This window comes from Chitinophaga deserti, assembly GCF_003149455.1.
In the GTDB taxonomy this organism is placed as follows: Bacteria; Bacteroidota; Bacteroidia; order Chitinophagales; family Chitinophagaceae; genus Chitinophaga; species Chitinophaga deserti.
The window spans coordinates 310,807-426,149 of record NZ_QFFK01000006.1 but is presented as its reverse complement, the minus strand read 5'-3'; the positions used below and the strand labels follow the sequence as shown (position 1 = coordinate 426,149).

General features: G+C 50.1%; 104 protein-coding genes, 4 tRNA genes and 1 pseudogene (2 of these 109 only partly in view). 38 read left to right on the top strand and 71 right to left on the bottom strand.

The window, feature by feature from the left end; all coding sequences use genetic code 11:
- The 3 genes in view from DEV76_RS16365 to DEV76_RS16355 are tightly spaced (at most 20 nt apart) and all read left to right on the top strand, a layout consistent with a single transcriptional unit that may run on beyond the window.
- Nucleotides 1-181: the end of a DoxX family membrane protein gene (locus DEV76_RS16365; protein ID WP_109698980.1), read on the top strand. Its footprint begins 206 nt before the window's first position; only the last 181 of its 387 coding nucleotides appear in the window; its start codon lies beyond the left edge, outside the window; the stop codon is at nt 179-181.
- 20 nt (nt 182-201) lie between these two features.
- Nucleotides 202-519, top strand: coding sequence for an ArsR/SmtB family transcription factor (locus DEV76_RS16360; RefSeq protein WP_109698979.1), 318 nt, complete (start codon nt 202-204; stop codon nt 517-519).
- The gene (locus DEV76_RS16355; protein WP_109698978.1) at nt 519-1,028 is read left to right on the top strand and encodes an SRPBCC family protein; all 510 of its coding nucleotides are present in this window, start codon (nt 519-521) and stop codon (nt 1,026-1,028) included. Before DEV76_RS16360 ends, DEV76_RS16355 begins: the two co-directional genes overlap by 1 nt.
- Before the next feature lie 79 nt (nt 1,029-1,107).
- Here DEV76_RS16355 and DEV76_RS16350 read toward each other — a convergent pair whose 3' ends face one another.
- The 3 genes from DEV76_RS16350 to DEV76_RS16340 form a co-directional block, all read right to left on the bottom strand.
- Entirely contained in the window at nt 1,108-1,971 is an 864-nt protein-coding gene (locus DEV76_RS16350; RefSeq protein ID WP_198652092.1) for a DUF4886 domain-containing protein, read from the bottom strand.
- Between the two features lie 447 nt (nt 1,972-2,418).
- On the bottom strand, nt 2,419-3,195 hold the full coding sequence (locus DEV76_RS16345; protein WP_109698976.1) for a hypothetical protein: 777 nt from the start codon (nt 3,193-3,195) through the stop codon (nt 2,419-2,421).
- A 206-nt stretch (nt 3,196-3,401) separates the two neighbouring features.
- A complete protein-coding gene (locus tag DEV76_RS16340; RefSeq protein WP_157962931.1) occupies nt 3,402-4,829 on the bottom strand; it encodes an MFS transporter in 1,428 nt (475 codons plus the stop codon).
- A gap of 249 nt (nt 4,830-5,078) precedes the next feature.
- On the opposite strand from DEV76_RS16340, the gene DEV76_RS16335 reads away from it, so the two are divergent.
- Together DEV76_RS16335 and DEV76_RS16330 are read left to right on the top strand one after the other, a co-directional pair.
- Entirely contained in the window at nt 5,079-5,489 is a 411-nt protein-coding gene (locus DEV76_RS16335) for a RagB/SusD family nutrient uptake outer membrane protein (RefSeq protein ID WP_109698974.1), read from the top strand.
- A 29-nt stretch (nt 5,490-5,518) separates the two neighbouring features.
- Nucleotides 5,519-7,324 carry an alpha-L-fucosidase gene (locus tag DEV76_RS16330; RefSeq protein WP_109698973.1) on the top strand — a complete coding sequence of 602 codons (1,806 nt, stop codon included), beginning with the start codon at nt 5,519-5,521 and terminating at the stop codon, nt 7,322-7,324.
- A 71-nt stretch (nt 7,325-7,395) separates the two neighbouring features.
- Here the strand turns inward: DEV76_RS16330 and DEV76_RS16325 are convergent, their stop codons facing one another.
- Both DEV76_RS16325 and DEV76_RS16320 read right to left on the bottom strand, forming a co-directional pair.
- On the bottom strand, nt 7,396-7,962 hold the full coding sequence (locus tag DEV76_RS16325; RefSeq protein WP_109698972.1) for a dihydrofolate reductase family protein: 567 nt from the start codon (nt 7,960-7,962) through the stop codon (nt 7,396-7,398).
- Nucleotides 7,963-8,089: 127 nt separating this feature from the next.
- Nucleotides 8,090-8,620: a hypothetical protein gene (locus tag DEV76_RS16320; RefSeq protein ID WP_109698971.1), complete on the bottom strand. Its 531-nt coding sequence runs from the start codon at nt 8,618-8,620 to the stop codon at nt 8,090-8,092.
- A gap of 301 nt (nt 8,621-8,921) precedes the next feature.
- Between DEV76_RS16320 and DEV76_RS16315 the strand changes: the two genes are divergently transcribed.
- The 4 genes from DEV76_RS16315 to DEV76_RS16300 all read left to right on the top strand — a co-directional run bounded on the left by DEV76_RS16315 (nt 8,922) and on the right by DEV76_RS16300 (nt 14,625).
- The gene (locus DEV76_RS16315; RefSeq protein WP_109698970.1) at nt 8,922-9,707 is read left to right on the top strand and encodes a hypothetical protein; all 786 of its coding nucleotides are present in this window, start codon (nt 8,922-8,924) and stop codon (nt 9,705-9,707) included.
- 2 nt (nt 9,708-9,709) lie between these two features.
- Entirely contained in the window at nt 9,710-11,008 is a 1,299-nt protein-coding gene (locus DEV76_RS16310; protein WP_157962930.1) for an OmpA family protein, read from the top strand.
- A gap of 268 nt (nt 11,009-11,276) precedes the next feature.
- Complete coding sequence (gene fdhD, locus DEV76_RS16305; RefSeq protein WP_109698968.1) at nt 11,277-12,149, top strand: formate dehydrogenase accessory sulfurtransferase FdhD; 873 nt, start codon at nt 11,277-11,279, stop codon at nt 12,147-12,149.
- 58 nt (nt 12,150-12,207) lie between these two features.
- Nucleotides 12,208-14,625 (top strand): FdhF/YdeP family oxidoreductase, encoded by a 2,418-nt coding sequence (locus DEV76_RS16300; protein WP_109698967.1) that lies wholly within the window; start codon nt 12,208-12,210, stop codon nt 14,623-14,625.
- A gap of 8 nt (nt 14,626-14,633) precedes the next feature.
- On the opposite strand, the pseudogene DEV76_RS26350 reads toward DEV76_RS16300, so the two are convergent.
- A pseudogene (locus DEV76_RS26350) lies at nt 14,634-14,950 on the bottom strand (Dyp-type peroxidase).
- A 199-nt stretch (nt 14,951-15,149) separates the two neighbouring features.
- Here DEV76_RS26350 and DEV76_RS16290 point away from each other — a divergent pair.
- The 3 genes from DEV76_RS16290 to DEV76_RS16280 are packed head-to-tail and all read left to right on the top strand — an operon-like array spanning nt 15,150 to nt 17,021.
- Nucleotides 15,150-15,338: a type II toxin-antitoxin system HicA family toxin gene (locus DEV76_RS16290; protein ID WP_109698966.1), complete on the top strand. Its 189-nt coding sequence runs from the start codon at nt 15,150-15,152 to the stop codon at nt 15,336-15,338.
- A 44-nt stretch (nt 15,339-15,382) separates the two neighbouring features.
- Nucleotides 15,383-15,763, top strand: a complete 381-nt coding sequence (locus tag DEV76_RS16285) for a hypothetical protein (RefSeq protein WP_109698965.1) — start codon at nt 15,383-15,385, stop codon at nt 15,761-15,763.
- 37 nt (nt 15,764-15,800) lie between these two features.
- Nucleotides 15,801-17,021 (top strand): SEC-C domain-containing protein, encoded by a 1,221-nt coding sequence (locus DEV76_RS16280; protein WP_109698964.1) that lies wholly within the window; start codon nt 15,801-15,803, stop codon nt 17,019-17,021.
- A 75-nt stretch (nt 17,022-17,096) separates the two neighbouring features.
- On the opposite strand, the gene DEV76_RS16275 is transcribed toward DEV76_RS16280, so the two are convergent.
- From DEV76_RS16275 to DEV76_RS16260, 4 genes are all read right to left on the bottom strand, one after another.
- A tRNA-Lys gene (locus tag DEV76_RS16275) sits at nt 17,097-17,169 on the bottom strand.
- Nucleotides 17,170-17,269: 100 nt separating this feature from the next.
- Nucleotides 17,270-19,684 (bottom strand): penicillin acylase family protein, encoded by a 2,415-nt coding sequence (locus DEV76_RS16270; RefSeq protein WP_109698963.1) that lies wholly within the window; start codon nt 19,682-19,684, stop codon nt 17,270-17,272.
- Nucleotides 19,685-19,688: 4 nt separating this feature from the next.
- Nucleotides 19,689-20,174 (bottom strand): hypothetical protein, encoded by a 486-nt coding sequence (locus DEV76_RS16265; protein WP_109698962.1) that lies wholly within the window; start codon nt 20,172-20,174, stop codon nt 19,689-19,691.
- 47 nt (nt 20,175-20,221) lie between these two features.
- Nucleotides 20,222-21,325, bottom strand: coding sequence for an aminotransferase class I/II-fold pyridoxal phosphate-dependent enzyme (locus DEV76_RS16260; protein ID WP_109698961.1), 1,104 nt, complete (start codon nt 21,323-21,325; stop codon nt 20,222-20,224).
- A 53-nt stretch (nt 21,326-21,378) separates the two neighbouring features.
- Between DEV76_RS16260 and miaE the strand changes: the two genes are divergently transcribed.
- The gene (miaE, locus tag DEV76_RS16255; protein WP_109698960.1) at nt 21,379-21,978 is read left to right on the top strand and encodes a tRNA-(ms[2]io[6]A)-hydroxylase; all 600 of its coding nucleotides are present in this window, start codon (nt 21,379-21,381) and stop codon (nt 21,976-21,978) included.
- Between the two features lie 76 nt (nt 21,979-22,054).
- Here the strand turns inward: miaE and DEV76_RS16250 are convergent, their stop codons facing one another.
- The 4 genes from DEV76_RS16250 to DEV76_RS16235 all read right to left on the bottom strand — a co-directional run bounded on the left by DEV76_RS16250 (nt 22,055) and on the right by DEV76_RS16235 (nt 30,102).
- Nucleotides 22,055-23,398 (bottom strand): RagB/SusD family nutrient uptake outer membrane protein, encoded by a 1,344-nt coding sequence (locus DEV76_RS16250; protein ID WP_157962929.1) that lies wholly within the window; start codon nt 23,396-23,398, stop codon nt 22,055-22,057.
- 18 nt (nt 23,399-23,416) lie between these two features.
- Nucleotides 23,417-26,485 (bottom strand): SusC/RagA family TonB-linked outer membrane protein, encoded by a 3,069-nt coding sequence (locus DEV76_RS16245; protein WP_109698958.1) that lies wholly within the window; start codon nt 26,483-26,485, stop codon nt 23,417-23,419.
- 193 nt (nt 26,486-26,678) lie between these two features.
- Nucleotides 26,679-27,425: a DeoR/GlpR family DNA-binding transcription regulator gene (locus DEV76_RS16240; protein ID WP_109698957.1), complete on the bottom strand. Its 747-nt coding sequence runs from the start codon at nt 27,423-27,425 to the stop codon at nt 26,679-26,681.
- Nucleotides 27,426-27,876: 451 nt separating this feature from the next.
- Nucleotides 27,877-30,102 (bottom strand): patatin-like phospholipase family protein, encoded by a 2,226-nt coding sequence (locus tag DEV76_RS16235; protein WP_109698956.1) that lies wholly within the window; start codon nt 30,100-30,102, stop codon nt 27,877-27,879.
- A gap of 113 nt (nt 30,103-30,215) precedes the next feature.
- Between DEV76_RS16235 and DEV76_RS16230 the strand changes: the two genes are divergently transcribed.
- Complete coding sequence (locus DEV76_RS16230) at nt 30,216-31,709, top strand: MFS transporter (RefSeq protein WP_109698955.1); 1,494 nt, start codon at nt 30,216-30,218, stop codon at nt 31,707-31,709.
- A 79-nt stretch (nt 31,710-31,788) separates the two neighbouring features.
- On the opposite strand, the gene DEV76_RS16225 is transcribed toward DEV76_RS16230, so the two are convergent.
- The 10 genes from DEV76_RS16225 to DEV76_RS16180 all read right to left on the bottom strand — a co-directional run bounded on the left by DEV76_RS16225 (nt 31,789) and on the right by DEV76_RS16180 (nt 40,014).
- Nucleotides 31,789-32,763 carry a GSCFA domain-containing protein gene (locus tag DEV76_RS16225; protein ID WP_109698954.1) on the bottom strand — a complete coding sequence of 325 codons (975 nt, stop codon included), beginning with the start codon at nt 32,761-32,763 and terminating at the stop codon, nt 31,789-31,791.
- Between the two features lie 25 nt (nt 32,764-32,788).
- Complete coding sequence (locus DEV76_RS16220) at nt 32,789-33,634, bottom strand: hydroxymethylglutaryl-CoA lyase (protein WP_109698953.1); 846 nt, start codon at nt 33,632-33,634, stop codon at nt 32,789-32,791.
- 32 nt (nt 33,635-33,666) lie between these two features.
- Entirely contained in the window at nt 33,667-34,443 is a 777-nt protein-coding gene (rlmB, locus tag DEV76_RS16215; RefSeq protein WP_109698952.1) for a 23S rRNA (guanosine(2251)-2'-O)-methyltransferase RlmB, read from the bottom strand.
- 18 nt (nt 34,444-34,461) lie between these two features.
- Nucleotides 34,462-35,019, bottom strand: a complete 558-nt coding sequence (locus DEV76_RS16210; RefSeq protein WP_109698951.1) for an NUDIX domain-containing protein — start codon at nt 35,017-35,019, stop codon at nt 34,462-34,464.
- A 100-nt stretch (nt 35,020-35,119) separates the two neighbouring features.
- Nucleotides 35,120-35,560 (bottom strand): GNAT family N-acetyltransferase, encoded by a 441-nt coding sequence (locus tag DEV76_RS16205; protein ID WP_109698950.1) that lies wholly within the window; start codon nt 35,558-35,560, stop codon nt 35,120-35,122.
- Nucleotides 35,547-36,482 (bottom strand): GNAT family N-acetyltransferase, encoded by a 936-nt coding sequence (locus DEV76_RS25960; protein ID WP_157962928.1) that lies wholly within the window; start codon nt 36,480-36,482, stop codon nt 35,547-35,549. Before DEV76_RS25960 ends, DEV76_RS16205 begins: the two co-directional genes overlap by 14 nt.
- The gene (locus tag DEV76_RS16195; RefSeq protein ID WP_109698949.1) at nt 36,469-37,380 is read right to left on the bottom strand and encodes an EamA family transporter; all 912 of its coding nucleotides are present in this window, start codon (nt 37,378-37,380) and stop codon (nt 36,469-36,471) included. Before DEV76_RS16195 ends, DEV76_RS25960 begins: the two co-directional genes overlap by 14 nt.
- Nucleotides 37,381-37,461: 81 nt before the next feature.
- Complete coding sequence (locus DEV76_RS16190) at nt 37,462-38,889, bottom strand: pyridoxal phosphate-dependent decarboxylase family protein (protein ID WP_109698948.1); 1,428 nt, start codon at nt 38,887-38,889, stop codon at nt 37,462-37,464.
- Between the two features lie 187 nt (nt 38,890-39,076).
- A complete protein-coding gene (locus DEV76_RS16185; protein WP_109698947.1) occupies nt 39,077-39,547 on the bottom strand; it encodes a methylated-DNA--[protein]-cysteine S-methyltransferase in 471 nt (156 codons plus the stop codon).
- Nucleotides 39,544-40,014 carry a DinB family protein gene (locus tag DEV76_RS16180; protein WP_109698946.1) on the bottom strand — a complete coding sequence of 157 codons (471 nt, stop codon included), beginning with the start codon at nt 40,012-40,014 and terminating at the stop codon, nt 39,544-39,546. Before DEV76_RS16180 ends, DEV76_RS16185 begins: the two co-directional genes overlap by 4 nt.
- 93 nt (nt 40,015-40,107) lie before the next feature.
- On the opposite strand from DEV76_RS16180, the gene DEV76_RS16175 reads away from it, so the two are divergent.
- Nucleotides 40,108-41,520, top strand: coding sequence for an aminotransferase-like domain-containing protein (locus DEV76_RS16175; RefSeq protein ID WP_232826966.1), 1,413 nt, complete (start codon nt 40,108-40,110; stop codon nt 41,518-41,520).
- A 65-nt stretch (nt 41,521-41,585) separates the two neighbouring features.
- On the opposite strand, the gene DEV76_RS16170 is transcribed toward DEV76_RS16175, so the two are convergent.
- The 18 genes from DEV76_RS16170 to DEV76_RS16085 form a co-directional block, all read right to left on the bottom strand.
- Nucleotides 41,586-42,701: an ABC transporter permease gene (locus DEV76_RS16170; RefSeq protein WP_109698944.1), complete on the bottom strand. Its 1,116-nt coding sequence runs from the start codon at nt 42,699-42,701 to the stop codon at nt 41,586-41,588.
- Nucleotides 42,701-43,807, bottom strand: coding sequence for an ABC transporter permease (locus DEV76_RS16165; protein WP_109698943.1), 1,107 nt, complete (start codon nt 43,805-43,807; stop codon nt 42,701-42,703). The genes DEV76_RS16170 and DEV76_RS16165 overlap by 1 nt, the downstream gene beginning before the upstream one ends.
- 3 nt (nt 43,808-43,810) lie before the next feature.
- Entirely contained in the window at nt 43,811-44,542 is a 732-nt protein-coding gene (locus tag DEV76_RS16160) for an ABC transporter ATP-binding protein (protein WP_109698942.1), read from the bottom strand.
- Nucleotides 44,539-45,453 carry an ABC transporter ATP-binding protein gene (locus DEV76_RS16155; RefSeq protein WP_109698941.1) on the bottom strand — a complete coding sequence of 305 codons (915 nt, stop codon included), beginning with the start codon at nt 45,451-45,453 and terminating at the stop codon, nt 44,539-44,541. Before DEV76_RS16155 ends, DEV76_RS16160 begins: the two co-directional genes overlap by 4 nt.
- A 6-nt stretch (nt 45,454-45,459) precedes the next feature.
- Nucleotides 45,460-46,356: an HlyD family secretion protein gene (locus tag DEV76_RS16150; protein ID WP_109698940.1), complete on the bottom strand. Its 897-nt coding sequence runs from the start codon at nt 46,354-46,356 to the stop codon at nt 45,460-45,462.
- A 2-nt stretch (nt 46,357-46,358) separates the two neighbouring features.
- On the bottom strand, nt 46,359-47,615 hold the full coding sequence (locus tag DEV76_RS16145) for a TolC family protein (RefSeq protein WP_109698939.1): 1,257 nt from the start codon (nt 47,613-47,615) through the stop codon (nt 46,359-46,361).
- A gap of 49 nt (nt 47,616-47,664) precedes the next feature.
- On the bottom strand, nt 47,665-48,273 hold the full coding sequence (locus DEV76_RS16140) for a TetR family transcriptional regulator (protein ID WP_109698938.1): 609 nt from the start codon (nt 48,271-48,273) through the stop codon (nt 47,665-47,667).
- 772 nt (nt 48,274-49,045) lie between these two features.
- Entirely contained in the window at nt 49,046-49,531 is a 486-nt protein-coding gene (locus DEV76_RS16135; protein ID WP_109698937.1) for an acyl-CoA thioesterase, read from the bottom strand.
- A gap of 131 nt (nt 49,532-49,662) precedes the next feature.
- Complete coding sequence (locus DEV76_RS16130; protein ID WP_109698936.1) at nt 49,663-50,421, bottom strand: glucose 1-dehydrogenase; 759 nt, start codon at nt 50,419-50,421, stop codon at nt 49,663-49,665.
- A gap of 58 nt (nt 50,422-50,479) precedes the next feature.
- Nucleotides 50,480-50,749 carry an ArsR/SmtB family transcription factor gene (locus DEV76_RS16125; RefSeq protein WP_109698935.1) on the bottom strand — a complete coding sequence of 90 codons (270 nt, stop codon included), beginning with the start codon at nt 50,747-50,749 and terminating at the stop codon, nt 50,480-50,482.
- A gap of 60 nt (nt 50,750-50,809) precedes the next feature.
- Nucleotides 50,810-52,282, bottom strand: coding sequence for a cardiolipin synthase (gene cls, locus DEV76_RS16120; RefSeq protein ID WP_109698934.1), 1,473 nt, complete (start codon nt 52,280-52,282; stop codon nt 50,810-50,812).
- Nucleotides 52,283-52,405: 123 nt separating this feature from the next.
- Nucleotides 52,406-52,801 carry a hypothetical protein gene (locus DEV76_RS16115; RefSeq protein ID WP_109698933.1) on the bottom strand — a complete coding sequence of 132 codons (396 nt, stop codon included), beginning with the start codon at nt 52,799-52,801 and terminating at the stop codon, nt 52,406-52,408.
- Between the two features lie 26 nt (nt 52,802-52,827).
- The gene (locus tag DEV76_RS16110) at nt 52,828-53,352 is read right to left on the bottom strand and encodes a periplasmic heavy metal sensor (protein WP_109698932.1); all 525 of its coding nucleotides are present in this window, start codon (nt 53,350-53,352) and stop codon (nt 52,828-52,830) included.
- Nucleotides 53,349-53,693 carry a hypothetical protein gene (locus tag DEV76_RS16105; protein WP_109698931.1) on the bottom strand — a complete coding sequence of 115 codons (345 nt, stop codon included), beginning with the start codon at nt 53,691-53,693 and terminating at the stop codon, nt 53,349-53,351. The genes DEV76_RS16110 and DEV76_RS16105 overlap by 4 nt, the downstream gene beginning before the upstream one ends.
- A 45-nt stretch (nt 53,694-53,738) precedes the next feature.
- The gene (locus DEV76_RS16100; RefSeq protein WP_109698930.1) at nt 53,739-54,305 is read right to left on the bottom strand and encodes an RNA polymerase sigma factor; all 567 of its coding nucleotides are present in this window, start codon (nt 54,303-54,305) and stop codon (nt 53,739-53,741) included.
- Between the two features lie 51 nt (nt 54,306-54,356).
- Nucleotides 54,357-57,281, bottom strand: coding sequence for an outer membrane beta-barrel protein (locus tag DEV76_RS16095; protein WP_109698929.1), 2,925 nt, complete (start codon nt 57,279-57,281; stop codon nt 54,357-54,359).
- 120 nt (nt 57,282-57,401) lie between these two features.
- Nucleotides 57,402-59,804: a S9 family peptidase gene (locus DEV76_RS16090; RefSeq protein ID WP_109698928.1), complete on the bottom strand. Its 2,403-nt coding sequence runs from the start codon at nt 59,802-59,804 to the stop codon at nt 57,402-57,404.
- A gap of 58 nt (nt 59,805-59,862) precedes the next feature.
- Nucleotides 59,863-60,237, bottom strand: coding sequence for a winged helix-turn-helix transcriptional regulator (locus DEV76_RS16085; RefSeq protein WP_109698927.1), 375 nt, complete (start codon nt 60,235-60,237; stop codon nt 59,863-59,865).
- A 101-nt stretch (nt 60,238-60,338) separates the two neighbouring features.
- On the opposite strand from DEV76_RS16085, the gene DEV76_RS16080 reads away from it, so the two are divergent.
- On the top strand, nt 60,339-61,298 hold the full coding sequence (locus DEV76_RS16080; RefSeq protein WP_109698926.1) for a quinone oxidoreductase family protein: 960 nt from the start codon (nt 60,339-60,341) through the stop codon (nt 61,296-61,298).
- Here DEV76_RS16080 and DEV76_RS16075 read toward each other — a convergent pair whose 3' ends face one another.
- From DEV76_RS16075 to DEV76_RS16060, 4 genes are read right to left on the bottom strand one after another with little or no spacing between them, the layout of a single operon-like run.
- Nucleotides 61,299-61,967, bottom strand: a complete 669-nt coding sequence (locus tag DEV76_RS16075) for a response regulator transcription factor (RefSeq protein ID WP_109698925.1) — start codon at nt 61,965-61,967, stop codon at nt 61,299-61,301.
- 54 nt (nt 61,968-62,021) lie between these two features.
- A complete protein-coding gene (locus DEV76_RS16070; protein WP_109698924.1) occupies nt 62,022-62,762 on the bottom strand; it encodes a sensor histidine kinase in 741 nt (246 codons plus the stop codon).
- Nucleotides 62,763-62,773: 11 nt separating this feature from the next.
- The gene (locus tag DEV76_RS16065; RefSeq protein ID WP_109698923.1) at nt 62,774-63,439 is read right to left on the bottom strand and encodes a hypothetical protein; all 666 of its coding nucleotides are present in this window, start codon (nt 63,437-63,439) and stop codon (nt 62,774-62,776) included.
- Between the two features lie 20 nt (nt 63,440-63,459).
- A complete protein-coding gene (locus DEV76_RS16060) occupies nt 63,460-63,981 on the bottom strand; it encodes a hypothetical protein (protein ID WP_109698922.1) in 522 nt (173 codons plus the stop codon).
- Between the two features lie 169 nt (nt 63,982-64,150).
- Between DEV76_RS16060 and DEV76_RS16055 the strand changes: the two genes are divergently transcribed.
- Complete coding sequence (locus DEV76_RS16055; RefSeq protein WP_109698921.1) at nt 64,151-64,753, top strand: YdeI/OmpD-associated family protein; 603 nt, start codon at nt 64,151-64,153, stop codon at nt 64,751-64,753.
- A 70-nt stretch (nt 64,754-64,823) separates the two neighbouring features.
- Here the strand turns inward: DEV76_RS16055 and DEV76_RS16050 are convergent, their stop codons facing one another.
- On the bottom strand, nt 64,824-67,283 hold the full coding sequence (locus DEV76_RS16050; RefSeq protein WP_109698920.1) for a phosphocholine-specific phospholipase C: 2,460 nt from the start codon (nt 67,281-67,283) through the stop codon (nt 64,824-64,826).
- 189 nt (nt 67,284-67,472) lie between these two features.
- Here DEV76_RS16050 and DEV76_RS16045 point away from each other — a divergent pair, with 189 nt between their 5' ends.
- Nucleotides 67,473-68,282, top strand: coding sequence for a DUF6232 family protein (locus DEV76_RS16045; RefSeq protein WP_109698919.1), 810 nt, complete (start codon nt 67,473-67,475; stop codon nt 68,280-68,282).
- A gap of 79 nt (nt 68,283-68,361) precedes the next feature.
- Nucleotides 68,362-68,769, top strand: coding sequence for an FKBP-type peptidyl-prolyl cis-trans isomerase (locus DEV76_RS16040; RefSeq protein WP_232826965.1), 408 nt, complete (start codon nt 68,362-68,364; stop codon nt 68,767-68,769).
- Nucleotides 68,770-68,837: 68 nt separating this feature from the next.
- On the opposite strand, the gene DEV76_RS26130 is transcribed toward DEV76_RS16040, so the two are convergent.
- Together DEV76_RS26130 and DEV76_RS16030 are read right to left on the bottom strand one after the other, a co-directional pair.
- Nucleotides 68,838-70,229 (bottom strand): hypothetical protein, encoded by a 1,392-nt coding sequence (locus tag DEV76_RS26130; protein WP_198652091.1) that lies wholly within the window; start codon nt 70,227-70,229, stop codon nt 68,838-68,840.
- A 127-nt stretch (nt 70,230-70,356) separates the two neighbouring features.
- On the bottom strand, nt 70,357-70,827 hold the full coding sequence (locus DEV76_RS16030) for a GNAT family N-acetyltransferase (RefSeq protein WP_109698917.1): 471 nt from the start codon (nt 70,825-70,827) through the stop codon (nt 70,357-70,359).
- A gap of 59 nt (nt 70,828-70,886) precedes the next feature.
- Between DEV76_RS16030 and DEV76_RS16025 the strand changes: the two genes are divergently transcribed.
- The 4 genes from DEV76_RS16025 to DEV76_RS16010 all read left to right on the top strand — a co-directional run bounded on the left by DEV76_RS16025 (nt 70,887) and on the right by DEV76_RS16010 (nt 74,292).
- A complete protein-coding gene (locus DEV76_RS16025; RefSeq protein WP_109698916.1) occupies nt 70,887-71,597 on the top strand; it encodes a DNA alkylation repair protein in 711 nt (236 codons plus the stop codon).
- A 100-nt stretch (nt 71,598-71,697) separates the two neighbouring features.
- Complete coding sequence (locus DEV76_RS16020) at nt 71,698-72,453, top strand: C1 family peptidase (protein WP_109698915.1); 756 nt, start codon at nt 71,698-71,700, stop codon at nt 72,451-72,453.
- 35 nt (nt 72,454-72,488) lie between these two features.
- On the top strand, nt 72,489-73,262 hold the full coding sequence (locus tag DEV76_RS16015; protein WP_109698914.1) for a hypothetical protein: 774 nt from the start codon (nt 72,489-72,491) through the stop codon (nt 73,260-73,262).
- Between the two features lie 16 nt (nt 73,263-73,278).
- The gene (locus tag DEV76_RS16010) at nt 73,279-74,292 is read left to right on the top strand and encodes a hypothetical protein (RefSeq protein WP_109698913.1); all 1,014 of its coding nucleotides are present in this window, start codon (nt 73,279-73,281) and stop codon (nt 74,290-74,292) included.
- A gap of 6 nt (nt 74,293-74,298) precedes the next feature.
- Here DEV76_RS16010 and DEV76_RS16005 read toward each other — a convergent pair whose 3' ends face one another.
- The gene (locus DEV76_RS16005) at nt 74,299-74,769 is read right to left on the bottom strand and encodes a GNAT family N-acetyltransferase (protein WP_157962927.1); all 471 of its coding nucleotides are present in this window, start codon (nt 74,767-74,769) and stop codon (nt 74,299-74,301) included.
- A gap of 163 nt (nt 74,770-74,932) precedes the next feature.
- Between DEV76_RS16005 and DEV76_RS16000 the strand changes: the two genes are divergently transcribed.
- Together DEV76_RS16000 and DEV76_RS15995 are read left to right on the top strand one after the other, a co-directional pair.
- Nucleotides 74,933-75,262, top strand: coding sequence for a DMT family transporter (locus DEV76_RS16000; protein WP_109698911.1), 330 nt, complete (start codon nt 74,933-74,935; stop codon nt 75,260-75,262).
- Nucleotides 75,263-75,451: 189 nt separating this feature from the next.
- Nucleotides 75,452-76,234: a hypothetical protein gene (locus tag DEV76_RS15995; RefSeq protein ID WP_109698910.1), complete on the top strand. Its 783-nt coding sequence runs from the start codon at nt 75,452-75,454 to the stop codon at nt 76,232-76,234.
- An 81-nt stretch (nt 76,235-76,315) separates the two neighbouring features.
- On the opposite strand, the gene DEV76_RS15990 is transcribed toward DEV76_RS15995, so the two are convergent.
- Nucleotides 76,316-77,305, bottom strand: a complete 990-nt coding sequence (locus DEV76_RS15990) for a GlxA family transcriptional regulator (RefSeq protein ID WP_109698909.1) — start codon at nt 77,303-77,305, stop codon at nt 76,316-76,318.
- A 172-nt stretch (nt 77,306-77,477) separates the two neighbouring features.
- Here DEV76_RS15990 and DEV76_RS15985 point away from each other — a divergent pair, with 172 nt between their 5' ends.
- Genes DEV76_RS15985 through DEV76_RS15975 form a run of 3 tightly spaced genes read left to right on the top strand, consistent with a single transcriptional unit; the run spans nt 77,478 to nt 79,050 of the window.
- The gene (locus DEV76_RS15985) at nt 77,478-77,981 is read left to right on the top strand and encodes a DinB family protein (RefSeq protein ID WP_109698908.1); all 504 of its coding nucleotides are present in this window, start codon (nt 77,478-77,480) and stop codon (nt 77,979-77,981) included.
- Between the two features lie 5 nt (nt 77,982-77,986).
- Nucleotides 77,987-78,430 carry an SRPBCC family protein gene (locus tag DEV76_RS15980; protein WP_109698907.1) on the top strand — a complete coding sequence of 148 codons (444 nt, stop codon included), beginning with the start codon at nt 77,987-77,989 and terminating at the stop codon, nt 78,428-78,430.
- Nucleotides 78,427-79,050, top strand: a complete 624-nt coding sequence (locus DEV76_RS15975; protein WP_232826964.1) for an SRPBCC family protein — start codon at nt 78,427-78,429, stop codon at nt 79,048-79,050. Before DEV76_RS15980 ends, DEV76_RS15975 begins: the two co-directional genes overlap by 4 nt.
- Before the next feature lie 106 nt (nt 79,051-79,156).
- On the opposite strand, the gene DEV76_RS15970 is transcribed toward DEV76_RS15975, so the two are convergent.
- The 5 genes from DEV76_RS15970 to DEV76_RS15950 form a co-directional block, all read right to left on the bottom strand.
- A complete protein-coding gene (locus tag DEV76_RS15970; protein ID WP_109698906.1) occupies nt 79,157-79,588 on the bottom strand; it encodes a DUF6326 family protein in 432 nt (143 codons plus the stop codon).
- A gap of 10 nt (nt 79,589-79,598) precedes the next feature.
- Nucleotides 79,599-80,225, bottom strand: a complete 627-nt coding sequence (locus DEV76_RS15965) for a hypothetical protein (protein ID WP_109699038.1) — start codon at nt 80,223-80,225, stop codon at nt 79,599-79,601.
- 159 nt (nt 80,226-80,384) lie between these two features.
- Nucleotides 80,385-81,011, bottom strand: coding sequence for a hypothetical protein (locus tag DEV76_RS15960; RefSeq protein ID WP_109698905.1), 627 nt, complete (start codon nt 81,009-81,011; stop codon nt 80,385-80,387).
- An 85-nt stretch (nt 81,012-81,096) separates the two neighbouring features.
- Nucleotides 81,097-81,678, bottom strand: a complete 582-nt coding sequence (locus tag DEV76_RS15955; RefSeq protein ID WP_109698904.1) for a Crp/Fnr family transcriptional regulator — start codon at nt 81,676-81,678, stop codon at nt 81,097-81,099.
- A gap of 308 nt (nt 81,679-81,986) precedes the next feature.
- Nucleotides 81,987-82,071: transfer RNA gene (locus DEV76_RS15950), tRNA-Ser, on the bottom strand.
- A gap of 115 nt (nt 82,072-82,186) precedes the next feature.
- On the opposite strand from DEV76_RS15950, the gene DEV76_RS15945 reads away from it, so the two are divergent.
- The 4 genes from DEV76_RS15945 to DEV76_RS15930 all read left to right on the top strand — a co-directional run bounded on the left by DEV76_RS15945 (nt 82,187) and on the right by DEV76_RS15930 (nt 85,273).
- Nucleotides 82,187-83,302 carry a sensor histidine kinase gene (locus DEV76_RS15945; protein WP_198652090.1) on the top strand — a complete coding sequence of 372 codons (1,116 nt, stop codon included), beginning with the start codon at nt 82,187-82,189 and terminating at the stop codon, nt 83,300-83,302.
- A 4-nt stretch (nt 83,303-83,306) separates the two neighbouring features.
- Nucleotides 83,307-84,050: a LytR/AlgR family response regulator transcription factor gene (locus DEV76_RS15940; protein ID WP_109698903.1), complete on the top strand. Its 744-nt coding sequence runs from the start codon at nt 83,307-83,309 to the stop codon at nt 84,048-84,050.
- A gap of 154 nt (nt 84,051-84,204) precedes the next feature.
- A complete protein-coding gene (locus tag DEV76_RS15935; protein WP_109698902.1) occupies nt 84,205-84,672 on the top strand; it encodes a cupin domain-containing protein in 468 nt (155 codons plus the stop codon).
- 10 nt (nt 84,673-84,682) lie between these two features.
- The gene (locus DEV76_RS15930; protein ID WP_109698901.1) at nt 84,683-85,273 is read left to right on the top strand and encodes a YceI family protein; all 591 of its coding nucleotides are present in this window, start codon (nt 84,683-84,685) and stop codon (nt 85,271-85,273) included.
- 110 nt (nt 85,274-85,383) lie between these two features.
- Here the strand turns inward: DEV76_RS15930 and DEV76_RS15925 are convergent, their stop codons facing one another.
- From DEV76_RS15925 to DEV76_RS15910, 4 genes are all read right to left on the bottom strand, one after another.
- Nucleotides 85,384-85,923, bottom strand: coding sequence for a cupin domain-containing protein (locus DEV76_RS15925; protein WP_109698900.1), 540 nt, complete (start codon nt 85,921-85,923; stop codon nt 85,384-85,386).
- A gap of 12 nt (nt 85,924-85,935) precedes the next feature.
- Entirely contained in the window at nt 85,936-87,207 is a 1,272-nt protein-coding gene (locus DEV76_RS15920; protein ID WP_109698899.1) for a hypothetical protein, read from the bottom strand.
- Between the two features lie 212 nt (nt 87,208-87,419).
- Nucleotides 87,420-88,877, bottom strand: coding sequence for an alpha/beta hydrolase (locus tag DEV76_RS15915; protein WP_157962926.1), 1,458 nt, complete (start codon nt 88,875-88,877; stop codon nt 87,420-87,422).
- A gap of 115 nt (nt 88,878-88,992) precedes the next feature.
- On the bottom strand, nt 88,993-89,457 hold the full coding sequence (locus DEV76_RS15910) for a GNAT family N-acetyltransferase (protein ID WP_109698897.1): 465 nt from the start codon (nt 89,455-89,457) through the stop codon (nt 88,993-88,995).
- Nucleotides 89,458-89,656: 199 nt separating this feature from the next.
- Between DEV76_RS15910 and DEV76_RS15905 the strand changes: the two genes are divergently transcribed.
- The 6 genes from DEV76_RS15905 (at nt 89,657) to DEV76_RS15880 (ending at nt 98,581) form a co-directional block, all read left to right on the top strand.
- On the top strand, nt 89,657-90,202 hold the full coding sequence (locus DEV76_RS15905) for an RNA polymerase sigma factor (RefSeq protein ID WP_157962925.1): 546 nt from the start codon (nt 89,657-89,659) through the stop codon (nt 90,200-90,202).
- An 86-nt stretch (nt 90,203-90,288) separates the two neighbouring features.
- Nucleotides 90,289-91,284 carry a FecR family protein gene (locus DEV76_RS15900; protein ID WP_109698896.1) on the top strand — a complete coding sequence of 332 codons (996 nt, stop codon included), beginning with the start codon at nt 90,289-90,291 and terminating at the stop codon, nt 91,282-91,284.
- 22 nt (nt 91,285-91,306) lie between these two features.
- Nucleotides 91,307-94,825 (top strand): SusC/RagA family TonB-linked outer membrane protein, encoded by a 3,519-nt coding sequence (locus DEV76_RS15895; RefSeq protein ID WP_109698895.1) that lies wholly within the window; start codon nt 91,307-91,309, stop codon nt 94,823-94,825.
- An 11-nt stretch (nt 94,826-94,836) separates the two neighbouring features.
- Nucleotides 94,837-96,222, top strand: coding sequence for a RagB/SusD family nutrient uptake outer membrane protein (locus DEV76_RS15890; RefSeq protein WP_198652089.1), 1,386 nt, complete (start codon nt 94,837-94,839; stop codon nt 96,220-96,222).
- Nucleotides 96,223-96,275: 53 nt separating this feature from the next.
- Complete coding sequence (locus DEV76_RS15885) at nt 96,276-97,337, top strand: TlpA family protein disulfide reductase (RefSeq protein WP_109698893.1); 1,062 nt, start codon at nt 96,276-96,278, stop codon at nt 97,335-97,337.
- Nucleotides 97,334-98,581, top strand: coding sequence for an amidohydrolase family protein (locus DEV76_RS15880; RefSeq protein ID WP_109698892.1), 1,248 nt, complete (start codon nt 97,334-97,336; stop codon nt 98,579-98,581). Before DEV76_RS15885 ends, DEV76_RS15880 begins: the two co-directional genes overlap by 4 nt.
- A gap of 389 nt (nt 98,582-98,970) precedes the next feature.
- Here DEV76_RS15880 and DEV76_RS15875 read toward each other — a convergent pair whose 3' ends face one another.
- From DEV76_RS15875 to DEV76_RS15825, 11 genes are all read right to left on the bottom strand, one after another.
- Entirely contained in the window at nt 98,971-100,965 is a 1,995-nt protein-coding gene (locus tag DEV76_RS15875) for an FAD-dependent oxidoreductase (protein ID WP_109698891.1), read from the bottom strand.
- A gap of 14 nt (nt 100,966-100,979) precedes the next feature.
- Nucleotides 100,980-102,431 carry a RagB/SusD family nutrient uptake outer membrane protein gene (locus DEV76_RS15870; RefSeq protein ID WP_198652088.1) on the bottom strand — a complete coding sequence of 484 codons (1,452 nt, stop codon included), beginning with the start codon at nt 102,429-102,431 and terminating at the stop codon, nt 100,980-100,982.
- 24 nt (nt 102,432-102,455) lie between these two features.
- A complete protein-coding gene (locus tag DEV76_RS15865; RefSeq protein WP_109698890.1) occupies nt 102,456-105,719 on the bottom strand; it encodes a TonB-dependent receptor in 3,264 nt (1,087 codons plus the stop codon).
- 292 nt (nt 105,720-106,011) lie between these two features.
- Nucleotides 106,012-107,178 carry a FecR family protein gene (locus tag DEV76_RS15860; RefSeq protein ID WP_109698889.1) on the bottom strand — a complete coding sequence of 389 codons (1,167 nt, stop codon included), beginning with the start codon at nt 107,176-107,178 and terminating at the stop codon, nt 106,012-106,014.
- 76 nt (nt 107,179-107,254) lie between these two features.
- Nucleotides 107,255-107,863 carry an RNA polymerase sigma factor gene (locus DEV76_RS15855; protein ID WP_109698888.1) on the bottom strand — a complete coding sequence of 203 codons (609 nt, stop codon included), beginning with the start codon at nt 107,861-107,863 and terminating at the stop codon, nt 107,255-107,257.
- A 118-nt stretch (nt 107,864-107,981) separates the two neighbouring features.
- The gene (locus DEV76_RS15850; protein WP_109698887.1) at nt 107,982-110,123 is read right to left on the bottom strand and encodes a glycosyl hydrolase family 95 catalytic domain-containing protein; all 2,142 of its coding nucleotides are present in this window, start codon (nt 110,121-110,123) and stop codon (nt 107,982-107,984) included.
- 145 nt (nt 110,124-110,268) lie between these two features.
- Nucleotides 110,269-110,356 (bottom strand) — tRNA-Ser (locus tag DEV76_RS15845).
- 538 nt (nt 110,357-110,894) lie between these two features.
- Nucleotides 110,895-110,979: transfer RNA gene (locus tag DEV76_RS15840), tRNA-Ser, on the bottom strand.
- A gap of 170 nt (nt 110,980-111,149) precedes the next feature.
- Entirely contained in the window at nt 111,150-113,585 is a 2,436-nt protein-coding gene (locus tag DEV76_RS15835) for a carboxylesterase family protein (RefSeq protein WP_109698886.1), read from the bottom strand.
- A gap of 106 nt (nt 113,586-113,691) precedes the next feature.
- Entirely contained in the window at nt 113,692-114,285 is a 594-nt protein-coding gene (locus DEV76_RS15830) for a sensor histidine kinase (RefSeq protein WP_157962923.1), read from the bottom strand.
- A 327-nt stretch (nt 114,286-114,612) separates the two neighbouring features.
- A protein-coding gene (locus DEV76_RS15825) for an efflux transporter outer membrane subunit (RefSeq protein WP_109698884.1) crosses the window boundary here: on the bottom strand, nt 114,613-115,343 show its 3' portion. 676 nt of this gene lie beyond the right edge of the window; 731 of the gene's 1,407 nt are visible here — the last part of the coding sequence; its start codon lies off the right edge, out of view; its stop codon occupies nt 114,613-114,615.

Below are 115,343 nucleotides of genomic sequence, written 5' to 3'. Positions count from 1 at the left end.
TATTTTCCCAAGGACCCGCGCATTGGGTGCGCTCGTGCTCATCCCGGTACTGGCGGGCATCCTGCTGACCAATATCATGATGGCCCCATCCGGCCTTCCCATTGTGGCAGTAATCCTTGCCGTGATTGGCTGGGCCATGTATGAGAACCGCGCAAAATATCTTCCCCTGATCGGGAAATGAGTTGACATAAAGGCACCCTTATGAGAAGAGATATATTCCAGGCGATAGCCGACCCTACCCGCCGGGCCATCATAGCACTGATAGCCGTACAGGCCATGACGCCCAATGCCATCGCCGAACATTTTGAGACTACCCGGCAGGCCATATCCAAACATTTACGGGTACTGACGGAGTGCGACCTTGTAAAACAGGAGCCCCGCGGCCGGGAAATCTATTATCTGCTTGAGATCGATAAGATGAAGGAGATAGACAAATGGCTGGAACAATTTCGTAAAGTATGGGAAACGCGATACGGACAACTCGATCAACTTTTAATTACCCTCAAAAAGAAAAAATAATGAAAAACAATCTGCAGTTCGACTTCATTGCCGACAAAGCCAATAACACGCTCACCGTACGCCGTGAGTTTATGGGCGACCGCCCGCTGGTATGGGATTGCCATACCAAAAGAGAGTTACTCGACCAGTGGTTTGCCCCTGCTCCGCTTACCACCAAAACCAAATCCATGGATTTCCGCGAAGGCGGCCACTGGCACTATGCCATGGTAGAGCCCAACGGCACGGAATACTGGGGTTACGCAGCATACCACAAGATCCAGCCGATCGATTACTACACCACAACCGATTCCTTCAGCAACGAAGCCGGGGACATCAATACCGACCTGCCCACTGCAGAATGGATCGTAACATTTACCGACAAGGGTGAAAACACCGTGGTGGAAACCGTGGTAACCTACAAATCGCTTTCCGATCTGGAGAAAGTGATCAATATGGGCATGGAAGAAGGTATGCTGGCCACACACGCCAAACTCGACGAGCTGCTGGAGAAACTCACCGGCAGGAAATAAACATCAAGTAATACAGCCGCACAGGCTTTAATGCAGAACGGGCCCCTTACAGGCCCGTTTTGCTTTTAATGATGTTGCACTACAATCCCGCCACAACCTGCCTGAATTTCTTCGCCATAGGTGCCGGAACTACGTCTGGCCTGAAGTGTACTTTCTTCACATTTCCTCCCAGCAATGTCTGGTACCACACCAGCGATCCGAGGTAGCAGCCCGCTTTATTGGCATGGTTGGGATCAAAGGCCAGCTTACCATTGGTCCAGGTATAACCGATATGCAGGGAGTTGGTTTGTTTGGGTAACTGACCCGCCTGCGCATTTGCAGTATCAAAAGCGGGATCTTTCTGATAACGCCACTTTTTGCTGGTTTCCATAGCCCTGAATGCATCGCCCGATGGGATGATGGTAAGCCCCAGATCAGCGGCGGCCTTGTGATAGGCGGCCCTTACATGCTCATGCATTTCTTCGGCGTTCTTTGCACGTACTTCCCCGTTTATTCTGCCAAAGCTTCTTGCATCGCTGCGGTATGCCCAGATCTGGTGGATGAATATCTTAGCCTCCGGCTGCAGCGATCTGATCATTTTAACCAGGTTGGTGGCATAAGGCTCATAAGTACCCGGATCTCCTGAAAGCAGGGAGTACTGCTGAATGGTTACGATATCCCATTTGCCATCGGCCAGCATCTCGCGGAGCGACTTCCCTTTATAAGCCTTTTCATTGGCTTCCGCCAGCTTCCAGTGCTTTTCCAGCGAGCAGCCGCCCAGCTCGGCGCGGCCCAGTTCCAGATCCATTCCTCCCTCCTTTGCCAGTTGGGGCAAAAATGCCGACGCATTCTGTGAAAAACTGTTGCCGATAATAAAAAGACGTACTTTCTTACCATCCTGTGCCTGTACTGAGATGCAGATACTCAACAGGAGGATGATGCCTAATTTGAACTTCAATAACATGGTGATTCTCGTTTAAGGAAGCGATGAATGTATTACATACAAGTTGATTATCCAAACAGCAGCATTGAATCAGGACAAACTTCCCCTGTGAAACAGGATCAGTAATTCCGCCTGCGATTATGCAGGAATAATGGTCATATGTATAGATAACGGGAGCATTTATCATGTGAATTCAAGCTTATTTGAAGCAGGTATCTACGGGACAACCCGGGGACAACTATGGGTGAAACTGCAATCTCATGTGCCTGAAAGGTGGACTTGATGCGGAGGTGATGCGGAAGTGTGCTGGAAGTAAGGTTAAGCGGAATGCAGGCAGTGTAAGAGAGGATTGGGCGCCTGCTGCCCATGGGAATGGCTTGCGGAGAGTGTGCCTGCCGGGTAGATTGGGGTTCCGTATGTTTTGATAATGAATTATTTACAACAAAATATCCCTGTTATGGCGATATGCTATTCCCGTTGGATCAGGAGCTCCCCGTTTTGGGTGGGAGCAGCATGGCGGCTTGGTACCGCTGGCGCAGTGGTTAATTGTTTACGGGGTGTGTTTTTGGTGAGGGGGGTTACCTGCGGCTGCTCTTCTATTACTGCCACAATATCTGCGGCAAAGTACTTCCGGTCGCGGATATCAAATTTATCGGCCGCAAACAGCCGTACTTGTACCACCACCAGCAAAGTACCTTTCCCGGGAACATCTACCGACATTTCAGCGCCTTCGAAGGATTGGGAGGATTCGTCCAGCGCTATGTTCAGTACGGCTGTGTCAGTACCTGTTACAGTACGGGTGCCGAAATCGATCCGGGTGCCGATGAGCTTTACTTCCATGCGGACTGCATCTCCATAAGCCTCGAGCTTATATCCGGGAAGGCGCAGCCTGCCGTCTTTCGCAAATACAGGCTGTTGGCCAAAGAACTTTTCCACGCCGGTATAGCCATTGAAGCGGAAGTTCTTCAGGCCGGCATGGTTATTCCTGCCTGCATTAAGGATGTAGCTGTTGAGGCGGTTTACGAGAACCTTGTCCGGAAAGATGTTTAATTCAGGAGCAAAGGCATGCCGGATAAGGGCGCTTTTCCGGCTGGCCGCGCCAAACACTTTGGCAGCGCGGCGCGTGTTTTCAGTTTGCCGCACCGTTTCAGGCACCGTGCGCAGGCAGTGCCTGCCGTTGCGCTCGTACGAGATGATATTACCCAGCCGGCCTTTAAATGGAATGAGTGAATCTAAGATTGCCATAACATTGATATTTTGTGATGCTGAATGTACGAAATGCCCACCATGGCTATTGCAGGGGCGATTGGTGGATATCTAATGCCTCCATATCAGGGTTTGCAGTATCACGAAAAGCCGATGCAATCTGGCTGAATATTTTCGAAGGGGAATAAAGTCGGGGTTAGATGATTTCGAAAAGTTCAATCTCACCACCCCGCTCCTGAAAACCTTTACTCCAGCGCAACTGCATGCCTGTGTTTTGCATCACGGCTTCCTCCGGGAAGCATCAACAGCATGGCGGCAACAAACACCATACATACAATCCCGGCTATAAGGCCATTGTCCAGCGCTGATTTGTATGACGCAGCAGTATCCCGGAATACAGAACTATAAAAAACGCCTCCTATGATGCTGATGCCAAGCGCAGAGGCGATTTGCTGAAAAGTGGAGAAGATCCCTGCCGATGTGCCTGCATAGCGGGTGGGAACATTATCCAGAACAATGTTCAGCAAAAAAGGAAGCACCATTCCGTTGCCCAGTCCATACAAACCGATGAGCAGCATATGCAGGATGGGCTGGTTGCCCGTATTGAACATTTTAATCTGTAATACGAAGCTTACAAAGATGATGAGCAACCCGGCAAGTAATACGTTCTTCCCGTGCTTCACCAGCAATCTCGAAGCCAGCATGGCGCTGCCCATAAACAGGATGGCATGGGGCACGAAATAGAGTCCGCATGCCAGTGCGGAAATACCCGGACCGTTCTGCAGATACACCACTACCATCAGCAGGTACGCGGTATGGAACATGAAATGAAAAAGCACCGCCAGCAATCCCAGCAGGAAATTCCTGTTTTTGAACAACTGCGTATCCATCAGCGGGTGTAAGTTTGCAGCAGTTTTCTTTTGCTGGTCGTAGTAGAACCAGATACTTACAATGCTTCCTGTGGCGAGCAATAATATGCTCCATGCAGGCCAACCTCCTTCCCTGCCTTCCGTAATTGCATAAATGAAGCTCCCCAGACCCGCCAGCAGCAGCATGGCTCCTGAGTAGTCGAAACGCACGCCCGTTACTTTTTGTGTTTCCGGCAGGTACTTCCGGATAGCCCATAATGCCAGGATGCCCACTGGTACATTGATGAAGAAGATCAGCCGCCACCCTTCAATGGCAGTTTTAGTTTCTGCGAGATAGCCTCCGAGCACCTGGCCAATGATGGCGGCAATACTCAGCGTCATACCATACCAGCCGATGGCTTTGGCACGCTGCTTTTGCTCCGGGAATAATTCCTGTATCAGCGCTATAGACTGTGTAACCATGAACGCAGAACTGACACCCTGCAGGAACCGCGCGATGTTTAGTTGCAGCATGGATTGGGCCAGTCCGCATATGCACGACGTAACCGTAAAGAAGAACATTCCCCAAAAGAACACCTTCTTCCTGCCCAGATAATCCCCTGCCCTGCCTCCGATGATGAGGAAACAGGCGCTTCCCAGCAGGTAGCCTGCTATGACCAGCTGCATCTCTCCCTGTGAAGCATGGAGATGCTGCTGAATAGTGGGGATGGCAATATTGATGATGAAAATATCGATCACATACAACAGCGGCGCTGTCAGGATCACAAGCAGCACGAGCCACCTGGAATGTTGTTTACCAGCCATGATTGCTTCCAAAAATTTAAGTGGATGATTAAATGATGGAGCAAAATTACCGGCATCATTTTCTGCCGGCAACCGGAAACTGAACAAGTATTTTTTTATGGGAGAACCGCCTTGTACATACAGAGGGATAACAACAACAGTAACAACCGGGCGCAACGCCTTGCCCACAACCGCCAGTGTTCTCCTCCCGTGAGAAACATATGTGAACCGTAAAATGGAACCATTAAAACCGGGAAGCCCGGAAACTTCATGATCATCCGCTATGCAGAAGTGCTGCTTAGTTATGTAGAATCGCTGGTGGAGATGAATGACTGGCAGAACCCGGATGTGGTTCTGTATCTCAACCAGATCAGGAACCGTGCAGGCATGCCGGATGCAGATGTTTCAAAGTATAATTCACAGGCGGCCATGCGCAAGCTGACCCGTCACGAACGTCAGGTAGAGCTGGCGTTTGAAGGCCAAAGGCCTTTTGACATCCGCCGCTGGAAAACCGGGGAGGTACTGCTGAACGAGCCTGCCAAAGGAGCGATAGATCCGGCAAGCGGTAAGGCAGTTATCATCGAACATCGTATATTCAACCCTGCAAGGGATTACGGGTGGCCCATTCCCCTTGCGGAAATCAATGCAAATCCCAATATGAAACAAAATCCTAACTGGTAAAAACACATCAACATATACAGGTGACTAAGATGAAGAAAGACTTAATGAAGATATGCCTGCTTGGCGGCATGCTGCTTTCCGGATACACGGCTACAGCGCAGGCAGACGGAGGACTGAAATCCAACGCCACAGAACCGGAAGCGCTCCGCAATGCGCGTATGCGCTGGTTCCGCGATGCCCACTTCGGCATGTTCGTGCACTGGGGACTATACAGTGCCGCTGCCGGCGAGTGGAACGGTAAAGATTACGAAGGCTGCGTGGAATGGATACAGAACATGGCTAATGTGCCTGCTGCTGAGTATGAAAAGCAGCTGACACCACTGTTCCGGCCTAAAAAGGACTTTGCCCGCGAGTGGGCGAAAACCGCCAAAGAAGCAGGATGCCGCTATGTCATCTTCACTACTCGTCACCACGAAGGATTTGCATTGCACGACAGTAAAACCACCACCTACGACGGAATGGACGTAACCGGCCGCGACCTCATGCGGGAGATCGTTAACGCCCTGCATGAACAGGGGCTGCGCGTGGGAGTGTATTTTTCTCTGCTGGACTGGCACCACCCAGACGCATATGTGGAACATGGTATGCCAACGCCCGGCGGTGTAAAGAACGATACGCGCAACAACGCCAACTACGTGTCTTATATGCATCAGCAGGCAGAGGAGATATTTTCCAACTACGGCCCTATCGACGTGGTTTGGTGGGATTATAGCTCCAAAGAGATACAGGGCGAAAAATGGGGCGCTAATGCGCTGGTTGACATGGTTAAGAAGCACCATCCCAACATCATCATGAACAACCGCCTCTATCACTTCGACCACAACAGCGAGTACACCCGCGCCAACGGCGACCTCGTTACGCCGGAGCAGTTTATCCCTGAAGCGGGATACAAGGATATGGACTGGGAATCGTGCATGACCATGAACGGCACCTGGGGATACTCAAAAAACAACCAGCGCTGGCATACCGAAAAGGAACTGGTGCAGAATATGATCGATATCGTATCCAAAGGAGGCAATTACCTGCTGAACGTAGGCCCTATGGGCGATGGAACCATCCCTTCCAAAAGCATTGAACTGATGCAGGGAATCGGCGGCTGGATGAAAGTGAACGGAGAATCCATCTACGGCTCCAGGGCTAACAGCATCGGGAAAGTGAACTGGGGACGGATCACCACTAAAAACGGTAAATACTACCTCCACATTTTCCACTGGCCTGAAAACAACCGTTTGCTGGTACCCATTGCACCGGATGCCGGAAGCACCCCCAAAGCAGTGTACCTCGCGGATGGCGCACGTACACCACTGCCAACCTCCGTATCGGAGCCCGGTATCTCCATCGACATCAGTAATACCGCATTCCGCAACAACCTGGCCACGGTAATAGAGCTGGATGTTGCCGGTACCACCCTCGTTCCCTCGGGTATTTTCCCGGATGCAGACGGCGGTTATCATTTGCCTCCCGGCGATGCCATCCTCCACGAGGGTGTGGCATTATCCATGAGCGATAAACCGGTGCTATACAGCTGGACTGCCCTAACCGGCACAGCCACCTGGAACCTCCAGGTAAAGCAACCCGGGAAATACAGGGTGATACTCCGCGCCGCATGTACGGATGAATCCGCCGGATCTAAAATTACCCTGACGGCAGGCAGTACAACGCTTTCCGGCGTGGTAAAAAGCACTAACAACAATTGGAGCGCTTACCAGGATTGGGAGCTGGGCACCGTGAATATTCCTAAAAAAGGTGTGAACACATTGGTGATTAAACCGCTTACCAAACCGGGAGTTGGCGTGATGAACCTCCAGCAGGTGCAGCTCGTGCGTGTGAAATAACCCGCTAAACCAAAAGAAAAAAGGGTAGCCGATCTGATCAGCTACCCTTTTTTTATGCTAAAGGCCTGGCTTTAGCGGTTCGTATAGTGTAATGTGATTACGCCGGAACGGAGGGCTTTCGAGTCCACCAGTTTCAAATTGCTCAAAGGCGTTGAGCTGTCGAACAGACTGTTGCCTTCTCCCAGTATTACGGGATGCAGGGTTAGTTTATACTCGTCTATCAGCCCCAGTTTCATCAGGCTTTTAGTGAGGCCCGGGCTGCCGAAGATCACGAGGTCTTTACCCGGTTGCTGTTTCAGCTTGTTCACTTCCTCCACAATGTTGTCTTTGATCAAAGTGGTATTATTCCAGTCGGCGCTATTCAAAGTTGTAGAGAATACAATTTTCGGGATATCCTGTACCCATTTGGCATGCTCAAGGGTATGCCCGCCGGCTTTCGGGTCGTTCAATACGGTAGGCCAGTATCCTTCCATCAGGTGGTAAGTGTTTTTACCGTAAACGGGGGCACCTACAGTTTTGACCAGTTCATCTGCCCATTGCTGCAGCTCTTCATCATAGGTCAGGAAGTCGAGGCCACCATTCTTGTCACCGGCAAACCCATCGAGGGAGATATGTGCAAATAAAACCAGCTTTCTCATTGGGAGTGTAATTTGTATGTTCTGAATGATTATTTCGAATATACAAAACTATCGCCCGGGAAGAGGATTATTGATGGGGATTGGTGACAATTAAGGGGGGCTTTAATGCCACACGGGTATGCCTTTATTATTGTTTCGCAATAACTTCTTCTTTGATAAAATTGCGAACTACTTCGTAGTTATCAATTGGTTCCCCTTCAAATGTATCATCCTTAAAGTCATGATCAACCGTCCTGTCCCAATATACCCTCCATTCAATTAATGGAAAGTATTTAGGGGTTTCAGTAACCCAAAAATTCCCATAACCACCCGCATATGCCCCAACAGGTTTGAAATAAGCATTGAATAACCGACTGTCAACCGGCTGAAAATAGAAGCTGCGAAGTTTAAAAGTGTCCCAGGCAAATGGGTTAACCAGATGTAGCCCCAACAATCCAAATACAATGAGTGAACAAAGTATGTTTGATGTTCTCAGCACCATTGTTAACCAAAGCTTGTCTATACTCATTCTAAAATTGAGTCCTAATGTAAAGACTGATAGCAGGATTGAAAATATTACGTCTGTCCAGAAACCAGTCAGCGAAGTATTAGTAAGCAGAACTGTAGCCAGATAGACTGGGAAGAAAATACTGAATAATATCTGTGTCCATGGTTTCATATAATAGAAAGATAGAAATCTTTCAGCATTCCAAGTAAAATTACAACCCGGCATATACCGGATGCACATCCGTATCAGCTAAGGGAATTAGATCTCACCCTTACCTATGTGAAAAACGCAGAATTGGGTTTCAGGCTCCAGTTTCAACCCCGTAATAGTACCTATACAGGAAACATCCTTGTTATTTTGTTTCAACTGCAGGATATGACGTTCCGGCATACCAGATCGACCTTCCATTCAGCTTAACACCAGACTTGGGCGCTCTCCGGTTATTTTTGCCTTTATTAATACCCCGTGAGTCATGAAATACTTGTTTGTACTCCTCTCCGGCATCGTTTTGTTCACCACTGCCCTGGCAACCAGGCCCTGGGATATTTTCACCACTTTGAAGATCGACCCCGAAGATGTTCCAGGTTATATCGAAAAAAATTTCGAGGATGGTGAGATCCGCTTCCCCAATTTCCGCGAACTGAAAAAGCTGGAGCCTGCCAAACGCGCGGCTGCCGTTAAAGAAATCGGAGACTATATCAAAAAGTACCTGCAATCCCCGGGCTATGCCCAAAAGTTCAGCAAAGACAGGGAAAATGCCAAACCCCAGAGTGCGGAAGGCAAAATAAAGGCGGAAATCGCAGAACTGGAAAAATCTATTCCGGAAGCCGAAAAAGATCTGAAGGAAGCTACCGATGCTACCAAAGGACTGGCAGAATCCCTCGTTAAAATGCTGAAGGAAAAATACAACGCCCTCAGGAACCCTTCAGATCCCAAACATGACTTTTACGTCATGACCGTGGCCGGCATGCGTTATGCCAACCCCGTGGAATATGAAGCCGCAGTGAAGAAGTGGGATGCGGAATATCCGGCTACTCCGAAAGATCTTATCCGTAAACGCTTACAGCAGTTTCTCGAAAATACCGCTGATATCAACTTTGAAGCGGAGCTGAAAGAAGATAGCCATGGCGTAAAATACTTCGTGGACGAGGAACTGGAACAGAAAAACGAATACTGGAAACTATGTTTCCGCAGTGGAAAGGAAACCGCAACAGCCGCCAGGGCGTATGCGGAACAGTGGTTAAAAGAATTAAAATAAATATGAAAAAGATTCAAGTAATGCTATGCCTCCTCCTCGTTACCGGGAGCAGTGCATATGCCCAGCGATTCCTGAAGAACATGGCCAGCAGGGCCGAAAATGCAGCCACCAATAAGGCCGGAAATGCGGTGGAAAAAACGGTAAACCAGGGGGCAGACGAAATACTGAACGGCCCCAAAAAGAAAGAAGAGCCCGCAGCCCAAAAAAGTACGGGCACATCCGAAGACAAATCAACCCCGGCAACAAAATCAGCCTACACACCCGTACAAGCCTATTCCAAATTCGACTTTGTGGCCGGAGAACAGGTCCTGATCGCAGACGATTTTTCACAGGATGCCATCGGAGAGTTTGCCATGCACTGGAATACCAACAACAAAGGTGAAGTTGTAGCGATGAAAGACAATACGAAATGGCTGAAACTGGCGCAGGCAGGTACCTATACCTCCCCCAATTCCAAAATGCTTCCTGAAAACTTCACCATGGAGTTCGATATGATTCTGGACATGCAAACCAAAGGCTACCTCTTCCCTGAAATGACATTTACGCTGTTCAATAGCGGCGCAGAGTCGCCTACCGGCAATACAGTTTTCAAAAAGCTCCACGATAATAAAGCCGTGCAGCTGAACTTCTTCCTCGGACAAGGGAATAACACCCGAAGCACCCTGGCTACTTATGCCAAGCATTATGAGACATTCAAGTCGGCTGTGCAAACCGTAAAAGTGCTGGAAGATAATTACGGCAAACCGGTGCATTTTGCCATCAGCGTGCAAAAAACGCGCTTCAGGATGTGGATCAATGAACAGAAGGTATACGATATGCCCAAGATCATCGATGATCAGTTCAACCAGCTGGCCATTGCCATCAGCAGCTCCAACTATAAAGAAGATGAGCTGGGCTTTTACATCTCCAACTTCAAACTGGCTACCGGTTATCCGGACGTACGTAACAAACTGCTCACTGAAGGCAAGTTCAGCACTACGGGTATCACCTTTGATGTGAATTCTGACGTGATTAAACCTTCATCCCTCGGCGTGATCAAGGAGATCGGTACCGCCCTGCAGTCGGACCCCTCCGTGAAGATCAGGATTACCGGACATACCGATAGCGATGGTGCAAAAGCAACCAACGAGGTTCTATCCAAAAAGCGGGCTGAGGCTGTTAAAAAGGCGTTGGCAGATATTCATGGCATTGCGCAGGACAGGATTACCACTGAAGGCAAAGGCGCTGCCGTACCTGTGGCGGAAAATACCACCTCCGAAGGAAAAGCGAAGAACCGCCGCGTGGAGTTTGAGAAACTGTAGGAATAGCAGACGGGTTAATTCAATCAGATGTTCCGTCGATTAGGTTCAGACAAATGAAACATAACAGATGAATAATAAAAAAGCCTCACAGAGCTGTGAGGCTTTTTTATTATACAATGTTGCTACCGGCAAAACCATCGAAGTACTATTAACTGGGGCGGTTTTCTAACGATATACCCGTATCCTGCCTGTTGCATGAAGGTATAGCTCATTATAACTTCGGATATTTTTTATTATATTTAGTACCTAAGCGCATCAATGATTTCATATGGAAATGAGCAGCCCGGGATCGGTTTCCATCAAAGAGTTCTCCGTCAAAAGGATTGATGGCCCGTCCATCTCCGAATTCTCCGATACACTCTCAGTGGAAGAGCCGCTGGAGATTAAAATAACCTATGATGCAGGAATGGACAGCATACAGAAGAACATTTCTGTCACCATGCGCACACCCGGCAACGACCTGGATCTGGCTGCCGGTTTTTTATTTACGGAAGGCATCATCTCCCACAAAGATCATATAAAAGAAATTTCCCACGCAGATGCGGCATGTTCATCAGAAAAAGCCAATAGTGTAACGGTAGCACTCGCCAAAGGATTCTCCCCGATCCTGATGCAGTCCGACAGAAATTTTTATACTACTTCCAGTTGCGGCGTTTGTGGAAAAAGCTCGATACAATCCATACGCACAGTAAGCCCATTTAATCATCTGGAGAAACTTCAGCTCAGCTTATCTGCCGAAGTTCTTTTTGGGTTGCCCGATAAACTAAAGGCTGCGCAAAAAGGCTTTGCCGCATCGGGTGGACTGCATGCATCCGGACTTTTTTCCCCTGACGGTGAATTGTTGCTGGTCAGGGAAGATGTAGGCCGGCATAATGCGCTGGATAAATTAATCGGCTGTGCTTTATACGAAGGCCTGCTGCCCCTGAACAGGCATATTTTATTACTGAGTGGCAGAGCCAGTTTTGAGTTGATTCAAAAAGCAGCTATGGCAGGCATTGCTATTGTTGCCGCTATCGGCGCCCCATCCAGTCTGGCCGTTGAGCTTGCTAAGGAATTTGACATAACCCTCCTGGGATTTGTGAAGGGGAACAGGGCGAATGTATATCATACGGGTGAGCATGTTTTATGCCCGAACGGATAACGAAGAATGCGGCAATTGCCTTCACCCGTCATTGAAAAACTACTAAACTCCGAAGACTATGCAAGAAGGTCAACATAAGGAAGAACCTGTAAAAGGCAAAGAAGCACCTGAAATAACCCGGTTGCAGGCTTTGCCCCATGCGGAAAATCCATATAAATTATCGGGCCTGCAATTGACGCCTCTGAAGAAATGGGCGGCCGGCATCCCCGCTGTAAAAGCCGCATTGGCCGATCTCTTCGAGCAGGGAGTTCCCTTCCGGGGCACACTCGCTTTATTCAAAATGAACCAGTTTGACGGATTCGATTGCTCCAGTTGCGCGTGGCCTGATCCTGACGACGAACGTTCTCCCCTCGGCGAATACTGCGAAAATGGGGCGAAAGCCCTGGCCGAGGAAGCCACCACCAAAAAGATAACTGCCGCTTTCTTCACGGATAATTCCGTTTACGATCTCGCGCAATTAAGTGATTATGAAATCGGCCGTTTAGGAAGACTGACGGAGCCGGTGTATCTCCCACAGGGTGGCACCCACTATCAGCCCATAAGCTGGGATGATGCATTCAATAAAATTGCAGGTCATCTGAACGCGTTAGCTTCTCCCGACGAGGCCGCATTTTACACCTCAGGGAGAACCAGCAACGAAGCGTCTTTTGTTTACCAGCTTTTCGTCAGGGAATTCGGCACTAACAATATGCCCGATTGCTCCAATATGTGCCATGAAACATCTGGCACCGCCCTTCTTCCCACTATCGGGATCGGCAAGGGAACCGTTAAACTGGAAGACTTTTACGACACCGATGTCATCGTCATCATCGGGCAAAACCCCGGTACGAATGCCCCCAGGATGATGAGTGCACTGGAAAAGGGTAAGAAGAACGGTGCCAAAATCATTGCCATCAACCCCCTGCCCGAGGCCGGGTTAATGGGCTTCCGCAATCCCCAGGAAATAGGCGGCATTTTCGGTAACGGCGGCAAGCTTGCCGATCTTTACCTGCCGGTAAAAATAAATGGCGATATGGCGCTGCTCAAAGCCATAGAATTATTATTGCTCGGTTTCGAAAAGAACTCCCCCGGCGAAGTGTTCGACCATGCATTCATTCAGGAAAAAACAACCGGCTATGATGCGTTTATCCGGCAGTTTGAAAATTATTCATTAGAAGAGTTAGCTGCAGCATCCGGGGTAAGCCAGGCCGATCTTTACGAAGCCGCGCAAATGCTGGCGTTTAAAAAACGGATCATTATCTGCTGGGGAATGGGCATTACCCAGCAACCCAACGGGGTAGACATGATCCGGGAAATACTCAATATCCTGCTGTTAAAAGGAAGCATCGGGAAACCCGGAGCCGGAGTTTGCCCTGTAAGAGGCCACAGTAATGTTCAGGGTAACAGAACGATGCTGATCAATGAAAAACCTACAGACAAGCAGCTGGACCGCCTGGAAGAGGTTTTCGGCTTCACCGTGCCCCGCAAACATGGATACAGTGTGGTACACGCCATAAAAGCCATGCATGAAGGAAAACTGAAAGTTCTTTTCTGCATGGGTGGAAATTTCCTCTCTGCCACGCCAGACACTACTTATACCGCCGCTGCAATCAGAAAGCTAAATCTAACGGCATGCGTGTCTACAAAGCTCAACAGGGGGCATTTGGTACATGGCAGGGAATCCATTATCCTGCCCACGCTTTCCCGCAGCGATCGTGATGTTATTAACGGAGAGCTGCAGATCATCAGCACCGAGAATTCGATGGGCGTGGTTCAATCGTCTAAAGGAATGCTGACGCCGGTATCCGGTAACCTCATCAATGAAACCCGGATTGCCTACCGGCTGGCGATGGCTACACTTGCGGGTAAAACCGTTGTAGACTGGCAGCGTTATATGGACAGTTACGATGCAGTAAGGGATGATATCGAAAAATGTATTCCCGGGTTTGAAAATTACAATACGAGGGTAAGAAAAAAAGGAGGGTTCTATCTGCCAAATGCAGCCCGTGACGGTAATTTTATTACTGCGAAATTTGGCAACCGCGCTCCTTTCACCCTCACTGAAATCCCTGAAAACAAGCTTTCCCATGATGAATATATGATGGCCACAACACGCACCCACGACCAGTTTAACACCACCATATACGGGCTGGACGATCGTTACCGCGGTATTAAAAACGAACGCCGGGTAATATTCATGAATGAAAAAGACGTAGAAAAGGCCGGACTCAAAGATGGGGACACCGTGGATCTTTTCAACTACGACGATGGCATAGAGCGGATTGCACCCTTATTCATTGTTGTTCCCTACCCGATTCCTGAAAAAAATACGGTTACGTATTTCCCGGAAACGAACGTGTTGGTTTCTGTCAATAATGTAGTGAAGGAAAGCAATATGCCCGCATCAAAATATGTGAAAATTAAAATCAGGAAGCATTCGCCTGACATTTATGAACGGGTAAAGCAGCTCGAAGCAGAACAGACATTTTCCCGGTAGTACCGCAATCAGGCGTCCGTATCAGCAGAGTACCGGCTGAGAATATTCATCGGAGGAACAAAGAACAGGGTTCCTGTTTGCGCTGTACTGAAATCCAGCAACCGGTCATAATTGCCCGGAGGATTGCCGATGAACATATTTTCCAGCATTTTTTCCGGGTGGTGCTGAATGTATTGGCATAAGCAATAAAATAAGTACCGGTTTCGCCCCTTGACGGATTACCAAATGGCATATTATCCCGTACGATTTTCAGATCATTACCTGCTTCATCCGTAATGCCCGCCAGCGCACTGTGAGAGTTTGCAGGCTTTACTGAATCGTCCATTTCTATATCACTCATCTTATAGCGCCAAAAACCTTTTCCTGTTCTACCTATCCATTAAGGGAATTAAAAAACCTAAAGTTTGCTCAAAAGTAACTTTTTTGTTACTTTTGAAATGTTCTTAATTAAATTTCAGCCGTATTGAACGGAATAAAGAATTGTTAATGTGGTAACAATCATTTCTCATGTTCAATTCTTTTCAATGAATTTTAAGAAGGTTCTAATGTTCTTAAGAAAAGCAGGCTGGGTTATTAAGGATCAAAAAGGAGCTCATGTTCACATGACTCATCCTACAAAGCCTGGAAAAATTACTATTCCCAAACATGGGAAGCGAGATTTAGCTCCAGGCACGTTAAAAGCTATTTGGAAACATGCAGGGTTAAAAATTTAACCCTGCTTTCCAAATAGTAATCGTCTGCCCTTTAACATCCTATCATGAAAGAATTAACATTGATTCTGGAAAAATCCGGAAATGACTTTTTGGGACGGGTATTATACAAAGAAAACCTGATTCTTGGCCAGGCAGAAACATTGGGGCAATTGGAAGTCGAGATCAGGACAGCATTATTCAATTATCATGAATTACAACCAGAAAGAGTAAAGTTCCGATACAAGTATGACTTATCTGCCTTATTTGAAAAATTCGGCTATCTAAAAATATCGGCCATAGCAAATACTGCTGGTATTAATGCTAGTCTTTTACGACAATACGTAAATGGACAAAAGCAGGCTTCTGAAAAACAGGCTAATAAAATACAAGCTGCCATTCATAAAATAGCCAAAGAACTATCAACTGTAGAGATATATGGGAAATAACTGTATTTCACATGATTTTCACTTTATAAATGAGAAAATGAAATCGTATCCTGCAAATAAACCATGTCCTTGCGATAGCGGCAAAACTTATGGAAAGTGCTGCAAAACCATTAAAGAAATACAGTACAAAATTGATGATAGCGGAAGTGTTTTCAAGGAAATTAAACTTCATCCAGAAGCGATGAAAATCATCAAAAAAAATGAGCAAGAGTTCAAGACCCTATTTGGAAGAGCTCCAGAATCTGATGAACCAGTTTTCATAAATCAGCTTTTAATCTCTGAAGAAGATTATATGGAAGGAGTTTCGGAAATATTTAAAGAGCTTGGTCTGCCAGAAGAACACCTGTACGCTCACCAGAAAACTGGATTAATTGTCACAGAGATGAATAGACATTTAATTTCAAAAGTAGATATCCTAAAATATGAAGAAGCAATCAAAGAATATAGAGATATAAAAGCAGGCAAAAAGAAGATTAAACGTCCTGGTATAATAAAAAGTTTGGACGTACTCACAGAAAAACTCCATTTTAACCAGATCCTTTTAGGTTTAATCATAAGAAAACAAAACGACAAGGTTCAAATAAATCGGTTTGATGACCAAATCTCAAAAAAAGAGTATCTATTGTTTTGCCTGACTAAAAATCTAAAAACATTAAGAGCAGCATTGACGTTAATGCATTCTAACTTCGGTGAAGATGCGTTAAATCTTATCAGATCTATATTTGAAAACTATTTACATATCGCAATGTCAATACGGAATGATGATTTCATCAATGATATAAAAATAAAAATAGGCCTGTTAACAGGGACACATGCATTCAAAAAGAAGGGCTCTGATAAAATTGTGGAGATAGCCACAAATCGGGAACTAAAACTAAAATTTACTAAAAATTATCAATTAGCATCACTACATCCTGAATATGGCGAGTACGACCTTGAGATTTACAGATACCTTTATGACTTCCTTTCAAATTTCACACACCCCAATTTAGCAACAATATCCTGCTATGTCAACGAAGAGGGTTTTAATTATTTGAAGCGGAATTTCTCACATGAATCCATCTTATACATTTCCTACCTTAATGTAATGATACTTAATGAACTTAAACACTTTAAGGGTATTGATCGCGTATCTGTAAAGGACATTGAAAAATTCACCAATGTAGTAGTTCCACACCTCATAAAAATTTTCAAACAAGTCGAAAAAGATTATCCAGAATATCCTTCTTACCTAAGACGAAGAATTGAAAAACTGTAAGGTTCATTTGAGATTCTATTTGGAACTTGATAAAAAATTAAAGCCCACACAGTGTGTGGGCTTTAATTTTTCCAGTGATCCCGCTGGGACTCGAACCCAGGGCCCATACATTAAAAGTGTATTGCTCTACCAACTGAGCTACAGGATCATCACCGTTTCGTTTGGGATTGCAAAGATAGGAATTAAATTATTCTTGCCAAATAATTCATGGATTTAATTCCCCCTACCCTCTCAAAGCAGCCACCACCTTACTTCTTCGGCGAGAAAAATATTTTCCGCACACCGGTATCCGATGATTTGCGCTCGTCATATACATGCAGTGAATAATATTTTCCGGCAGCCCAATCGTCTACCATATTATCGTAAAATGCACTGCCGGGATTACCGCTTTGTCCACCGGGATAGATCCCCCACGCCTTCGTTTCCTTACCCAGTTCAACAACCATCCGCCACGAGGGGCCGTGTGTCTGCTTCGTTGCATTTACGATATGCGCTCCGCCGCCTGTATGCAATCCCATCCTGCTGAAGGCAGGGATGCTCCTGCTCAGGTGACGGATATCCGTGCCGCGGTTGCCGCCTATTGACAGATCGCCCCTGCCGGCAATGGCTGCCGCTGTATCCGCAGCTTCCTGAAGTGCGGCAGTTACCTGATCAGCGAGGCTTTCGCGGGATGGGGTTTTGATATCGTCCACAAAGCGCATGGCGCTGTCGCGCATGAGCCAGTATAATGTTGCTTCTGCTGTGGGCATCTGCCAGACCAGGCTGTCTTTCTCCGGCATCTCATCGCGCCAGATACGCTTGTTCAGATTGGTCCACCAGAGGTTGAATACAGTGGCAGCTTTACTGTCCGGCGAGGATACGCCATCCCATGTAAACATCATCTCCCAATACGGTCTTTGTGCCGCACTCAGTTTGTTTGGCATAACATAATCCGCCAGGAACGGCACTGCGCTCACAGCAAGGCGGTTGGTATTGTCGTTTTGCAGGCGCATCATATCCTCAGGCGTAACGCCCTGCATGGTACTCAGCTGCTCCTGTATACGAAGACCGCGGTAAACCGAGTAATAGCCAAACATATTGTAAGGGAAAGTGCTGTCTGTAGAATGCTGGTTGGCAGACTGTACAAAGCCCTGTTCGGGGTTCCGGACATGCGGGTTCTCGCTCATGGGAATAAATCCCTGCCAGGCATAGGTACTGTCGCTGCCGGGCATCACGTATTTACCCTGATCTTTCCAGCGCAGGGGGTGCTTACCGTTCTGCCATATGGCAATACCATCTTCCTTGCCTGCAAACACGAAATTCTGGGCTGGAGAGCCCCATACTGCCAATGCTCCTGTATAATCGGTGTAATTCTTCGCGCGGTTGAGGCGGTAGAGGCTCAGCAGTTCGTTGGAAGGGTCGTGGGCGGTCCACCGCATGGCGAGGTAACCGTTGCCAAAGCCTTCGCCGCCAAAGCCGGGATCGTACAGCACAGGGCCCCATACGGTATAGGCTACAGTATCGAGGTATGGCGCTTCTCCTTTGATGCGGATTTCTTCCACCCGGGCATCAGCCTTCTTCCATTCTCCGTTAAAGCGGTATTCGCTTTTGCCGTTGCGGAACTCCATGGTGTAATAATCCAGTACGTCCATATACCCGTTGGTGAGCCCCCAGCCGATGTGGTCGTTGAAGCCGATAATAATACCGGGAGCGCCGGGGATGGCCACGCCATATACATTCACATCGGGCGTGTGGATCTGCATTTCATAGAAGATTGATGGCAGGGAGAGCGACAAGTGCGGATCGTTGGCCAGAATAGGCGCGCCGCTTTTCGTTTTACTGCCGGAAACCGCCCAGTTGTTGGACCCGTTATCCGGATCGGGGCGGGAACCGGGTCTGAAGGCACCTATGCCTGCCGTTATTACGCTATCCGGCGGGGGAACGGCTTTCAGGGTGGCGGCCGGGAAGGGCGTGCCTACGGGGATGATAGGGGCTATTACGTCCGGCCAGTCGGGGTACAGCTGGTTGAAGACCTCTTTCCCGAAGCGCTGCCGGGCATTGGAATAAGCAATATCATCGCCGGTGGAGGCCAGATCGTACGCCATGTATTTGATGAGAAGGGCGGATTTGAGTTTGGTCCATGGTTCGGGGGCATAGCCCAGGAGTTTGTATTCCAGCGGATAATCACGTTCGCGGAGCGATGCGATATAGGCATTTACGCCATCGGTATAGGCATCGGTGATGAGTTTGGACACAGGGTCGGCATCCATGGCCTTTACGGCCTGTTCTGCACCGTATCCCATCCCTTCGCGGCGCTTCAGGCGGTCGTATTGCAGAAGACCCGGCCCGAGGATCTCGCAGAGCCTGCCGGCGGCGGCATGGGTTTGCAGTTCCATTTGCCAGAGGCGGTTTTGAGCGTGGAGGTAGCCCTGGAGGAAGTAAGCGTCATGATCGTTCCGTGCAAACAGGTGTGCTACCCTGCGCTCGTCCAGCCACACACTGGCAGAGTCTTGCAGGCCGGTCAGGGATAACTGCTGCGGAGAAGCATCTTCCCCTGTTTTTTCAGCATGTACCCAGAAACCGTGCTGTGGACTGAACAGCATGCCAAATGCGGGTTTATTGGCAAAACGATGGTTGAGCGCCCAGACGAGGGCGATGGTGATTAGCAGGGGTAGAATTCTCATATTGTTACATAGTTGCCGGTTCGGCCAGGAAGATGTCGATTACTTTGTTACCAATGTCTTCATACATACTGAAAATCATTTTCAGTGCTGCATATAATTCTTTATAGTTGGTGAAAGCGGGTGTCGGGAAAGACGGGCCGGTATATCCCAATTGCTCCGGAATGAGGGCAAACTTCCCTCCTACACGTGTGTCGTGATCAAGATCAAACGCCACATCAACTTCTATCTTTCCATCTTTTAATGCAATGCTCAGGCCAGAGCCAAGGCCTTTGACAGACCGGGTATCGTCCACACCTTCTACCTGATAGAGGGAGTTTGCGGGATCATAGACAGTTTTACGAAAACCGAATTCCATGATCATATCCTGGGCTTCCGTGATGCTGAGGTCGGTAAAGGGCGACGTAGTCTGAAACTGCTCAGTGAAAGCCTGGTACCAGGAAACAAACTCAACCTCTTCTAATACTTTTTTCCAGACGGGATGTAAATCCATAAAATAGTTTTAGAAGGTTAGGAAATCTATCGTTAATATACGCCTTTTCAGGAATATGACAAGACAGTGGCCGCCAGGTTTTCCACTTCTTCCTCCGTATTAAAACTATGTAACACAACCCGCAGGCGCTCCTGCCCTTTAGGGACGGTGGGATGTAAAATTGCCCTCACATCCATACCATTATCCTGCAAATGCTGCGCCAGTCCGCGGGCATGTTCATTACCCGGCGCCATCACTACCTGTATGGGCGTTTCACTGGTACCTCCGAGACGTTTGCGGAACTGCTGTATGAGCCGCTGCAAATGCTTCCGCTCTTCATGCATATCCGGGAAAATATCATAAGCAGCCAGTATAACGGCTACCGCCTGCGGCGGTAATGCGGTTGTATAGATGAATGCGCGGCAGAAATTAATGAGATAATCCCGCAGGGTAGCCGTACCCAGAACAGCAGCGCCATGGCAGCCGGCCGCTTTACCAAATGTATGCACCCGTGCAAAGCAGTGCGCCTGTAACCCCAGCGCCTGTACCAGCCCTTCGCCTTTGTCTCCCACAATCCCCGTGGCATGTGCTTCGTCCACTATCAGCAGGGCGCTATGGCGGTTACAGAGGTCCGTTATTTCACGAAGGGGCGCCATATCGCCATCCATACTATATACGGATTCCACGGCTACAAAGATCCGCCCGTCTGCATTTACGAGCTTCTTCTCCAGGTCATCCATATCATTATGAATAAAAGAAAACGCCTGCAAGGGCGATAGCCGTATGCCGTCGCGGATGGAGGCATGGATGAGCTGGTCGTAAATGATCACATCCCCTTTTTGTGGAACGGATGCAAAAAGACCGAGGTTGGCATCGTATCCGGAGTTGAAGATGAGTCCGGCGGGTGCTTCATGAAAAGTTGCGATCAGTTTTTCGGCCTGCTCCACCAGTTCGTAGTTGCCTGCGAGGAGCCTGCTGCCGCCGCTGCCATGGATCTGCGGCAGCTGCCGGCAGATCTGAAGGGCCTCTTCCTGCACACGTTCGCTGCGGGCAAGGCCGAGGTAATCGTTCGAACAGAAATCGATACGCTGGCCACCGGTGCGCAGCTGGCGGAAGGCGTGCTGCTCACGGCGCTTTTCGAGGGCGTTGCGGAGAAAGTCTTCTTTTTGCATGATTCAAAACTAAGTATCTTATCTGTAACTTCGCTTTCCAATAACAACAGCGTATGAGCAGTAAAGTTTCAATCCTCGGCCTGAAATTACCTACCGACCCCCGATGGGTAAACCTCGCCGCTATTTCCCTCGAAGAAATCCTCACCGACCACGCCTTTTGCGAACAAAAAGCTGCTACTTCCGCTATATCACTCATACAACGGTACCCGGACAGGGCCCGGCTGGTAGAAGAGCTGGCACCTCTCGTTACTGAAGAATGGGGGCACTTCCGGCAGGTACTCGCAGAAATGAAGAAACGTGGTTTCCCCCTCGGTAAACAACGGAAAGATCTGTACGTAAACGAACTGATGAATTTCCAGGAGAAAGGCGGCGCGCCGGATGTGGTACTGCTCGACCGGCTGCTGATGTTCGCCCTGATTGAGGCACGCAGCGCAGAACGCTTCCGGCTGCTGAGCGAAGGGCTTGAAGACGATTACCTCCGCGAATTCTACCGCAAATTCATGGTCTCCGAAGCCGGGCACTACCGCATGTTCATCGACCTGGCAAATGAATACATCCCTGAAGAGAAAGTCAGAAAACGCTGGCTGGAATGGCTGGCTTTTGAAGCAGACATGATTGCGAAGCTGCCCGTAAGGGGCGACAGGATGCATTAACTGATTGATACGTTTATGCTATAAAGAAAGGCCGGATGCACTGCTGCATCCGGCCTTCTTATTATAAGCATAATTCTTATATCAGCGGGTCTGCCGGCGTATTCGGATTGTTATCTCTTTCACTCAGCGGATAAGGATAGAAATTGCGGTTCCTTTCCTCACCGGGCTGGTTCGGGCCGGGACGGCCAAAGCGGCGGCTGTCTTCCAGCTCCTGTCCGGAAACGAACATTTCCAGTCTGCGCTGCTTGTAAATTTCGGTGAGGATGGCGGCCTGCGTAACCGCCCCGGCATAAGGCGGCTGATCGGCACCAATACCATAAATGTCATCCGCAGCCTTCTTTGTACGTACGGCATTCAGTGCCACGATGGCATTAGGGAACTGCGACTGGCGGGCATAGTTTTCCGCAATGATCAGGTGCATTTCTCCCGGGAGGTACACCGGGTAAGAAGCCGTCGTGTTCAGCGCAAAGGCCTTTAGCGGATAAGTAGTTGCATCCTTCTGGCTGATGTAATAACCAACGCGCGGATCAGAAGCCGCAGGCACCGGCGCCAGGCCATTCCTGAGGCCCAGCGTGGAATCAATGGCGCCAAACACGTTTACGGTAGCAGCCAACTCTCCTATCGGGTTAGTTGTAGCGGTAGAAAAACGGAACTCCGATTTTACTGTTTTGCTGGCAGCCTGAGCGAAAGCGATCGCTTTGGCACCGTCTGCAGCATTATAAGTGCCTGTGATCATACTCTGTATGTTGTAGAAACGGGCAAGGAGTGCTTTGATAGTATTTTTCGCGTCTATACCGGCAGGCACTTTGGTGAGAAACTTAGCACTGATGGCATTCGTATTCAATTCTGCATCGGCACTTTCAAGTACTTCGATGACCTTTTTCAGCGCTGCGGCACGCGGACTAAAGGTAGCATTAGGACCGTTTACCAGGGGGATCTCCACATAATACTGCACAAGCGCCCCCATGCTCAGGGCATAAAAGATGCTGGCATATGCCTGAAGACCGGCACGGTCGCCGGGAACTGTGGCTACATTCAGATTAGCCAGCACCGTTTCCGCTTCAGTACGCGTAAGGAGGCTTTGCCCCCACATTTGTGTAATGAAGGAGTTGTTGAGCGTAATGGCGCCCTTCCCTGATTCCACTTCTTTCTCGCTGGTATTCCCGATGTTGATCGTATACAGTGAGTATACACTGTAACCACCGCCAACGGCATAACAGTACAGCGGGCTTTGCCGGCCAATGGTATATCTGCGTTGCAGGCCGGCACAAAGCGTCATCAACGCGTCCGGACTGGAAATTACAACGGGTACCGATGCTTCGCTCGGGTTGAGGTACTCTTTATTACAGGAAGTTGCGGGAAGCAGCGTTATCCCGAAGAGAAAAGCTGCAGCAATTCGTTTTATATGATGCGTTTTCATGTTACAATTCATTTGAGATTAGAAACTGGCGCGGAGCGATAATTGATATGTTCTCGGGATAGGCACGTTACCGAAGTCGATGCCACGGAGCACGGCGCTGTTACCGCCGGCATTAGTTTCGGGATCATAGCCTTCGTAGCTGTCGAAACTTACCAGGTTACGGCCGGTCAGTGAAACTGACATGGAACGGATCCATTTAGCGAGTGAAGGCAGTTCATAGCTGAGAGATACCTCACGCAATTTGATATAGGAACCGCTTTCCACACGATACTCCTCTGTATTATATACCGCAAATATGTACCCTCTTGGCAGTTCGCCCCTGATCTCTTTCTCAGACACATCTCCGATACCTACACCCTGGCGGGTACGGCGGTCAGCATTGAATATTTCCTGGCCAAGCGCCCCGTCGAAGAGGAAGTTGAAGCTTAACTTCTTGTACGCAAGTGCGCTACCGAAGCTCACAATCCAATCGGGATGCGGGCTGCCGATCACCTTACGCAGCAATACTTTCTGAGTGGGGTTATTGATTGCAGCAATAGGCCTGCCTTGCGCGTCTACCGCCCATGCACCATTCGCATCGCGCTCAAAATAGTTGCCATAGAATACGCCGATCGGCTGTCCCGCCAGGATCACCGATGGCGAACCGGCAGCATTCACCAGCGTAATAGGTGTTACCTGGCTGGAAGAGGTTACGAGGTTCTTGTTTCGGTTTACGGATGCATTTAGGTTCCAGGTCAGATTTTTGTTCGATACCGCAGTGGCAGTAATACCGAGTTCCCATCCTTTGTTGGTAAGGTCGCCCACGTTCTCCACACGGCTGGAGCCGCCGCTGGATGGCGCCAGGGTACGCTCTACGAGCAGCGAATTACCTACGATCTTTTTGTTATACACGGTAAATACAACGCCCAGCCGGTTCTTCAGGAAAGAAAGGTCCACACCGCCTTCCAGCTCGCTCGCGCGTTCCGGTTCTACCAGCGGGTTACCCAGTCCGGGGTTAATATTGTAAGTGGCGATGCCGTTAATGGTGGCAGACCTGTATGAACTGAAGCGGTCGTAAGAACCAATGCCAGACAGGTTACCAGCAAGCCCCCATGAACCTCTCAAACGGGCGGAAGAGAACCAGCTGCCCATATTCTGCCAGAAGTCCATCTCACTCAGGTTCCACGCAAGACTGGCTTTGGGATACCAGTAGTTGCGCGTATCTTCCGGGAAGCTGGTGGAACCATCAATACGGGCGGCCAGAGTCAGGAATGCGATGTTCCTGTAACCGAAGGTTTCCTGCAGAAAGGCACCGTACATCTGGCGCTGGTCCATCGTATAACGGGGATCCAGTTTGGTGGCGGCACCACTGATATTGGTAATACCCGGCAGCATATCGCGCCCCTCGTTGTATTGCCCGGTTATTTTCTGATACTGGTGGTTAAAGCCCAGGTTCGTCTGCGAACTGAAGTCCCCGAATTTGGCGTTGTAGGAAATGTTCACGTCATTATTAATCAGGAATGTATTCACATTAGCCACCGAAGCGTATCCAAGCCCTTCCTGCGCGGAGATGTAAGGATAGCGCTCGATGAAGTTATTACCTTCCTGCCCAAAATTATCGACACCCAGAATGTAATCAATACCAAACCCCTCAGCCGGTTTGATCTTCACCTGGAAGTCGCCGATCACACGGTTAACAGACTGTGTAAGCTGCATATCCTCGATTACACTGAGCGGATTCACACGGGTGGGCTCCACACCTTTAAGATTGCCTGCAGCATCTCTTTCTTCCGCATTGAAAATATTGTTGGTGATATTAATGGAGTTGATCGGGCTCCAGAACACGTTACCATTGGGCTTCTCGTTCGAGAAACTGTTGGTATAGGCCAAACCGCCGGTAATGGAAATATACTTGTTAATGATCTGGTCAATGCGCGATTTAAAGTTAAAGCGGCGGAAGTCAGTATTGCGGATTATACCTTCGTTCTTATAGAAACCTCCGGAGAAGTAGTACTTCGTTTTCTCCGTACCGCCACTCATGGATACGTAGTTGTCGGTACCCAGCCCCCGCTGGAAAATCAGATCCTGGTAATCGTAACGCGTTACGTCTACCAGGTCGGTGCCAAGCCGGCGCGTCTGGCCATCGGGCCGGGTGTACGCCACATGCGGCGAGGTCGCAGGAACATCACTGATATTGCCGAGGCGCAGTGCGGCGGTACCGAATTGTTTACCATACTTAGAGATATATACCTTCTTTCGCAGTTCGTTCATAATTACGCTTGTACCTACTTCTACACGGAGCTGGCCGGTTTTGCCTGATTTGGTTGTAATTAATACAACACCGTTGCTGGCGCGGGCTCCATAAATCGCGGAAGCGGAAGCGCCGGGTATCACGTCGATCTTCTCGATATCGTTGGGGTTAATATCCGCAAGTCGGTTGGTGCCGAATTCGGCCCGGGGGTTACCTGCCACATTGAGGTTGGTCACGTTATTGGTAGCATTGCTGATCACCACACCATCCACTACATACAGTGGTTCGGAAGAACCCATGATGGTGCTGGTACCGCGCATACGGATGGAGATACCACCGGCGGGGTCGCCGGAGGTCTGGGAGATCTGTGCGCCGGGTACCTTACCCTGCAGCGAAGCGCTGAGGTTACCGGAGCCTGTATTCTGCAGTTGTTTCGCATCTACCGAATTCACCGTATTACCCAGTTGCTTACGCGACTGGCGGAGGGAAGAACCGATTACTACTACCTCATCCATTTTCAACACATCTTCTTCCATCACCGCATCGGCCGTAGCGGCACCACCACTTACGGTTACGGTTTTTGAAATGGTTTTAAAACCGATGCCGGAGAACTCGAGGATGTAGCTCGTCCGCTGAACGTTGGTTGTAAAATTGTACTGTCCGTTTTGATCAGTATTGGCGCCTGAGGAAGTAGCACGCAATACTACTGTAATACCCGGGATGGCCGAACCGTCCGGGGCGGTTACTTTACCGCTGAAACGTACCTGCGCCATTAGCACACAGGCCGTTAGCTGGAAGAAGAGGAGCAACGAGAATGCTTTCCACCTTCTTTGCTGATAACTAATTGGATTTGTCATGACGAATCTGGTTTAGACTAAAAAATGAAAGGGAGAATCGATTTTGGTTGATGTATGTTGTTCACATGATGTCATTGAGCCATACCTGCCGTTTTTAGCGGCAGATTGCTGTCGGGGGTAAAGCCTTTCTTCGTCATTTAATTTTTGCCGGGGCCTGGCTTCCTGTTCTTCTGTTGAATTTGTCCTGTCTGATTTAGATTATTTCCAGTCCTGCGGAACGGTATGGCTTCATCAGCGCATCATCCGGGCCGAGTTCCGTTATTATGGTATCGATACTATTGATATTGCAAACTTTCAGCCGCTGAGCGGTATTGATTTTTTCCGAAATGGCCAGCGATACTACCCTGGAAGATGAGTCGATCATTGCTTTTTTGATCTGCACCACATCCCGGTCGTTGTCGGTTAATCCGGCATGGAGGTCGATGGCATTGGTGCCCAGAAAGCATATATCTGCCTTTACCTGCCTGATTTGTTCGATGGCAGCACCACCCACTGTTATTTTGGAGTTCTTCAGCAGGCGGTCTCCGATCAGGATCACGTCTATATGCGGATGCTGGGAGTATTCATAAGCCACGGGTAAGCTTCCGGTAAAGAAAGTGGCGTGCAGCTGCTGGGGCAATGCCCGAGCCATCTCCAGGATGGTGGTGCCACCGGTGGTAAGCACGAACATGCCGTTTTCTATGATCTGTGCGGCTTTATGCGCGATTATCTTCTTTTCCGAACGGGCATAAACATCTGTCGGACTAAATGAATTGTGGAAAGATTTGGAAAGCGCCCCGCCGTGTACTTTAATAATCCTGCCCATTTCTGCCAGTTCGTTGAGATCGCGCCGGATGGTGTCTTCAGACACGCCTAAGCGGTCCACGAGGTAGGTCGTGAGCACTTTATTGTGGAGGTTTACCTCATGCAGGATTACGTTATGACGTTCTTCCTTCAGCATAAGCAGGGCAGATTTGGTTGAACAGCGCTCAAGTTAGGGAAAAGCCCGCATTCCCGCAAATAAATGCAAATCTTTAATTAAAAACGCAACTTAGCGCATCAATATTGCCGATTTAAGCGGCTACAGTGAATAAAAGGGTGAAGAAATCACCAGAACCATGAGCGATGTATTTTGCAAAACCTGCTGACATCCTACTGCCATCCTTCATCCATCCTTCATCCATGTTCAGCCACAGCAAGGGTTTGATGAAGGATGGATGAAGGATGAAGGATGAAGGATGAAGGATGGATGAAGGATGGATGAAGGATTAATGTAGAAATAACGTTTTAGGTTAATTGCAGGCGTATTTTAGGGGGTTCAAATGCTGGATTAGAAGCTGATCTGTGCGCATAAGGGGGCATTAAACACCCAAACAGGCGAATTCATGCATAAGCTAAGAGGTAATCCCGCCTTAAAAATGGAAACCCAGGTTTACATAGGCTTTTAATACCTGTGCCTGATCGCTGTACATAAGGGTGGCTTCGAATGGGCCCAGCTTGGAACTATAAGCCAGCGTAAGGCCGTATCCGGTTACATAATAATACTTGGTGGAAGAAATGCCGTTGAGATCATAGAGGGCCGTAGAAATGCGCGGAATGGCGTATACGTTGCGCAATGCTTCATACTGCCACCCCAGTTGCAGGGATACAACGCTGGGGGTATTGATTTCCCCGTCGTATAAACCAACGAACGGAACCTGGTTCCTGCTGAAATCCGTAACACCCCCTATCCGGAAATCGTTGATAATAGCCTGGTTGTAATTGAAATTGTAACCTGCGTATGCATTCAGGTTCAGGGTCGACTTCCGGCTCATAGGGAAATAGTAGTTCATTTTGAGATTAACCCGCTGGTAATGATCAAAAGTGAAACCCAGACTGTCTAACGACAACTCCTGCCCATCCATCCTTACCTTGATATCGGGGTTCTGGCTATGTACCATACCTGCTTCCATCTCAATGCGGGCACCACGGGTAGGATACAGCTTGCGGTCGAGCGTATTGAGCCCGTAATAAACAAATGAATTAAACTGATTGGTATTACCATCCATTTCCACAAAAGGGGAAATCTTGGGTTTCAGACGCATATATTCCCAGCGGGAACCTACGCCGATTGCCATCACGCGGTTCAGCATCAGTTGAAAATGACCGCTCACATTGGCATATTTGCTGCGGTACTCCTGTATTTTCCGGTAATCGCTATAAAAACTGAAAGGATTATTCTCGTAATAAGCCCCCAGCCCAAAGCCTAAATTGCGTTTACGGCCGAGGTACTTAAAAAATTCTGCACGGAGCCGCGGATTTTCACTGATGGCCGCCGATACAAGCGCGCGGCTGTTCGGCACAATAAAGTTACGCTGCGTAATATTTATGATAGCGCTTACACTGGTAAAGGTATTATAGTGCAGGGCGAACTTTACGTACGTCAATGGGTTCTCCTCCACCTGGATTTCGAGATCGCTGCGGCCATAGCCATGCGGACGAAGATTATAAGTGATCTGTTTATAGAAACGGGTACCGTAAACGTTCAGGATGGCTTCGCGGATCTTATCCGGTGAGTAGCAGCCGCCAGGCTCAAGCCCCAGCCTGCCGCGGAAGAACTTTTCATCCGAGTGCACCAGGCCCGTGATCGTGATATTGGCGACTTCGATATCCGGTACGCGGGGTAGACGGTTCTTTTCAGGAGGCGCTTCGGGATAAAGGGCGTTCAGGGAATCGGCCATTCTTTTAAATACAGGATACAGCTCCCTGCCCTTCCGCTTTCCGATCTCAATGATGGAATCCACGCTGTTGAAGCTGGCGGCGGAATACCCTTTCAGCTCCGGCTCTATATAAACATCAGTAATCTTCCTTGCTTCCACGAAATCTGCCGCGTCTTTATAAAATCCCAGCTGGTAGAGGATATCTATGGGAGTAATGAGCTCTTCGGCAGTCCGCAGGCCGCCGCTAACGTTGGAGCCTATAATAATCTCTGCCCCCATTCCTTTGGCGGTAATGGTGGGAAAATTGCGGACTACCCCACCATCTACCAGCTTTCGCCCGTTGATTCGGACGGCCGTAAATACTGAGGGAATGGCCATACTGGCGCGGATGGATTGCACAATTTCGCCCTTATCAAGTGTCACGATATCGCCGGTGGCAACATCAGTGGCAATACATTTAAAGGGAATATTAAACTTAGAGAAATCCTTTACATCCCTCACGGGCCAGCACATTTTAGCCAATTCAAGCCAGAGCTGCTCCCCGGAAATAACGCCTGAAGTGAGTTTAGGACGACCGTATTCAAAGGGGATTTCGACCATGTAACGGTTGTACTCCCCTCTTTCTTCGTAGCTGATATCGGACATTACGGGCTGATTGGAGAAAAGGCTGTTCCAGTCGAGCCGCCGGGCCATTATCTCTATGGAGTCTCCCGAATACCCGATGGCGTAGAGGGAACCTACGATACTTCCCATACTCGTTCCCGTGATAAGGTCTACCCGGAGCCCTGCACTGTCGATAGCCTGCAGGATACCTATATGCGCCAGGCCTTTAGCCCCGCCCCCGCTGAGGGTGAGCCCTACTTTAGGCCGCTGGGCCAGCAACTGTTGAGGATAAAGCCCCGATGTTATGATCAGTAAAAGGAAGAAAGTCCGCAGCATTAGGTATTTCCGTAGGTAATAGATTAAAGTTAACAGTTAAAACAATGCAAAACTGCTGAAGGTTGGAAACATTCCGGTTATTTTTTATCTTTTCCGGATAACAATTTCACTTTATGAATGTATCCAACCCGAAGCAGAATATCTGGCAGGTCATATTCGCTTCTTCTGCGGGAACCCTTATTGAATGGTACGATTTCTACATTTTCGGTAGTCTTTCCATGATCCTGGCAGAGAAATTCTTCCCTGACAGCAATCCAACACTGGCTTACATAGCTACTTTGGCCACCTTCGCCATCGGCTTCGTGGTCCGTCCGTTTGGTGCGATCGTTTTCGGCCGGCTGGGCGATATGGTAGGCCGGAAATACACTTTTCTCCTGACGCTCCTCATCATGGGCGGCAGCACCTTCGCTATCGGGCTCATACCCAGTTTCGCCACTATCGGCTATCTGGCACCCGTGCTTGTGCTTATCCTCCGGCTGGCCCAGGGGCTGGCATTGGGTGGAGAATACGGCGGAGCAGCTACTTATGTGGCAGAGCATTCCCCGGCCAACCGGCGCGGGTATTTTACCAGTTTCATCCAAACCACGGCTACATTAGGCCTCTTTGTGTCGCTGGGCGTTATCCTCGCCACCCGCCTTTCCATGACCCCGGAAGCGTTTAGCGACTGGGGATGGCGCATTCCCTTCTGGCTCAGCGTATTCCTCGTGCTGATGAGCTATTACATCCGGATCAAACTGCACGAGTCTCCACTGTTCTCCAAACTGAAAGCAGAAGGCAAAACTTCCAAAAACCCGCTGAAAGAAAGCTTCGGGAACAAAGAGAACCTTAAACTGGTGCTGCTGGCACTGTTTGGTGCCACCATGGGTCAGGGTGTAGTTTGGTATACAGGACAGTTTTATGCCCTCTCCTTCCTGCAAAACACCATGAAGGTGGAGTTCATACAGTCCAATATCATCATCGCCACTGCGCTTTTCTTTGGCACACCACTGTTTATTCTCTTCGGACATTTATCGGATAAGATCGGGCGTAAGAAGATCATGATGGCGGGTATGCTCGTTGCCGCTATCAGTTATTTCCCGATATATCATGCCATGGATGCTACTGTAGACCTGTCCCGCAAACAGGAAATGACAGAGCGCTACCGTATTGAAAGCACTACAACGTTGTTGAACAATGCCCCCGTTGAGCACACGCGTAAAATCCGGGAATACTCGGATGGCACCACTGTCACTGAAATTACTACAGCCAACAAACCCGTTACGAAGGAAGTTAAGCTAGGCCAGAACCAAACCATCTGGCTGATATTCCTCGTATTCGTACAGGTAGTGTTCGTAACCATGGTGTATGGCCCTATAGCAGCATTCCTCGTGGAGCTGTTCCCTACCCGCATACGGTATACATCGATGTCGCTGCCATATCATATCGGCAATGGCGTATTCGGCGGTATGCTGCCTGCAATTGCAACACTGCTTGTACAACGTTACAATAACCACCTCGCCGGGCTGATTTACCCTGTAGCCGTTGCAGTGATCTGTATGGTGATTGGGATTGTGTTTATCCGCGAAAGAAAATCGAAAGACGGGTTTGAAGAAGAACCTGAAGTATAAACTTTCTCTGAACAATGGATTTTAAACAGTCTGCCGGTAACCTTCCGGCAGACTGTTTTTTTTATTTACAGCTCCTGCTTCATGAACGAAAAAAAAGTAATTCGTCTCCGAAATTCAGAGATGGATTTTTTTCCTGCAGTAGCTTTACTTTCTTTTCCATGGCCAGCATAAACTGTTTATGCCCCGGGCTTTCAGGATTAAACGGCCGGTGCCCCCTCGCACGAATGATTTCCGCGATCTGATGGGCTACATCCTGCGATGCGGGCTGTACACAGGCTTTTAAGAAGTGCTCCCACACATACTGCAATGCCTGCTCGTTGGGATGCACCATATCTTCCTTATAAAAACGATAATCCCGTAAATCATCCAGCACCAACTCGTATGCAGGGAAATAAAACAACCGGTCGAATTTATTCACCAGATGGTGCACTGCCTGCAATAACACCGCTTTACTCAGATTATTCTCCACCACACCGTCGCGCGCATAACGCACAGGGCTCACCGTAAAAAGGATATTTACTTTCCGGTTCACGAAAAACAACCGGTGCATCATATTATCCAACGCAGAAATCACCTCATCGACCGGAATCAGTTTCTTCGTAAATGCTGCTTCCGGTACTTTATGGCAATTGCCCACCAGCCTGTTATTCTCCTTCAGATAGTAGGCATGTGCCGAGCCCAATGTGATCACCAGCCAGTCGGCCTCCTTCAGCCGCGTTGATGCTGCCGTCTGCGATGCGTTGATCTGCGACAGCACGACATCCCTGTCCGTTCCGGAGTAACGGGAATGATGATCCCAGCTGTGCCAGATGTCTTCATGCAGAAAAAGATCTTCTGCCGAATAATGTTTGTTATCCAGGTACTGCTGCATGCTCTGGGCAATGCTCAGCGGGTTAAAAAGTATGCCGTTGGGATTGAGCAGAACATCAAACTTGTGCTGCTCCAGCCGGTGGCCGATTTCTTCCGCGAAGCAGGACCCTGAAAGCAACAGCTTGTCGGAATACTGTATGGAAGGCCCCAGCGGAGCCACCGGGAAAGTGAGGCGAAAATTCATGCTGTAAAAATATCAAAAAATCGGGCTAATGATGGAATACGCTATCCGCCAATACCATTGCTTCCGAGAATGATGCAGTATTAAGTCCGTTTGCAATACCCCTTTCTGCGCAGAACCGCAGCAGGTTCTCGGTGGCAATATTCCCAACGAGATCATCCTGCGCCATAGGGCAACCGCCTATGCCGCGGATGGCACTGTCGAACCGGCGGCAGCCACTCTCCCAAGCAGCAGCAATCTTTTCCTCCCATGCCTGTGGCGTGGAATGAAAATGCGCTCCGAATTCTACCTGCGGATAAGCCGGCACCAGTGTTGAAAAAAGGGAGCTGATACCTTCCGGCTTCGCCACGCCAACCGTATCGGCCAGTGAGATGATGGGTACATGGAGGTCCGCAAAGCGGCCCGCCCATTCCAAAGCTACATCCGGACTGTACGGATCACCATAGGGATTTCCAAACCCCATGGAAATATAGATGACCAGTTGTTTACTGTTCTTGACACACAGCTCCTGAATGGTTTGGACCTGCTCCAGTGCTTCGGGGATAGTTTTGTTGGTATTCCTTAGCTGAAATGTTTCTGAGATGGAAAAGGGGAAACCCAGGTACTGAATCCGTTCATGAACCACCGCATCTTCCGCCCCGCGTACATTTGCCACGATGGCCAGCAACTTTGTGGCAGAAGGATCGAGGCCGGCCAGTACTTCGGCCGTATCTGCCATCTGAGGGATGGCTTTGGCGGATACGAAGCTTCCAAAGTCGAGCGTATCGAACCCCACGGGCAGCAAGGCATTGAGGTATGCAATCTTTTCCTTTGCGGGTATTATGCGCGGCCATCCCTGCATGGCATCGCGCGGGCATTCGATGAATTTCAGCATATGCTAAAATAACAAATTATGTGCTCCGATCATCAGGGCTCCATCCGCTGCTTCATAGCTTCGTACAGGATAATACCTGCCGCTACTGACACGTTAAATGATTCGAAATTGCTTTGCATGGGGATGTGGAACTGCTCGTCGGCAGCTTTCAGCAATGCCGGATACACGCCTTTATCTTCCGAACCCATGATCACCGCCATTGGCTCCTGCCAGGGCAGATCCTGCAGGCGGTTGGGCGCTTCCATTTCGCTGGCTACTATTTTGATACCGTTGAGGTGCAGTTCATCGATGGCTTTGAGCAGGCTGCCTACCCGGCAGATAGCAATACGCTCCAGGGCACCGGCCGAGGATTTCATGGCTTCTTCGTTCAGGGCAGCAATGCCACGGTCGGGGATAATGATGGCCTGTGCGCCGCAACACACCGCACTCCGGGCGATGGCGCCTATATTACGGACATCGGTGATACCATCGAGGATGAGGAAAAGCGGGGTCTCCCCTTTTTCCACCACATGGGAAATAACATCCTGCAGGTCGAGGTAGGCAACAGCGGCCGCGAGGGCTACCACACCCTGGTGGTTGGCCTGGGTAAGACTGTTCAGCTTCTCCACCGGCACATAGTTGATGGGGATGCGCAATTCGGTGGCCTGGTTGCGGATCTGCGGTATGATATCGCCCGAGGCGGTTTTGAGCATAAATATGCGCTCAATGGCTTTTCCTCCCTTCATGGCTTCCAGCAATGGCTGGCGCCCGATGATGAGGGAAGACTGTTTTGGCTTGGGTGCCTGTGGTTTCTTGAAACGGTGGTTCATCGGCGCAAAGATAACGCATCAAAGCTCCCCTTCCAGCATCATAAGCCGGATCTTTTGAATAGCAGCCACAGAAAGGGAGTCCGTTATGGCACCCTCCCTTACCATATGGTAGGCTTCCATGAATGGAACGCGCCTTACCGCCAGCTGTTCCGTTTCCTCCGGATCAGCCGTTCCCTGCTCCAGCCCCTGCGCCAGGTATACGATCCCTACTTCGTCGCTCACGGAGTTGGACATGTGCACCTGTACGATCTGGCGCCATTCTCGGGCTTTCAGCCCAGTTTCTTCCGCCAGTTCGCGCCTGGCCGACACCAGGGGATCTGTGCCATGAGGCCCTCCGCCTTCGGGTATCTCCCAGCTCCAGGCCTCCAGCGGCACCCGGTACTGCCCCACCAGCCAGATATGCTGGTCCGCATCCAGGGCTACCACACCAATAGCAAGATTCTTGAAATGAACGATTCCGTAAATACCGGGATTCCCGGCGGGATTGATGCCTCTGTGTTCCGTTACCCGGATCCAGGGGTTCTCGTAAGGAATACTGGCGGTCTCAAAGCGCCAGGGGTTTTGTTGCAGTTCCATCCCGCAAATAAAAACATTTCGCGGCTAATTATGTACCAAAACAGGAACAGGCGGGCCGACGCCCGCCTGTGTACATTTTTCTGTTAATTGTAACTGTATTCTATAAGGAGAGGTAGTAATAAGCAAAATCCTCATCGAGCTTCCAGCCTGTGCTTTCGTACAGTGCGCGGGCCTTTTCGTTGCTCCAGTGCGTCTGGAGCATGAGGTAACGGCTGGCCGATTCCACACCCATATTTCTGGCTGCGGCAATCAGTTCACGGGCAGCTCCTTTCCGGCGGGCTTCCGGAACCACGAACAGATCGTTGAGAATCCAGGCCTTTTTCATGCCTATGGAGGAAAAAACAGGGTACAACTGGGTAAAACCCACCACTTCGTCCCCGTCTATTGCGAGGTAAATAACACTGTCCTGCTGCCGGAGGCGCTCCGACAGAAACGCTTTGGCGCCTGCAATATCCGATGCCTGTTCGTAATGCCCGCGGTAGTCGTTAAACAAGGCTGCGAGGGCCTCCAGCCTGTCTTCTGTAGCTTTAATAATTTGCATGTACGGGGAATATTTGGGTAAGGTGATGTTGCAGATGGCGCAGATAGTCTTCTGCCACATAACGCAATGTGGCGGGGGCATTAGGCCCTATTACGAGGATGTTGTCCAGCGCTTCGGCCGGTATCATTGGCAACAGCCGGGCTATGTGCAGGTTAACGGATTTCCAGATCTGCACCAGCTCCCGCCAGTCTTCCCGCATATATTGCCGCGCTTCCACCCAGAAGTCCTGATTATAGCCGGGTACTTCCGTAAAAACGTTCTGCTGCGCCCTGATAAACCGGGGGTAATTGTTCAGGGCGGAATCCGTTAAGTGGCCTAACACCTCCTTACGGCTCCATTTTTCAGGGGAAGGACGGATCCCTGCTTCTTCGTCCGTAAACTGGAGCAGGCGCACTTCCGTACGCAGCACCACATCTCTCAGTTCCCGTGCCAGTGCTGCCAGCGGCGGTTCCTGCAGGGATATTTCCATTTTGATATCGCAACGTTCGTAATCTCCCTTTTCCAGTTCCACTTCTTCAAAACCCAGTTTATGGTACATGGTGATGGCGGGCGTTAGTTTGCGGCTGGAGTACAAAACCATCTTCGAAAAGCCCATTTCTGCTGCTCTGTCGATAATAGCTTTACCCAATGCCCAGCCGAGCTTACGGCCCTGATAGGCTTCGTCTACCGCCATTTTCGTCATTTCCACTGTATCGGCAGCCACCGGCCGGTAAGCAACCGTACCGGCAATCTGATTACCTACAGCAACAAAAAGTACCTCCCCGCCGGGGGCAATGATATGATCCTCCGGATGCTCCAGCACGGCGATATCTATAGGCTCCAGCCGGAAAAACTTACTGATCCAGGCCTTGTTCAGCCTTTCGAAATGAGGCTGGTAAGATGGATGCCAGCTCAGGATGCGGATGTCATTAGCTGCGTTCATAACTTTTCTGCTTGTTGAATGCTTTGTTAACTATGTACACGCCCAGCAGTGTAACCATGCAGGACAGGCCCATTACCCAGTTCAGTTTCTCCTGCAGGATCAGCCAGCCAAGTATCACCGCCACAATGGGGTTGATATAGGCATAAATGGATACCAGCGAAGGCGGCAGGTTATTGAGGGCGAAAACATATGCGGAATAGCTAAGTAAAGATCCGATAAATATGAGGTACAGTAAACTGCCCCATAGTTCGCCGTTGAAGGCGGCAAGACTGAGGTGCTGCCCCATAAAACCGGCAATCACCAGCATCACGATCCCGCTGAACAGCATCTGATAGCCTGCACCGTACAGATAATTGATGCCCAGTGCCCACTTGGCAGTTAATACCGAACCAAGTGCCCAGAAAACACATGCCAGTGTAATAAGGATAATGCCGAAACGGTACTCCTGGTTCATCAGACTGGCCAGGTTATCATAAAATATCCCTCCGATGCCCGCAAGCCCTATCAGCATGCCGGCAATCAGCTGCCAGGTTATTTTGGTTTTCTGTACGAGGAAGAAGCTGAAAATGGTGATCCATATGGGAACGGTGGCTGCTATGATAGCCCCCAGCCCGCTGGGGATGTATTGCATAGCCCAGGTCATTAACCCATTGCTGCCGCACAGCATAATGGTACCTATTACGAAAAGCCTCGACAGTACCGGCACCTGGGGCACCTTATAACCGCGCATGAGGAAAAAGGCTACGAGAATGAATCCTGCGCTTGTTTGCCGGAGGCCTGCCAGCATCATGCCATGCATATGCTGTACGCCGATCCGGGCGGCAAGGTAAGTGGTTCCCCAAAAGATACTTACGATGACCAAAGCCATGTAAGCGTTTGTATGGTTTTGCTTTTGCATATCAGGAGGTTAAAAACAGAGGCGGTATAGCAAGCGATGGGTAGATACCCATCGCCAATAATACTAATATCAACCTCTAAATCAATTATTTGTAAGAATGGCCGACATCCCGGCTACCGACGCTGCCGCCGATTCCAGCTCGCGAATGGCCATCTCCGTGTCTTTATCTGTTGTGCGCCAGTTCACCAGCGCCGCACGCATGCCCGGTACGCCGCCATAAACGGTAGGCGTTACATAAACCACGCCCCGCTTGACGAGCGTCTGTAAAAAGACCTGTAAATGCCCCGGGAGTTTGCTTTCTTCCGTATTAAGAGTAAAGCAGACCACGCACATCTTCACGGGTGCCAGCAGGCGGAAATAGCCGCTCCGTTCCAGTGCCTCGCCTAAACGCTGTGCCTGCATCACGTTCTGCTCCACAACATCGCGGTAGCCTTCGGCTCCGTATGCCCTCAGCGTGAACCAGGCTGGTAATGCCCGCAGGCGCCGGGAGTTTTCAGGAGCGTAGTTGATGAAATTGAAGTTCTGCGCAGGATCGCCCAGGTAAGCTGCCCCTGCATTCTGAAACACTTCCAGCTGCAGGTGGGAATGACGGCTGAACATCATCGCACAGTCGTAAGGCACATTCAGCCACTTATGCGCGTCTATCGTAATACTGTCTGCCAGCTCCCACCCGTTCAGAAAATGCCTGAAACGGGGGCTGACGGCCGCAAAGCCTCCGAAGGCCGCATCCACATGCAACCAGAACGGATGTTTATTTTTCAGCGCTGCAATGGCAGCGATATCATCGAAATCAACGGTATTCACGGTACCCGCAGCAGCTACATAGATAAAAGGCGTTCCCGGATTGTCTGCGATCCACTGCTCAAGCGCCTTTACATCCACCGCTTCGCGCCCGGGTAATGTGGGGAGGGTAACCAGGCTGTTTCTGCCCATTCCCAGCATAGACAGTGCCTTTACAACACTGGAATGCGGCGTGGCGGCCAGAACTTTTACATTTTGTAAAGCACTCGTACCCTGTTCTGCAACGTTTATACCCTGCTGCAATCCCAGCCATTGCCGTGCTGCCGCCAGCCCGGTAAAGTTTGACATGGTGGCGCCCGACACAAATACCCCTTCAAAGGCTTCCGGAAGCGAGAAAAGCTGCCGCAGCAACTGAAGGGTTTCTTTTTCGAGGGAAAATGCGAGGGAAGATTTGTCTGCCGCATTCATATCAATGGCAGATGCCAGCCAGTCGCCCGCGAGGGCAGCCGGGGTAACGCCGCCGGTAACGAAGCCAAAATAGCGGGGCCCTGCACTGGCAGTAAGAAATGCTCCAAATCGGTTATCGAACAACTCCAGCGCCGCCGTGCCACCCATGCCTTTTTCAGGCAGGTGTGCCTCTGCAAAGGCCGGTACATCCATACTTACAGGCAGTTCATTCATACGGCGGAGGAAGTCGGCCGAGTAATCTGCTGTCTGCTGCAAAAGTTCATCGAATCGGGCAAGATCGCCGCGGAAGATTGCATTCATATGGTGGCGTGTTAAAGTTGCTGAATTGACGACTCAAAATTCTTACTATTCCACCATAAAAAACAGATGCAGTTTTATGTATTTTAACCATATCAGATGACCGGATCAAGCTGGAAAGTCCATGACGAACGCCATTCGTCAGCCGGGTTACTTCAATTTAGTAAGTGCTTACTTAAGTGGGGAGAGATCAGAAGAGCAGACCTCCTTTTTCGAGATCGAGGAGGAATTGTTTACGCCAGAGGCCTCCGGCATAGCCTGTGAGTACGCCATTGCTGCCGATTACACGGTGGCAGGGTACGATGATGGCAATATTGTTCCTGCCATTGGCAGTACCGGCGGCGCGGATGCTTTTGACGTTGCCTGCCCGTTTGGCAAGCGCCAGGTAAGTGATGGTTTCCCCATAGGGTATAGTCAGCAGGTTTTGCCAGATCAGTTGCTGAAATGGGGTGCCTTCCTGCTGAATGGGCAGGTCGAACCGGCGGAGCTCCCTGCGGAAATAGGCTTCCAGCTGGGCGGCACATTCCCGTAATAATGCAGGAGGCTCCCCGCCGGTAGCGGCTTCTTCTTTCCCGTCCGTAAACGAAACGCAGGAAATATATTCCTCATCACCGCCGATAACAATGCGCCCCACCGGTGAATCCACATATAACAGGCTCATTTCCCGAAATTGACCAGTTTAAAAATCGTAAAAAGATGATGGGCTTCATGGAGTATGAACATCTCGATAAGTTGTGCCGCACTGAAGGTACCATACACAGGATGCCGCCCTTTCCGCTTGAAATCTTCTGCTTTCAGGCCGTCTGTATACCGGATAAACGCTTCCCTGTCGTGCCGCACCTGTACCAGCAGTTCACGGTTGGTAAGGCCCCGGTATTCGGCGAAAAGCACATCATCCTGCCAGACGTAGGGTTCAAACAGGGGTATTTCCTCATCGGCAATGCGTTGCAGGCGGCGCTGGAAGATGGGCTGAAACACAGCCAGATGGGCGATATTATCGATAGCCGACCATTTCCCTGCGGCCACCTCCTGCCGGAGCACCTCATCCGAAACCGGACCGGTCATTTCACCGATAGAAAGATGCTGGGTGCGCAGGCGCAGTTCAACGCTGAAAGGCAGATGTTGCATACGATTCCGTGTTTATTATGTTAAGGTATTAAAAAATATTCAGAACAGATTTCAATTCCGTAATTTTGACCGTATCAGACAATACATTTATCCATGGAACATCTGTATCTCCAGGTGGCCGACCGTATTCAGGCCATGATTGAAAAGGAAGTGATCCGCATAGGCGATAAACTGCCATCCGTCCGTTCCCTGAGCAAAGAGCAGGGCATCAGCATGAGTACGGTGTTTCAGGCGTATTACCACCTGGAGAGTAAAGGATTTGTGGAACCACGGCCTAAATCGGGGTATTACGTGTGCTTCTCCCCCCGGCGTATGCCTGAGCTGCCCAGTGCCACACGGCCGGTGAAAAGGGCTACCGAAGTAAACGTAAGTGAAATGATCACGGAGGTGTTCTCCCACCATGGCCCCGAACTGCTCCGCTTTTCATCTGCCTCCCCCACCGAATCCCTGCTCCCCTCCGCCAAACTGGCGAAAAGCATGATTCAGGCATTGCGGGAAAACAACGGCGGCGTCAATTATGAACTCCTGCAGGGCAACCTGTCGCTCCGCCGGCAGATTGCAAGGATGAGCATCCAGTGGGGCGGCAGCGTAACGGAACACGACGTAGTTACCACTACAGGTTGTATGGACGCGCTCACCCTCTGCCTCTCTGCCACCACCCAGCCCGGCGACGTAATAGCCCTGGAAAGCCCCGCATACAGCGGCACCTATCAGCTGGCGGAAAGCCTCGGCCTCAAAGTGCTCGAAGTACCAACAGACCCCGTTACGGGAGTAGATCTCGAATACCTCGACAAAGCTATCCCCAAGTTTAAAATCAGGGCCTGCATATTCGTCACCAACTTCTCCAACCCCATCGGTTCCTGTATGCCGGATAAAAACAAGCGGGAACTGGTGCGCCTGATGAACAAATACGACATCCCCCTTATTGAAGACGATATTTACGCAGATCTCTATTTCGGTAAACTCCGCCCCAGCAGCTGCAAGCAATACGACCGGAACGGGAATGTACTCCTCTGCAATTCTTTCAGCAAATCCCTCGCTCCAGGCTACCGTGTAGGCTGGACGGTACCCGGCAAGTATAAAGACCGCGTACTGCGCCTTAAACTGAACCATACTATCTCCAGCGCCACCCTTCCGCAGGCCGCTATCGCCCATTTCCTGGAAAACGGCCGCTACGAACACCATATGCGCAACCTCCGGAAAATGCTTCACACCCAATGCCTCCGCTACCAGCAGGCTATTGCAGATTACTTCCCGGAAGATACCTGCGTTACTCGCCCGCAGGGCGGCTACGTACTCTGGCTGGAACTCAATGAAAACATCAATACCATCGAACTGTATGAACAGGCCCTCCGCCGCAAGATCATTTTTGCTCCTGGACGGATCTTTACACTGCAGGACCGTTACAACAACTGCATGCGCCTCAGTTACTCCAACCCCTGGAGCAAAACAGTGGAAGACGGGCTGAAAACCCTCGGTAAACTGGCGCACCAGCTGATGAAATGATAATAAAAAGCCGGAGCAGGAATGCCCCGGCAACTGTTACCTACAACTGTTATAAATGAATGATATTATGCGGTTTTACGGTAATTCCAGACAGCTACGGCATTCAGTACTGCAGCAAATGCGATCATTATAAACAGGTACTGCCTGATATCCACCCAGCCGCTCCCCTTCAGCATCACCATCCGTATTACCTTTACGAAATACGCCACAGGATTAAACTGCGTGATATGCTGCGCCCAGCCCGGCATGCTCTCTATGGGAGTAAATAATCCGCTCATCAGGATGCAGATAATGAGGAAAAACCAGGTGATGAACATAGCCTGCTGCTGGGTTTCCGTAAAGGTGGAAATGAGCAGCCCCAATCCCAGCATCACCAGCAGGTATACAGCTGCAAACAGGAATATCCATCCAAGACTGCCGGCGAAAGGCAGGTTAAATACCAGCTTGCCCACCATTAGCCCAAACGCCAGCTCAAACAAGGCGATGATCCAGAATGGCAGCAGCTTCCCGATGATGAAATGAAACTTGCGTATAGGGGTCACGTTTAGCTGCTCAATAGTCCCCATCTCCTTTTCCTTCACAATATTCATCCCCGACAAAAACGCTCCGATCAATGTTACCAGCACCACAAGAATGCCAGGCACCATAAAGAATTTGTAATTCAGTCCGGGGTTAAACCAGTAGCGGAAACTGGTGTCAAAATGCGAAGGCGCGTCATCCTCATCCAGCGCCAGCCACTCCATCCGGATGCGGCGGTTAAAATCACCGAGGATACTTTGTGCGTAGCCAGCCGCCAGTCCTGCTTTACTGCCATTGATTGCGTTCACCAGCAGCTGTACTTTCGCTTCGTTCCCCCGCACCAGATCCCGCTCGAAATGCCGCGGGATGGTAAGGATGAGATCTGCCGTATTAGCCTCCAGATCATCGAAGGCGGCCTTGTCAGTTGTTTGCCGGTTGAGGGTGAAATACCCGGAAGAAAGCAGTTTCCCTTTCAGCTGCTGGCTCCAGTTACCGCCATCATGATCCACGATATCGATAGACAGATTGCGGATTTCATAATTGGTGGCGAAAGCCAGTACCAGCAATTGCACAACCGGGACTACAAATATGATAGGCAGCATGGATTTGTTGCGGAAGATCTGCAAAAACTCCTTCTGTAATATGAAGAATATGGTACGCATCAGCTTAAACGGATTTTAAACTTACGAAGGCTCACGATGAGGAAAAAGCAGGTCATACCCCCCAAAATCCCCATTGGCAGGGCAATCTGCCGTAGGCCGCTACCCTTCAGCATAATGTCTTTCAAAATGATGATGAACCATTTGGCAGGAAGGATATTGGATACAATCTGTAAGGGCACCGGCATACTTTCGATGGGATATACAAAGCCGCTTAACAGTATGGTAGGGAGCAACAGCCCCATCATGGAAACCATCATCGCAGTTTGCTGCGAGTTGGTAAGGCTCGATATGAGAATCCCCAGCGAGAGTGCTGTTAAACAGAACAGTCCGCAGGCAGAAAGCAACAACAGAATGCTCCCCTTTACCGGCATCCCGAATATCCAGCTGCCGAGGCAGAGGATGATGATGGAGATGAAAAAGGAAAGCAGGACGTAAGGCACCACTTTTCCCGCAATGATCAGCATAGGCCTGAGCGGCGATACCAGCAATATCTCCATCGTACCCAGTTCTTTCTCCCGTGTGATGGTGATCGAGGTCATCATGGCACAAACCAGCATGAGTATAAGCGTCATAACACCCGGCACAAACAGGAAAACGCTTTTCAGCATGGGATTATACACCATGCGTACTTCAGGGTGGATGGTGAGCGGTAAATGCTGCAGATTGGTTTGCTCCTGCTGATACCGGCCAATAATTGCGTTGGCGTAATTAATAAGTGTGGTGGCAGTATTGGGGTCTGACGCATCCGTCAATAACTGGATGGATGCTTTCCTTTCCCGGATAAAATCGCGGGAAAAACCATTGGGGATCACGATCACCATACGGATATCTCCCTTTCTGAAAGCAGGCAGGATATCTTTTTCGCTGCGAAGATTTTCGGCCAGATCAAAGTAGGTGGATGCAGTGATTTTATTGACGAGGCCATGGCTGAGCGCATCCTGCGAATAATCCAGCACAGCAACACGGGCGTGGCGGATCTCGTTGGTAATGGCAAAACCGAACAGCACAATAAGTACCACCGGCATTCCGAATAGAATGATGAGGGTCCGCCGGTCGCGGAATATGTGGAAACACTCTTTTTTGACGAACTCGAAAAACTGTTTCATGTTTCAGGATTTGGCTCTGGCGAGCTGCAAAAAAACTTCGTTCATCGTATCTGCACCATATTGCTTCTTCAGGGCTGCCGGGGTATCAAGTGCTTTAATCTTCCCGTCTACCATAATAGAAATGCGATTGCAATATTCCGCTTCATCCATATAGTGCGTGGTAACGAATATGGTGACGCCTTTTGCCGCGGACTCATAAATAAGGTCCCAGAACTGCCGCCGGGTAATGGGGTCTACCCCGCCCGTAGGCTCGTCGAGGAACACAATGGATGGATCATGGATCACGGCTATGGAGAAAGCGAGCTTCTGCTTCCATCCCAGTGGCAACGCCTTTACGAGCATATTCCCTTCCTGTTCCAGGCTGAGGCGCTGCAGGAGGTCTGCAGTTTTGTCCCGGATCTGACGGTTACTAAGCCCGTAAATACCTCCATAGAAACGGATATTCTCTTTAACGGTCAGATCTTCATACAACGAGAATTTCTGGCTCATGTACCCGATCCGCTGTTTGATCTTCTCAGTTTGGGTATAGATATCGAAACCCGCCACACGCGCTTCTCCGCTACTGGGCCTGAGCAGACCGCAGAGCATGCGCATCGCGGTGGTTTTACCTGCACCATTTGCCCCGAGAAACCCGAAGATCTCCCCTTGCGCCACATCAAAAGTGATCGCATTCGTGGCTATGAAATTGCCAAAGCGCTTCGTAAGGGCTGTGGTGGTAATGGCAGACTGCGTCATACAGGTTGGGTTTGCGCCTGCATCAGGGCCATGAAAACATCTTCGATCCCCGCATTGGCAGGCTTTATCACCAAACCGGTGTGCCCACCGGCGGTAAGACTGCCACTCACTTCTTCCGGACCTGCCGTCATGGTAACATGCAGGAATTCACCGAAAGCGAAACAGGTTTTCACTTCCGGATGTGCCCGCAGATCACGGATGAGCCTGTACATATCATCGGATTTGAATGCCCAGATCTTTGTCCGGAATTCCGCCACGATGGCCGGAGGCGTGTCTATCTGCATGATGGCACCATTCTGCATAAGTGCCACCCGGTCGCACAGCGTTGCCTCATCCATATAGGGGGTAGAAACAAGGATTGGTATGTTCTTTTCCTTCAGGCGTTGCAACATATCCCAGAACTCTTTGCGGGAAACAGGATCTACCCCGGTAGTAGGCTCATCTAGGAAGAGCACGGAGGGTTTATGTACAAGCGCACAGCACAAGGCCAGCTTTTGTTTCATACCTCCTGAGAGCTTACCCGCAGGTCGGTTTTTAAATGGAGCGATCTGTTCGTAAATATCGCGGATGAGGTCGTAATTCTCTTTGACCGTAGTATTGAAAATGGTGGCGAAGAAATGGAGATTTTCTTCCACCGTCAGATCCTGGTAGAGGGAAAATTTCCCCGGCATATAGCCCACCTGCCTGCGGATGGCGCGGTAATCCTTTACCACATCCAATCCATTCACCATTGCCTTTCCTTTATCTGCAAGCAGCAGTGTGGCCAGTATGCGGAACAGGGTGCTTTTACCCGCACCGTCAGGCCCTATCAGCCCGAACAGTTCCCCCGGCCCTACGGTAAAACTGATATCGTGCAGGGCGCTAACATTGCCGAACTGTTTATAAATGTTTTGTACAACGATCGGTTCCATGATGAATTATTTAGCGATCCGCATTTCTCCCGGCATCCCTATTTTCAGGCTGCCATCGTTACTCACACGTACTTTCAGGGCATACACCTGGTGTACCCGCTCCTCCCGTGTCTGCACAGTTTTGGGTGTAAATTCCGCTTCTGATGAGATCCAGCTGATGGTACCATTCAGTTGTTTGATGGTTCCATCCAGCTGATCGATCCCTACGTTAACCGCCTGCCCTGTCTTTACACTTGCCAGTTGATCCCCGCTGATATATGCCCTGAGGTACATGGTGCGCAGGTCGGCCAGTTTGTAGAGTGGCTTTCCATAGTTCACCACTTCGCCTGCCTCCACATATTTAACGAGTACCGTACCGTTAGCGGGATTCAGAATGCGGGTTTGCGCGAGCTGATCTTTTACCTGCGCCACCTGGTATTCCAGCGGTTGCGTTTCGCTGCTGAGGCCGGATACCTGTGTATTCAGAGATGAGGCTGTGGATGCATATTGCTTTTCCAGCAGTGCGATTGCGCCATTGATATCGTCGAGCTGCTTGGGGGTAGCGGCATTGGCTTTGAGGAGATTTTCTATGCGTGCTTTCTCTTTCTGCTGTGTGGCAATCTGCTGCCTGATAACGGCCAACTGCGGATTCACTTCCGGCATACGGCTTTGCACCGCTTTAATATTAGCCCCCAGCTGAGCTTTGCGGAGATGCAGCTGTGTGGAGTCGATGCCGCCGACAACAGCATTTTCTGCAAGCACCTGCCCTTCTTCCACATCAAACCGCAACAGGCGGCCGGTAGCTTCGGCAGAAACGATTACTTCAGTGGATTCAAAATTACCGTATGCATCGGCAGCATCGTTGCCTGACTTACAGGCAGCGAAGAGCATCAGCGAAGCAGCGGTGGTGAGAATTGTTTTCATGTTCAATAACCTTTTATTACCTGATATTGAATGGTAGCGAATACGTATTGGATTTCCCGGGTTTTACCGGCTATAATGGCGGATGTTTCGGCGTAGAGATCACTGAGGTAATCGTGCACCGTCATCACCCCGTTATCCAGTTGTGCGGCAGACACATTTTTCACACGCCCCCTCAATGCTACGATCTCCTGGTCTTTCACGATAGCGGCCGATAGTGTATTGATTTCCGATTTCTGCTGAAGAAGCCGGGCCCTGGTCTGGAGGTCGAACGCTTCCAGCTGCGCCTCCACGCCCCGTTCCTGCTCCTGCAGTACTGCACGCTCTGTACGCTGGGTATGCCAGTTCCAAACAGACCATTGCAGACGGAGGCCGCCCATATAGTAGAAGTCGAATTTATCGGAAAGCAGGTTGAGGCCCGGGCGCCCGTAGCCTCCCTGAACAAAGGCACTTACTTTAGGGCGGGTTTGTGAACCTGTCAGGTCTCCCTGCCGGCGAAGCACCTCCTGCTGGTATCTGAAAAGCGCCTGCTCAGGGCGTTGTAAAGGCTGGTCACCCGTTTCTGCAGGGGCCGGTAAAATGAGGGCATTCATTTCTGCTTCCGGTTTACCCGTCAGAAGTGCGAGAGTAGCCAGTGCAGCCTGTTTACCATTCAGGGCTTCTTCCAGTTGCTGCTCCGTCTTCAGTTGTTCTGCATGTAACATATCTGCCTGTGAAGCCAGTACAGTGCCGTTGTCTACTCCAGCCTGCAGTTTCTCTCTGCGCTGTTTCACTTCGGCGATCATTTCGCGGCGGGCGGTAATGTGCGCATCCCAGATGAGGGCATTGAAATATACCTGCGCTACCTGCTGGCGCAGCTGATGGAGGTCTACTTCCACCTTTTGACGGTCTGCCTGCTGCCGGGCCAGCTGCAGTTCCCGCTGACCGGCAATGGCGCCGCCGTCGTATATGAGCTGGCGTACGTCCAGTGACAGGTTGTACTGGTCTTTGGGCATGGTGGGGATGTTGACATTGGGCAGTTTGATGGGAATGGCCACTACATCAGACTGGTAGGTGGCTTTACCGTTAATTTCTGCCTGCGGGAGGTAGCCGGTGCGGATGTTGCGGAGCTGGAGCGCAGTGGCGCGGTCGGTGGCAGCCTGCTGTTTGAGCAGCGGGTAGTACCTGCGGGCAGCGGCCCAGGCGGAGTCGAGCGGAAAGCGCTCCTGGGCCTGGACGCCCATGGAAAGCAGCAGCAGCGCGGAAATGAGGAATTTAAACATCACTAACTCATTTATTTAACTAATTGGTTAATTGCTATCCAAAAAAATATCAGGGCCGAAGGGCGCTGAGTACGAAGCTGCTCACAAAGGCTTTTCTTTCCTCGATGAACTGTGCGAAAGCCGGGTCTCCGATCTTGAATACCGCCTTCAACAGGGGCTTGGCTATGAAGGGGAACACGCACATCGCCACAATGCTGATCATCAGCTGCACGGGGTCTACCCTGCGAATGGTTCCTTTATCCATTTCTGCATTCAACATCATCATAAACTCCTGTATGTTCGGAAAACTCGGCGTGTTCACAAAGCGGTCTATGATCCGGTCCGGGTCCTGGTTGATCTCGTTCATGATGAAGAGCGGCAGGTAGGGGTTTTCGGCGATGGAGCTGATATAGCTGCCGATAACACCCTGTATCTTGTCTTCCAGCAGCAGGTCGGCAGTAAATACGGCACTTACCCGGCTGAGAAGCTTTTCTACCGCTTCGTTAAATACCATGTCAAACAGCTTGTCTTTGCTACGGTAATAGTAATGCAGCATCGCCTTGTTGATCCCCGCCTCGTCGGCGATATCCTGCATACGGGCGCCGGAAAAACCCTTGTGCATGAATATCTTACGCGCTGCGTCTATGATCTGTTGTTCTGTGCTGTTGGTCGTCTGCATGTTACTAACTGAAGCGTTTAACCATTTGGTTAATACCTCAAAGGTAGGAATTATTTCAAACCCGCCAAATTAAAAAGGGAAAGAGTACCATAACAGTACGGTTAGCGTACGACACCAGTACGTCAACAGTACGATTAGCGTATATTACCAGTACGATTAGCAGTACTATAAGCGGTACGGTTACAATACGACTAGCGGTACGATAAACCATAAAAACAATTGAAAATTAACTACTTAGAAACCTAATATCAACGAAATAGGCCTAATTCGGCTTTATTTGCACTGATATTCAATGTATTATGGAAGCAAACGGCAGACGAAGGGCAGACGAAGGGCAGACGAAGGGCAGACGAAGGGCAGACGAAGGGCAGACGCGACGCATTCAAGACGCATCTAAACAGGGGTTAAAGAAGGATTAAGGAAGGGTTCATGTATACCTGGTGTATATCTAGTGTATATCAAATGGTACTCCAGGCAATACAGTAAAGGATTTGGAGGGAAAAAGCAGGGAAAGAGGAGAAATTCCTTATCCCTTCGGAGATATAGCTTTCATCTAATGGAACCTATCCGTTACATAATCAATAACTTATGTAAAAAACACCACAAAACGCTACAAAATAAGCGTATACGGCGTTTTTCTTTTTTCCTCCCACCGCTTACCGCTACTTTTGAAGGAGTTCTTTGACAAGCAGTAATGAAAAAGCCGGGGCAGGAATGCCCCGGCGGCTGTTACCTACAACTGTTTACTAATCGCTAAGTTAGGTTTGGGGTGTCACAGCTGGATGGAAGGCGCCTGCAGCCTCGCGGCCAGACGCTGTTCAAAAGTTTCGTCGGGGTTATGGTCTACACGGATGTTTTGCAGTAATTGCACCAGCTCCTCATCATGGTCGGCACGTTTGCCGGTTTTAAGGTCTACATGCGCAAAGCGGGTCATCAGGAACGATTTTACTTTCTGCTGCTGCTCGTCTGTCATCCACATTTCTACGGAAATGTGCTGATGCGAGAAGTCGGTTACCCGGGTGAAGATGTACACCTTCTCTGCGACCAGCGCAGGCTTGAGGTATGCAATCCGGTGCTCGGTCACCACCCATCCCCTGCCCTTCATGGCAAAATCCTTCAGGCGCAGGTCGTAATGTTCCGCCAGGTGATCTTCACGGGCATTCATGAAATAATTCAGATAGGCCGCGTTGTTGAGGTGTCCGAAAGGGTCGCAGTCGTTGAACCGGATGGTATACAGGCTGCCGGGCTCTTTAATCATAATGCGATGGTTTTAATACCGCTAATTTCAGGAAAAAAGCCGGGACGGTGCGAAACCGCCCCGGCGATATGTCAATTTGAAGTACGCATCAGGGGTTTCAACAGATAATGAAAGTTTGTAGTCTTACTCAATTATCCCACCAACTTGTGGACTGTGAGCCCACCGTCGATGTTATATTCCGCACCGGTGATAAAAGAAGCGTCGCTGGAAGCAAGGAAAGCAACCAGTTTGGCAACTTCTGCGGATTCACCGGCACGATTGAGCGGTATCCGCTCCGCGAATTTTTGACGGATGGCGTCAATGCTGCCATCGTCCATCCCGGCTTTCGACAGGATGGGTGTAATAATCGGCCCGGGGTTCACTGTGTTCACACGGATGCCTTTCGCGGCCAGTTCTGCGCTTAAAGTGCGGCCCAACGCATTTAAAGCGGCTTTACTGGCTGAATACACGCTCGATCCCGGCATACCGGTAAAAGCGTTCACGGAAGACAACAGGATGATGGAACCACCGTCGTTCAGGATGGGTAAAAATTTCTGAATGGTAAAGAATGCGCCCTTGAAGTTGATGTTCATGATCTCGTCGAACTTTTCTTCGGTAACATCACTTACTGGTGCAAAGCTTCCAACGCCGGCATTGACAAACAGCACGTCAATTTTGCCATAACGTTCTTTCACTTGCGCAACCAGCTTGTTGGTATCTGCGAGGCTTGCCTGATCCGCGGTCACGCCCAGTGTACCGCTTCCCAGTTTTTCCGCCGCTGAGGTTACCGCATATGCGTTTCTCCCTGTGATCACAACTTTGGCGCCTTTGGCTACGAACTCTTCGGCCGTAGCGAGCCCTATACCGCTATTACCTCCGGTAACAACGGCTACTTTATCCTGCAAGCTCATATGTAGTGTGTGTTATATCGATTTATTTAAAAGCATCGATATATTAGGTGAAAAAAAATCAGCTAAGCTGAAGGAAGAACATTGAAAGGTGTTTCATCATCTCCTTATTGATAGTAAGCGTAACATTCCGGCCCTCCTTCGTGCTGATAAGCACGCCGCTATCTACCAATATCTTGATGTGATGGGACACAGTTGGCTGAGAAAGGCAGATCATATCCTGGATTTCTCCACAGCAACAATTCTCCTGCCTGGCTAACTTCAACAGTATAGCCATCCGGTTTTTATCCGCCAGAGCATTTGCCGCCTTCTCGATCATCGCTGCGTCCATGATGCAAATATAGGAACATTTTTGAAATATCGAAATCTATCGATTTATTTTTTTCTTCCCCTATAGTAACGGGCTGAACAACCGTACCACCGCTTCCGAAAGCCGTACCCACCTCCCCCGCTCCCTCCAGGCAGCCAGCTCGAGCTGCTCGCTGAACAGGCAATCCTGCAGGAATGCTTCCGTCAGCTTCCAGTTCATTTCCCGGCTATATACGAACGCATTCACTTCGAAATTGAAATCGAAGCTCCTGATATCCATGTTGGCAGTGCCTACTACACTCAGCGTATCATCCACCACCATCGTTTTCGCATGTACGAAGCCTTTGTTGTATTTGAAGATCCGAACACCGCATGCCAGCAGGTCTTCATAAAAAGATTCCGCAGCCCTGTTCACCAGGCGGCTGTCGCTGATACCCGGCACCAGCAGGCGTACATCCACTCCGGAAAGTGCGGCCTGCTGCAGGGCATTGAATATAGCTTCGTTCGGGATGAAGTAAGGGGTGGTAATGTACACAGATCGCTGCGCCTGGTTGATGGCAGCGAGGTACGACAGCATGATGGAAGACCTTTCCGAATCCGGTCCGCTCGCCGCTATCTGTACAAGATCTTTACCGGTTACAGGGATATCGGGGAAGAATTCGTGGGTAATGGGAAGATCGGATTCGGCACAGAAGTTCCAGTCGCCCATAAACAGGAACTGCAATGTATGCACCCCCTGCCCCTTGATGCACAGATGAGAATCGCGCCAATAGGGCCAGTTCTTATGCTTTCTGCGGTATTTTGGATCGTTGATGTACCGGTCTGCCACATTAATACCTCCTACAAACCCTGTATGCCCGTCGATCACCACGATCTTCCGGTGGTTGCGGTAGTTGAGGCGGTTTGCCAGGAGGCGCACGCGGTAAAAGGGAAATACTTCCACCCCTGCTTTACGCATTTCACGGAGGAAGCGGCGGTTGATATCATGGCTGCCGAAATCGTCGTAAATGAAGCGCACTTCCACGCCTTCAGCGGCTTTGGCTTTGAGCACGTTCATGATCTCACGGCCGATGCCGGTATCTTCAAAAATGTAATACTCGAGGTGAATGTGGTGTTTGGCGGAACGAAGCGCGTCGAGCATCATGGGGAATTTCTCTTCCCCGTTCAGCAGCAATACTGTTTCATTATCCGGCGTGAGGGGTGATAAAGAATCACGGAAGAGAAGGCGCGCAATGCCGGTTTTATTGGAAACGAGGTCCGGATGTTCGAGGAGGGTTTGCCGGTTCTCACGGCGGAGATAGTCCTGGAGCCGTTCGCTGAGGCGCACGTTGCTCATCCATTTGCGGCTGTATATACGATTGATACGGCGGTTAACACCAATCAGGAGGTATACTAACACACCGATACCCGGAAGGAAGAACAGCAGGAGAAGGTAAGCGAGCGTTTTACCGGTAGAACGGGTTTCGAGCAATGCCTTCATGGCCACCAGGAAGGTGATGCCGTAGAGGATTACGATGCCGATGGACTGCCAGTGCTCTTTGAGGAAATTCAACATGAACAACAGATCTGCCGCAATAATACAACAAATCCTGCAAGGGCATGAAAAAGCCGTACCCTACTGCGTGCATTCTTCTTGGTTATATGCAGTAAGATACGGCCAGGCTCGTGACAAAAGTGCTTAACGTTGTCCGCCACCACCGCCGCGGTTTCCACCACGTTGGCGCATAGCTTCCTGTTGTTCTTTGTACTTTTTGAACTGATCGTCGGTGAGGATTGCTTTCACTTTCTCATCGCGTTCGTTGCTCATTTTCTGGAAAGTTTCCCGGTCGGGGCGGTTACCGGATGCCTGTGCATCTTCCCGCATTTTCTGTTGCTCTTTGAAGCTGCGGGTGAAAAGAGTGTCGAGTTTAACAACCTGTTCTTTGCTGAGTTGGAGTTCAGTGGTCAGGCGCTCGAGCGTCATTTTCACGCGTTCTTCAACGGTGCGGCGCTGCTGGCCGCCACCTTGCTGGGCGTAAGCTCCCAGGCCCATCGTGATGATCAGGGCCAATGTTAACAGAATTCTGTTCTTCATGTGGTGCGTATTTGAGGGTTTCGTGTTTAGTGGCCGGGGGCAGGTGTTTTCCGGGTGCTGTCTTCCCGGGGAGTACCTTTACGCCATGGACCGTTCATTTTTTTGAGCACCATTTGCACCACGGAGTCGAATCGAGGTTGCTGCTCGGCCGTGCAGAGCGCACGAACCTGCTGAAAGTGCCGGAACGTTTGGATATCTATTTGTTTCTGCCGGAAAGCGATACTGTCTGCCGCGGAGTTAACCACGGAATCCGGTACAGAAGATTCTTTGAGCAGTTTATAGAAATTATCTTTCGCAGTGCGCATTTCGCCGAATGATGGTTTCATTCTTTCCCAGTGTTGCTCTTTTAGCTGGCGGTAGGATTCGAGTTGTTCTTTACTGAAACCCACTTCTTTTTCCAGCAGCTGCATCACTTCTCCGCGCGGAGGCCGCCCTTTGAAAGGCTCTTCCGGCTTTTTCCAGACGATAAAAAACACCAGGAACAAGTTGGTCAACAGGAGCAAAATCACCAGAACGCTTAATACTTTATGCTTCGCAAAGGCTTCCCTCATTGCGGATCATTTTTTTCGATATCATAAAAAGTGTTGATTCCCAGGGCATATTCATCAGCAAATGCCTGCTGTAGCGAAGCCTGTTCTGTACGTTCAGAAGGTTTCCACTGCATAATGGCCAGTGTGCCGTTCAGCCCCAGTATCAGCGCGATGGCGGTAAACGCTATGGCGGGACGGGTAATCACCGCGATTAAACGGTCCCAGCCATCAACCGGTTCCTTCCGCAGCATTCTTGCCCTGAGACGGGTAAAGAAGAACCCGTCCGGCTCCGCCCGCTGAACCCCGTCGAGGCTCGCAAGCGTCCGTTCGATTTCCCTGTTTATGTCTTTTCCCTGTGTCATATCGCTGTATTTAAGTTAGACGATGTTTCTTTCAAAACCTTTCGTTTATTCTCCTTCCCTGTAATATTTTTCCAATTGCTGCCTCAGATTCTGCTTCGCCCGGTGCAAAAGCCCCTCTACGGCCGACACACTTGCATCCATGATACCACCGATCTCCTTGCTGCTCAGGCCCTCCAGTTTATGCAGTACAAATGCCGCTTTCTGACTGTCCGGCAACCGGCCGATGGCTTTAAAAAGCAGCTGCGAGCGCTCCTTATTGGCCAGTTCCACCCCGGGATGATGAAAATCCGGCGGGTCTACCAGCAATTCCTGCTGATCCCCGAAGATACTCATCACTTTACCCCACCGCTTCTTCCTTGTCTTCTTACGCAAAAAATCGAGGCACTTGGTAACAGTAATCCTGTACAGCCAGGTAGAAATTTTCGCTTCTCCCTTAAAAGTACCGATCGACTCAAACACCTGCATGAACACCTCCTGCGACACGTCTTCCGCATCGGCAGAATTTTGCAGTATGCCCAGCGCGGTGTTATACACCATGCCCTGCCACTGCGCCACCAGCTCTCTGAAGGCCGCTTCGCTACCCTGCTTCAAATTTGCGATGTTGTCCGTCAATTCGCGGTTTTATAGTTTGGTTAAATCGGTACTGCTGAATTGTTAGAAAGGTTAAAAGGAAGCTGGTCTGCCCATCATACCACCACCGGGAGGAGGTCCATAGCCACCCGGTTCACGTTCGAACCTGCGGCGTTCCCCGCCTTCTGACTGCTTAGCCTTACCAAAATTCCGCAGCCGGTAAGTAAATGTAAGCATAAAATACTGGGTGAGTGCCTGGTTCTGGGAATCCACAATGTCTAACCCGTTCACACTCCGGTTGATGCTTCGGTTCTGTTTCAGCAGGTCAAATACAGACGCACGCAGCTCTCCCCGCTGGTTCTTAAGAAACTTCTTACCCACACTCGCATTCCAGAGCCAGAAGCGCTGGTCGAACCCGTCGCCCAAACCCTTGGTAAACGTATGGTTGATCTCGTTCTGCAATACCCAGCCCGATTTGCTCAGCAGGTTCACCGAAGCCCGGGCATTATGCGTGGAATAGTTGCCATTATTCGCCGGCTCAATAGTATTGTTGATGACGTTGAACACCGCATCGTACGACACCGTGAAATCGATATACTCACTGATGTTACTGCTCACTACCGCCCCAAGGTTGTAGTTGTAGTTATGGGTAAATCCGTTGATCTGGTTGCTGATGCCGGGGATCTTTTCATATCCGGCACCCGCATTCAGGTTGAAGTTGGATTTGATGAACTTCAGCGGTACACCGTAAGTGAAGAAAGACCTTGCACTGAAATACCCGTCCATATTCGTGGCTTTCGACAGGCGGCCACCACGCTTCAGGGTATCCGTAGGTGTCAGCAGCGAGTCTTTCGCAGTAGCGGAATAGATCGCATTGGCGATGTAATCCTGGCGGGTTTGTACAAACAGGTTGGCAAAGAAGTTCTGCCCGTTCTGTGTATTGGTATAAGTATACCGGCCGGATACCATGTGCCCGTACATCTGTTTCAGATCGGGATTACCGATAGACACACTGGTTAAACCGGAATAGATATACACATCCTGCAGCTGGTCAATAGAAGGCTGGTTGGTGGAAGAACGGTAGAACAGGCGGATACGGCCGTATTCACCCGCTTTTGCCTGCAGCATGAGGTTAGGCAGCACATTCGCGAAATGCTGTTTCACGGAAGCCGTGGTAGGATAAGTACGGTGACTTTCCATTTCGGCATACTGATAATTGGCGCCTACACTCAGCATACGGTCGCGGTTACCGATACGGTAGCTCAGGCCGGCAGACTGTGTATTGTAATCGTTATTGAACATATTCGACTGCGAAGCGTCGAGGATGGTATAGTCTTTTCCTGTAAAGTCGTACTGGTACGCCCTGCGGTCGGCTTCGTTATGCGACCAGGAGGGGTTATACGTAAGCTGAAGCTGCCCCATCTTACCTACCGGCTCGGTGTAAGACACATTCACGTTCAGGGATTTCCCGCTCGACAATGGGCGTACCCTTTGGCGCAGGGAGTCGTTATTGGACGGCTCCTTCGGATAATCGAGGTCGCTGTTGGTGAAGTTTTCACCTTTACGGTCGTTGGTAGCACCGCCGATGCCGAAGGAGATCGTTCTCCCCTTTTTGGCGAATGCATGGCGGTAGGTAAGGTTACCATTGAAATTGTAACCGGAGTTGTAGTTATCGGTATTCCGGAGGTTGGTGCTCAGCAATTCATCCGCGAAGAAAGTGTTACCGAAAGTATTGGAGAACGAGTTGTTCTTCTGGAAGCTGATACCGGGTGTAAAGATGATGGAATTATTAGAGTCGATGTTATACTCCAGCCGCATATTAACGCGGTGGTTATAGTTTTTGCTCCCGGTATAAGCCGTATCGTTTTCGAGCTGAATCCCTTCGCTGAACTGTGTTTGCGTACGGGTCACCTCCATGTTGCTGCTGTTACTGTTATTGAAGAAGTAACTGGCATTGAAGTTCACTTTCTTACCCCAGGTATCGTTGTAGTTGATGCCGATGGAATTGGTTTTGTTCAGGCCATTTTGCCCGCCTACGAGGAAGTTGCTGTTTCCGCCGCCGCCGAAGCCACCGCCTCCGCCGCCACGGCCGCCACCACCACCACGGCCACCTCTTCCTCCTCCACCGACACGGCCGCCACCGCCACCGGCGTTTTGCACACCAAGCAGGTCTTGCGAGGAGAAGTTCTGCTGGTTAACGTTATTGGTCATCCCGATGATGGAGATACGTTTATTCTCTTTGAAAAGGTTTACGTTACCACCGGCAGAATACCGCCCTTCGGTACCATATCCTGCAAACAGTTTACCAAACTGGCCCTGGCGCATTTCTGCACGGGTCACAATGTTGATGGCTTTGGTGGTATTACCGTCGTCGAAGCCGGTAAAGCGCGACTGGTCGCTCATCCGGTCAAACACTTCAATTTTTGAGATCACTTCTGCCGGCAGGTTGCGCAGTGCCAGCGTAGCATCTTCCCCGAAGAACTCTTTACCGTCTACCGTCACTTTCCTTACTTCTTCACCGCCTGCTTTCACGGTACCGTTCTCCACGGTAATACCGGGCATTTTACGGATAAGGTCTTCCCCGCTGGCGTCCGGGTTTACTTTATAAGCGTCTGCATTAAACTGCAGGGTATCGCCCTTCTGTTGTGAAGGCGGCACCTGGCCCCTGATAACTACTTCTTTCAGTTCTTTTGACGATTTGGGAAGCAGGATGGTGCCCAGGTCCTGCGTTTCGGCCTGGAGCATGATGGCGCGCTGCAATTCCCCGTAGCCCACATAGGAAATGGTGAGCAGGTATGGCTGCTGCGACAGCCCGGTTATCTCAAAAGCCCCGTTAGGGCCGGTGATGGCCTGTTTACGAAAATCCGCGTTCTCCGGGCTGGTTACCCGTACTGTAGCGTTCTTTAATGCGGTACTATCTCCCTTATCTTTCAGCACACCTTTCAGTACCAGGGTCTGCGCTTTTGTTAACTGTGCGCAGGTCAGCATAATAATTGTAAAGATCAGTGCAAGCCGCATATATCGGTGATTATTCTGTAGAGTTGGACGCTAAACTTTAACAAAACCTCTGCCGCTCATCACAAAAAAGCGCGGGGCGCCCATTGGGCACCCCGCGCAGTATATTACATACAACATAGTCTATTTCGCATCCCTTACGTACTGATTCAGCCATTGCGTTTGCTCCCAGAGCATATGCAGGATGTTTTCGCGGGCGGCATAACCATGGCTTTCGTAGGGCAGCTGCACAAAACGTACTGTTCCTCCATGGCCTTTCACGGCATTATACAACCGCTCGCTCTGGATAGGGAATGTACCCGGATTATTGTCCATTTCACCATGAATGAGCAGCAGCGGTGTTTTTATCTTGTCCGCAAAGCTGAAAGGGCTCATGTTGAAATACACATCCGGCGCCTGCCAGTAGGTACGCTCTTCCGCCTGGAAGCCGAAGGGCGTAAGGGTACGGTTATACGCACCGCTCCGTGCAATACCGGCTTTGAACAGTTTCGTATGCGCGAGCAGGTTAGCCGTCATGAAAGCCCCATAGCTATGGCCTCCTACCGCTACGCGGTTGCTGTCTCCCACTCCCATCCGGGCCAGCTCCTGTATAGCCGCATGGGCATTCAGGTATAGCTGCGGGATAAAATTATCGTTCGGCTCTTTGCTGCCTTCGCCTACGATAGGCATCTCTGCGTTATCGAGAATAGCATAGCCTTGTGTTACCCAGAAAAGCGGGCCGCCATACCCTACGCGGGTAAAAGTATACTTCGAACCACGTACCTGTGCCGCGTCTGCCGCGGATTTATACTCACGGGGATAAGCCCATATAAACACGGGCAGCCTCCCGTCCTTCTGCGCATCGTACCCTTTAGGCAGGTAAAGATCGCCGGTCAGCTGAATGCCATCCCCTCTTTTATACGTGATCTTTTGTTTGGATACCCCTTCCATCGCTTTATAGGGGTTCTCAAAATCCGTGATGCGTGTACCAATCAGTGAACGCTTCCGCAGGTCGCGGATGTAGTAATTGGGTACTTCGGTATTGCTTTCACGGGACGTGAGCACCAGTAGTTTTTCAGGATCGATCACCTCCACCACATTCTCATAGAACGGGGCCTGGCAGCGCCAGAGGACCGACTTCTTCCCCGTTCTGATATCCAGCGTTTGCACCAGCGGCATATCCCCTTCGGGTGAAGAGCCCGAGGATGCAAACAACAGCTCATTCTTCCGCCCGGTAAAGATCACGGGCTCATTATACTGGTTACGGGTGGTAAAAGGCCTTCCCAGTGCGCTGTATGCATCATTACTGCTGCGTTCGTACAGGGAATCAAGTTTACCGGCCTGCTGGTTAAAGATGCTGATGCGTTCTTTCCGGTCGGCGAACATGGCTTCGTATACCAGCGCCAGCTCATTATTCCCCCAGGTAACACCCTGAAAGCGGCGGCGGGTACGGAACAGCTCTTTCGGCTCTGCATTACCTGCTATATCCTGCGCAAATATGGCATCGCGGAATTCGGCTTTCTGCTTTCCCAGTCCGCCATCGAGAGCTTTTACGAAAGTGATGGTATGGGGTTCATCGGCTTTCCAGTCAAAGTCGCGGGGAGTAGTTACTTCATCGTCAAACCCGATGGGGGCGCCTTCGGATGATGGGTTCTTCACCAGCGTTTTCACCAGTTTACCCGGCTTGCCATACACTTCCCATACATGCGGAAAGCCATAAGCGGTAACGAGGTAGCTGAAGGGTTTAACGATCCGGCGTGCCAGCAGGTATTCTTTATCGGGCGATAAACTGAGGGAAGCGAAGATGCCGGGCTCCCCTACCAGCTGTTCCCCTTTCCCGGTCGAAATCACGATCTGGGAGGTGGCCATGTATTCAAAAAGGGCTTCGTCGTAGGGAGATTTGATAAGGTCCTGGTAAGTGCGGGAAGCAGCGTTGCGGCCTTTGCTTTCCTGCACTACCGGTCCGGATGGTGCAGCGGGCATTACAGGCAGCGGACCTCTGCCCTGCGGCACGGCACGGTACACCAGCGCTTCATTCCCCATCCAGGTGAACGGTGTGCCAAGAGTGGCATTCAGGGGCTGTTTATTCACCTTCACGGCTTCCTTGCCATCCACACTCAGTACATACAGGTCGATGTGATCCCCTTCCGTTTGCAGGAAAGCGATCTGGCGGCTATCGGGGCTCCAGGATACTCCGGAGATCCTGGCAGGCTGCGGGATGCCTTTGATGTCGTACACCGTATTCGTTTTAAGGTGCTTCAGCCGCAGGCTGGCACTGCTAGCACCACGGCTCTGCCCGAAGTTGCGGGGATTCAGTCTCAGGCCTGCAATGCGCAGTTCCGGCTCGGCCAGCTCTTCCACCGAAGGGAAAGGGTTGCGCTCTGCCAGGAGCAACCATTCTCCTGATCTGGAAATAGACACGGAAGGTGTGGGTTTAGCCAGCAGCAGCTCCTCGATGATAGCAGGCGGGCGTTGGTAGGTAAGGTTGTCCTGCGCGAAAGCAGTGCTTGCGGCCAGCAGGGCTACTACCAGGATGGATTTTCTCATAGCGGTTCAGATATATGGGACTCAATATAGGTAATGCATTGGGATCGTCATAATCTTATCATGCCGGAATAACTGGTTTCATTCCTGCTTTCACAAAGCGGCGGTGCTCCAGCCCGAAGCCTACCAGCGCATTCACCAGCGGCCAAATGTGGCGGGCATGGGGCGTCAGGGAATAGGTGACGGTAACGGGCCGGGTATCATTGACCTGCCGGGTTACCAGCAGGTGCTCCTCCAGTACTTTCAGCTCGCTGGCCAACACCTTCGGGCGTATTCCTTCGAGGTGCGCTTCGAGGTCAGAGAAACGGCGGCTTTCCTCCAGCATGGCACAAAGGATGAATATGCGCCATTTGCCGCCTACAGCTTCCAAAGCGTCGTGCAGTGCCAGCCTCCTTTCGCGGCAGTCAGACTCCTGCACCAAAGTGATTTTTGACATAAGCTAAAGATACACATTACCGTGAAGGAACGGACTTCCCTGCGGGTAACCCACAGCCAATCTGCCCCTTTCCCGCCCCACCTTTGTAAAAACTACAAACCATGCATATGATGAAAGCCATCGTTCAGTCGGGCTACGGCGGCCCTGAAGTTCTCTCCCTGAGAGAAATGCCAATCCCGGAGCCACAGGCCGGGGAGCTGCTTGTAAAAGTATCCGCAATAGCCCTCAACTACGCCAACAAGCTGCTGCGCGAAGGTGTTTTCCCCGCCCCTTCCCCGCTTCCTGCCATTATGCTGGCCGAAGTGGAAGGCATCGTGGTATCAGCTGGTTCAGGTGTGGAAGGCTTCCAACCCGGACAGCGCGTTACCGGCGTTTCCATGCAGGGCTTCGCGGAATATGCAATATTGCATACTTCTCAGGCCTTTCTGCTGCCGGATGGCTTCCCTGCCGGACAGGGAATGCTCTCCGGCGGTATTACCGCGCACCATTTGCTGGCGCAGGCACCGGGCGGCATATCGTCAGTCCTGATAACCGGAGCGGCGGGCGTAATCGGCTCCTTTGCCATTCAGCTGGCGCGCTTACAGGACATCCGGGTGATCGGAGCGGTTACCGGCAGCAGCGATAAATCGGCGTATGTGAAGAAGCTGGGAGCCACGGTAGCGGTGTCCCGCAATGAGGAAGACTGGCTGCTGCAGCTGGGAGCCGCTGCTCCGGAGGGATATGCATTGTTGCTCGATGCGGGCGGAGGCCCTGCTGCATCGCAGCTCCTGCCACTATTAGCGCACGGAGGTACTGCGGTACTGTATGGTAATATGTCGGGGAAACCGGTGGAGGCAGACGGTAACCTCATGGCATTCCGTTCCCTTAGAATCGTTGGAGCCAGTGTGTTTGCAGCCAATCCGGCAGATAAACTCCGCTGGCATGATGAAATGGTTCAGGCTGTACAGACTGGATCATTGGAAGTACCGGTGAATGCTTTCGCACTTGAAGATTTCGGGGATGCCTTTGCCGCACTGGAAAGCCGGCAGATACAGGGGAAGATAATATTGCAAACTGCGTAACTATACCAGGTCTTCTTCCCGGATGAGGTTATGTTTCAGCGCATACATCACCACGCCGGCGGTATTGCGTACGTTCATTTTTTCAAGTATCCGCGTGCGGTAGCCTTCTACCGTGCGCTTGCTGAGGAAAATGCGGTCGCCTATTTGCTGGGCGGTGAGCTGGAGGCAGATCAGTTTGATGATCTCCTGCTCGCGGTCAGTAAAGGTGACCGCTTCTCTTTGCCGGTAAGGGTTGAACTTACTCCGGGCTATCATACCCGCCAGCTTGGCGGAGGTGCTTTTGCAGTAATACGTCCTGTCTTCATACACATTCTCGATGGCTTCCAGTATCTCCTGTTTATCGGCGTTCTTCAGCAAATATCCTTTGGCGCCTGCTTCCAGCATTTCCACGATCAGCCCTTCTTCATCGAACATAGACAGGGCTATGACCCTGATACCCGGGATCTCCTGTACCAGCTGGCGTGTGGCCGCAATACCATCCATCCGGGGCATTTTAATATCGGTCATTACCACATCCGGCTTTTCACGATGTACCAGTTCTACCAGCTCGCGCCCGTCGGAGGCACGGCCAGCAAGGGTGATATGGTCCTGCCGGGAAAGCATCAACGCCAGCCCGTCGAGGTAAATTTCATGATCGTCGGCCACGGCCAAACGGATATCGTGTTTCATGTGCAGCGAAATTGAGCGCCGGTGATACGGCGCTTCTCAAATATACCAAATAATTCATCTGCGGGGGACGCGGATGTAATAGCGGGTGCCTTCGCCTACGGCCGACCGGATCGTGATCGTTCCGCCAAGAATATCGGTACGTGCTTCGAGAGATTTGAGGCCCAGTCCGCGGGAATGCTCCCGCGCCTTTTCCACGCTGAAGCCCTGGCCATTGTCCTGCACCAGCAGCAGCAATTCGTCGTTATCCTTCCTCAGCCCGATATCGAGGCGGGAAGCATTGGCATGTTTCAGGGTATTGTGAATGATTTCCTGCATGATGCGGAAAAGGTGAATATCCTGTTCAGGATGGGGTTCTATGGGGTTCATGGTATATACTCTCACCTCCAGCTCTTCTTCCCTGCCCAGGTGGCGGATAAACTCTTTAATGGCCTCTACCAGTCCTTTCCGCTCGAGTGCAGTAGGCAGCAGATCGTATGATATCTGTCGCATACTGGTAATGATCTCATCTATATGCCGGCTGGATTTCTGTATTACCTGCTGATCTCTCGGGTCGTTCACTTCCACGCTGCTGATACTGAGTTTTACGGAGCTGAGGAGTGGGCCCAGACTGTCATGCAGATCCGAGGCGATCCTTTTCCGTTCATTTTCCAGCAGCCTCACTTCCGCCGTGATCCTTTCCCGCTGCATGCGTACATACCGGCGGTGGTAGCGGATGATGGAGGTAATGAAAAAAGCGATGATCACCGCGAGCAGCGACGAGAGAAATACGGTGATATAGAATATCCTGTCTTCCATAAATACGCGGGTCAGGCTTTGAACCTCCGGGAAAAGTAATAGTCGTCCCGCACGGGGATGAGGAATACGGCTATTGCGTAAACAATATTAACGAATGCGTTGGTAAAAGAGTAAATATTGAAGATGCGGGTAGAAACAACTGCATTATCCGGGTCTATGAGCAGGGTACCTTCTGTAATCAGGCTGTAAATACTCATGATCATGAGCGCCAGGCAGATGAGGAAGCGTGCATTGCGGAACAGGTGGCCGCTATAGGAGGCGATGAGGGCATTGATCTCATTGATACAGAGGAATGCGATGATGAGAGAATTGACGAAAACGCTTGCGGAGCAGAAGTCTGTTTCCAGCCTTTGGAAAGCAATGTTCTCGACGGTCCAGGTAATGAAACAAAGGGATGACAGCACGATCAGCAGTCCTTTCCGCCGCCGCAGGAAGCCCCATGCATAAAACTGCCACAGGATCACTGCAGGTTCAAGCAGGGTGTAGATGTTGTTGATGATAGTATTTTCCTGTGTGAGGCGGAGGCTGATTTCGCTGGCCAGTTCGGTGGTAAATGCCAGTAAAAGCAGTACCATGAACGGGAAGTAGCTGGCACGGATCTTATGAACCCGTGCCAGCGCCACCACCAGCGGAATGGCTATTGTAAAGCTAAGAAGTGCCGATGCGAGATAAGTCATGTATACGGGATCTTTAAAACTCAGGGATAAAGGTCGCTTCCGACAGGGCAGGTATAGGGGCAGCGGTGTCCTTTCTCACCGGCTTCATCCTCCGAAGGAGGTAAAGCATATACGGAAGATATTCCGGGGATGGAAGCTACCTGCTCCCCTACGATACGGCCCCGCATATCATTCCCCTTTCCATCTACCGGCACCATTACAAAACACACTTCCTTCTTATCGTTCAGTCCAAGGTAGATTCGGATGCCCGCAGCGCCATCGCGGTTCAGCAGGGCTGCGAAGATATCACGGTTGAACATTTCCGCGGCGGGGAGGTTGAAATTACGGTCCAGATACCCTGTATCCTGTATCTGGCGCTGCAGCTCCACTCTGGCCTCGCGGTACGCTTTCGTGTAATCAATGGCCGTGGTGAAAGGGATCACATGCTCCTTTGCAGCCTCGCGGTTGTAGGGAATCTCGCCACGGCGGAAGAACCAGGCGTAGATCAGCAGTATGAGCAGGATCAAAACCAGGAACCAGGGCAAGAAGGATGTTCTTTTCATAACAATTGTTGGTTTAGTGTGATGGAATGCAAATTAATACAGCGGCAGGACGAACGCGACCGTACATCTTCCCGAAATAGTTGCGTATAAATACGGTAGGTAATGCCGGATTGAACATGGGGCGGGGTAAAAGTGTTTACAAGATAGCTTTTTTCCATAATATTACTCTATGGATAAGATAGATGCATACATCGCCAAATCGGCCCCATTTGCGCAGCCAATTCTCCAGCATCTCAGGGAGCTGGTACACGAAGCCTGTCCACATGCCGAAGAAGCCATTAAGTGGAGTTTCCCCCATTTTATGACCCATGGGGAAATACTCTGCAGCATGGCTTCCTTCAAACAACACTGCTCCTTCGGCTTCTGGAAAGCCTCTCTCATGGAAGATCCCAAAGGCATCCTTACACTGATGGATAAAGCTGCCATGGGGCACCTCGGTAAAATCTCATCGCTTGCCGGCCTGCCTCCCGATAAAATCATCATCTCCTATATCCGCGAAGCCGACCGCCTCAACCGCGATGGTATCAAACTGCCACCCAAACCCCTAACTCAAAAAACACACCTCGTAGTGCCGGAAGGCCTTGCCGCCGCACTTAAAAAGAATAAAACCGCAGCAAAGAACTTTGAGGGCTTCAATTACTCCCAGCAGAAAGACTATATCGAATGGATCAACGAAGCTAAAACCGAAGCCACCCGCGATAAGCGCATTGCACAGGCGGTAGAACAGTCAGCCGAAGGCAAAAGCCGCAACTGGAAATACGAAAGGAAATAACGTTACCGTATATATGCAAAAAGCCGGCGCAATCAATGCACCGGCTTTCTTATTGAATAACAATTCGTGATTACATCACTCCGCCCATTACAGGATCGCTAAAGCTCTCCTTCCCTGTTTCCACATGCCCGGCAAATTGCAGCACTGCTGCTCCGCCGTTAAGGGTAACACTGAGGTCGTACCAGCCATGAGAGTTCAGGGTGAGGTGATCCACCGTAACTGAACTGCCCGGTTTAATAGTCTTAACCTTTTCATCTGACTGATGATATGCATCCTTCACCTGCACGGTTACATTGCTTGCGCCCTGATTCCTGTATACCAGTTGCACCTGGTCTTTCTTATAGACCAGCTTGCAGGAGAACTTCTCCGGGAACTTACCCGCTTTACCCTTAAACCCGCGGTAAAAGCCATTAGGGCCATATACAGCGAGGTCATAGTCTCCCCCGGGGAACAGATCCGCCCCCCATACATCTTCTACCTTCGCACCGGCGTTTACTGCATAAGCGCGGTTGTACATATCTTTCCCATACACATTGAAGGCACCTCCGGCCGACTTCTTACCAAATAACTTATTGCCCGATTCGAGGGTAAGGTGCAGACCATCAGCTGTGGGTTCCACATGGGCATACAGCTCATAGGGAATGGCACAGGCGGGGCGGATGCCCTTTTCCTGCAGGGGCAGGTAGCGTTGCGGATCTTTGATCTCCCCTTTCAGCAGGGTGAAATTAGCAGGGGGCGCTTTGAATTTGGCGTTATGGATCGTTTCGATAAAAGCTTCGCGTTCGATAGATGCCGGTGAAGCGATCTTCTCCCCGTTATACGGACGGAACACCGAAGTAAGATCCCCGCAAACGGCGCGGCGCCAAGCGGTGATGTTCTCACAGGTCATTTGCTTTTTCAGCTTATGACCCAGCCACACTTCAAGGAACTGGAGGTTAGAGGTATGATCAAACACCTGGGAGTTTACATACCCGCCGCGCGACCAGGGCGATGCTATTACCATGGGCACACGGTAGCCCAGTCCGATAGAGCTTTCGCGGATATCGCTGTCCCACTTCCGCTGTGCGGTGCGGGATACCCATTCATGGGAAGTATCGATACCAGCGGATGTTTTACCGGTTTCCGGCCGTGAGGGATCGGGGGCGGTAAACGGCGGTACGTGATCGAAGTAGCCATCGTTTTCATCATAGGTGAGTACGAAAATGGTTTTCTTCCATACTTCCGGGTTGCTGGTGAGGATGTCCATCACTTCAGAGAGGTACCAGGCGCCATACCAGGGCGCCCCTGGATGGTCGGAGAAGTTTTCCGGCGCCACTACCCAGGATACTGCGGGCAGCTGACCATTCTTTACGTCCTGGCGGAGCTGGTGGAGCACATCGCCTTTGGGCAGCTGTACTTCCCGTTCGGTTTCCCCGTCTTTGTACTGCAGGGTATCCAGTTTATGATAATCGGGGTCGCCGATATTGGTGGTAAAGGCTTTCTTATGCAGTTGCTGCTCTCTTTCAGGCAGGGCGCTGAAAGGAGTGGCTGCTACCTTTTCGAGGGTGGTTTTAATCTGCTGCTGGCGGTTACGGGCGCTTTTAAGGCGCTTTTCGAGGTCGGTATGCTCTTTACTGCCTGCCGTCAGTTCCGCCAGTTTCTTATCCATTTCCGCAAGGCGGCCGGGCAGCTCTGCCTGCATCTTCCGGAGGTAAGCCAGGTGCGGTTCGTGATATTCCACATGGTATTGGGAGAACCACTCAATGGGGTTATCAGTGAAGTTGGCCAGCCAGGCATCGCCTTCACCTTCAAGGCCTACGCCTACGCTGATCTCGTTCTGGTATATTTTCCAGGAAACGCCGTTTTCTTCCAGCACTTCAGGGTATGTTTTCCAGTGGGCCTGCTCACCGTAATCCACATCGGAGTTCCAGACGTTGGCTTTGGAGGCGGCGTCCATTTTTTCACGGATGGTGCCGGTCCAGAAGTAGAGGCGGTTGGGCGTGGTGCCGGTGAGGGAGGAACAGAAATGCTGGTCGCACACGGTAAATGCGTCGGCCAGGGCGTAATAGAAGGGAATATCTTCCCGGTTGTAGTAACCCATGGTCATGGGTACTTTGCCGTATTCTTTGTGCCCGGAGCGTTTGATGGGTACCCAGCGGTCGTATTTGCCGTGGTTGCGCGCATCTACCTGATCGCTCCAGCCATGCGGGAGGGCGCTCATCCAGGTGGCTTTGGTGTCTTTTATATCCATCCGGAAGGGCGGGATGTGGTTACCGTCTTTATCCGGCTGGAAGAGTACGTTGGCGCCATTGGGGGTTTTAACGGCCCGGGGGTCGTTGAATCCGCGAACGCCTTTGAGGGTGCCGAAGCAGTGATCGAAGGAGCGGTTTTCCTGCATGAGGAACACGATATGTTCCGCATCGAGGTAAGAGCTGCCGGGGGCGGGATTGATTGCCATCGCCCGCTGGATGGTCTCCGGGAGTATGTTGGCAAGCCCGCCTGCTCCTGAGAGCAATGCGGCCTTCCGGAGAAATTCTCTTCTTGAGTCCATAAAATTGATCTAAGGGTTTATGCCTGTTGGCCAAATTAGGAATTATTCCGGTCCGGCAAAGTCAAATTAATATGAACGGCCCGGCAAGGGAAGGACGCAGATTATTCGAGATTCCCCTAAATCACCTGCATTTTTTCACCCATTCCCGTGTAAAGCCACTCATTAAAACAAGACAAAAATCACTACAGCATGTTTCCATTTCAAACCAACCCTTCCGGCCAGTCCCTCACCGGTTCTGCCCTCAGCCAGCCTGTATCTTACGTAGGCGGCTTCCGTTTCGGGAAAAACACTATCTCCTGGGGTGGTAAAACTGTACTAAGACAGAATATCTCCAGCGTCTATATCTACAATATAGAACGCACTTTCCGGATCAGCCAGGTTCAAATGGTGCTTCTCGGCCTCGGCATTCTCCTTTCTTACTTTCTTGGCCAGCTGGGCCTCATTATTGCCATTCCGTTCGGACTTTTAATAGTATTCGGCATTATGGAAAGAATGAAGAAACAACTTTATGGTGTAACCATGGAAATGAACTCCGGATCACATAAAAATATCTACAGCACTGATGAGTATGGCATTGAACAACTATACAATGCTATATCCGAGTCACTGGAATCTGATACAAGGGTATTCGAAGCACGCTTCGAGAATGGTGCTATAAAAATTGAAAACATGCATAATATCAATAATGAGATCCATAATAGCCCGGGTGCAAGGGTTAATAATTTCTCTACCGACAATAGCAGCAACGGCCCCATCACCAACAGGACCGAACAGCTCGGGAATGCCCTTGCACAGCGTGGAATCGCACAGGCAGACATTGAAGCCCTGAAAGCAATACTTGCCATGGAACAACCCAACCATGCGAACAGGGAATTAGGCCCGCGGGCAGACAGCTGGATTACCCAAATGGTAATGAAATACCACAATAGCAGTATGGCGAAAGATATCACTTCCGGCGTGCTGGTTAACATCCTCTCCCATTACTTCGGATGGAGCTGACGATCGTCGTTTTAACCGAATATCGTAACTTTGCCCCCAAATCAATCCAGATATGGGCATTGCAGATAAACTCTTTCAAATGAAAAATGAAAAATCAGCCGCTAACCTGAAGGCCGGCCAGGACTTTCTTGCAACCAACAAAGACAAGCCAGGCGTTACAGCACTTCCCAGCGGTTTACAATACGAGATTATTACCGAAGGCACCGGCCCCAAGCCCTCCGCCACCAGTAAAGTAACCTGCCACTACCATGGTACCCTTATCGATGGTACGGTGTTCGACAGCTCGGTACAACGCGGCCAGCCAGCCACCTTCCCCCTGAACATGGTGATCAAGGGATGGACGGAAGGCCTCCAATTGATGCCCCAGGGCAGCAAATGGCGCTTCTTCATCCCTGCCGACCTTGGATATGGCGACCGCCAGGTGAGCGCCCAGATCGGTGCTAACAGCACCCTTATCTTCGAAGTGGAGCTGCTGGGTATCAGCTAAGCGTCAAGAAATTAAGAAAGCCCGTCCCGGTATGTACCTGGACGGGCTTTTTCATGTATGCAAATTTATCAGAGGATTCGTTTCACGCGGAAGCGGATAGATACCTGTTTACTGTCGAACTCACAATTTTCTGAAGTGGCTCTTGCCTCATAGAGTGTTCCGTTAAACTCCCCTTCTATGTAATCCCCCACAATACCGATATACGGGATCTTTACCGTACCACCGGAATATTTTGGAATGCCTGCCCCGCCTTCTTCCACACAATACATACTACTGGCAAATACAGGGTTGTTACCTTTCTTATATGCCCATGTGATGCTTGCCTTACCATTATTGGCCTGCGGATTCTCGCAGGAAAAAGCTCCCGCCGTACTGCTGCCTACATTGATTGCAATACCCATTTCTCCGTTATTGAGATTGCCCGCGATTCCTGTAAGGCCGCCATTCACCTGTCCTGTAAGACCATCTGTAAAGGTATGATCCGCGCCGTCATATCGCAATGTGATGAAACCTTCCGGCATAAGTTTAATCTCTTTCCGCATAATGAGGGTTCCCATCGGGCGCATACCTCCAGGCGCGCCAGGGTCAGGGATACCTTTCAGGCCCTGCAACGTAACTTCTATGATGGCAGTCTGTATTTGTGGTATATTATCTGGTGCGGTATAATTAGCATTCCCTTCCATCAGCCATACATTGCCATTCGGAACAATTTTTCCTCCTCCCTGAACAATCCTCCAGTTCTTTATAGAAAGGACTTCGACCCCACTAATGTCCCGATAGAATTTTCCGGTTTGGCCATATACCTGTTCCAGTACCTCACCTTCTACGGGCGATAGCAATTCATTCGTTTCTTCTTTCACTCCGATTACGCCCACACTCAGCCTGGATACTTCCCCTTTACCGAGCGTTGCTTTGTCGCAAAACAACTGAAACTGATCGTAAAAACAGAAATCACAGAAGTGAGTAACCTCCGCAGTGAGTGTCTTCGCAGTCATATCGAGGGTGGCGCGGGCTGATTTCCATTTCCCGTCCGCAGTCTGATAAGCCATGCGTGCACTACTTTCTGCCCCGGTTGTCAGCTTGGCGGGATCGTACTTCATCTTCACCGATATAGGTTTGGCAAAAGTGACATTCTCAGGCAATACCCGGTATGAAGGCATCGAAGCATCATCGCCCGGGCGGAGCGTATTTGCTACAGGCTGAATACTGAAAGTGGTTGCCGCAGTAACGGCCCCTGCCGGAACAGTGATGGTAATTTTACCATCCGCAGAACTCAGCGTGCCTCCCGCAGCTCCGATGGAAGCAGTAATGGCCGCCCCGGTAGTGGCGCCACGGGCCGCCTGTATGGGAGAACGTTCCGGCGGAGTTTTGGAACCAGGCCCGTCATCTCCCGGGCCTTTTTTCTTAGAACAAGCCATGGTCATCAGGAGGAGACACATGGGGATTATGAAGCTTTTCATGCTGGGGGTTTTCAGCAAAGCTATCCCTTGAGGCGATGAAAGAACATGGCTTTACCGCGAAAAGCGTAAGCAGGTAGTCGAACTGTACTTTCCCAGCCGCGAAATGTAAATACTTACGTAAGTAGTTCTACCAGTTAGCCCTGCGCATGCTGTAATTGGAGATCACAATTCCCTGTCGTTCGGGAAATAAAGCTTCCACAACGATAAAGCCCTGCCGCTCAAAGAAAGGCCGGGCCGTTTTACTGACATGGGCCGTTACCGGGCCTTCCGTTTTCGCAAGGAGCGCCTCCATCAGCTTGCCGGCCACTCCCCTACGGTGATAATCCGGGTGCACATACATCAGCTCAATATGCGCAGGTGCCTTCAGCGCCCCGAACCCCGCTATGCATCCATCCACTACGGCCACGATTACATCAAGATCCCGCAGGTACCCTTCCCAGCGCGGCACATCATCGGCAGAAGAAGCCCAGGCGGCCAGTTGTTTAGGAGAATAATCCGCCGTTCCGGCAGTCAGAATAGCCGCCCGGAAGAGGCTGAGCATTGCAGGGAGATCTGCTGGCACTGCGGGCCGCAGGCTTATCTGTTCAGGAGCGTGCATGCGGCAAAAGTACACCAATCACCCTTTGTCCCCGGCGGTAAGAAAACGTATATTTGGCCATGTCCCCGCTCACCGAACAATTGCAACAAGACCTCCGCGCCGCAGGTACTCCCGCCGGACAGGATACCGCACGTAGATTCTTTAAAGAAGATATTAAGACATATGGCGTTAAATCCGCCGCCACAAAGGCCATTGCCAAACCTTTTTTGAAAGCCCTGAAGCAGGAACCCAAAGCGGAAGCCTTCGCAGTTTGTGAAACACTGTGGCAGTCGGGGTACATGGAAGAAACCCTCATCGCCTGCGATTTATCCTACTCCCGCCGGAAAGAATTCGTGCAGGCAGATTTCAAACTGTTTGAGAAATGGCTCTTTAATTATGTAACCAACTGGGCCGCCTGTGATACCTTCTGCAATCATACCATTGGCGAAATGCTGATGCGTTTCCCTGCATTACTTCCGGTAATGGATAAGTGGGCTATATCGAAGAACCGCTGGGTACGGAGAGCCGCGGCAGTATCGCTCATTGTTCCCGCCCGGAAAGGACTGATGCTGCAGGAATCCCTCCATATTGCCACCCTCCTGCTGCAGGATGAAGATGATATGGTGCGTAAAGGTTATGGATGGCTGTTAAAATGTGCCGCAGAGAAACACGAGGAGAAAGTGTTCCGGTTCGTTTTGCAGCACAGGAAAGAGATGCCGCGCACCGCTTTGCGTTATGCCATAGAAAAGATGCCCCAGGACCTGAAGCAGGAAGCCATGGCCAAAATATAGTTGCTTAATTCAGCGTAGTAATTATATTTGTGGCCGATGCCAGAGTCCCCGGTATGGATACCGGAATCAACCCCTAAGATGTCCCTATAATTGCTGCCATATGAAATTCGCACTCCTGATTACTTCTTTCCTTACTGTTATTTCTGCCACACAGGCGCAAACCGTAACGCTCAGACCGCACTGTCCGGATAAGGAAGGCCAGTGGAGGGCAACCTGCGCATCCTACGCACCTGTCTATACCGCCCTGTCCACCCAATACAATGCCGCCAAAGGATACCGGCAGTCCGATCCTGACTTCAGGATATTCTCCTATGGATTTGTTGCTTCTAAAATGAAGGCCAGCAAACCATTCTTCCAAAGGCTCTTCAACCGTTGCGGCAAGCATGTTACCGCCGACATGGCACTGCATGTATTGCAGCAAACAGGCACAGTTACGCAGCAACAGTTCCCGCACAATTGCGACTGCGCCAAACAGAAACAGGCACAAAGGAACCAGCCCCTTTTCCGCATCGCTTCCTATAAAGAGATTGGTGATATAAACACGCCTTCCGCCACGCACATCAGCGCCATCAAATCATCGTTGGATCAGAAAGTTCCGGTAGTTACCGCCATTCTTCAAACCGGGTTCTTCATCAGTAACCGGGAGAAGCTGGTACAATTCCCCGAAGGCTATACCATGGAAAATGCATCTGCCAATCATGTGGTATGTATAGTTGGGTACGACGATCACCTGGAAGGAGGCGCTTTCCTTGTAAAAAATAACTACACCAACTGGGGGAACGATCAGGGTTTTGCATGGGTTAAATATGCAGACATGCTCAAGCTGATCCGTCACAGTTTTAATATGACTTTATAACGCTTTCATCACAATCCATCAAACTCCTGTACTTCATGAAAAAGACACTCTTATTGGGATGCCTTTCCCTCGGCATCGCCTTGTTCTCCAACGCGCAAAACGTGGAAGTGTATACCGGCAGCCCGAAAGCCGGAGCCGGTTCAGAAAAGAATCTCGAACTGTTCGGTAAAGGACTGCTCGATTATGGCTTTGCAGGACAGGTTCAGGCCTCTGCCCAGGCCCTGAAAATAAACATCGGCGAGCATAAAGGCTTTTACCTCCCCGTGTATTTACTGGTAGGCGCCACCAACGGCGATATCGGTTCTGAAAAGATCAATAAAAGCACCGTACTGAGCATGATCAACAGCACCGGCGGTTTAATGAACCTTTCCACCAACTTCTACGCTAAATTATACGCCTCCGAATCTGCCATTACCAGCTTACGGTTTACCTCCCAGCTGGGCGCCAAACTGGTAACCGGCCGCGATTCCCTTACCAACGATGGTCAGATCCGCCCCATGGGGTTCTTTGAAGGCGGACTGGTTTTCCAGACAGGCGCCTGGGAAGCAGATGCGGGATATGAAGAAGGCGGTATCTTCTGGGTACAGGCACGGTATGCCATCATGAGCATGGCGAAAGACGACCTCAAATCTTACTTCGGCGAAAAAGTAAACCAGTTACCCTCCGGCCCTAAATTAGAACTGGGCATCCTCATCAAAAACAAGGTGAACATCAAACTGTCTTATTTCAAAGCCGTAACCGGCCAGAACGTGCCTACACTGAACGATGGGCAGTTCCGCGTAGCGCTGGATTACAACGTATCCAAATAAATCAAAAGAAGGAGTTATGCACCGCTATCTGTTATGCCTGTTACTGGCAGCCACCAGTTATTCAGTTGCCTGCAATTCCCCGCACTGCTTTAAAACCAGTGTGAAGAAGTTATACCGCAAAAAGTTACTGAGCGATGATCTGGCAGTTATCGCCCTCAACGAATACCTGCTGGCATGCCCTACAGTGGCAGAAAGCATGCATACTCCTTCTACTTCCACGGAATACAGCGCTCCCCTTCCGGAGCAGCTGCTGTTCGGCATCTTTTCCGTGAACAGGCAATACGAACATTGTAAAGACCTGTTTCAGCAAAGCACCTTTCAGGCAGCCATCAGCCAGTTACCTTTCCCGGATCAGCAGGCGATAGCCTGGTACGGGGAACGGATTAAACACCAGCTGCTGCTCCTGCCACTGGAAGAGGCGGAATCAACGCCATATGATCGTCTGGACGATGTGCAAAAGAAGATGATCAATGTATTCTATCATGTGAAAGACTGGCAGTTTAAGCCTGAAAAGCGGTCGTCCGGGAATTATGTGCTGCATGGAGAATACCTGCCAGAGCAGCGGGTGATCATGTTGTATAAAACCGCCTGTAAAGCCGGCAATATTTATGAAGCGAATATTGAAAAGGCCGCACTCACCCACCGTTATTACTTTGTAGGCGCACATGAGCTGGGGCATGCGATGGATGACCTGCGCAATGCCCTGCACCTGGCAACTGAAAAAAGCAGGACCCAATGTGAAATACAGGCAAATATATACGGGCTGGTAATGACCAAAGCCGTTGCCCGGCTCTTTAACGCCAGGGTTCAGCATTATGCGAAAGCTTCAGCCGCCATGCCTCCCGGCAGCCGCATGCCCTGCGACAGTGCCTTCCTTGCCGGCACCATCCAGCGATGGAAAGACATTGAGCTGGTATTGGACAAGCCCCTGCTTAAGCAGGTAAAGATGCTGGGAGAGGGAAATTTGTCTGTCGCGGGTTTACAAAACGACAACTGGGCCGCCTGGGGCTGTATGGAAGCGGAGGATTAAGCACCCTTACCCGCCCAAAACCATATCATACCGGTGCATGCCTTCGCCGTAACCATTTTCGGTATACTTCACTACTTCGAAGCCGTATTTCTCAAAAAACGGGCGGGAATGCTGGGTGGTATCCAGCCTGATTTTGCAGGCGGGGCAATGTTCCCGGATATAATCTATCCGGTACAGGAGAAACTGCCGGCCAATGCCCTTGCGGTGCAGCCCGTTATCTACCATTCCCCATACCATACCGGCCAGGTTATTGTGCATTTCCATGTACACACCGCCACATGCTACCATGGCCCCATCCTCTTCCACAATGAAATAAGCCTCTGTGCTTTCTCCTTTATAAGGCATTCCATCCTTGTACTTCTCCAGCTGCCGGGTATAATCAGGCAGCTCCTCCGGGAGGAAGAACTGGGGCATATTGCTCTTAAAAAGGGCAATACAGGCGTCGAAATCGGTGGATTGATATGGGCGGATGGTCATTTTACGGGGGGATTTAACTTGTTTCCGGGTGATGAAAGCGTAAATATCTTCAAAAAGGCACCCTGTACCAAATGTGTTTGCCGACGAACGCCTGTTTTCCCGGCAGACAAAAAAAATTATCTTGCCAAACGGCATTTTACATTTGGGACACTAAAAATTACATATGAAATATGTACTGTTGGGCATTGCGATAATATCGGAAGTGATAGCCACTTCGGCATTGAAGGCATCGGAAGGGTTTACCCGGTTCTGGCCTTCCGCGATCGTAATCGCCGGGTACGGCATCGCCTTTTACTGCCTGAGCCTGACCCTGAAAACCATCCCGGTAGGGATCGCCTACGCCATATGGTCGGGCCTGGGGATAGTGCTGGTATCCGCGGCGGGTGTGTTTCTTTACAAGCAAAAGCTGGATCTGGGCGCCATTATCGGGATGCTGCTGATTATAGCGGGGGTTATTGTGGTGAACGTCTTCTCCAAGTCGGCCAGTCATTAGGAACTAGCCATCTCAAACAGTCATTTAATTGTCATGTGAGATACCTTTGAGATACCTTTGAGCCACCTTTGAGATACCTATAAGCCACCCTAAAAGGGGGGTATGATTAACGAGTAATTAACCTGACTCTGGCAAGTATCTGACTTACTTTGGTAAGTACATTGTTAACTACCAAAATCTAATGTCTTCATGGCAACACTTGCTTCTACTATTGAATTCAATGGCTCCATCGGAAATGTAACCGCCTATAAGCGGGAAGGCTCCGATAAAACCATCCTCCGGCTGAAAACCGGTCCTTCCAAAGAACAGATCCAAAAAAGCTCCCGGTTTGTACGTACCCGGGAAAACAATACTGAATGGGGTGCCTGTACTGCATTGACTTCCGGTATCAGGCATGCATTATTTCCCGTAAAACACCTGGGCGAGCCTAATTTTACCGGTGCTCTCAATAAGCTGGGTAAAAAATTACAGCAGCTGGATCTGGAAGGAGCGCGAGGGCAAAGGAGCGTTTACCTCTCACGTAACAGGCACATGCTGAAGGGCTTCAGCCTGAACATCAACGCTCCTTTCGACGGGATCCTCCGTCACCCCGTTAATGTTCAGACAGACAGGGATCAGGCTTCCGCCATCGTTTCCATTCCGGCTTTAATTCCGGATGTAAGTCTTTTCCTTGACCACGAAGGCGCCTTTTCCAGATTCGTGGTTTCGCTGGGAGAAGTAAGCGATGTCGTGTTTAATAACCTGGAATTCGGGCGTATCAAAGCAGACCGTGTTCAGATAATCCATACAGACTGGCTCCATACCGAAGCCCAGGCAGAAGCGATAGAAATACATATACAGCTGGATAACAATATACCGGAGGAGGTATCACTGATACTGTCTATAGGCGTGGAGATAGGTATAAACGGCCGGTTCGGGGATAAGGAACTGATTAAAAGGGCCGGTGCGGCAAAGGTGCTGGAAGTATTTTGATGTAATACATAAGGCGCTAATCCCTGGCATCAAAAGCACGCAGGCCGTTGGACCGGCTGCTTAACGATGCCTGCTCCGGCATCAGGCGATGTTGGAAGCCTCTTTATTATACTTATTCTTATACTCCAGGGGGGACAGGCCGGTGATTCTCTTAAACACCTCCCTGAATGCTTTTACATCTGCATAACCCACTTCATACATCACCTCATTCACTGTTTTGCGGGTGCTTTCCAATGCCTTTTTTGCAGACTCTATTTTCACCCTTTGTGCATACTCAACAGGCGTGTTGCCCGTAGCTTTAATGAATCTCCTGTCAAAGTTCCTGCGGCCTACGGCAAACCTGGAAGAAAGGCCTTCTACAGAGATCTTTTCATCTATATTATTCTCAATATAAGCCTGCGCCTGTTGCACCATCTCATCATCATGCAGTTTTTGCCCGGTGAACATCGCAAATGCCGACTGGCTGTTCCGGTCCAGCTCTATCTGGAATATCTTGGAACAGAATATGGCAGTTTGCCTGTCATAATACTTCTCTACAAGGTATATGACAAGGTTTAGAAATGAATAGGCACCACCATTCGTATAGATACCCTTTTCATCCGTGATCAGCTTATCCGAATGCAGATGAACTTTAGGGTACATATCCCTGAACCTGTCTTCGAACGACCAATGCGTGGAACAGCTCCTGCCATCCATAATGCCGGTAGCCGCCAGGATAAATGCCCCTGAACACATACTGGCTATTTCCGCACCGCCTTTATACTGGCTGTTTATCCAGTCAAACATCACCTCCCGGTCGGGAGTACGCTCTCCCGGCATGGCGGATGGTATAATGATGAGATCGGTTTTGGCGATGTTTTTTATGTAAGTATCAGGCGTTAAGGTCACAAAGTGGTTGATGTATTCCTTTTGGGGAGCTGTGCAGGCGATTTCAAGCCTGTACTTTTCCTCATTGCCCTGTTTCACCCAATAAGCTGACGCCCTGGTGAAGATTTCTACGGTGCCAACTATACAAGCTATAGTACTGAGGTTGCATTGCCCTTCAGGATATAAGAGTGTGATATGTTTCATCCGGAGTGCTTTTTACGAAGTTACGGCTATAACCTGTCCAAATCAACCCCACAGATTGTCTATTTCACCACCCACCACCAGCATTTATAGACAATACCTTTGGGATGTACAAAACCGGAGTAACCGGTACCCTCTCAATAAACCTCATCATCACAACTTCAATCATTTAACCATGACAACGCTTCATATCACCCAACAAAAGCAACAGGTATTCACCAAAATGGTACTCGACGCCTGGGCGTCTAAGCTCAGCCAGTTCGATAAACTCCTATCAGAGCTATCTGATGAACAGCTGCTGAAAGAAGTAGCACCCGGCAGAAACAGGGGTATTTATCTGCTGGGGCATCTCACCGCATTAGCCGATTCCGTATTTCCATTATTGGGCTACGAGAAGCTTGCGCCGCATCTGTTGGAGCCATTCGTTCACCTCCCCGATCAGAAAAACGGCGATCTGCCTCCAGTAAGTGAACTGCGGCAGGAATGGACAAAAGTCAAAACTGCGCTGGCAGAAAAAATGGCAGCTATCCCTGCAGACGAATGGTTTCAAAAACATACATCCATATCAGCAGAAGATTTTGAGTATGAACCACACCGCAATAAGCTCAATGTGGTTTTGAGCAGAGTAGGCCATGTAGACTATCACTTAGGACAATTACAATTCTTAAAAACTAAATAATTCTTATGAAAAACCAGGATTTTACAACTACCATCCAGGTAGCACAAACACCCACAGAGGCCTATCATACCATACTAAACGTGAGAGCATGGTGGTCTGGCCTGTTTGGCGAATCATTTGAAGGTACATCAGAAAAACTGGGGGATGAATTCAGCTTTCTTGCCGGAGGAGGTGTGCATCATACCAAACAAAAACTGGTAGAACTGGTGCCAGATAAGAAAGTGGTGTGGCAGGTAACAGCCGCCAATCTCAGCTTTGTAGATAAAACTGATGAATGGAACAACACCAGGATCAGTTTTGACATCTCCGAAGAGTCCGGTAAAACAAAGATCGTTTTCAGGCATATAGGCCTTGTTCCTGAATTTGAATGCTATGACTCATGCGCTCCCGCCTGGACGCAATACATTCAGGAACAACTCCCGGCCGCCTTAAAAAAAGCCACCTCATGAAAAATATAACAAGGGCAGTTGCAACATTAGTAACGATTATGCTGTTCTTCAAGGTAAATGCTTCCTGCATGGTGGACACAACAGGTAAGCAGCATCCATTAACACCATCCAAAAATGCCAATACAATGACAACACAGGATTTCACTACATCCTTCCTGGTAGAACAATCGCCTGAAGCAGTTTTCAAAGCAGCCAGCAACGTTCGCGGCTGGTGGTCAGAAAGCGTTGAGGGGCATACCGATCAACTCAATGCAGAATTCCTCTACTACTACAAGGATGTTCATATCAGCAAAATGAAGATCGTGGAATACGTGCCAAACAAAAGGATAGTCTGGCAGGTGCTGGACAACCATTTTAATTTCACCAACGATAAAACCGAATGGAAAGGAAACAGGATCGTCTTTGAAATTACTCCGAAAGGTGATAAAACAGAGCTGCACTTTACCCATGTGGGGTTAGTGCCTGCATATGAATGTTATGATGTTTGCCATGATGCATGGACCAGCTACATCAAAGGGAGCTTAAAAGATCTGATTACCACTGGGAAAGGAAAGCCCAATGCTAAAGAAGGCGGGCTTAACGCAGAGCTGATTGAAAAATGGAAGCTTCCTAAGAAATAAATAATGCAATTCTCATTATAAAAAAGGGAGTACTGAATTCAGTACTCCTTTTTTGTTTCCGGACTTTTCACAGTCTCATATTGATTCAATTTTTTCATTCACAGGTTTACATCTCATTACGAGGCCATTTCCAGGCATGAAGGATAATCAGACAAAGAAGAAAGACTTCCACAACAGCACCAAACACCATGTGCATCCAGGCCTCTCCTGCCAGATTAAACAACGTATAGGGAATATACACCGCGGCAATAATGATATTTGCCCAGCGGTTTACTTTAGCCGGCAGGGCCACAGAAAGGAAAATCATTAACGCCGGAATCGTTACACTAACGAGTGCTGCCAAAAGAAATGTTTGCGTAACCTCAAATACAAATACCTTGTCAGCTAACATATCTTCGAGTGCACCCGGCATATACAGGTGGAAATAATCTACATAGATGTAGAGAAACATAAAACTCGCCCACAGTGCTGCCAGCTTTAGTTCTATACTGACTTTACTGTCTTTCAGGTCATATTGAGGTGCTTTCTGTGTATTCATAAGTAATCAGCTAAAAATTAAATCCAAAATGGAGACCGGGTTCTCCGATTACAAATTTCGACCATTTATCGTCCAGCTGTTTAAACCCATCCGGCATTTTTGTGTGATAAGGCCGGTGAGTAACTGCTATTGATGGCTGAATAAAAAATCTGTCTTTAAAAAGTTTGATGTGATAACCAACGCGGTAGGTATTAAAAAACTGAAATCCATTATCAATTTTTTTGCCGTCAGCAGCCACAAAAGTTTGCCAGGTGGGCATTACATTAAGTTCGGCATACAAACCATTCCACAAAAACCGTTGGTAAGCCACTGCCAGGCCATACTCACGAATAAACCCCGGAAATTCTTCTTCCGGTTTACCGTAAGACTTGTTAATAAATGGGTGAATACCATTCGGCCAGGCATACTTCCAGGTTTTTGGTTCTAATGTAATTACATCTTTTCCTGTAATACGGTAACCTACATTGAGTTGTACAAAGTCAGGGCTGTTTGTAGAAGCCAGGTTACCTAATAAAAACATAGTACTGCCAACGAACCACCGTTTGTAAGTACTGACTTGTTTGGCGTATTGCGCATTCAACTGCAAACTGCTTGTCATCATTAAAGCCAAAGCGAACAATAAGACTTTCTTTCGCATATACATTTTAGTTAGAAATAAATGATACTGCAAAAGTAGATTGGCAGGATGTCATAACTCGTTCACTTAAGTTAAGAAATACAGCCAGCTTAATGTTTGTGGCTTGGTATAAGACTGCCAATATGTGTTTTGAAGATGTTGAAATTATCAGACCAATTGTTAAAAATTATATCCAAAATGTAGACCGGGTTCAAAGCCAAAGTAATCAGGCCATTTACTTTCCTTTTCTTCAAAAGATTGTGGTGTATTAGTTTTTATGGGCCAATGCGTCAGGCCAATAGATGGTTCAATAAAGAAACGGTTTCTAAATATTTTAACCTGGTAACCCAGACGGTAGGTCATAAACAGTGTGAATCCTTTAGTAATCTTTTTATTACCCTCATCATAATATCTTTGAAATGCATTCATTGCATGCACGCCTGTGTATAAGCCTTTCCACCAAAACCGATTGTATGCTAATCCAATTACGTTCTGGCGTATATGCCCGGGATAGTTTTCTCCCGGCGCATCAAATGATTTTCCCCAGGGAATGCCTAACGGGTAAGCAAACCTGGATCTTTTCAATTCCAGGAAAACAACGTCATTAGGTGTGATCCTGTATCCAACATTGAATTGAATAAAATGAGGCGGATTCCGGTCATTAGGAATAAGATTTCCTAACATCAGGAAAGTACTGCCAACAAAATACTTCTTGTAAGTACTGTCTTTATTGGCATGTTGTGCATTCAGTTGTAAACTGCCTGCCATCAATAAGGTCAGCGTGAATAATAAAATCTTCTTTTGCACATCAATATTATTAGTTGTTAAATGATGATGCAAAGGTAGATTGGCAGGATGCCACAACTCGTTCACTTAAGTTAAGAAATGAACCCTATCCCTTATTTTTCTCTACAAGCCGTGCTCTTAACCTGCTTAAAGACTGGGGTTTGATGCCTAAAAAGCTCGCTAACTGATGCTGTGGTACACGTTGAATAAGGTCTGGTCTTTTCTGTATTAAGTTCAGGTAACGTTGTTCAGGGGAAGAAGTTTTGAACTCGTCAAAGTCTATCCGTTGTTTAGCCAGTAGTTGTTCGGATAATATTCTGCAAAGGGTTTCAAACTTTGGAAATTTACTGTTTACTTCTGCTTCCATATCAGAATTTGAAATTATTAGTATCGTGTCTTCTATACAACTGATATAATATTCGGACGGAGTTTTGTTGATTACACAAGGCGGGGTCAAAGCTTCCATTTCTGTAAAAAAACCAGTTGTTTTTTCTTCACTGTCTAAATCATAATAAGTCCGGATACAACCTTTTAAAACAAAGTAGCTATCCTTCGTTTTTTGTCCTTCTTTGAGTAAAATTGTCCCTTTCTTAACAGAGCGGAATATGTCTAACGAAAGTATTGCGTTCTTCTCATCGTCTGTGAGGGAAACGTATTTTGATATAAAGCCAAATAGTATGTCCTGCATTGTTTTTATATATTATTACTGTCGTCTTTTAGATTAGCCGCCAACCCAATAATAGGCGCGATGCTACAATTTAATCAAAACGGCATATATATCCCTATGTGAACCGGTTACCATTTGAAGCGTGGCTACAGAGGGAAAGGGGGAAGGAGACAGCCCCCTAAAACAAAAATCCCCGGCTTAGGGCCGGGAAATATTCAGCGGAGTCAGCCGGATTCGAACCCCCGGACCTGTTACAGTCAAAATCATTTAAGCAGAGACTGACACTCCCTAAAACAAAAATCCCCGGCATAAGGCCGGGAAATATTCAGCGGAGGAAGAGGGATTCGAACCCCCGGACCTGTTACAGTCAACAGTTTTCAAGACTGCCGCAATCGACCGCTCTGCCATTCCTCCGGCGCAAAAGTATAATTCCGGTTGAATTAAACAAAATAATTTTTCCGCCTCCCCCACTGTTCATCGACAAAACCTGCTGTCTGTCTTCCAAATAATATTATTTTTAATATCTCTCATGGCAATCACCCGCAAGAATTATGTTTGCAATATGTTTCCTTCGAGGCACTACTTAAAATCCGGCAGGTTCCTGACAGGATTGCTCTTCTGGGCTTTTCCCTGTATCATGCTCACCTATATCTACGGCACCGCATTCGACAACTACGAATTGGGTATTGTAGTAGTGTTGTTGTTACTGCCCGTCCATATCTGTTACTATTACCTCCTCACCAACCTGGTGATGCCCAGCTTCTTTAACGGCAAATACCTCCGCTCCGTACTTACAGGCATCACCATTATAGCCGCCATGGCTCTCCTTTACCGGCTCAATGAGATCTTTATTTCTGATCCGTATATAGCGTGGTACTATACCCGGACCAACCCAAAATGGTCGTGGGAAAAACTGGAGAAAGACTACTGGCACCAGCTCATCAGTAAAGGGGATTTTGTAAATGCCGTGGAAAGAAGCAACGTGGTGGTATGGATCGGGGTCACGCTAAAGATGTTTGCCCTCTGGCATGAACGGAAGAATGCCATCCTGCAGGCGGAGCTCAACTTCCTGAAAGGACAGCTCCACCCCCACTTCCTCTTTAATTCCCTCAACAACCTGTACGCTCTTTCCCTTAATAACGCCCCCCAAACGCCGGGTATCATCCTCGGATTGTCGAATATCCTACGGTATGTGATCTACGAATGCACGGCCGACCGGGTGTCGCTGGAAAGGGACATCGAGGTATTGAAAGACTACATCAAGCTGGAGCAGCTGCGGTACGAAGAGCGGCTGGACCTCAACGTAAACATCCTGGTGCCTCCCGGTGCCGGACAGATAGCTCCCCTGCTCATGCTGCCCCTCGTGGAAAATGCATTCAAGCATGGTGTGGGTGAAACGGTGGACCAGCCATGGATCAATATAGAGGTACAGGTGGTAAAATCGGAGCTGCGGCTGAAGATCAGTAACAGCAAACCGCTGCATCCTGTAAATACCAGTGAAAAGCAGGGAGGGAAAATAGGGCTTACCAATGTACAGCACCGCCTCAAACTGCTGTATCCCGATGCGCATGCGCTCACCTGGTATGATGAGGACGATTGCTTTATCCTTGAAATGATGGTAAAATTAACCGCTAATAACAACTAACGACATGGCGATCCGGACAATCATAGTAGACGACGAGCCGCATGCGGTGGAGGTTATCCAGAAATATGCCTCCAATATCCCGGATCTGGAGATCGTGGCCACCTGTAATAATGCCATCCTAGCCTTCCGGCTGCTGCAACAACAACCGGTAGACCTGCTGCTGGTAGATATCAAGATGCCGGGCCTTACCGGCACCGACCTCGTCAGGAGCCTGAAGAACCCGCCCATGGTGATATTCACAACGGCTTACCATGAGTTTGCCGTAGACGGGTTCGACCTCAATGCCATCGATTACCTCGTAAAGCCCATCCCCCTCAACCGCTTCCTGCGGGCTATAGACAAAGTGATGCATGCCATCAAAGGCAACAAGCCGGCCACGTTCGTGGAAACGCCGGAAGCTGCTCCCGCTGCTCCTGCAAAGCATTTCCTTTACCTGCGAATAGACCGGCAGTCGGTAAAAGTAGATACGGCCGATATCCAGTGGATCGAAAGCATCAAGGATTATATCAAAGTAGTAACAAAGGGTAAATCCTATGTCACCAAGCAAAAGATCAGCGTGGTGGAAAAGCTGCTGCCCATGGGTCAGTTCATGCGTATACACCGCTCGTTCATTATCCCCCTTGATAAAGTTGAAGGTTACAACCCCAATTACCTCATCATTGCAGGGAGCAAAATCCCTGTAGGCCGTAATTACAAGCAGGCCTGTCTTGAAAAGCTGGGTCCGGATACTGCCGGGCAGGCCGAATAAATTCCTTTCTCCCCTTTTACATAAACCCCTGTTACTGCGTTGCCGTCCGGCAACGGAAACGGCTATATGGCGACGATTTCCGGTGTCGGTCGACCTTATTTCCTGCACACGTGAATTACTCCGAAACTTGCATTCCTTTTAACAAATTATCATCATGGAACCAGTACAAACCAATGGTTTCCGGCGTTACCAGGGAGGGTATTTCAGGGCCCTTATCACGCCGGAACAAACACAAAACGCCATGGCGTTGATTGAATTTACGTTACCCCGCGGTGCGGAGCCGCCGTTGCATGTGCATCAGAACGAAGATGAAGCATTCTATTTAGTAGAAGGCCGCATGAGTGTGCGTGTGGGAGATAAAACCACTATTATGGAGGCAGGCGATGCACTGTTTGCCCCCCGGAATACGCCCCATGCCTTCCAGATCCTCACGGATTCAGCAACGCTCCTGAACCTCATTACGCCCGGTACGCTGGCCGGTTTCTTCTTCGAGTTCAGCACTCCCCTCACGGGTGTTCCTGCGATATGCAATAAACCGCAGGAGCCCGATATGGAAGCGGTGGCGCGGATGGTGCAGACCATTACCAAAACCTATCAGGTACAATTTCTGGAAACCAAATAACACCCAAAAAATGAACATCAACACTTATTTCAAAGGAGGCATGTTACTCCTGCTGGCAGCTTGTTCCAGGAAGGACGATGCCATTGCACAAAAATTCAATGTAGACGAAAGCGTATCCGTAGTAGAATGGAGAGGCAGCGCCCCTACCCATTACCATACGGGGTCTTTCAAAGTAACGGGCAGCTTTCAGACGAATGGCACCAAACAGGTGACTGGAGGTGATTTCACCATCCCCATTGCCAGCATCGAGAACTTCGACCTAACCGGAGTACCCAAAACAGAATTGCTCGACCACCTTAAAAGCCCTGCATTCTTCAACCTCGCACTGCACCCCACGGCTACTTTCCACATTACGAAAGTGGAACCCGGCAGTAACAATAAGGCTACTGTAACCGGTGATTTTACCATGCTGGGCCAGAAGCACCCGCTGCAGATCCCTGCGAAGATTATTGTTGAAAAAGACAGGCTGTATGTGGAAGGAACGGTTAATCTGAACAGGCTTACCTGGGGAATGAACAGTTACAGCGACCCTGCCGGTACGCTTTACATCCTTCCGGAAGTAGTGATTACGCTCAAGATCCAGGGTACACCCTCCAAATAGCATTCTCATTTTTGTACCCCAAAAACATTAAAGCCTGCCGTCATTATAACGGCAGGCTTTTGTATTTGGGGTCAACATGCGGTCCGGAGGAAACCAATCCGGCCGCCAGCTCATGCACAATACTTGCGGATCAGCTTCTCCTGTGTTTTAGTTATTCTGGCCAGTAAGCTGAATAATCCAAACAGCGGGGAAAAGATCACTGCGATACCTGCGGGATGCATATCGCTTATTTGGGATATAGCAGCCAGAATCAGCGGGTTTCCGGGAATACCCTTACTATCAGTAGCCCCGTCTGCCGCAAGGCCGTATAAGATCCGTAATGCGTTTTCAAAGCCCGTTGAACCGGGGAGCACTACGGTTGTAAAAACTACCGGCTGGTCCAGCTCATTGGAAAAGCGGTGTACCACATTTCTTTCCACAGTGTATTTCTCTCCTGCGAACAGGGTCACTTTTTTATCTTTCAATGTAAGTGTGAGCACGCCCTCTACTACGTTAAAGGTTTCGGAGAAGTTCTTATGATAATGTAAAGGCGTTCCGCCGCCGGGCATCAGCTTCACCAGTAATGAAGTGATGCGGCCGTTGGTTTCCGCGGCGGTTTGAGTGAATGTTACTTCGTCTTTGATAACAGGGTTGATGATCGTTTCTTTCATAGATGGAATGTTTTAAGCTTTCCGTCTTATTTTGAAGCTGCCGGTTACCGTTTTACTTTTATTCTGGCATTCCGACGCCCGTGTATACACTGTAGCCGTGAAATCTCCCAGGATGATACCGCCTACCTGTCCATAAATTAAAATTCTAAGCCTGCCTTTGCCGTACCTTGGAGTACCCTCACCACAATTGTAATACGTGCCCAGATAAACAACGCCTGTGGTACCTCCTGAAATCGAAACCTGCGCATTAAACTTATCGGGCTCCACCGCACTGCCCAGATCATAAGTCCCGGTTTTTGCCCCATTCACGAACAAGCTTATTCCACCCTGAAGGCCAGTACCCATGATATTTGTGTTAGTTCCCAGCAATGCGGCATCGGTAGCTAACGCTACGTTTTCCGTACCATCAACCTTCCAGGTGAAATACTCATCCGGCACAAGCCTGACAGGCACCTGCACAAGCACTATCCCTCCATCTCCCGGCCTGTCAGGATTACGCTGGCTTACCAGATTCTTTATCCTGACACCCACAGCCACATCTATAAAATCCGGAATACTGGCCGGTGCGATGTACTTGCCGGAGTTGGATTTTGGCGCACTGAATTTACCGGGACCGTTGACATACCACCCGTCGATATTCTTTACCGGAACGAGAGAATGCACTACGGTATCTTTCCCATCCCCTTTCGTATCACTCATATACACGAACATTTCACAGGTTTCATTCGTACTGAGAATTGTATTATCTACCGGGATATCGATGTAAAAAATGCGCTCGATGGCCCAGTCGGAGAAGTGCCGGGTTTGCACATACAGCTTTCGGGCAACCGTGTCTATGTCAGTTTCGAGGGCCCGGTGCCAATACCCCTGTGCATCCTGGAAAGCGAGGTACAGATCGTTGGTGCTGGTACCAGCCAGATCTTCTTTCGTGTACTTCAATGTAATCTTCACATCCTTATTGAACTGTACATTCTCGGGAGTAAGCCTGTATGCTTTACCTGTGGCAGACGGAAGCGTTTTTGTAACAGGCTGGATGGTGAAGTTGGTGGCAGTGGTAACGGCTCCTGCGGGGATATCAAGGGTTATATTCCCATCCGGTGTCTGGAGCGTGCCACCGGCCGGACCAATGGATTTGCTGACCGGTGTACCTTCCAAAGTACCATGTGCTACGGGCACAGGCTTCTTCTCCGGTTCCGGTTCCGCTTCGCTGCTGCTCTTTTTGCAGGATATTACCGACAGGGCAAAGAGGATCGCCCAACCGGCCAGCTTGCATGATTTCGTCATAATGTGATGTTTTAATTGCGGACTAAAGGTGATCGGCAAAAGTGGCGGAACACAGGGGGATAAAAAACTTATGTCGATGGAAGCATGGTAATGTAGACAGACAGCAGGTAACGGAAACGAACCATCGATAAACGGATGACCGTTTTATAATACAAAACGCCGCAGGCAATAAAGCCTGCGGCGTCTGATTGTTTTTTAGCTGAATCCTTTTATTACTTAATCAACGCATCCATCTCTGCCTGTATCTGCCTTGTAAGTGTTTCGCTGCGCACTGTAAAGTGATCCGCACCGGGGATGATCACTACCCGGATATCGGCCCCTGCCTGCTGTGCCTTCCGGCCAAAGGCGATAGCGGATTCCTGCAACAGGTAATTATCTTCTTCCCCTGCATAGACGGTAATTTTACCTACCCCTGCTTTCTTAATCTTTTGCCAGTTTTGCTGCACCAGCAATCCCAGGTCATAGGGCTGCCACTCTTTCACCACCTGCTGGTTTATCGCTCCACTCAGTGGATCGAACAGGTCTTTAGGCCTGCCCTGCTTACCCGGTTTGCCGAATTCCGCTTCAAAGGACTGCTGCTGGCCACCGTCGCCACCAAATAGTTCCGACATGCGTGAAGCACGCAGGGTTTCCTGAAATACGCCCTTTACGCGGTTAATGCCGCGCTCCTTCCCGGTTGCATCAGTATAGTAATTCTTGTCGCGGTAAAGATTGACGCCGGTGAAGGATGAGAAATCCAGCGGGTCGGGCGAAGTAGCCCAGCAGCCGCCGAAGCTTTCAGGGTAATGCAACGCCAGCCATACTGCCCCGTAGCCGCCGGAGCTTTGTCCGGTAAGGAAGGTTTGCCCAGGATCGCTGGTAACCCGGTAATTCCTGCGCAGGTAAGGTATCAGTTCTTTCACGAGCGCTTCTCCCCACGGGCCGTTAACCCTTGAGTCCACAAAAGCATGCAGTCCCCAGGGGGTCTGGTTCTCGGGGTTCAGGTAAACATAGATCTTGTCTTTCCCCTGCCCCACACCATACCGCTGCTGGTTTCCGGCAATTGCTCCGTGATAATGCGTACCGCCCCAGCCGGGAATAATGAATACCACGGGATATTGCCGGGCAGTATCTTTCTGAAAGGAAGCAGGCAGAATCACGGCAGCTTTGAGGAAGATATCCGCTCCCCTGAATCTGCTCAGCAAACCCGACCGTAAGGTGATTTCTTTGACCAGCTCCGTTTCCCGGAAAGGCCGCTGCCTGAACACTGCATTCAGTATCACAGTACCTTCTCCTTTCCCGGCTCCGGAGATATGCAGCAGTCCTTCGTTTCTGCTGTATGCATTACCCGGGGCGCCATTCCCCCGTTCTGTCCTATTGGTATCTAAAATTGCCACCAGCTTGTATACGCCTGCTTTCAGGGAATCCAGTGCAATGTGCGACGGGGTGCTGCCCTTCCTGAGGGAAACTGGCTGTCCGTGGCGCCAGTTGGTAACCGGGATGTAAAAGGCAGGCTCTGCGGCCATGGTGCGCTCATTGAAAGAAGCGGAAGTGTCTTTCAAAGTGTATACGTATAACCGGCCGGTAAAAGGCCCTGTTAACGAGGTATCCAGCTGAACGGTGAGATGAACCTGCGACTTTCCGCAAAGGGAAGCCATCAGTAAGCAGGAGATTAAAATGAGTTGTTTCATGTTGAGGTTATCTTCTTTCAAGTGTAGACGAGCGGGAGGTGGTTTAGTTGCAGTTTCCATTCGCCATGCACCCTTTTATCGACGAACTACCGGTTTGGCAGACGAAACCGGGGTACTATAAAGCCTTCTGCATCACGGCCAGGTTCCTGCCTCCGGTTTCCAGCCGTTCCATTACCTCCCAGCCAAGGCGGGTATATAACTTCTCGGCCGTATCGGTAAAAAGATGAAGGGCTGCTGCCTGCTGGTCCCGGTAATAATCTTCGAGGTAGCGGCACAGCTTTGCGCCCAGGCCTTTATTCCGGTGTTCCGGCAGGGTGTAAACCAGGGCCAGCCAATGCGGGTGGATGTTTAAACGGGGCACACGGTCCAGCAGGCCTACATGATGATATACGCCACCTGTGGCCACAGGCACTTCGTTAATCAGGAGTACCACCTGGATCTCATCGCTGCTGGCGGTAATGGTTTCCAGATTCTGAACAGTTTTTTCGACAGGGATCTTCCATTCGTTGTGGTACCAGGCAGCTATCTGTTGAATGAAATGGGTATTATCGGGAAGGAGTTTGTGCAGTTGTACATCCATCGGCGGGGTAATTAAATTCCGTCAAAGATACAAGGTACAATGCCATTCGGAAGCGGGCATCGACGGAAAGGCTTCCCGGTCGGCAAAAAGCAGGACTGAACCATTCAATACGCCTGCTAAAATGCACAAACCCATCTCCGCTTCTTTTCCTATCTTGTGCCGGATCAACAGACCAGCAGACCAAAGTCTATCCATTTACATGTTCGACGAAAGCGACATCTGGGTCAGGTTCTGTGAGGGTGAAAAGGGGGCCTTCCGTGAACTGTATGACCAATATTACACGCGCATGTTTGTTTGGGGTTGTAAGTGGCTGCAGGGAGAAGAAGCTTTTGTAAGGGATACACTGCATGATTTTTTCATATATCTCTGGGAAAGGCGCTCCCGCCTGTCGCAACCCGCAAACTTATCCGCATACCTCTTAACATCTTTCAAGCGCCGGCTGATCAGCAGCCGGGAGAAAGAGCTGCAACCTGCCGATATCTCCGGCCTGCCAGACGTAAGTGATGAAGGCATGGCGGAAGCCGAAGCATTTACAGCCCGGTTTGAGCTGGTATCCCGTGCCCTTACCGCTTTATCCCCTGCACAACGGGAAGTAATCGAAATGCGGTACCTCCAGGGGATGACGCCAGAGCAGATCGCCCATGTCAAACAATCCAGTCTCCGTACTGTCTACAACCTCATGCACCGTGGCATGGCAGCCCTCCGCCACCAGGTAGGCAGCCAGCACCTGACGCTCTTCTGGTAACCCATTCCCTTCTTTTAAAAAAATATTTTCCGTTGGCGTGGTAAATTCCATGCCCTGCCTTCTCTGTACAGTTAAAAGGCACCTTCATGGGGAATCTCTCGGCAGCCGAAATGGCAATGCTACCATCGTTCATCAATTATTGTTACGGCACCGATGCCGGGGATGTAACGTATTGGGAGGGCTTCCTGAAGGCGAACCCTGCACAGGCACCGCTTATCTCCGAAGCGCGGGAACTGGTCCGTATCGGCGGATGGATGCTGCAGGCGGAAAAGGAAAAGGCGGCGGCTCTCCATAAGCTGGACGGTTACCTCGCCGGAACTTCCCATACCCCTGCCCGCAGGCGCTACCTTCCTTACATAGCCGCAGCGGCTGCCGTGGCTGCCATTGTAGTGGGCTCCCTGTTCCTTTTTAAACCCGTTCAACAACCATCCGCCCAACCCGGTACCGCAACCGCTATTGCGGAAACCAGCCGGAAAGGGCTTACCCTCCCCGATAACAGCTTCGTTTTACTGGAGCATGGCGCTGTCATGGAGCATACCTTCAACGGCAACAGCCGCACCATAAAGCTGAAGGGCACTGCTTATTTTAAAGTAGCCAAAGATGAAAAGCGCCCCTTCAGCGTACTGGCAGGGCCATATATCATCACCGCACTGGGCACCTCTTTCCGAATAAACGCCCGGCCCGACAGCCTGCAGGTTATGCTGGAAGAAGGCAAGGTAAAAGTGGAACAGCAAACAGCATCAGGCCTGCAGCTCATTGCTGTAATGGCTCCTGCCGACCGGCTGGACCTGCATACCGGTAGTACCTCCGCTCCTGCCCGCAGCACCTTCCGCCCCACTGATCTGCAGGTATGGAAAGCACAGGAAATCGTATTCGACAATACATCATTAGACGAAGCAGTACGCCAGATAGAGGCCTGCTATAATATCCGGATTCAACTGAAAGGCATAGATCCTAAGAAGGAAACCTTCTCCGGAAGGTTCCGCAACGACCAGCTGACCGAAGTACTGGAAGTGCTTTGCTTTACATTAAATAAGAAATATGAGATAACAGACGATTCTACCTATATCGTCATTCATTAATCAACCAATATAAGCACAAGTTATGCTGTTTATTCGCCGACCGTTGTCTGCCAGGGCAACGCTGCTCTTTATTGTCCTGACAGTACTGGCTACCCAGCTGTTAACGGCGCCGGCCGTATATGCCCGGCAAAAGCAAACAACCGGTTTCGAAAAGGAGCCGGTAGAAAAGGTATTTAAAACACTCGCAGCCCGGTATAAGGTCCGCTTCTTCTATGCCGGGTCTGTTACCGCGCGCAACAGCATGATCACCATGCCTGCGGCAGAGCGCAGCCTGGATGAGGTATTACAGTACCTCTCCGACCACTACGACTTCCTCTTCCGCCAGCAGGATAAAATGATCAGCGTGAGCCTGAAGAGCACCCGTACACTGGAAACAGTATACCAGGAGCGTGTTGTGAAAGGCCGCGTAGGCCTGCTGGATGGTGAGGGTATCGTATACGCGCCCGGGGTTACCGTTCGGGAAAGCGGTACCACCAGTGCCACCCTTACCGACGACAAAGGCTACTTCACCCTCCGCCTCAAAGGCAACTCCTCCCAGATCTTCATCAGCTACCTCGGGTACGAAACCAGCCAGCAGGAAGCAGGTGCCAACACCATGCTGAATGTGACCCTGAAACCCGCAGCACAGTCTATCCGCGAAGTGGTGATCTCTACCGGTTACCAGTCGCTCGCGAAAAAGAATACTACCGGCGCCTATTCCTCTATTTCTCCGCAGGAAATAGCGAGGAGAAGCAGCCAGTCGCTGAACCAGATCCTGGAAGGCAGCATTCCCGGGCTTTCCCTAGCTACGCGTTATACCGGCCTGGCGAGAGACCGCAGGCCCGGAGGCATCGATCTGCAGATGCGTGGCGGCAGCGCCATTAATGCGGAACGTAACCAGCCCCTGATCGTGGTAGACGGCTTCCCCGTAAACCAGCTGCCCGACAATATGAACGATGTGGAGAAGATAGACGTGCTGAAAGATGCCGCAGCTTCCGCCATCTGGGGCGCCCGCGCATCCAACGGCGTGATCGTTATCACCACCAAACGCGGTAAAGAAGGAAAGCTGAGAATCAACTACGCCGCCAATACCTACTTCACTTCCCGCCCCGATTATTCAAAGCTCCACCGCGCCAAAGCAGGTGACATCCTGGAATACGACAGGGAAGTGTATGATAAAGGGTTCATTAACCCGGCTATCTTCGATGGTGGCTCTAACGGTTATTCCCCATCCCTCGGCCTGCTGCTCCGCCTCGACCGCGGGGAGATCAACCAGCAGGAACTCAGCAGGCTGCAGGATTCTCTGGCAGGTATATCCAACGAAGACCAGATCCAGGACCAGCTGCTGCGTACCGGCATCCGCCAGAACCATTACCTTTCCTTCTCCGGCGGCGGCCCCCGTTACCGCTTCGTTATCTCCGGCTCTTATGAAAACGGCAAGTCCAATTTCATAGGCGATAAAAACGAATCGTACCAGCTCAATACCCGCAGCGATATGGAGATCACCCGCGATCTGCGCCTGAGCGTGGATCTCAACGCGGTATCTTCCCGCAGGAATATGGCCCCATACCTGAACAACGATATTCAAAACCTCCCGCCATACCAGCTGCTGCTTAACGAAGCAGGGAACTACATTTACGACTACACCGGCTTCAATAAAGCTTCTAACGATATGATTACCCCGATGGGCTACCTCGACAACGGGAAGAACCTCATCGAAGAAGCACGCCTGGCCAACAACATATCCCGCAACTTCGGCCTCCGTGCAAAAGTGGGCGTGCAATACAAATTCTGGAAACACTTTAATTTCAATACCGACTTCCTGTTCGACCGCCTGAAAACGAGCAATAAGAATATCACCGATAAGCAGTCGTTCGAAGCCCGTAACTATCTGAACCAATACGCTTCGCTCAATTCCGCCAACAAAGCGGTGTTCAACCTCCCCTTAGGGAATATCCTCAACACCGGGGAAATGACTAATAACAACTGGGCACTGCGCTCCCAGCTGAACTATGCCAACCTAATCAATAGCGTACATTATGTCAATATAGCAGCAGGTGCAGAAATGAAGAAGAATGTGAGCGAAGGTTATACCACCCGGAAATTCGGGTACGACGATGACCTGCTTTCCTGGCAATACTTCGATCAGCAGAAACTTGCCAACGGCGGCCTTACCTGGTGGAACAACAACGCCATTCCCCGGCTTGACCCTACCGGCCTCGACAGATTCACCCATAACGATGTACGTGAGAAATCGTGGTACGCTACCGGCGCCTATACTTACGATGACCGCTATACTCTGACCGGCAGCTTCCGTATCGACCAGTCAAATATGTTCGGTGCGGATCCCAAATACCGCCGTACTCCCTTATGGTCTGTTGGCGGTGCATGGAACATCGCAGAAGAGAAGTTCTTCCGTGTTCCTGCCGTGAGCATGCTCAAACTGCGTGTTACCGGAGGCCTTACCGGTAACTACGACCTTACCACTACGCCACTGCTTACTGCAACCCGTACCTTCCAGGCTATATTCAACGATTACCGCGCAAGGGTTACCTATTACAACCCCAAGCTGCGCTGGGAACGTACGCGTACCATCAATGCCGGTGTGGATATCGGGCTGCTGAAAAACCGCTTCCAGGTAACGGCCGATTATTATAACCGTTACGGGTACGACCTGCTGGGTACTATTATGCTGGACCCTACCGTGGGCTTCTCCCAATTCAACATCAACGCCTCGCGCATGCGCAATAACGGTGTGGACCTCGCCATTCAGGCAAACATCATCGAAGGGCGCAACTTCCGCTGGAGCAGCAGGCTGAACGCGGGATACAACAGGAACAAGATCATTGAAAACAAGATCCGTGAGTCCAGTCCGTTAATCAGCCGTGTAAGCAGCAGCGGCCAGTATGTGGAAGGATATGCACGCGAAGCACTGTGGAGCTACCGCTGGGCCGGCCTCGACGATCGCGGCAATCCTACCATATATGGTGATAAAGACGAAAAAGTAAAAGTACCCGTAATGTCTTCGCTGGTAAATAATGGTACTTTCAGAGCTCCTTACAGTGGCGGTTTCACCAACATCCTGCACTACAAAGACTTCTTCACCAGCGTATTCCTCACCTATAACTTCGGAAACGTCATCCGCCGTTATACACCTGATATGTATGGTTATGCCTTCAGCACCAATTACGATGCCCGTATAGCAGAGCGCTGGCGCAAGCCGGGTGATGAAGCCCATACAGACCTGGCAGCCATTACTCCTTCCTTTGACCCGACAGATTTTTATGATGGCAGAGAAAGGGTGATCCAGTATTCCACCAACAGCGAAATGTCAGGCGCCTACATCCGCCTCCGCGAAGTACAGCTCGGTTACCAGCTGCCCGCCAGTCTGCTGAAACGGACCTTCCTCAACAGCGTTTCCTTCGTGGCGCAGATGAACAATGTGGCCCTGTGGAAGAAGAACAAATATGGCATTGATCCCGATGCCGTGGATCCCATGACCGGTACTTACTACCTCCCGGAGCCGCGCGTAACTACATTGACTTTAAGGGTTGAACTGTAAAAATGAAGCACATGAAGCATATCACTTTATATACCGTATTGCTCCTCTGCCTCACCGCAGGAAGCTGTAAAAAATTCCTGGACGTAACACCGAAAGGGAAAGTGCTGCCGACAACGGTTGCCGATTATGAAATGTTTATGAACGACATCCTGCAGGCCGATGCCGCTTACATTCAGGCGGAGTTCATGACGGATGATATCCATTACTCCGATGAGCAGATCCGCAGTTCGGCAAATTCACGCAGTACCAAGTCGTACCTCTGGCTGAAGGAAACCATGCTCCTGACGGAAGACGATGGTGAATGGTCGCGCATCTACAGCAATATTTACTATTGCAACCTCGTGCTCGATAAAATCAAAGATGCACCCGGACAGGCAGAAGACCGTGAGCGGAACATCGCGGAAGCGAAGATCCAGCGTGCATATAACTATTTCCACCTCGCCAACCTCTTCGGGAAGGAATATAATGCTGCCACGGCGGCTACCGACCTTGCAGTGCCCCTGCTGCTGGTGCCCGACCTGGAAGCCAAAACGAAGCGCGCTACGGTGAAGGAAGTATACGAACAGGTGATGAAAGATCTCTCGGAGGCACTTGCAAGCCCTTCCCTGCCCGATTTAGGCCGTAATTACGTTCACCCGGGCAAGGCGGCAGCCACGGCCCTGCTGGCACGTGTACGGCTTTATATGGGCGATTATGCGGGTGCGAAGGACGCGGCGGAAAAAGCACTGGCGTTTAACTCCACCCTGCTGGATCATAATACGTTCTCGTTTGTGAACCCTGCCCGTCCGTACAGCGGCGTTAATAACAAGCCCCTCCCGGAAAACAACCCGGAGAATTTGTTTTCCAAAACCAACAGCAGCAACGGCATCTTCACCCGGTTCATGATAAATCCTGAACTGCTGGGCATACTCGGAGAGCAGGACCTCCGGTATGTGTACACCTTCACCCGCATCCCGCGCTCTGCCGTAACGCCGGTAAGCCCTTTCCCGGATTACTTCCAGAGTGCGGTGAACTTCAGCATCGGCGTGCCCGAGATGATGCTCATCAAAGCAGAAGCACTGGCCCGTGATAATAAGAAAGACGATGCGGTGGCCCTGCTGAACACCCTGCGCCAGAAGCGCTTTAAACCTGCAGACTATGCCCCGCTTGCCTCGGCTACTGCAGATGAAGCACTGGCACTGGTACTCCGTGAAAGAAGACTGGAGCTGATGTATCATGGCCTTCGCCTGTTTGACCTGAAGCGGCTCAACAACGATCCCCGCTTTAAAAAGGACCTGCAGCGCCAGCACAACTCCCAGACTTATACACTGCCGGCCGGCTCGCCTAACTACCTTGTAGAGATCGCGCCGAAGATCATGCAGATCAATCCCGATATTTTACCCAATCCCAGAAACTAACCATACCATACGCCCGGGGTACATCCTGTATCCCGGGTTTTTAATCCAGGCACATGAAAAAACTCACCTGCTTCACTGCACTCCTGGCAGCCACGGTATCCGTACATGCTCAGGAGCTGCGGGTTACCACTCCCCTGCATCCCGAAGGCGCTAAAGTGACCATCTACCGCGAATGGCCTGTCCGCCGGCTGATAGATACACCACTGGTACGCCAGGGTGCCATACTGATCCAGCTACCCGACAGCGGGGCGGCAGTGTACACCGTATCGCTACGCAAGCCTTATGTAAATGTCACCCTGTTTTCTTCCGCAACGCCCGTATCAGTTACGATCGGGAAAGACACGCAGGCCATCGTAAAGGGCGGCCCCGTATTGGAGAAGCTGAACGCATTCGAGCAAAGCATGAAGCCCGTGGAAGCAGTATGGAGTAAGCTGGGCACGCAATATGGCAACACTACTGACCTGGATGCAAAGCTGGCTATCAGTGAAAAGATGAATAAGATGGCCACAGAAGTGCAGGCAAAACGACTGGCCTTTGCGCTGGAGAATGTAGATAATCTCGCAGGTGCCTGGAGCGCTTACCATTACGCCTTTGCGTGGACAGGCGCATCCCTTTCCAAACTCATCCCCTCCTTCCGCCAGCAGGATTGGGCAGCCGCTACTATGCAAAAGCTGATCGAAAAACAGGCTGAGTCAGATAAGATCAATATGACCGGCAAAACCGCACCTGCTTTTGCACTGCGCTCCCTGAACGGTAAAGTAGTGGACCTGGGCAGTCTCGTAGCAGGCAACAAATATGTACTGCTCGATGTATGGGCCTCCTGGTGTACACCCTGCCGGGCAGGCAACCGTAAACTTGCACCACATTATGCCGCGCTGAAGAAAAAGGGTATCGAGATTGTGTCGGTATCGGTAGATGAGAAAGACGACCTATGGCGAAAGGCCGTAGCGTCTGACAAAATACCCTGGCCACAGCTGGTAGCGCCCGAAGGCATGAAGAGCGACATCGTGGCCCAATACAATGTTAAATCACTGCCGGCTACTTTCCTTATCAACAAGGAAGGCAAGATCATACAACAGCATGTTGAAATATCCGACTTAGAAAAATTACCATGATGCGGAACGCTTTATTGTTTATTTCCATTTTCCTGCTGATGCATGTGCAAACCCATGCACAGCAGGTTCTTTTACAAAATGTAACGGTTATTGATGGTGACGCACGGGTAGCCCCGCGCATAGCATCTGTACTCCTGCGCGATGGCCTCATCCGTAAAATCTACACCAGCACTCCCCGTAAACTAACCAATACCCGCATCATCGACTGTACCGGTAAATACCTTGTACCGGGGATGATGGATGCCCATGTGCATCTGGCCACGGTGGTTGATGAAGACCTGAGCAAGGCACGCCTCCTTACAGACAGTATCATCGGTAATATGTCCCGCCACGGTATCACAACCGTTCGCGACATGGCCGGTAACGCTCCTTACCTCGCCGCCTTAAAAAGCGATGTCCGCTCCGGTAAAACCATTGGCCCTGATATCTTCTATGCGGCACAGTTTGCCGGTCCCGGTTACTTCGATATGATCCGCCGTTCCGGCCGCGAAGGTGACCTCGGTAACAGCGCATGGTACAAAGCCATAATGCCCGGCATGGATGTTACCGCCGCAGTGAAAGAGGCCAAAGCAGCCGGGGTAAGCGGCCTGAAGATCTATGCCGACCTTGATGCTAAACTCATCCGCGACCTTACGGAAGCAGCACATAAAGCCGGTTTAAAAGCATGGAGCCATGCGGCAGTATTCCCCTGCAAGCCCGGCGCCATTGCAGCGGCAGGTGTTAACAGCATGTCGCACGCCAATGATTTTGCTTTCCAGCAGCTCCCCGGCGACACACTTGAAATAGGGAAAGCATGGCAGGCATTGTATAAAAAGGATTTCCGGCTGGATACGCTTGTTCAGATCCCCCTGCTGCAGGAAATGGCCCGTAAAGGCATCTTCCTCGACCCTACCGTTTTCCATGCGGAGAACAACAGGATGCACAGCGCCGCCATCGTTACCCGGCTGGCACATGCCCATGGCGTAAAAGTAGTGGCGGGTACAGACTGGATCTACAACACCACCGGCGAAGTGCCCCTCCTCCAGGAAATGCAGCTCCTGCAAAGCAAATGCGGTATGAACCCCGCTTCCGTAATAGAAGCTGCCACCCTGAACGGGGCACGCGTTTGCGGTCTTACAGACCGCGGCGCCATCCGTAAAGGCATGCGGGCCGATCTGCTGCTCCTTCCCGGCAATCCCCTGCAGAACCTGAGCCTCCTCTTCCAACCGGAACAGGTTTTCCTGAATGGAAAGGAATTATACTAACAGGAAATATTTCGACATTAAAAAAGCCGGGCGGTCAAATAGCCCGGCTTTTTTAGGCCTAATAATCAACAGGAGGCTCATTTATGTTAATTTACTATCAAAATAGCCTATAAGTGCCTATTTATGGCACTTCACAATTACTTCATTATCAAGCCATTAAACTACCACTGTTCGGTGACCCTTCGGTCATCCTTCAGTGAAAGGGGGGCTTCCCTGAGGGATCACTGAAGGATGACCGAAGGATCACCGAAGGATCACCGAAGGATGATAATTGCGAATTCGATACGATATTAACCACAAGGCTGATTATACCAATTAAAAAGGACCACCTCCATGTTTTTGCAAACAGCGGAGGCGGCCCTTTCTGATGTAAATATCTCCTGTTTAAACTATTTCCCTTCAGGAATAAACAGCACGGCATCCGCCAGTACTACTCCATCTGCCCCTTCGGTCGTAATCTCCACATACCCCTTTTTTCCTTTGGCCAGTTTCACCGTACCCAGGTCTACCCACTCACCGGAGGTCTGTCCTTCCACTTTTACGGCGGAAGCTGCAAAATCAACCGGCTTCACCGCTTTCCCGTCGGGCGATACTTTGATGCTGGTATGCGCCGTCATATCTCCCTGTTTAGGCACGTAGGAATAAATCCTGTAAGTACCGCCGCTTACCACCTGCGGAGTAAAGCGAATGGTACCCGTGGCTCCTTTTTCGGATACATATGCCGATGGGCCATAAGCACCGCGGTTGATCTTCTTCCAGTTGCCCGTTACCGTTACCTGTTCTTTATCATCGTTATCCACGAGTATCTCTGCCGTGGTATTGATCGCCAGCGGCCGCTGACGCAGCGTTGCCTTCAGCTTAACGATATCCACTTCCTGCACGGATTGCTTAGCATCGATAGCCATGGATGCTGCCGTGGCGGCAGATTGTCCCAGTACCATGAACACCGGTTCCATACGGATAGAGCCATAAGCAATATGCGTGGCAGAGAGGCAGATGGGCACCAGTACGTTGCCACAATCTTCTTTTTTCGGGATAATGGAACGGTAAGCGATGGGGTAAGGCCCAAAACCACCTACCTGCACATCGCCTTCATTCTTCACCATACCGTTTACGATCACACGGTCGGTATTGTGAGAGTCCATGGTGTAGGCGGCCATGCCCACGCCGTCATCCACGGTATTTTTACCTTCACAGTTGGCCTGTGTCATGACATAGGCACCCACCATCCTGCGGGATTCACGAACATACATTTGTGGCGACCAGTTACCGAATTGCATGTATTCATCTTTCGGATACCCCCATTGCAGCATTTGCTTACGGAGATGTTCGGGCATGCGGGGATCGTGGCCTATGAAATACAGCAGGCCTTTGTTATACAGTTCATGCTCTTTGATGATCTTAGCCCGGGTGGCGTAATCCGCCTCGGGATAGTTCCAGTTCATACCGATCATATCGGTGGAAAAGGCATTGTTGTTGTTGATGTCTGTTTTGTTGTTGGGCATCCGGTCGAATTTGAGGAAACCGTTAAGATCGCCCGGTGTGTGGTGTTTTACCAGGCGCAGCAACAGTTCGTACCGCGTGGAGTCATATCCTTCCGGGCGCGTAATGGGTATCCGGTTTTCCGGATTGTTAGAGAGGCAGATGCGGAAGTTGTACGCCTGCACTTTCTTATCTCCTGAGCCCTGCTCTGCCAGCGGTTTGGTATTAATCCCCCAGAGCACACCGCTGTTGGGATCGCCGGGTACTTTATAGGGGTCGATATTATCGGGGAACTGGTGCTTATCACGCAGCTGCACCCCGTTATAGGTTTCGCCATACTGAGCGTTTGCTTCGCGGCCTACCGTATAGGAAATACCCGCCAGCGCCATGAGGTCGCCCTCATAGGAGCAGTCGATATACATTTTAGCTCGAACGGCAGATACCTTAGGCGTACCTCCAACGGAAGACTCCAGCTGTATCTCCGTTACCTTCCCTCCCGCTTTTCCGGCACGGGTGATGCGGTGATCGTATACAATTTCCAGATTGGCTTCCTTCACATACTGCTGATACACTTTTTCGGCCACGCCGGGCTCAAATATCCACGTTTCAAATTTACCGTAGTGTTTACCCACCCGGCGGTAAAAGTCCCGGGAAATGCCTGAAATCGCGTATTTATTGCCTATATCGGTATAACCCAGTCCACCGGAGGTTAAGCCCCCCAGGCGTTTACCGGGTTCAATAACCAGTACGGACTTATTCAGTTTCTTAGCCGTATACGCGGCAATCACACCGGCGGAGGAGCCGCCGTATACACAGATATCCACTTCTCTTACCTGCTGGGCCATCAGGCTGCCGGGCAATGCCAGCAGGCTGAATAATAATGTCTTTCTTAATGTCTGCATCTTATTCAATTGGATTAGTAACCGGGATTCTGATCCTTCACAGGATCTATGGCTTTGTTATAATTGGTTTCAATAACGGGGATGGGCCAAAGCAGATGGCGCTGTGTCATGGTTTTGCCTTTGCCCGCCTGCACGATCTCTTCTGCGATGCCAAGTCGTTTCAGATCCAGCCAGCGTTTGGACTCTCCGCAATTTTCATACCCGCGTTCATGCACCACCAGGTCAATAAAGGCCTGTTTACCGCTGTAGTCTGCCAGTTTAAAATCCACAGTGGCATCTGCTGTCTGCGGATTTTTACCATAAGCACGGCGGCGTACCATATTGAGCTTTTCCATGGCATCTGCCGTGGGCGCAGCACCTGCCTGGGCTACGCATTCGGCGTAAAACAGGAGAATGTCGGCATAGCGGTACATGGGATAATCGTTCCCCCCTGCTGTTACCGCCTGTTTATCCACGAACTTCTTGAGCAGAATGGTAGTGGATCCCAGGCCAAACGTTTGCGGGTACCAGTTAAATTTATAACGCAGATCGTTTTTATCCCAGTTTTTCACGAAAGGATTTGCTTCCGAATCGCTGTAGAAGGTATAAAACCCGCCGGGAGGAAAATACCCCGAGTTCGGATAGTGGCAATACTGGGGGTAGGAAAACCCTTGTCCGCTGGGTACCCTTGCATATTTGAGATAAAATATCTCTTCCGTGGAAGAGGAAATATCTGCCCCGAAAACCTTCTCGAAATCATCCGCTACTGCCACATTCACGAGACTGAACTTATTGGAAGTGATGATTTCCCCGGTCAGATCGCGGGCTTTATCGTACTGGTGCAGGTTCATATACACATCGGCCAGCATTGCCTTGGCAGACCATTTGGAAGGAGTGCCTCCCTGCCGCGGCTTATCGGGCAGGCGTGTTTCCGCCCATTGCAGATCCGCCACAATGAAGTTGTATACCTGCTCCCGGGTATTGCGTGCCAGTTCCCTTGCATCCATGTTCTTCTCATCACGGATAGGCACACCATCCCAGTTACGCACCAGGTAGAAGTAATTCAATGCCCGCATACAGCGCGCTTCTGCCAGATATATATCCAGCTGTGCAGGTGCAATAGCAGTGGCGAGTGGCGCCCGCTCAATTACAATGTTGGCGTTGCGGATAGATTCGTAGAAAGCAGCCCACATATCTCCCACACGGGTCACGTTCGTCTGATCCAGCCCGGTATAATCGTTCAGCGGGGCATGACTGCCGCGGCCGTAGAGGTATTCGGTATAAATCTCATGCTGGCACTCGTACAACGCACCAAGGGTACTGCCCCGGCGGATGGGAACATAGATCGCATTAAGGCCGGCTTCCACTTCCGCCGGTGTTTTATAGAAAACTTCCGCGGCTATGGATTGTGGCTTCTCTTCCAGTACATCGGAGCAGGAAGCCATCACCAGCGCGGTTAATATGAGTAAGGTTAATTGTTTCATCATGTTGAATTAGGTGGTGAAAAAGAATCAGAACCCGCAGCGTACGCCCACTGTCACCGATTTGCTCATCGGGTAAATGGAATAGTCGATACCCTGGTTGATGGAGTTGGTACCGCCATAGGCGTTCACTTCCGGATCGTACCAGGAGTATTTGGTGAAGGTGATGAGGTTCTGTCCGCTTACATATACCTGTGCAGACCTGAACCATTTCGCCACATTGGAAACCGGCAGGTTATACGCCAGCTGGATGTTGCGGATGCGGAGGTAAGACCCGTCTTCCACGAAGCGCGACGACATATTCGCCGTTAGCGTTCTGGTAATGCGGGGATATTTGGCATTAGGATTCTCCGGCGTCCAGTGGCTTTCAAACACTTCACGGGGGAGGTTGAGGCCCATACCCAGGTCCAGTGCCGCCACGCGGTTCAGGTTAAAGATATCGTTGCCCTGGGAGCCTTGCAGGAACACGGTGAGTTCGATACCCTTGTAGCTGGTAACGGAATTGATGCCGTAGATAAAATCAGGGTTGGGATCACCGATGAAGGTTTTATCAGCCGCATTGATCTTCCCGTCTTTGTTGATATCCTCGTAGTTGAGGTTTCCGTTTGCGGTATACCCGATTTCTTTATAGCCATAAAAAACGCCCAGCGGCTTTCCTTCGCGGAGGATGTTCACGAAATCCTGTACAGATCCGGTATAGAAAGCATCGCCGTTAATATCCTGACCGTTATACAGTTTCAGCACCTTGTTACGGTTGAAGCCGAGGTTGGCGCTAACATTCCAGGATACTTCCCGTCCCTGGAAAATAGCTCCGTCTACCCCTATCTCGAACCCTTTATTCTCGATCTCGCCTACGTTCTGCACAGTGGTGGCATAACCCATAGAAACAGGCAGCTTCACCCTGTTGAGAAGGTCGCGGGTCTTTTTATGATACACATCGAAGGTGAAGTGCAGCCTGTTTTTCAGGAAACCTGCATCGATGCCGAGGTCTACCTGCCGGGTTACTTCCCAGCGTAAATCGCCGGGCAGTGTTGTTCCGGGAGCGAAGCCAATAGCAAGTTGATCACCGAAAATAGTATTGAGGGAACCCAGCTGCCGTAAGGTGGAATACGGACCTATCGACGGATTGCCCGACAAGCCCCAGCTGGCCCTCACCTTCAGGTCGGAAACCGCATCAGACTGCTTCAGGAACGACTCGTTGGAAGCCTTCCAGGCAAATGCCACAGAAGGGAAACTCTGCCATTGCTGGCCTTTGGAATAACGCGAAGAGCCATCGCGGCGAATGCTGGCCGTGAGCAGGTATTTGTCCTGATACGAATAATTGACACGCCCCAGGTACGACAGCAATACCCATTTGGAGTACCCCGAAGTAGGGATACCCGGTGTTATGGCGCCCTGCAGGTTACCGGTATACACCACATCACTGAGGAAGCCGGTTCCGGAACCGTTCATACTGGTAGATACCTTATCCTGGTAGGTAAAGCCCGCCATAGCCGTCAGTGAATGATCACCGAAAGTATTGGTATAGGTAGCCACGTTCTCGTTCAGCAGGCTGGTATACTGTGACGTTTGCACATCCGCATAGCCAATGGAGTTGGTAGTTGGCTCGATTTTGTTATACACATCCACCCGGTCGTTCAGATTGTCGATACCCCCTGAGATGCGGATGGATAAGCCTTTAAAGGGTTTAATAGTGAGCGCGGCATTTGCCAGCACACGGTCGCCCTTAATCATATTCGACTGCTCGTTGATGAAGATGAGCGGATTAACGATTACGTTGGAGATGAAGGGATATGCTGTATTCAGCCTGCGGTAAGTACCGTTGGGCAGATAAGGCGATAGTGAAGGCGGCGCCATCAGCATACCAGATATCAGATCATTACCGCGGTTACCAAGGCCCGAGTTCTGCCGGGAGCTGTTGAGGCGGGTAAGGATCGTATTCATGGAAACGCTGAACACCTTACTGATATCGTGCTCAATGTTTCCGCGGATGTTGTAGCGTTTATAATCACTGGCTTTCACGATACCGTCCTGCAGGAAGGCAGATCCGGAAAGGGAGAAGCGTGTTTTCTCAGTGCCCCCGTTAACCGTGGCGCTGACATTGTAAATGGGCGCGGTGCGGAGCACAAGGTCCTGCCAGTCGGTGCCGGGGTCTTTACCCAGACTGTCTATCTGCGCCTGCGTAAAGTATTCAGCCACACCGTCATTACGTGCCTGTTCATTATACAGTAAAGCATATTCGCGGGCATTCATCAGGTCCATTTTGCGGGATACGAACTGCATGGTATACCCTGCATCCACATCTACCGTGGTACGGCCGCCTTTGTTGCCGGAGCGGGTGGTGATCATTACCACGCCGTTGGCGCCACGGGAACCGTAGATGGCGGTGGAAGATGCATCTTTGAGGATTTCCATCGATTCGATGTCGGCATTCTGGAGGAAGGTGGGGTTACCGTCGTAAGGGAACCCGTCGATCACATACAGGGGTTCATTGCCACCCAGGATGGAGTTGGTACCACGAATGCGCACGCTTACGCCGCCACCGGGCGATCCGCCGTTCTGAATAACCCGTACACCAGCAGCACGGCCGCTGAGGGCCTGCATGACGTTGGTAGAGGGAAATGCATTGATTTCTTTGGACTTCACCTGGCTCAGTGAGCCGGTAAGGTCGCTTTTACGAACGGTGCCGTAACCCACCACTACAAATTCATCTGCACTGGCTGCCTGCGGTGCCAGTGTAAACTGGAGGGGCTGGCTCACGAGCACTGTTTGCTCAGTACTTTTATAACCGATATAGGTAACTTCTATAATCGTACCGCGTGGCACCCGCAGTTTGAAGTAGCCTTCCGCATCCGTTACGGTACCCTGCGAGCCGCTGCCTTTTACGGAGACCGTGGCGCCCGGAAGCGCCTGCCCGTCTATATCCAGTACACGGCCTGTGATGTTAATCATGGTATCCTGCACCAGTACTTTCACGGGAGATAAGGGAGAGAAAACTGATCTCCGCTCCTTGATGACGATATTCTTCCCGATGATGGAATAGGAAAGCGGCTGGCCTTTCAGTACCAGTTCCACCGCTTCCTCCAGCGGGATGTTGCTCACTTTCAGGTTTACCCGCGGAGCTTTATCGATCAGTTGATGATCGTAGAAAAAAACATATCCTGTTTGCTTTTCAATGGAGCGGAACAATCTTTCTATAGATGCATTGCGCTCAGAAAGTGATACCTGCTGCGCCAGGCTTTTGGCACTTACCTGGAGGCAGGCGGCCAGTAGCAGAATAGCGGAAAACTTCATACACAACAGCGTTTTGTAAATCAATCGCCGCGTAAAATACCGCGTACAAATAGCACTAATTTGCATAATTTTGGTTTGTTAGGGTAATAAAAATCCCGTCTGGCCAGGTGCCAGTGTCGTGGAATGCCGTGTAAATCCTTTTTGTATGGTTTGCCCTTACATCCTTGCCGGGACCGACTGCCATCGGGCCCGGTTTTTTATGGGCGAAACCTTTTTACGGGAAAGTCATGTCGCTTTTTCTTTCATAACGGTTATAAGAATAATGGTTTGTGGAATGAAATAATGATGAATACTATGGTGTTACGATAATCTTCTTGCCTTCTATCCTGTAACGTACATTACTGAGTTCCAATATTTTCAATACGTCTGTAACGCTGCTGCTCCGGGCTATTTTACCGCCAAACTCCCTGTCCGGCACATCCCCTTCATAGGATATCTCCGCATCGTACCAGCGCCCTATTTCACGCATTACGCCCTGCAGGGATTCGTGGTTAAAGTGGAAATACCCGTTCTTCCAGGCTACCACTTCCTCCACATCCACCCCATCCTGTATGCTCATGTTCCCTCCCGGGTGTGCGCTCACCTGCTGGCCGGGGTGCATATTCAGAGAATGTACTCCCTGCTTCACATTCACGGCGCCTTCCAGCAGCGTGGTGCGGATGCTGGCTTCGTCGTCGTAGGCCATTACGTTGAAATGGGTACCCAGTACCTGTACGGTCATATCCTTCACCTTCACATGGAAAGGCATTTTAGCATTCTTCGCAATCTCGAAATAGGCTTCCCCGTTCAGTTCTACTATCCTTTCCTTCCCCGTAAATGCGGTAGGGAAACGCAGGGATGATGCCGCGTTCAGCCATACGGAAGACCCGTCTGGCAGGATGATGCGGAATTGTCCGCCCCGCGGGGTGGCGAGGGTATTGTATGCCACTTCTCCTTCCCTGCCGGCGCCCTGGTAGGCCAGCTGCCCGCTGTTGAGCTTTATAACCTGAACATTTCCCTGGCTGGCGATGGCCCCATTCCCTGCCGTATCCAGCGTAATCGCCTGCCCCCCGGCGAGATACAGGACGGCCTTATTTCCACCCGGAACCACTTCCAGCGGGGCTTCCGATACTTTGGCTACAGATGGCCCGTTACCGGAAGTACGGGGCCAGAAATAAGCCACTGATATTACGGTAAGTATGGCGGCTGCGGCCCATACAGGGCGGAGTTTGCGTATAACAGTTTTCCGCAGGACTGGTTTAGGAGTACCGGCCATGATGCGCTGGCGCACGGCTTCCATCCTTTGCGGATCCGACTGCCCATGGGCAGATTTATCGCGCAGGAGCTCCCCTACGGCCTGTTCCCATTCCTGCCGCATGGCATCATCGTCCAGTGAGTCCAGCAACCGGGAGGCTTCTTCCTGGCTTAATTCCTCGCTGAGGTAGCGTTTGAGTAAGTTGGTGAATGTCTGATGGTCCATAACGTGCGATAGGGTTGCCGGTATTGCCGGTAATCATGGTAAAGACGCACAACTCCCCCACAGGGAGGTGCCTGAATCAAAAAATATTTTCGGAGAGGAAAACGAAAGCCCAGAGCGCGCCCATTGCTCCGGAGGGGTGGTTGGAAAGGGCCTTGCGCAGCGTAGAGATGGCCTGCACGATATAACTCTTAATGGTAATGCGGGATACGCCCATGGTAGAAGCGATCTCTTCATGCCGCATACCCTCGAAACGGCTCAGGGTAAAAGCCCGTTGCTGCTGCGGAGGGAGCTGCCGGATGGCAGTGAGCACACATTGCTCCAGTTCCCGGAACTCGGCAGCATGATCGGCCTGCAGGCCGCCGCCTTCGTGCAGGAACTGCAATACATATTGCCGGTAGGCATCTCCCGAAGCCAGCTTCCGTAACCGGGAATAGATCAGGTTACGGGCGGTGATGAAGAGGTACCCTTCCAGCCGGGAAACATTGGCCATATCAGCCCGTTTCTCCCATAAGATCGTGAAAACATCCTGTGCTATATCTTCCGCGATGGCGGCAGATTTGGTAAGTGCCAGTGAAGTGGAGTACACCCCGTCCCAATACCGCTCGAACAGCGTACGGAACGCCTGTTCGTCTCCATCGGCGAGCAAACGCAGCATATTACTGTCGCTATGTGGAATTTCGTGCATGTCCGGAAAGACGGGATTGGTTGATAACTACTGAGGAAATAAAAATAAGAAAAAATCTGAAGCTTTTAAGCGCTGATTAATCAAAACCCCATTCACCTCTCCGGATACTGCAAATGGTTCAATTACATTGGATTCCTATAGTTTCATTTGTTGCTGTCTTAAAAGAAATCCTGCTTCCACTAATTACCTCTGATTTTTTCCCGTTTCTGATCAGAAGCACCTTTTTGCCGGGCCATGGATTTACCAGCGTACAAATTCTTCCTTTTTCACTTATGATCTTAACGTCTGTAACCATTTCGTTTTTCAGACTGGCAGAAACCAGAAAGCCTCCCCATGCCCTGATATTCTTAAACCCTGCATGTTGTTCTTTTGAAAACCCATTGAATAAGCGAATTACATTTCCTGCACTCATGCATAGCATTTCATTAAGCGCATTCGCAACAGTACAGCTATTTTCTATTCCATGGGGATTATTAAACTGAAAGCCGTTGGGATAAGTATGCAAGGCGTACTTATGTAATTCATTGACGATAACAGATGAATCATATCCGACTCTGATAGCAGCCATAAAAAAGCTACTACTGGTATTCATATCCTGCCAGCGCTTCATTTCATCAATTGTATTGCGGGCAACATTCAATAATTCCGCTTTACTATCCAGGTTAATTGCATTGGATGGATATATGTGCTGTATTCCCAAACCATTGTCTGGCCACCAATCAACACCCTTCTCTGTATACCGGAATACCTTTTTATTACTCCTCTCCTGAACAGGAAAATCACTCAGCTTACTCAGCATATCTCTCCATTTTTCCTGCCTGTCTTCATCAAGCTTCAAAGTGGTGCTTAAATCAAGGATCAAATCAAAGGCATTCCGTACTAACCCAAGCGATAAAATCGGGTTCTTATCTTCACCTGATCCTTCATGAATGGCATCTCCATAAATCACATACCTGCCCTCTTCGAATTTCAGGTAATCTTCCCAAAAATTGACCACAGCAAGTGCATATGGATAGATTTTCTTACCATACTTTTCATCATAGGTGCAACGCCATTGTTGCGCCATGTTTAACAATCCGTATGCCGCATTGGAACGTTGACCATAAAACAATCCACCCTCCTGGATATCCCCTTCCTTTTGGTAACCTCCCACAGGAAAGTCTCTGGTTACTTCTATCCCCATGGGGCCAATACCCACCGGATACAGGATCCCCCGTGTGTGGTTAACATTCTTTGCATACCATTCTCCCCTTGGCATAAAATCAAGCAGTGGAGCATCATGAGGTTCCCCTTGCACTAAACGATTAGCTGCATAAAGTCCATAAAAAGGGGCCTGAAAATTATAGTTCAAATGGTAGTCGCCGTTCCATGCCGGATTATCCGATGTAGTCCAGCCAAATATTCCGGGAGGAAACTTTGGATCTCGGCTGCAGGCAGCCATGGTATATAATCCCTGATAATAAGCTTTCATCAATACCGGATTATCCACAGATATACTGGATTTACTCCAATATAATTCCCACCAGTCATTATGCTTTTTAATGAATGTTGTAGCTGATTTCTCATTAAGTTTATTCACTTGCTTCAACACGGCGTTCAAAGGCTCTTCTGTTTTAAACTTACTTTCAATTGCAAGGGCAACAATTATTTTCTTTCCGGGCTGAAGCAGAACAGTACTATCCTTATAATTAAAGGCTCTTAAGGCTACAGACACTTCGGTTGGAATATCTACACTATCAGTAAAGGCCCGGGTAAGCCAGAAAACATCATTTACTTTCCCGCTTTTCAATGCAGCATGTTTATGTTCCGGAGCATTTAAATTAATGGAAACATTTGTTGCTTTACCTGCTGCACTTATTTCAATAAAGATCAGATTTTCTATGGCTGACACCCATGATTTTACCATCACACTTTGCGCATTATTTTGTAGCAAACATGCAGTAATACCATTCCTAAGTGACTGTTCCGCAGAAAAATCGCCCTCATTAAACCCATTAACTTTAATATCTACAAAACCCACTACCCTGGGGCCCGACAAGCCATCAGCCTTTGACCGCAACCGCCAAAAATCGTTCTTAGACAGGTAATACCGCAACCGGTCTCCCTTACATCCGACACTCATCGTTACATCACCGTTTCCCATTAAGGGAGCGTCAATTGAAGCATTGTTCGGAATATGTGAAGGTGGCTTTGTCCAGGTATTTTTAAATATTTCCTGTGCAGGTAAGGCAACTTTATTTGTTTGAGCAAAGGCACCCATGTTACAAATTAACAGGCACCATAATAACGTAGGCTTTCTTATCATACAATTTTACATTGAATTCAGCTCATCGGGCTGCGGGCGGGTAATAGAGAACAAAATGAAATGGGGATAAACGATCTTAATGACGATTTATCCCCAACTGCGGAGAGAGAGGGATTCGAACCCCCGGTACTCTTTCGAGTACACCTGATTTCGAGTCAGGTACATTCAACCAGCTCTGACATCTCTCCGTATTCGAATGCGAGTTTAGTAAATTCCCCCATTTTTTCCAATAAAAACCCGGGATACCCGGGGCAAACTTGTGGAAGCGATTTTCAGCAGAGTCAGCCGGATTCGCCCCCCGGACCTGTTACAGTCAAAATCATTTAAGAAGAGACTGATACTCCTTAAAACAAAAATCCCCGACTTAAGGCCGGGAAATATTCAGCGGAGTCAGCCGGATTCGAACCCCGGACCTGTTACAGTCAAAATCATTTAAGAAGAGACTGACACTCCCTAAAACAAAAATCCCCGGTTTAAGGCCGGGAAATATTCAGCGGAGTTAGCCGGATTCGAACCCCGGACCTGTTACAGTCAAATCAGGTATGCAAAGACTTCCACATCCCATAAAAACAAAAACGCCCGGCTATTAGCCAGGCTTATTTCAGCGGAGGAAGAGGGATTCGAACCCCCGGACCTGTTACAGTCAAAATCATTCGATATGAGACTGCCCGCAATTCCCCTCTCTTAAAAACAAAAACGCCCGGCTATTAGCCAGGCTTATTTCAGCGGAGGAAGAGGGATTCGAACCCCCGGACCTGTTACAGCCAACAGTTTTCAAGACTGCCGCAATCGACCGCTCTGCCATTCCTCCGGCGCAAAAGTATAATTCCGGTTGAATTATACAAAATAAATTTTCACAGACTTTTAAAATTCGCGTTAATCCAGCATTAGAAAAACACTCCCCATAACCTAAAAGGCCCGCCTGCAAACATTTGCAGACCGGCCTTTTAATATTAAATCACGTTGTAATAGTTTGTGGAATTACTCCGCCACTACCCCGTCTGCCTCCGTCATTACCCAGGCATGGTTATAGAAACCAGCCATCTTAACGGCATTGGCACCGGTCAGCATCATTTTCGCATCGTAGATCATGTAATCAGGAAAGCCGCTGGCTCCCGCGAAATACTGATTGGCATAGGCTGCTTTCATACCGGGTATGCCCGTACCGCCTATCACGCCTACCGATGCTACGGCAGACCCTTTCAGCGGCCATACGAAGCTGGCTGCCATATCCGGACCAGACCATGTTTTGCCTCCGGCCGTGATCTTATTCCGTTCCATCTGCACCGGGGCATCGGCCAGTAGCGTGTTCCATGCTTTATTGGTGGTTTTATTACCGTAGATAATGACGCCCCTGTCGCGGTACTGCTGCGCGTTATAGTCTTTGTCAGCAATAATGTCCATGGAACCATTACCGCGGTAATACCAGGTTTCGGCATCATAACGGGCCTTATTAAAGCTCCATTCGTTTTCCTCTTTGCTGCCGCCGGTGCTGTAAACAAATACCATCCTGTGATGGAATGCATCTTTCAAGGTGCCATTGCGGTGCGGGCCTTTCTCAGACAGCGGCGGCTCTGTTGTAAGCTGCCAGCCGTTTTGCACCTTCAGCAGGTATAATGCCTGCGTTCCCACTGTAGAAGTTATTTCTGCACCATCCAGTTTCAGCGTCAGTTTGGCACCGGGCGTGAAATCCTTTACATCCAGCCGGAGCAGGCGAATATTCTCCGTTTGTCCTTCGATGATATTGGCGGCACGGTTACGTTTCAGGCGGATGCGGCTGTATTGCAGGGGGTGCTCCTGCTGATATACAGAAGCCCAGCGGTAAGCATCGGAAATACCGGGGTTGGAGGTGATGAAATCTATCACGTTCACGGCAGTATCTGCCGCACGGGTGCGCCATTTAAAGAAGTCGAAGATGGGCTTCCAGTCTACGCTGATGTCCCCGAACCAGTGTTCCCCGCCGGGGTATTCGTTATAGCTGAAGTCTGCATGGAAACCGCCCAGCAATTCTCTCATTTGCCGCGCGTAATTAACAGACACTACCCTGTCTGCATCCCCATGGAAAATATAAACCCCCAGTGGCTTGTAGTTCTGCGCCAGTTTAATTACATCACTCTGGTTGCCTGCACGGAGCAGCATTTGCTCTACCGGGTTGGCGGCGCTATCCGGCACCATCCCGTCTGCCGATCCATATCCTTTAAGCGTAGGATAACCGGCACTGGGGGCTATTGCAGCCCATTTATCAGGATAGGTGGCCCCCAGGAACCAGGTACCATGGCCACCCATGGAATGCCCCGTCAAATAAATTTTCTGCGGATCGGGCTCGAAAGACTTCCGGGCTATGGCCAATACTTCCAAAGCATCTATACGGCCCCAGTCTTCCCAGTTAAACCCTCTGGGCCTGCGGTTAGTGGCGGCAACAAGTGTTCCCCAGTCCTTCGACTGGTAAGCCCTTGCCTGCCCTATTGCCTCTACACCGGCACCGTGTACGGAAAGGAAAAGCGCAGCACCTTTCTTTGGGCCGCCCACCTGAGGGGCTACTGCATAGTACTGCAAACTGCCGTCTACGGCACTGATGAAGGTCCTGCTGTATTTATCCCCCTTTGCCACGGCTTCCACGTTCACTTTGGTTTCGTCCAGTATTTTTTTGCCGTCCAGCAGCGTTATCAGGTATTCTACTTTACCCGGACTATTCACATCTGCAGTAATAAAAGAGAACGGCACTTTCCGGGTAGACATTTGCGGAACAGCAGGCACATCCGTCAACACTTCCTTCCCTCCGGCTGAAGCACGCAGGCGCAGGCCTTTCAGATCCTTTGAAGTACCATTGATCACCACCAGGGCGCCCTGCAGGGTTTCGGTGCCGCTTCCGGCGATTATATGCGGCAAAGTAGCGTCTGACGCCTGCAGCTGAACAGGTTTTCCGGGGAGGATGAGGCTTGCAGTGATTATACCGCCACGCACGTATAATTCATTCAAACCCTTTTTCAATTGTACCGGAACATACATCCATCCGGAATTATAAGGATCTCCCGCATGCGGCTCCCCGTTGATGTAAAACCCGCTGTTACCACGGATATTGAGCAAAGCAGGGCGCGCCTTGTCGGATTCATAGGTAAGGTAAAAATACCCGCCCCGTCCAAATGCTCCACGGCCTCTGCGGAATAAGCGGTTGGCACTGTCTGCCGTAACCGGCTGCCAGGTTAATTCCTTTTCGAACACAGCGCCTTCCTTTGGCGGCGTTAAGGTATGGGTATAAAGCTGATAAGCCAGCACATCCGTATACACTGCTTCACGGCCATAGTGCTGTGGACTGGCCACATACAGGCCATTGCGGAATTGTACGGTATCCTGCGCGGCAGCAGGTATACAGGGCAGCAGTAAGATGCCCTGCAGAAGGAATCTGTAAATACGCATAGTCGGGACTCATTTCATTGTTCGTAAACAAGATACACATCGCCGCCTGTAAGTGAAATATCTTTTGATGAAAGGTAGCCGCCACCCGGGACACACACTATCAGCCCTATTGTGCAGAAGGTAATACTACCCTGATTTCCGTGCCTTCATTCATCCGGCTTTCCACGATGATCTCGCCCTTATGCATGCGGATGATGGTATTTGTCAGCGGCAGCCCTATACCATAGCCTTCGAATCGGCTGGTATTGCTGGCCCGGAAAAACGGGGAAAAGATGTAAGGCAGGTCCTGCTCAGGGATGCCAATACCAAGATCCTTTACGATCACGATATTCCGCGTATCCGTAGCCGCCAGTGCCAGTGATACCGGCTGGTTGCTGGAATATTTGATGGCGTTGGTAACGATGTTGGTGATGGCCAGTTCCAGCAGCTGGAAGTTGCCTTTGATATTCATTTTCTCTTCCTCTTCCGGGAACAGGCTGTAGTCGATGGATACGTGGTTACCCGGACTGAGCTTATCCGTCATTTGCTTGACAGCGAAGAGCAGCTCGTCTGTCCGGATGATTTCCCAATGCTGCTTTTTGCCATCGAAGCCTGTTTGCGCCAGCTGTAGCAGGCTTCGGGTGATGTGATTGAGGCGCTCTGCTTCGTTGAGCATGCTGGTGATGGATGCCCGGCCTCCGAATTGGCTTAGTAGGTACACCTTAATGATACCGTATTGAAAGTAGCAGAAGGGGCAGACGAACGGCAGATGAAGGGCAGACGAGATTTATTTAAGGGAGTTTCTAAAAGGGGCAGAACGCATCTAAATAATTGTATATGAACAGCATAGCAATAACGCCGCTGCATTAGCCACGCGCTTTGGCATATAGGCATAAAAAAACCGGCAGGATTTCTCCTACCGGTACAACCTGATGTTCATGAAGAGCGATAACCGCGGACAGATGACAGTTGTTTTTGTGCATTACTTCCTTCCAACCTGTCTGTTGATTTGAATAAAACAACTATCACCTGTCGTCGGTGGCGCCTTCTATTGGTAGCCTCCGCCGAGCGACCTGTAAAGGGACACCATGGCGGTAAGGCGTTGACGTTTAATATCTGCCTGCGTCAGTTCCGCCTGCAGGCTGGTGCCCTGGGCGTTGATGACTTCGAGGTAGTTAGCCAAACCACTGCGGAACAGCAGGCGGGCGTTATTTACTGCCTGCCGGGTAGTTTCGAGGCGGGTACCTGAGATAGCCTGCTGTTGCTGCAGTTTATCCAGCTGTACCAACGCATCGGTTACCTCACCCACAGCTACCGTAACCGACTGGCGGAAGCGGATAGCTGCCTGATCACGGTCGTTCTGAGCTATTTCCAGCTGGGTACGCAGCCTGCGCTGGTTAAAGATGGGCTGAACAATGTTGCCGGCTACTGTCCCGAATATGGAGTTCCCGTTGAACCATTCCCCGATCTTATAGGCATTAAGCCCCCCATTGGCCGTAAGGCTCAGGGCGGGATACATGGCACCCTGTGCAGCCCCAACGGTCGCATTGGCTGCTTTAAGGCCCATTTCTGAGGCTTTTACATCAGGCCTGTTGGCGATTACCTTTGCGGGTATGCCAGTCTGTAAACTATCCCATACCTGATATCCGTCGAGTGAGGCCGTGCGGGCTACAGTACCAGGCAGCTGGCCCATCAGGATGCGGATAGCATTTTCCTGGATGGTGGCAGCCTGTTCCAGCTGGGGGATCAGTTGTTCTGCCTGCAGCTTTTGCGCTACAG

Bases quoted from the DNA above. Each gene is read 5' to 3' on its own strand.
- DEV76_RS16360 (WP_109698979.1), top strand. From the start codon at position 202: ATGAGAAGAGATATATTCCAGGCGATAGCCGACCCTACCCGCCGGGCC.
- DEV76_RS16355 (WP_109698978.1), top strand. From the start codon at position 519: ATGAAAAACAATCTGCAGTTCGACTTCATTGCCGACAAAGCCAATAAC.
- DEV76_RS16350 (WP_198652092.1), bottom strand. From the start codon at position 1,971: ATGTTATTGAAGTTCAAATTAGGCATCATCCTCCTGTTGAGTATCTGC.
- DEV76_RS16345 (WP_109698976.1), bottom strand. From the start codon at position 3,195: ATGGCAATCTTAGATTCACTCATTCCATTTAAAGGCCGGCTGGGTAAT.
- DEV76_RS16340 (WP_157962931.1), bottom strand. From the start codon at position 4,829: ATGGCTGGTAAACAACATTCCAGGTGGCTCGTGCTGCTTGTGATCCTG.
- DEV76_RS16335 (WP_109698974.1), top strand. From the start codon at position 5,079: ATGATCATCCGCTATGCAGAAGTGCTGCTTAGTTATGTAGAATCGCTG.
- DEV76_RS16330 (WP_109698973.1), top strand. From the start codon at position 5,519: ATGAAGAAAGACTTAATGAAGATATGCCTGCTTGGCGGCATGCTGCTT.
- DEV76_RS16325 (WP_109698972.1), bottom strand. From the start codon at position 7,962: ATGAGAAAGCTGGTTTTATTTGCACATATCTCCCTCGATGGGTTTGCC.
- DEV76_RS16320 (WP_109698971.1), bottom strand. From the start codon at position 8,620: ATGAAACCATGGACACAGATATTATTCAGTATTTTCTTCCCAGTCTAT.
- DEV76_RS16315 (WP_109698970.1), top strand. From the start codon at position 8,922: ATGAAATACTTGTTTGTACTCCTCTCCGGCATCGTTTTGTTCACCACT.
- DEV76_RS16310 (WP_157962930.1), top strand. From the start codon at position 9,710: ATGAAAAAGATTCAAGTAATGCTATGCCTCCTCCTCGTTACCGGGAGC.
- fdhD (WP_109698968.1), top strand. From the start codon at position 11,277: ATGGAAATGAGCAGCCCGGGATCGGTTTCCATCAAAGAGTTCTCCGTC.
- DEV76_RS16300 (WP_109698967.1), top strand. From the start codon at position 12,208: ATGCAAGAAGGTCAACATAAGGAAGAACCTGTAAAAGGCAAAGAAGCA.
- DEV76_RS16290 (WP_109698966.1), top strand. From the start codon at position 15,150: ATGAATTTTAAGAAGGTTCTAATGTTCTTAAGAAAAGCAGGCTGGGTT.
- DEV76_RS16285 (WP_109698965.1), top strand. From the start codon at position 15,383: ATGAAAGAATTAACATTGATTCTGGAAAAATCCGGAAATGACTTTTTG.
- DEV76_RS16280 (WP_109698964.1), top strand. From the start codon at position 15,801: ATGAAATCGTATCCTGCAAATAAACCATGTCCTTGCGATAGCGGCAAA.
- DEV76_RS16270 (WP_109698963.1), bottom strand. From the start codon at position 19,684: ATGAGAATTCTACCCCTGCTAATCACCATCGCCCTCGTCTGGGCGCTC.
- DEV76_RS16265 (WP_109698962.1), bottom strand. From the start codon at position 20,174: ATGGATTTACATCCCGTCTGGAAAAAAGTATTAGAAGAGGTTGAGTTT.
- DEV76_RS16260 (WP_109698961.1), bottom strand. From the start codon at position 21,325: ATGCAAAAAGAAGACTTTCTCCGCAACGCCCTCGAAAAGCGCCGTGAG.
- miaE (WP_109698960.1), top strand. From the start codon at position 21,379: ATGAGCAGTAAAGTTTCAATCCTCGGCCTGAAATTACCTACCGACCCC.
- DEV76_RS16250 (WP_157962929.1), bottom strand. From the start codon at position 23,398: ATGAAAACGCATCATATAAAACGAATTGCTGCAGCTTTTCTCTTCGGG.
- DEV76_RS16245 (WP_109698958.1), bottom strand. From the start codon at position 26,485: ATGACAAATCCAATTAGTTATCAGCAAAGAAGGTGGAAAGCATTCTCG.
- DEV76_RS16240 (WP_109698957.1), bottom strand. From the start codon at position 27,425: ATGCTGAAGGAAGAACGTCATAACGTAATCCTGCATGAGGTAAACCTC.
- DEV76_RS16235 (WP_109698956.1), bottom strand. From the start codon at position 30,102: ATGCTGCGGACTTTCTTCCTTTTACTGATCATAACATCGGGGCTTTAT.
- DEV76_RS16230 (WP_109698955.1), top strand. From the start codon at position 30,216: ATGAATGTATCCAACCCGAAGCAGAATATCTGGCAGGTCATATTCGCT.
- DEV76_RS16225 (WP_109698954.1), bottom strand. From the start codon at position 32,763: ATGAATTTTCGCCTCACTTTCCCGGTGGCTCCGCTGGGGCCTTCCATA.
- DEV76_RS16220 (WP_109698953.1), bottom strand. From the start codon at position 33,634: ATGCTGAAATTCATCGAATGCCCGCGCGATGCCATGCAGGGATGGCCG.
- rlmB (WP_109698952.1), bottom strand. From the start codon at position 34,443: ATGAACCACCGTTTCAAGAAACCACAGGCACCCAAGCCAAAACAGTCT.
- DEV76_RS16210 (WP_109698951.1), bottom strand. From the start codon at position 35,019: ATGGAACTGCAACAAAACCCCTGGCGCTTTGAGACCGCCAGTATTCCT.
- DEV76_RS16205 (WP_109698950.1), bottom strand. From the start codon at position 35,560: ATGCAAATTATTAAAGCTACAGAAGACAGGCTGGAGGCCCTCGCAGCC.
- DEV76_RS25960 (WP_157962928.1), bottom strand. From the start codon at position 36,482: ATGAACGCAGCTAATGACATCCGCATCCTGAGCTGGCATCCATCTTAC.
- DEV76_RS16195 (WP_109698949.1), bottom strand. From the start codon at position 37,380: ATGCAAAAGCAAAACCATACAAACGCTTACATGGCTTTGGTCATCGTA.
- DEV76_RS16190 (WP_109698948.1), bottom strand. From the start codon at position 38,889: ATGAATGCAATCTTCCGCGGCGATCTTGCCCGATTCGATGAACTTTTG.
- DEV76_RS16185 (WP_109698947.1), bottom strand. From the start codon at position 39,547: ATGAGCCTGTTATATGTGGATTCACCGGTGGGGCGCATTGTTATCGGC.
- DEV76_RS16180 (WP_109698946.1), bottom strand. From the start codon at position 40,014: ATGCAACATCTGCCTTTCAGCGTTGAACTGCGCCTGCGCACCCAGCAT.
- DEV76_RS16175 (WP_232826966.1), top strand. From the start codon at position 40,108: ATGGAACATCTGTATCTCCAGGTGGCCGACCGTATTCAGGCCATGATT.
- DEV76_RS16170 (WP_109698944.1), bottom strand. From the start codon at position 42,701: ATGCGTACCATATTCTTCATATTACAGAAGGAGTTTTTGCAGATCTTC.
- DEV76_RS16165 (WP_109698943.1), bottom strand. From the start codon at position 43,807: ATGAAACAGTTTTTCGAGTTCGTCAAAAAAGAGTGTTTCCACATATTC.
- DEV76_RS16160 (WP_109698942.1), bottom strand. From the start codon at position 44,542: ATGACGCAGTCTGCCATTACCACCACAGCCCTTACGAAGCGCTTTGGC.
- DEV76_RS16155 (WP_109698941.1), bottom strand. From the start codon at position 45,453: ATGGAACCGATCGTTGTACAAAACATTTATAAACAGTTCGGCAATGTT.
- DEV76_RS16150 (WP_109698940.1), bottom strand. From the start codon at position 46,356: ATGAAAACAATTCTCACCACCGCTGCTTCGCTGATGCTCTTCGCTGCC.
- DEV76_RS16145 (WP_109698939.1), bottom strand. From the start codon at position 47,615: ATGTTTAAATTCCTCATTTCCGCGCTGCTGCTGCTTTCCATGGGCGTC.
- DEV76_RS16140 (WP_109698938.1), bottom strand. From the start codon at position 48,273: ATGCAGACGACCAACAGCACAGAACAACAGATCATAGACGCAGCGCGT.
- DEV76_RS16135 (WP_109698937.1), bottom strand. From the start codon at position 49,531: ATGATTAAAGAGCCCGGCAGCCTGTATACCATCCGGTTCAACGACTGC.
- DEV76_RS16130 (WP_109698936.1), bottom strand. From the start codon at position 50,421: ATGAGCTTGCAGGATAAAGTAGCCGTTGTTACCGGAGGTAATAGCGGT.
- DEV76_RS16125 (WP_109698935.1), bottom strand. From the start codon at position 50,749: ATGGACGCAGCGATGATCGAGAAGGCGGCAAATGCTCTGGCGGATAAA.
- cls (WP_109698934.1), bottom strand. From the start codon at position 52,282: ATGTTGAATTTCCTCAAAGAGCACTGGCAGTCCATCGGCATCGTAATC.
- DEV76_RS16115 (WP_109698933.1), bottom strand. From the start codon at position 52,801: ATGAAGAACAGAATTCTGTTAACATTGGCCCTGATCATCACGATGGGC.
- DEV76_RS16110 (WP_109698932.1), bottom strand. From the start codon at position 53,352: ATGAGGGAAGCCTTTGCGAAGCATAAAGTATTAAGCGTTCTGGTGATT.
- DEV76_RS16105 (WP_109698931.1), bottom strand. From the start codon at position 53,693: ATGACACAGGGAAAAGACATAAACAGGGAAATCGAACGGACGCTTGCG.
- DEV76_RS16095 (WP_109698929.1), bottom strand. From the start codon at position 57,281: ATGCGGCTTGCACTGATCTTTACAATTATTATGCTGACCTGCGCACAG.
- DEV76_RS16090 (WP_109698928.1), bottom strand. From the start codon at position 59,804: ATGAGAAAATCCATCCTGGTAGTAGCCCTGCTGGCCGCAAGCACTGCT.
- DEV76_RS16085 (WP_109698927.1), bottom strand. From the start codon at position 60,237: ATGTCAAAAATCACTTTGGTGCAGGAGTCTGACTGCCGCGAAAGGAGG.
- DEV76_RS16080 (WP_109698926.1), top strand. From the start codon at position 60,339: ATGCATATGATGAAAGCCATCGTTCAGTCGGGCTACGGCGGCCCTGAA.
- DEV76_RS16075 (WP_109698925.1), bottom strand. From the start codon at position 61,967: ATGAAACACGATATCCGTTTGGCCGTGGCCGACGATCATGAAATTTAC.
- DEV76_RS16070 (WP_109698924.1), bottom strand. From the start codon at position 62,762: ATGGAAGACAGGATATTCTATATCACCGTATTTCTCTCGTCGCTGCTC.
- DEV76_RS16065 (WP_109698923.1), bottom strand. From the start codon at position 63,439: ATGACTTATCTCGCATCGGCACTTCTTAGCTTTACAATAGCCATTCCG.
- DEV76_RS16060 (WP_109698922.1), bottom strand. From the start codon at position 63,981: ATGAAAAGAACATCCTTCTTGCCCTGGTTCCTGGTTTTGATCCTGCTC.
- DEV76_RS16055 (WP_109698921.1), top strand. From the start codon at position 64,151: ATGGATAAGATAGATGCATACATCGCCAAATCGGCCCCATTTGCGCAG.
- DEV76_RS16050 (WP_109698920.1), bottom strand. From the start codon at position 67,283: ATGGACTCAAGAAGAGAATTTCTCCGGAAGGCCGCATTGCTCTCAGGA.
- DEV76_RS16045 (WP_109698919.1), top strand. From the start codon at position 67,473: ATGTTTCCATTTCAAACCAACCCTTCCGGCCAGTCCCTCACCGGTTCT.
- DEV76_RS16040 (WP_232826965.1), top strand. From the start codon at position 68,362: ATGAAAAATGAAAAATCAGCCGCTAACCTGAAGGCCGGCCAGGACTTT.
- DEV76_RS26130 (WP_198652091.1), bottom strand. From the start codon at position 70,229: ATGAAAAGCTTCATAATCCCCATGTGTCTCCTCCTGATGACCATGGCT.
- DEV76_RS16030 (WP_109698917.1), bottom strand. From the start codon at position 70,827: ATGCACGCTCCTGAACAGATAAGCCTGCGGCCCGCAGTGCCAGCAGAT.
- DEV76_RS16025 (WP_109698916.1), top strand. From the start codon at position 70,887: ATGTCCCCGCTCACCGAACAATTGCAACAAGACCTCCGCGCCGCAGGT.
- DEV76_RS16020 (WP_109698915.1), top strand. From the start codon at position 71,698: ATGAAATTCGCACTCCTGATTACTTCTTTCCTTACTGTTATTTCTGCC.
- DEV76_RS16015 (WP_109698914.1), top strand. From the start codon at position 72,489: ATGAAAAAGACACTCTTATTGGGATGCCTTTCCCTCGGCATCGCCTTG.
- DEV76_RS16010 (WP_109698913.1), top strand. From the start codon at position 73,279: ATGCACCGCTATCTGTTATGCCTGTTACTGGCAGCCACCAGTTATTCA.
- DEV76_RS16005 (WP_157962927.1), bottom strand. From the start codon at position 74,769: ATGACCATCCGCCCATATCAATCCACCGATTTCGACGCCTGTATTGCC.
- DEV76_RS16000 (WP_109698911.1), top strand. From the start codon at position 74,933: ATGAAATATGTACTGTTGGGCATTGCGATAATATCGGAAGTGATAGCC.
- DEV76_RS15995 (WP_109698910.1), top strand. From the start codon at position 75,452: ATGGCAACACTTGCTTCTACTATTGAATTCAATGGCTCCATCGGAAAT.
- DEV76_RS15990 (WP_109698909.1), bottom strand. From the start codon at position 77,305: ATGAAACATATCACACTCTTATATCCTGAAGGGCAATGCAACCTCAGT.
- DEV76_RS15985 (WP_109698908.1), top strand. From the start codon at position 77,478: ATGACAACGCTTCATATCACCCAACAAAAGCAACAGGTATTCACCAAA.
- DEV76_RS15980 (WP_109698907.1), top strand. From the start codon at position 77,987: ATGAAAAACCAGGATTTTACAACTACCATCCAGGTAGCACAAACACCC.
- DEV76_RS15975 (WP_232826964.1), top strand. From the start codon at position 78,427: ATGAAAAATATAACAAGGGCAGTTGCAACATTAGTAACGATTATGCTG.
- DEV76_RS15970 (WP_109698906.1), bottom strand. From the start codon at position 79,588: ATGAATACACAGAAAGCACCTCAATATGACCTGAAAGACAGTAAAGTC.
- DEV76_RS15965 (WP_109699038.1), bottom strand. From the start codon at position 80,225: ATGCGAAAGAAAGTCTTATTGTTCGCTTTGGCTTTAATGATGACAAGC.
- DEV76_RS15955 (WP_109698904.1), bottom strand. From the start codon at position 81,678: ATGCAGGACATACTATTTGGCTTTATATCAAAATACGTTTCCCTCACA.
- DEV76_RS15945 (WP_198652090.1), top strand. From the start codon at position 82,187: ATGGCAATCACCCGCAAGAATTATGTTTGCAATATGTTTCCTTCGAGG.
- DEV76_RS15940 (WP_109698903.1), top strand. From the start codon at position 83,307: ATGGCGATCCGGACAATCATAGTAGACGACGAGCCGCATGCGGTGGAG.
- DEV76_RS15935 (WP_109698902.1), top strand. From the start codon at position 84,205: ATGGAACCAGTACAAACCAATGGTTTCCGGCGTTACCAGGGAGGGTAT.
- DEV76_RS15930 (WP_109698901.1), top strand. From the start codon at position 84,683: ATGAACATCAACACTTATTTCAAAGGAGGCATGTTACTCCTGCTGGCA.
- DEV76_RS15925 (WP_109698900.1), bottom strand. From the start codon at position 85,923: ATGAAAGAAACGATCATCAACCCTGTTATCAAAGACGAAGTAACATTC.
- DEV76_RS15920 (WP_109698899.1), bottom strand. From the start codon at position 87,207: ATGACGAAATCATGCAAGCTGGCCGGTTGGGCGATCCTCTTTGCCCTG.
- DEV76_RS15915 (WP_157962926.1), bottom strand. From the start codon at position 88,877: ATGAAACAACTCATTTTAATCTCCTGCTTACTGATGGCTTCCCTTTGC.
- DEV76_RS15910 (WP_109698897.1), bottom strand. From the start codon at position 89,457: ATGGATGTACAACTGCACAAACTCCTTCCCGATAATACCCATTTCATT.
- DEV76_RS15905 (WP_157962925.1), top strand. From the start codon at position 89,657: ATGTTCGACGAAAGCGACATCTGGGTCAGGTTCTGTGAGGGTGAAAAG.
- DEV76_RS15900 (WP_109698896.1), top strand. From the start codon at position 90,289: ATGGGGAATCTCTCGGCAGCCGAAATGGCAATGCTACCATCGTTCATC.
- DEV76_RS15895 (WP_109698895.1), top strand. From the start codon at position 91,307: ATGCTGTTTATTCGCCGACCGTTGTCTGCCAGGGCAACGCTGCTCTTT.
- DEV76_RS15890 (WP_198652089.1), top strand. From the start codon at position 94,837: ATGAAGCATATCACTTTATATACCGTATTGCTCCTCTGCCTCACCGCA.
- DEV76_RS15885 (WP_109698893.1), top strand. From the start codon at position 96,276: ATGAAAAAACTCACCTGCTTCACTGCACTCCTGGCAGCCACGGTATCC.
- DEV76_RS15880 (WP_109698892.1), top strand. From the start codon at position 97,334: ATGATGCGGAACGCTTTATTGTTTATTTCCATTTTCCTGCTGATGCAT.
- DEV76_RS15875 (WP_109698891.1), bottom strand. From the start codon at position 100,965: ATGCAGACATTAAGAAAGACATTATTATTCAGCCTGCTGGCATTGCCC.
- DEV76_RS15870 (WP_198652088.1), bottom strand. From the start codon at position 102,431: ATGATGAAACAATTAACCTTACTCATATTAACCGCGCTGGTGATGGCT.
- DEV76_RS15865 (WP_109698890.1), bottom strand. From the start codon at position 105,719: ATGAAGTTTTCCGCTATTCTGCTACTGGCCGCCTGCCTCCAGGTAAGT.
- DEV76_RS15860 (WP_109698889.1), bottom strand. From the start codon at position 107,178: ATGGACCATCAGACATTCACCAACTTACTCAAACGCTACCTCAGCGAG.
- DEV76_RS15855 (WP_109698888.1), bottom strand. From the start codon at position 107,863: ATGCACGAAATTCCACATAGCGACAGTAATATGCTGCGTTTGCTCGCC.
- DEV76_RS15850 (WP_109698887.1), bottom strand. From the start codon at position 110,123: ATGGGTGCCTTTGCTCAAACAAATAAAGTTGCCTTACCTGCACAGGAA.
- DEV76_RS15835 (WP_109698886.1), bottom strand. From the start codon at position 113,585: ATGCGTATTTACAGATTCCTTCTGCAGGGCATCTTACTGCTGCCCTGT.